Below are 113,793 nucleotides of genomic sequence, written 5' to 3' on the forward strand. Positions count from 1 at the left end.
CCTTCGACGCTGACGTCGACGGGCTTGGCAGGCAGTGACCGGGTGATATCTGAGAGCAGCCGACCGGATACCAAAGCGCTTCCAGGAGAAGCGATCTCAGCCGCGACGCGAACCTCGGCGGAGGTTTCGTAGTCGTATCCGGAGATGGTCAGACCGTCATCGGAACCGGTCAGCAGCACGCCGGCGAGCACCGGAACGGTAGGCCGGGACGGCAGACTGCGGGCAACCCACGCCACCGCATCGGCAAAATCCTCACGTACCAGACGGAACTTCAAATCGGTGAGACCAACATTCGTCGTCACCACGTCCATAACGTCCCTTCGATCTACCGCATCAACCAGCACCAACCAGCGGATTCCCCGTGTCACTCCGAGCGTAGTCGCGAACTGGTCGACGATCGCACCGGCGTATCGAATCACCACCGTAGAGCGTTCGGCGCGAACTTGAAAGCGATTCGCTCGCGAAGCGCGCAGCCCCGGAGGGGCCTCGATCAGTGTGGTTCGAGCTCTGTCCCCAACAGCCTGCTTTTAGAAGATGAACCTTCTAGAGATAAAAGCAACAGTAATAGGTCCTGTGGAAGCTGTGGATGAAGGCTGCTCGGTGCAGGTCGCGGGCGCGCCGGGGGTGTGCGCAGGTTGTGGAGCAATATCGGGCGGATTGGTGGTCCCTGTGGATAACACGGTGATTGTGGAGTGCACACCGGGTTGACGACAGGTTTCACGCAAGTTGTGCACAGCAGTTTCCACACCGATTTTTTGTGACGAGTGGTGCGAACGGGTCACAAGTTTTTCGAAATTTTTGTCGCCGGAACGACTCGAGAGTGGGCTCAGCGCTTGGAGCGCTGGCGGATCCGGGTGGTGAGTTCCTTGACGTGATCGAAGATCTCACGCCGCTCGGCCATGCCGTCGCGGATCTTGCGCTCGGCGTACATGACGGTGGTGTGGTCGCGCCCGAAGGCTTCACCGATACGTGGCAGTGACAGATCGGTGAGCTCACGGCACAGGTACATGGCGATCTGACGGGACTGCGCCAGCGCACGGGTCTTACCGGGCCCACGGAGCTCTTCGATGGAGGTTTCGAAGTACTCGGCGGTGGCGGCCATGATGGTCGCGGTACTGATCTGCATGGTGCTGGAGTCCGAGATGAGATCGCGCAGCACGATCTCGGCCAACGATTTGTCGATCGTGGTCTTGCTCAGCGACGCGAAAGCGGTGACGCGGATCAGGGCGCCTTCGAGCTCACGAATATTGCGTTCGATGCGGCTGGCGATCAGCTCGAGCACGTCATCGGGCACGTCGAGACGATCCATCTGCGCCTTCTTACGCAGAATCGCGATGCGGGTCTCCAGCTCCGGGGGCTGCACATCGGTGATCAGGCCCCATTCGAAACGGGTGCGGAGCCGGTCCTCGAGGGTGGCCAGCTGCTTGGGGGAGCGGTCCGAGGAGATGACGATCTGCTTGTTCGCGTTGTGCAGCGTGTTGAAGGTGTGGAAGAACTCCTCCTGGATGCCGTCCTTGCCCTCGATGAACTGAATGTCATCGACGAGCAGGATGTCGACATCGCGGTAGCTGCGCTTGAACGACGCCTTGCGGTCGTCGCGCAGGGAGTTGATGAAGTCGTTGGTGAATTCCTCTGTGGAGACGTATTTCACGCGCATCCCGGGAAAGAGCCGTTGCGCGTAGTTGCCGGCCGCGTGCAGCAGATGTGTCTTGCCCAGGCCGGACTCACCCCAGATGAACAACGGGTTGTAGGCCCGCGCGGGTGCTTCGGAGATGGCGAGGGTGGCGGCGTGGGCGAAGCGGTTGGAGGCGCCGATGACGAACGTCTCGAAGGTGTAGCGCCGGTTGAGGCTGACGGCGTTGGCTTCCGGGGCGGCCGGCTGGGACCGGTTGAAGTACGTCGGCCAGCTGGCTTCCGCACTGGCGAGGGCCTCGCCGTCCTCGTCGACCTCTTCGTTGTCGGTCGCGTGCGGTTCGTCGTGCCCGGATGCGGCCTCGGGCTCCGGAACGTCCTCGGGACCGGGGGTGGCGATGCGGACGCCGAGTTCCACCCGTTGGCCGAGTTGGCGGCTGAGTGCGGTGACGATCGGTTCGCGCAGTCGTTCGATCTCGTTCTGGACGAACGCGGAGGGCACCGACAGCAGAGCAAATCCCTCGGTGATGACCAGGGGCTTGACGAGTTTCAGCCAGGCACGTTGCTGTGCGGTGAGAAGTTGCTCACGTGGGCCGCCGTTGACGGTCTCGCCGAACGGTGTCTCCCCATTGAGTTCGGAGATGACGTTGTTCCAGACGGTGACGAACGAGGAATCGGGGTCCGCGGTCAACGACGCCTACCCCCTAACGGCTTCCTCGGGATGTCCCGGGGGGCGACGATAACAAACTGTCCACATAGTTATCCACAGACTGTGGACAGTAATCAGTAGTAATCATCGCGCTATCTGTGGGCGTGGATCCCGTGTCGGAGCTCATCACATACCGATTGTGGTCTGCGGGCTCCCGGCCGGTGTCGTCCTCGCTCTGGTTCCGGCGCCGTTCCACTTCGAAACGGCATTGCGAAAAGCTAACAGTTTTCTCTCGGAGTGCCAACCGTTCTGCAACATTGCCGACAGGTTCCTCACAGGCAAGGCAAAGTTGGTGACTGGTGTGGCTTTTGTTACCGGGTGAGGCTGAGTTCGGGCCGACTGCGAGCGGGTCTGGCCAGGTTTGACCCAGGCAAATCTCGTCAGTACCCTCGAACAGTCGCCCGCACGTGGCGATACGGCTGCGACTCGGTGGTTCTCTTGAGAACCGCAGAGGTGCCGCGCCGGCAAGATGGATGAGCTTACCAACGGTGGCTGCGTCCTCGGCTGCCATGACTGTCATGGTGACCGAGGTTGTCGACACCAGACCGAACGAGGAGAAACAGCCGTGGCCAAGGGCAAGCGGACTTTCCAGCCGAACAACCGCCGCCGGGCCCGTGTGCACGGTTTCCGGTTGCGTATGCGTACGCGTGCAGGCCGCGCCATCGTGTCCGGCCGCCGTAGCAAGGGCCGCCGTTCCCTGACTGCGTGATTCGACGCAGGGTTCAGGGCAGTGCTTCCGGCCCGGTACCGGATGACACGGTCTACTGATTTCGGTGTCACGGTTCGCCAAGGAGTACGGGCGGTTCAGCCCGATCTCGTCGTGCATGCGTTGCACGACGGGCTTCCTGACGGCTCTGATGACGGACCCAAGATAGGCCTCGTGGTGTCCAAATCGGTCGGCTCCGCGGTGCAACGTCACCGTGTCTCACGCCGGCTGCGTCATGCGGCCTTTCACCTCATCAACGATGACGCGACCGATCTCGGTCCACGCGCTCGTGTGGTGATCCGTGCGTTGCCGGGCAGCCGGGACGCCATCTCGGCCCGCCTCGAATCCGAACTTCGGGCGGCGCTGAAGAAGACCCGCACCCCCAAGCCGAGCCGACCGTGACCCGGTGGGCCGCCGGCGGCGTGATCTTCGTGATCCAGCTGTATCGGACGGTGATTTCTCCGCTGCGGTTGCCGTCGTGCCGGTTCACCCCCACCTGTAGTGAGTACGCCGTGGATGCGTTGTCCGAATACGGGTTGATCCGCGGCGGCTGGCTGGCCGCGGTGAGGTTGGCCAAATGCGGTCCATGGCACCGTGGCGGATGGGACCCGATACCCGAGCGCGGCGACAAGACCGGCGATAAGACTTCTGTGGAAGTCGTCAGGAGCGATTCCGTTGTTTAACTGGTTCAGCCTCGACATCATCTATTACCCGGTGTCGGCGATCATGTGGGTTTGGTACAAGGCGTTCGCCTTCATCCTCGGGCCCACGAACTTCTTCGCCTGGGCGCTGTCGGTGGTGTTCCTGGTGTTCACGCTGCGCGCGATTCTGTACAAGCCGTTCGTGAAGCAGATCCGCACGACCCGGCAGATGCAGGAACTGCAGCCGCAGATCAAGGCGCTGCAGAAGAAGTACGGGAAAGACCGCCAGCGGATGGCGCTGGAGATGCAGAAGCTGCAGAAGGAACACGGATTCAATCCGATTCTCGGGTGCCTGCCGATGCTGGCACAGGTGCCGGTGTTCCTGGGTTTGTTCCACGTGCTGCGCTCGTTCAACCGGACCGGCCACAACTTCGGCGAACTCGGCCTCGATCTGGAACTGAACAAAGAGCTGCCCAACTATGTGTTCAGCGCGGTGGACGTTCAGCACTTCCTGCAGGCGAACCTGTTCGGTGCTCCGCTGGGTGCCACGATGATCCAGTCGGAGAGCAGCTGGCAGGCGTTCATCGGTTTCGATGTGAGCCGCATCGCGATCATCGGCGTGGGTGTGCCGCTGATGATCCTCGCCGGCATCGCGACCTACTTCAACAGTCGCGCGTCGGTGGCCCGCCAGAGTCCCGAAGCCGCCGCCAATCCGCAGACCGCGATGATGAACAAACTGGCGCTGTACGTGTTCCCGCTCGGTGTTGTCGTCGGTGGCCCGTTCCTGCCGCTGGCGATCATCTTGTACTGGGTCTCGAACAACGTGTGGACCTTCGGTCAGCAGCATTACGTGTTCGGCAAGATCGAGCAGGAAGAAGAAGCCAAGAAGGCCGAGGCCCTCGAACGGCGAAACGCGAATGCTCCCGCACCCGGCAAAAAGCCGAACAAGGCGCGCAAGGTGGCGAAGGATCCGGCGACAGACGATGTGGACGGCACGTCACCCGCGAAGTCGGCGAAAGAACTCACCGAGCCGGAGACGGCCGTGGAGGCCGTCGGCAACTCAGAGACATCTGCCCCCAAGGGCAGAAACAACGATGCGTCCAACGGAACGCCGGGGGGCACTCCGCGGCCGGGCGCACGGCCCAAGAAGCGCAAGCGCTAGAAGCCAAGCCGAGAGCCGATCGACCCGGGAACCCACCGGGGGCGGACGTGGCGAAGTAAGGAGAACACGGATATGACTGACGCCGAAACCACCGAGCGCACGGACGCCGCGCCCGAGGACAGCGAGCTGGTGACCGAAGAAGCGGCGGACGACGCTCCCGCCGAGGATCTGGAAGATCGTCTCGTCGCGGAGGGAGAGATCGCCGGTGATTATCTGGAGGAGTTGCTAGACCTCCTGGACTTCGACGGTGACATCGATCTGGACGTCGAGGGTGACCGCGCGATCGTGAGTATCGACGGAGGCAGCGACCTGAACAAGTTGGTCGGTCGCAAGGGTGAGGTGCTCGACGCCCTCCAGGAGCTGACCCGGCTGGCGGTGCACCAGAAGACCGGCGAACGCAGTCGACTGATGCTGGACATCGCCCGGTGGCGTCGCCGCCGCCGCGACGAGCTGGCGGCGCTTGGCGACAAGATCGCCCAGCGGGTCCTGGAGTCCGGAGAGCGCGAGGAGCTGTCGCCGATGACTCCGTTCGAACGCAAGATCGTGCACGACGCTGTGGCCGCCGTTGACGGTGTCCGCAGCGAGAGCGAAGGTGCGGAGCCGTCGCGCCGCGTCGTCGTGCTGCCCGCGTGATGCGCTTAGTTACACGCATGTAGTTCTAGCGACAAGTTCAGGGCCGTCGGCCTGGAGCGCAACCGGAGGATGTTTCACGTGAAACATGGCGAACTGAGTCCGGCGCCCCAGTCGGCGGCTCTTTGCTTTGGCGAGGGTTTGGCGGTGGCGCGGCAGTACGGAGAGATCCTCGCCGGTGCCGGGATCGAACGTGGTCTGCTGGGCCCGTCCGAAGTCGAGCGGCTGTGGGAGCGCCATCTGCTCAACAGCGCGGCGATGGCCGAACTGTTCGAGCCGGGGGAGCGGGTCGCCGACATAGGAAGTGGCGCCGGTCTACCCGGTATACCGTTGGCGATAGCGCGGCCCGATCTGAAGGTGACGCTGATCGAACCTCTGCTGCGCCGCAGCGAGTTCTTACGAGAAGCGATCGATGAACTCGGTCTGGATGTCGCGGTGATCCGGGGCCGGGCCGAAGATCGATCGGTGCGCGATGAGGCCGGGGAGATGGACGCGGTGGTGTCGCGCGCGGTCGCCTCCCTCGACAAACTCTCGCGTTGGAGCCTGCCGCTGCTGCGTACCGGCGGACGGATGTTGGCACTGAAGGGGGAACGTGCCGTGGATGAGATCGAGGAGCACCAGCGAGCGTTGAGTTCGCTTGGAGCCACAGAGGTGAAGGTGGTGAGATGTGGCGTGGACTTTCTACAGCCACCCGCCACCGTGGTGGTCGCACGACGCGGAGCGGTTGCCTCGCGACCCGGCAGGAGGAAACGATGAAGTTCGGCAGGGGTAATCGCGGGAACGCGAGCAATCAGCCGTCCGCCGGCGACGTTGTCCCCAGCGACGATGTTTCACGTGAAACATGGACTCCGGCGGCGGGCACCTGGAAGGGTGACCAGGTGGCCGACACCCCCATAGCCGCCGAGGCCGAGCGCGCCACCCGGCTACTGCATAAGCGCTACGGAGAACTGCCGCGACCGGATCGCCAGCGAGTGTTCACCATCGCGAACCAGAAGGGCGGCGTCGGGAAGACGACCACGGCGGTCAACGTTGCGGCCGCACTGGCACTCCAGGGACTGCAGACTTTGGTGATCGATCTCGACCCGCAGGGCAATGCCAGCACGGCCTTGGGTATCGAACACCGGCAGGGCACCCCGTCTTCCTATGAAGTCCTGATCGGCGACATCCCGCTCGAGACGGCCCTGCAACGCAGTCCACACAACGAGCGCCTCTACTGCGTGCCGGCGACCATCGATCTGGCGGGCGCCGAGATCGAACTCGTCAGCATGGTCGCCCGCGAGGGGCGGCTGCGGTCCGCACTGGCCGGACTGAAGGAACACAGCTTCGACTACGTCTTCATCGACTGCCCGCCATCGCTGGGGCTGTTGACCATCAATGCGCTCGTCGCGGCACCCGAGGTGCTCATACCGATCCAATGCGAGTACTACGCACTGGAGGGGGTGGGCCAGTTGCTGCGCAACATCGAGATGGTCAAGGCGCATCTCAATCCCGACCTGGAAGTCACCACTGTCGTACTCACGATGTACGACGGACGGACCCGACTGGCCGATCAGGTGGCCGAGGACGTCCGCGCGCACTTCGGCGACAAGGTGCTCCGGTCCGTGATTCCGCGCAGCGTGAAGGTCTCGGAGGCGCCTGGATACGGGATGACGATTCTGGATTACGACCCGGGTTCACGTGGAGCAATGAGCTACCTCGACGCCAGCCGGGAGATCGCCGAACGCGGGAGAACCAAGGGCGGCCCACGGGAATGAGCAGTAGCGTTTTCGGCGGGCACGGGCCGGCCGTCCCGGAAGCCCGGTTGTACGCGCAGTACTTTGGTAGCGAGAGAATCCACGTAGGGGGACAGGCAGCATGAACCAGGCGAAGAAACGCAGTGGCTTGGGTCGCGGCCTGGCGTCCCTGATCCCCACCGGCCCGGCAGAGGGTGAAGCGCTGGGAGGTCCGCGGATCGGCGACGCCACTGCCGACATCCTGATGGGTGGCGCACCGGCACCGGCACCCGTTTCCGACAACGGCGCCGAGGTGCCCGCGACATCGGAGTTCGGTGCGGTGTACCGGGAGATCGACCCCGGGCAGATCGACCCCAATCCGCGCCAGCCGCGGCAGGTCTTCGATGAGGAGGCACTGTCCGAACTGGTGCACTCGATCCGCGAATTCGGCGTCATGCAGCCGATCGTGGTGCGGGCGGTGCCGGCCGCCGACGGGTCGACGCGCTATCAGCTCGTGATGGGGGAGCGCCGGTGGCGCGCGACCCAGCAGGCAGGTCTGGCCACGATCCCGGCGATCGTCCGGGAGACCGCGGACGACAGCATGTTGCGCGACGCATTGCTGGAGAACATCCACCGCGCGCAGCTGAATCCGTTGGAAGAGGCGGCCGCTTATCAGCAGCTGCTCGACGAGTTCGGCGTCACCCACGATGAACTGGCCTCGCGCATCGGACGCTCGCGACCACTGATCTCCAACATGATTCGCCTGCTGCGCCTGCCGATCCCGGTGCAGCGCCGCGTCGCCGCCGGCGTGCTGTCGGCGGGGCATGCACGGGCGCTGCTATCCCTGGACGGTGGTCCGGAGAAGCAGGAGGAGCTGGCCGCGCGGATCGTGGCGGAAGGTCTGTCGGTGCGCGCCACCGAGGAAGCCGTCACGCTGGCCAATCGCAACGGACCGAGCGATCCGCCGGCGCCCCGACGCAAACCGATCCAGATGCCGGGTCTGCAGGACGTTGCTGAACAGCTCTCCACGGCCTTCGATACCCGCGTCACTGTGAGCTTGGGCAAACGCAAGGGCAAGATTGTGGTGGAATTCGGCTCGGTCGACGATCTGCAGCGCATCGTCGAACTGATGAACTCCGCGAAGCAGTAACGGTCGCAAAAATGACCGATTCCGCGTTGCACGCCCAGGACCAGAGACACAGGCGAATTACGTCACTGTGACGCTGGATCCGCGAAAGGTCGCTGAAACATCGCTTCGGAAAGGAGATGTCATGCCTAACAACATGTTTGACGTCACAGACCGATTCGGTGAACTTAGCCAGGCTCGGTGGGCCGAGCGGAGTGCCTTCTCCTATCCTGGAGTGGCATCCGTGCGCGCCGGAACCATGTGAAGGTTGGGGAGTCGAAGTGTCAGCACGAATCAGCCCGCTGCGGCTCGAGGCATTCGAGCAGTTACCGAAGCATGCGCGGCGATGCGTGTTCTGGGAAGTCGATCCGTCCACCCTCGGCGGTGACGACCACCTCGCCGATCCCGAATTCGAGAAGGAAGCCTGGCTGTCGATGGTCATGCTCGAGTGGGGATCGTGCGCGCAGTTGGCGATCCGCAGCGCGGTCGAACCGGGGGAGCAGGATCCTGGTCGGCCCGAGTTCTTCAACGACGAGTCCTGTCTCGGCTACGTCTTCTACGCACCCCCCGGCGCGGTACCGCGCGCCCGGAAGTTTCCGACCGGACCGGTCAGCGCCGATGCCGTGCTGCTGACGTCGATCGGGCTGGAGTCCGCCGACGACGGCGACAATCTCTCGCGCGGGCTGATCACCGCAGTGGTCGCAGATCTGGTGCGCCGTGGTGTCCGCGCGCTGGAGGCATTCGCGCGGACCCCGTTGGCGGACGATCTGTGTCCGGAGTCGGGCGTCCCCACCGATCTGGAACAGGTGATCGAAGTACTCGGCGACTGCTCGGCGGGCCAGTGCATCATCGACGCCAATCTGCTCATCGAGATGGGTTTCGAGGTCGTGGCACCGCACCCGTACTTTCCGCGCCTGCGCCTCGAGCTCGAACAGGGCCTGGGATGGAAGGCGGATGTCGAGGCCGCCCTCGAGCGTCTGCTGGAGAGTGCGCGACTGCAGGCTCCGGTCGGCGCGGCCGCGTTTGGGTGAGAACCGCCGGTCGGCATACCTGCTCGTCGCGGCCCTGATCCTGGCGGCATGCTTCTTCCTGGCACCGGCGACCTTGGCCGGTGGCGATTTCGGGGCGTTGACCGATGGGGACCTGGTCGAGTGCGCTTTTCGCGTGGAGCTGGTCGCGTCGTGGCGGTCGGGCGATCAGGCCATGACCCCGGGCCTGATCCACCTCATCGACTACTGGCGGCGATACCACGCCATCAAGATCGTGATCGCCACCGCTCTGCTGGCTGTGCTTGTCGCACTCGGTGTTTCACGCCGACCGGGGGCGCTCCGTTATGTGCTCGGCGCTCTGGTGCTCTTTGCTCTCATGCTGGTGATGGTGAACGTCCAGGCGACGGCGGCTCCGTTGACCGCGCTGCTCCAGGCGCTGCCGATGCCCGACGGCGCGCAGACGGCCCGTACCTATGACGAGATCGGGCAGGCCCTCGCCGGGCGGCGGTCCGCACCGGTGCTCGACGCCCTGGTTGTCAGTTTCGGCCGATATCACGCCGTGATGGCCATCGAAACAGCTGTCGTGGCACTGGGATTCGTGATCTGCAGTGGGTGGGCCTGGCGGCAGTCCGCACGGTTACCGGGGACCATCTCGGCGCTACTCGCGGTCGGTCTGCTGGTCGTCACCGCCGCGAGCACGCGCGTGAGCCTGGACGCGGTGTCGGCATTGCCGCCGTATTTCGCCGGTTAGCGCCCGGCCTGCTCGACGGACAGTTCGTGGGCCAGCAGTTCGGCGAACGTGAAGGTGCCCGTCGGCCGATCGTTCTTGCCGAGCAGATAGAGGCGCTTCACCGCGGCCAGCATGCCCTCGGCGATGGCGTCGCGAGACTGGCTGGTGGCCAGCAGCGCGCGGTCCTGCGAGTTCGTGACATAGCCCAAATCCACCTGGACGGTAGGCATCCGGGTCAACCGCAACAGATCCCAGGTGCGGCCGTGAACCCGGCAATCACTGGATCCGGTGCGCGCCACGAGTTCTCGCTGGATGAAATCGGCGAGGTTGCGTCCGATGGTGGACACCGAACCGTGCGAATTGCCGAAATGGAACGAGGCCACACCATTTGCCAACGGGCTGCGGTGGCTGGTGCAGCGCAGGCTGATCATCAAATCTGCGCCAACGGTATTGGCGGTGGCGGCGCGCTCGGCATCGGTGGGGCTCTGACCGGCCGGCCGGGACAGGAACGTGTCCATCCCGATGGCCGTCATCCGGCCTTCGAGCCGGCTGGCCAAGTCCCACAGGATATCTGCCTCGCTGAGCGGGCCTTCGGGTCCCTGGATGATGGCACCGAGGTCGTCTCCGCCGCGGCCCGGATCGATGATGACCCGCTTTCCGGACAGCCGCGGGCCGGAGCGACGAACCAACTCCTCTTCGCGGATGGCGTGCGGCGAACCGCCGGTCACCCGGGAACCCAGGAAGTACAAGGAACGCAACGTTTCCGGACCGCAGATACCGTCCGGGAACAACCCGTACTCCCGCTGGAAGAACATCAGCGAGTTGTGGGTCTGCAGGCCGAAATGTCCGTCGACCAGTCCGGTGTAGAAGCCGAGATCCTGCAGGCGGGCCTGCAAGGTGGCGACGTCATCGCCGTACATCGGCGCCCCGAACTGATGCGACAGCGTGCGGGCACCGAGTTGGTAGGAGGCCTCGCGCAGCGCACGCGAGGTCGCCTCACCCACCATTCCATCGACCAGCAGACCACGCTGCTGCTGGAATGCGCGCACCGCATGGTCGAGATCGGCGTCGAAGACGTCCACCGCGACGTGCCTGCCGGTGTTCAGGTCGGCCTCGGGGCTGTTGACCAGCCCCAGAGCCGCCAGAGCCGACCTGATCTCGATGACCGCGCTTCCCCGGTCGCCGCGACGCAGAATCGACATACCTGGCCTTTCAGACACGCTGCACCGCCCGCAGGACGCCGACGGTTGCAGTTCGGACTGTCAGTATTGTCTCAGATGCCCGCGAAAATCCGGAAAACCCGAGGGTGTGATTCGGGAGAGCGGTGCGCCGTCAGGCGTGCTCGGCGATCTCCTTCAGCAGGGCGGCCTTGCCCTTGGCGCCGACGATCCGTTTGACCGGTTCACCATCCTTGAACAGGATCAATGTCGGGATCGACACCACCTGGAAGTCCCGCGCGGTAGCCGGATTGGCGTCCACGTCGAGCTTGACCACCTTCAGTTCGCCGGCCTTCTCGGAGGCGATCTCCTCGAGCACCGGGGCGATCATCTTGCACGGGCCGCACCAGGTGGCCCAGAAATCGACCAGTACCGGAGTGGAACTGGTCAGCACATCCTGGGAGAAGGAGTCGTCGGTTACGACGGCAGTAGCGGAGTTCTCGGTCATCGGATCTTCCTAACTGGTGTGGGGTCTATTCTTCTGTCGGAGCGGGGAATTCGGTGAGCCAGCGCTCGGCGTCGATGGCCGCCGCGCAGCCCGAGCCGGCGGCGGTGATGGCCTGCCGGTAGGTGTGGTCCACGAGATCACCGGCGGCGAACACGCCTTCCAGCGATGTCGCGGTGGTGCGGCCCTGGACCTGCACGTAGCCGTCCTCGTCGACGCCGACCTGCCCGCGGACCAGATCCGAACGCGGGATGTGGCCGATCGCCACGAACACGCCGGTCACCGCGAGCTTCGATTCCTCGCCGGTTACGGTGTCCTGCAAGCGAATTCCGGTGACCTTGGGATCGCCCTCGATCTCGGTGATCGCGGTGTTGGTCAAAAAGGTGATCTTCTCGTTGGCCAGGGCACGGTCCAGCATGATCTTCGAGGCGCGGAACTCCTCGCGACGGTGGATGAGGGTGACGCTGCGGGCGAACTTGGTGAGGAAGATCGCTTCCTCCATCGCCGAGTCACCGCCGCCGACCACCGCAATGTCCTGGTCGCGGAAGAAGAATCCGTCGCAGGTGGCACAGGTGCTGACACCCATCCCGATGCGCTCCATCTCGCCAGGGGCACCGAGTTGGCGCGCGGCCGCACCCATCGCCAGGATCACCGAGCGGGCGCGGTGAGTTTCGTCACCGACGGTGACGGTCTTGATCGGACCGGTGAGGTCGACCTCGTCGACGTCTTCCATCCGCAGATCGGCACCGAAACGCAGCGCCTGCTCGCGCATCTCTTCCATCAGATTGGGACCGGTGATGCCTTCGCGGAACCCCGGGTAGTTCTCCACCTCGGTGGTCGTCATCAACGCACCACCGAACTGGATACCTTCGAACACCAACGGATGCAGTTGGGCCCGCGCGGTGTAGACCGCCGCGGTGTACCCGGCCGGGCCTGAGCCGATGATGATCACGTCGTGAATGGGGGACGTGACCTCAGAAGTGGTGGACATCCTGGATATCCCAGCCTTTCTGCCGTTTACACGGCCGTTTGTTCAAACATCAGGGTAGGCCCGGGTGTTCCCGGGCGCGGTCGTCGGGGCACGGACTAGGGGCGCGGTAACTCCGTCCGGGCCAGCACCCCGGTGCCGGCGGCCGGACAATCCGGTGCCACCACCACGGCCACGACGGCGGACGGGTCTGCGGCGGGCAATACCAGCAGCACGGCCGGTCGTGTGCCCAGCGTCACCGGTGCGGCGCCCAGGACCCGGGTCTCGGCGGGGTGGTCCAGGCTGTTCAGGCAGGGTTGCGGGTCGCGCAGCGGTCCCAGGTCGGGCGGTCGCTGCAGCAACTGGATGATCTGCGCGTCGGTCAGGGGCATCGCGGAGGCACGTGCGGTGAGGTGCCGGGCGCTGGTCCCCGGGGCGCGGGAGAAACCCGGGTCGGCCCCCTCGTCGCCGGACACGGCGAACACCCCGATACCGAGGGCCAGTACGCCGGCCAGCGCGCCGGTGCCGGCGGCCACCCGGCGCCAGCGCAGCGCAGGCCGGTGCTGCCGGTGGTGCCCGGTGCCCGGGGGAACCACCCGGTGGGGAGCGTTGCGCTGCACCCACCCATCATCGCGCGGCCACGCCCGCTTCGGCCGTAACCGCCGCCGTGCACAGATGCCCCAACGTGCCGGCCAGCTTGCTCCGGGCCCGCGCCCGGCGGCTCTTCACGGTGCCCTCGGGCACCCCCAGCATCCGGGCGGCCTCGGCCACCGAGAACCCCTGCATGTCGACGGCGACGATGGCCGCCCGCTGCTCGACCGGCAGGCGCATGAGCGCCCGTTCGATGACGATGGCGGTGTCCACCCCGGGCGCCGGATCACCGATCGCGCCGGCGGACGCGAGCGCCTCCAGGGGTGTCGTGGGCCGCGCCTTGTGCCGGCGCAGCCGGTCCAGACAGGCATTCACCACGATGCGGTAGAGCCAGCTGCTCACCGAGCAGTCATGCCGGAACTTGGGTGCGCCGCAGTGCGCGGACAGCATCGCGTCCTGCAGGGCGTCGCGGGCGTCGTCGGGACAGCGGGTGGTGATCAGCGCCAGCCGGTACAGCTGCGGCTGATAACGGTGGAACAGTTCCTCGAACGCGTAGCGATCACCCGCGACGTGCGCCGCCAGCAACTGCTCATCGGTGCGTTCCCGCCCCGAGCATCCCCCGAAACTCCCCACCTGCCGAACACTAGGGCCGTCGGCGTGACTGTCTCCGCACCTCTTCGCCGCAGCGCCCTGAGCTGCTGGTTCTGCAGTCCAGGGCTGGGGATAACTGTGTCAGGACCCCGATTTGAGGGTGATCTCGGAGATATCGGAACGGCTCTTGCCGTCCACCGTGCCCAACGTGGAGATCCACACCAGCACATACGGAGTGGCCTCCGCATTCTCGATCTCGATGGTGTTGGAGCCCTTCTTCAACGTCGTCGGATCGGTCAGCGCGGTGGTGTCCTCGAGGGCGGCCGGGTTGGCGGTGTCCGAACCCCGGATCTGGACGGCGGTGCCCGTGCTGGAGACGTCGAGGGTGACCGAGGCGAGCGCCGTGGGCTTGGGCAGCTGCAGCATCAGGCCCACGCCGTTCTTGAAGCCGGGGAACGGGGCGGGATCGGAGTAGGTGTCCGTCGGCCACACGGTGGACGGATTCCCGTCGATCGCCAGGCCCGCATCGGCGGGTGCGTCGGCCTCGCCCTCGGGGGAGTACACCGTGGCGCGCACCGGTTTCACGGTGTTGCCCGACTCGGCGTCGGCCGAGGTGCTGGGGTTGTTCAACCCGAGCTCGTCGCGGTCGAGTCCGCCACCCACATCACCGAAGATGCGGCTGAGCACGGTCGCCAGGATCACCAGAGCCACCACCACGACGACACCGCCGGCGGCCAGGCCGATGATCATGCCCTTGCGGCGGCGCGCGGCAGCGTCCGGATCGGTCCCGCCGGTAGCCAGGCGGGCGGCGGAACCGGCCGGGGGTTCGTCGACCGGTGCGATGAATTCGGTGCGGTCGGCGACCGCGGTGGCCTGCTGCAACAAGTTGAGCAGGGTGGGGGCGCTGCGGATACCGCCCTCCTCCTGGACGGCGCGCGCGGCCGCGGCCGAGATCTGGAACGGGATGTCCCCGTCGACGGACTGCGGCTCGACGGGCTGGCCCGCGGCGTTGAGGTCGGCGGCGGCCAAGCCGCTGTGCACACCGGACTCGGGCAGCGGCCACCGGTTGATCAGCAGCGCGTACAGCGCGGCGCCGATGCCGCGGATGTCGTCCTCGGGGGTGGCTTCGGGCAGGGTCGCGGGGAAGGCGAGGACGACATCGCCCTCGATGCTGACGCGGACCCGGCTCGGGTCGTCGATGGACAGTGCAACCCCGGCGCGGTGGGCGGCCTCGGCGGCAGCGGCCAGCGACTGGATGGCGCGGGCGCCACCCATCGGCGACGGCGAGGTCTCGGCGACCTCGGCCAGCGATCCGCCGCGAATCCATTCCGCGACGACCAGCCCGCCCGAGCCGGTGCGGGCGACGTCGAGCACGCGGGCGATCCCGGTGGTCTCCACCTTGGACAGCCGCATCGTGCGGGTCAGGATCTCCTGCAACTCGGCGTCGGGCAGCACGGCGTCGGGGTCGACGAAGGTCAGCGCGACCTGGCGGTCCAGTGCGGTGTCCAGGGCGTGCCAGAACTGCAGATGCGGCGGACCGCCGTGGAACACCAGCAGGCGGTAGCGACCCGCGGCAATGGTGGCGCCCGGGATGAGATGGATGTCCTCGTCGGCGGTCGCTGCCTCCAGCGCGGGCTCGCGCGGGGCATCGAAGGCCAACGGTTCACGGGTCGGGTCCCCGCCGTAGTCGGCGGGCGGCCGGGTGCTGAAGCCACCGGTGTCGGGCTGGAAGTCGCCGGCCGAGGGCCGCGAATCAGGGGTCACGGGAATGCGGGTCGTCGCCCCCGGTTCGGGGTCGGATTCGGGTCGAGCACCTGCCCCGGGCGCCGAACCGCTCACGGGTTTATCGCTCACCGCTGGTCCTTTCGGCATCTGCTGCTGCGCAATCCCCGCGTGCGGTCCGTACCGGCGGGCAGCCGGGGGGCGTGGAGGCCGCATCGGATACGAATTGCTGTGATCAGAGTACGTGACAGCCCGGCCATCAGACCTGGAAGTGCGGGGCGTGGCCACCTTTGCGCGGCCGGGCAGCCGACGGCGGACCGCGGCCCCCACGGCGAGTGCGTCGGGCACCTTCGCCGCCCACAGCACGCCGCCCAGGATCGGCAGCATGATGATGCCGAGCACGAGTAGCCGTAGCAGTGAACCGAGGCCCCCGCCGTGTTCGGTCAGCGCCTCCAGTCCGAGCAGCTGATCCACGATGTGGGCGGCCAGTCCGGCGATCATCGACGCGACGATCGTCACCAGGATGGTGCGCATGACGTCGAGGCTGATCATCTTGCCGCCGGGCGGGTTCAGGTTGGCCCGCAGCACCAGGTAGCCGATGGTGGCACCGGCCAGGAAGCCCAGCCCGTTGGCCAGACCCAGGTATCCGGCGACCATCCCGGGCTCCGACACCAGACGCGGGACGGCCACCGATGCGGCGATCTTCACCGCGGTGATCACCAGGATGAGCACGATCGGCGTCCACGGCTGCTGCCGTGCGTAGAACACCCGCAGCTGCAGCAGCACCAGGGCGTAGGGGATGAGGGTGAAGGCGGACAGCGTGATCGCCATGCCGAGGTATCCCGCGTCGGTCTGGCCGAAGTTGCCGTAGGAGAACAGCGCGCTGCCGATGGCCGGGCCGCCGACGGTCATCATCGCCACGATCGGGATGAGCGTCAGCATGGTCAGCCGGGTCGCGAGATTCAGATCGGCCAGCACCGCGGGGCCGTCGTCGGCGGCGGCGTTGCGTGACAGCCGCGGCATCACCACCGTCAGCACGGTCACCCCGATGATGCCGAACGGCAGCTGCAGGATCAGCCAGGTGTAGTTGTAGATCGCGGGCCCGGAAGCGGAGGCGGCGCTGGCGATCTGGTTGCCGACGATCAGGCCGATCTGGCTGATGAGCACGTACAGCACCATCGCCAGCGCCATCATGCCGAACTGTTTGAGGCGGTCGTCGATACCCCACAGCGGTCGCAGACTGATGCGTTCCCGGCGGATCGCCAGGATCAACACCAGCGCCTGCGCCACCACGCCGAGGGTGGTGCCGATGCCGAGCACCAGCAGTTTGGCATTGCCCATCTCGACGGGGTCGATGGACAGCTCGCCGGGCACCAGCAGGTACACCGCCAGCGTCAGGATCGCGACGACGTTGTTGAGCACCGGCGCCCAGGCGGGCGGACCGAACACATTGCGGGTGTTCAGGATTGCCATGTACACCGAGGTCAGTCCGTAGAAGACGACCTGGGGGAGCAGCAGGTAGGCGAACGCGGTGGTCAGCGGCCGGTTCACCAGCGGATCGCTGCCGAGCATCAGGTCCACCAGCAGCGGTGCCGCCGCCACCGACAGGATCGTCGCGACGATCAGCAGCGCGGTGGCCAGGGTGACCAGCCGCCGCACGAACGCGGTACCGCCGTCGGGATCGTCGCGTTCGGCGCGGGCCAGGACCGGCACGAAGATGGCCGTGAACGTCGCCTCCAGCACCAGGGCGGCGATCAGGTTCGGCAGTTGGTTGGCCACCGTGAACGAACTGAGCAGCGGCCCGCCCAGGATGAGCGCCAGCAGCACCATCCGACCGAACCCGGTGAGCCTGCTGACCAGGGTGGCCAGCGCCATCCCCCAGGACCGGGACACCACCGCGGAGTCCGAGAGTTCCTGACGCGGCGGGCGGGTGTTCGGGGGTTGGTCGTGCGGACCGCCGGCCCGGCGCCGGGTGTCGTGCCCGCGCGGAACCCGTTGCGGTGCGTTCATCGCGGCTCGTCGGCGGGTCGGGCGCGGTCGGAGCCGTGGGCCAGCGCCGTGTCCAGCGGATCGGGTCGCCGCGTAGGCGGAACCAGGTCGGCGCGGTCGGGTTCGCCGCGGAACCGGTGCCAGAGCCGCCGGCCGACCAACAGCGCCAGGATCGCGCCACCGGTCAGCGTGATGAAGAAAAGCACCTTGCCGTAGGCGTTGGAATGCACCGACAGCCGCACCGGATCGCCGAGCGGCAAGCCGTCGGCGGTGCTCAGGTTCACGTCGACGGCGAACCGCTGGGTGAAGTGCACCTCGATCGGCACCCGTAGCGGCAGGAATCCGGGTGGCAGTTCGATCTCCCCGGGGTCGGTCACCGTCATGCCGGGCGGCGCGGAGATGTGCAGCCGCACCCGGATCGGCACCGGAAGATCGTTGCGCAGTGCCAGCGGCAGCGGGCTGCGTTCGGTGGCCAAGGTGTAGGAGCCGCCGGGATTCACCACGGTGACCGCCCCGAAAAGATCGGCGACGGTCCGGCTGACGGTCGAAAGGCGTTGTTGGGCGGCGTCGTTGCGTTCGTCATCGGGGACGGACTGACTGAGCGCGCGCAACATGTCCTCACGCAGCGGGGCGGTGTACTGGGTGCCGGTCAGACCGGTGCGCTGATCGACGGTCAGCGCCGAGGTCAGGCCCCAGAGCCTGTCGGTGATGGCGGCGATGCCGGATGTCACGCCGTTGTCGAACCGGTCTGCGGACTCGGCCGACGGCTCGGGTGCCGCGACGGGCTCGGGCGGCGCGGTGCGCGGTGCCTCGGCGATCACCGCGCGCAGCGGTCGTGGATAGGCCAGTCCGGCACCGATGGCCGTCGCCACCGACGTCAGCACGCGCTGCGCCTCGTCGGGATTCAGATCCCAGGTCAGCGGCGGCATCACGATCTGGGTACGGGGTTCGGTATCGGGGGCCAGGCCGCGCCACAGCAGCGAGCCGATCGCGTCCTGCAGCCGGGCCAACCGGGAGTCGTGGCGCAGCGGGATGCGCAGTTCGTCGCCGAGGTGGCTCGGGGTGGCCGGGGCGCCGCCGGCACCGGCCAGCGCGGCCGCCAGGCCGGGGTCGAAGGGGGCGGTGACGACGTCGAGGGAGTTGCGCTGCGGGGCCAGATCGGCGGCACCGGTGTCCCCGGCCGGCAGCGGGGCGGGAGCCACCGCGACCGTGGGCCCCTGCGCGCCGAGCATGGAGACTGCGGCCGGCGTCAGCGACCCGTCACCGAGGAGGGTGGCGCCGCGTACCGAACGCACTCCGAGAATCTGGTCGACGATATCGGCGGCCCCGCCGGTGGCGACGGCGCTCAGGCCGGTGTCGCCGACCCGTTTGAGCGCGTCGAGGTCGGCCTGGGCGTAGACGGTCGGGGCGACGCACATGCGCTGAGCGAGCGCCCGGAGCCGGCCCAGCCAGTTGACCGCGGCATCCTGGCCGACGCCCGGATGGGTGGGCGCGTTGAGACCGCCGTTCGGGTCGTCGCTGACGACGTAGCCGGCGGTCATCGCGTTGACGGTGATCAGCAGGTCGGGGTCGACGGCCAGGCACAACGCCGAGCCCATGGCGCCGTCGTCGTCGACCTGGCCGCTGGTGGCGAAGTCGGCCGCCGACAACAGGGTGTCCAGCCGGCCACCGGGGGCCAGCGAGGCGGCCAGGTCGTCGTCGAGCAGGCGGACCGGGGTGGTCCCGCCGGGGATACCGGCGGCCAGTCGGGGCCGGTCGGCCAGCGGCCACAGCACCGTCATCGCGACCGGACGGGACGTGTCCGGCGGCACCACCGCGGTCACGCCCTCGGCATCGCCGGTCGCGGGATCGGGCGGCACACCGAGCACGGGCAGCAGGAAGCGGGCGTCGTCGAGCCGGGCGGGAGCCCCGTAGTCGGGGGTGCCGTTGACGTTCACCAGCACCGGGTAGATGCCGGGCTCATCGATCTGCAGCGAGGGCTCCTGGGTACCGCGCACCGGGTAGGACAGCGTGAACGGCACCTCCTGGCCGCGTTGCAGCTCGGTCGAGAGCGTGACGAACGGAGCGACCGCCACGTACTGGTCGAGGTTGCCGGACAGATTGGTGCGCAGACCGGCCGACCCGGTGACCGCCGGGGCGTGCTCGAGGCGCACCACCACGTCCCGCACCGGACGGTCACCGATATTGCGCACGGTGCCGGCGACGGTGACGATCGAGCCGGTGGTGGTCGTGACGGTGTCGGGAGTGACACGGTCGATGCGCAAGGTCAGGAACGTGGTGTCACCCGGTTCGCCGGCGGCGGCGCGCGGCAGCAGGGCGGGAGTCGCGAAGAGCAACAGCAGCACCGCGGCGGTGAGGACGCGGAGCACCCTCGCGCAGCTCACTGGGCTGGACCGCAACCGTTCGCACGCCGGGGCGGTGAATCCTCGGGGCGACGGTTGCGGGTGTGCGAATGGGTCTGCGGGCGCCGGCGCGGCGAACTGTGCGGCAGCGGCGGTAACGCGCCCTCGCCATCGGTGTGCAGCTTGTCGATGAGCTCGCCGGCCACCACCGCAAGGCGGCGTTCGTCGGCGTAGGCCAGGCGGGCGGGCAGATCACGCAGCGGGACCCAGGCCACCTCGGTGACCTCCATGTCCTCGTCGGAGAGATCACCGCCCAGGAATCGCATCAGGTAATGGTGCACGGTCTTGTGGACGCGCCGACCCTCGGTCACGAACCAGTAGTCGATGCTGCCGAGCGCGGCCAGCACGCTGCCCTGCACGCCGGTCTCCTCGGCGACTTCGCGGACGGCGGTCTGCTCGGCGGTCTCACCGACCTCGATATGCCCCTTGGGCAGCGACCACAGCATCCGGCCGCGTCGGTCGATCCGGCCGATGAGCGCGGCGACCTGGGTGTCCTTGGGTCCGTCGAGCCCGTCGATGACCAGGCCGCCCGCCGAGGTCTCGTGCACGGTGCGCAGCCGGTCGGGAGCGCGTCGGGACGGGCGGGGTTTACGGTTCTGGCCGGGTTTGGCCGGCTGACCGGCGTTCTCGGACGGCACCTTTTCGGGTGCCGAGGAGGCCGGTTCACCCGACGAGGTGGCGCGTTCGGCATCGGCCTCGGGCGGACCGGCAGCGCGGCGGCCGCGGCGACGCCCTCGGCGCCGTCGCGGCTTGGCGTTATCACCGTCCGACACCCAAGCGATAGTAGTTGCCGCAGGTTTACCTGCTCGCCACACGCGCCGGTCGTGGCCGGGCTGTCGCCGGGTCGTTACCAGCCTGGGAGACCGATTAGGCTCACCGAACGTGCCGACCGACCCGACCCACGACGCTGCCGACGCCGAACTGCTGGCGGGGGCCTGGGTCGCGCTGAACAGCTACGGCGACGTGCTCCGCGATATCGGCGCGGTGTTCGCCGCCGCCGGTCATGAGCTGTACCTGGTGGGCGGCAGCGTCCGTGACGCGCTGCTGGGTCGGCTGTACTCCGACCTCGACTTCACCACCGACGCCCGCCCCGAACAGATGCAGAAGCTGCTGCGCGGCTGGGCGGATGCCTTGTGGGACACCGGGATCGAGTTCGGCACCATCGGTGTGGGCAAGGCCGGGCACCGGTTCGAGATCACCACGTTCCGGGCCGACAGCTATGACCAGGTGTCGCGCAATCCCGAGGTCCGCTTCGGTGACCGCCTCGAGGACGATCTGGTGCGTCGCGACTTCACCGTGAATGCGATGGCGGTGCGGATCACCGCGGCGGGCCCGGCCGAGTTCCTCGATCCGCTGGGCGGGCTGACGGCGCTGCGAGACCGCGTGCTCGACACCCCGTCGGCACCGCAGGTGTCCTTCGGCGATGATCCGCTGCGGATGTTGCGCGCGGCGCGATTCGTGTCACAGCTGGGGTTCTCGGTGGCGCCGCGGGTGCTGGAGGCGCTGCTGGAGATGGCGCCGCAGCTGGGCCGGATCACCGCGGAGCGGGTGGCCGCCGAACTGGACAAGCTGCTGCTGGGTGCCGATCCGGTGGCCGGTGTGGACCTGATGGTGCAGACCGGCCTGGGCGCGGTGGTGTTGCCGGAGGTCGGCGAGATGCGGATGGCCATCGATGAGCACCATCAGCACAAGGATGTGTACTGGCATTCGCTGACGGTGCTCAAGCAGGCTGTGGACCTGGAGACATCCGGCCCCGATCTGGTGCTGCGGTGGGCGGCGCTGCTGCACGACATCGGCAAGCCCGGGACGCGGCGCCACGAACCCGATGGGGGAGTCAGCTTCCATCATCACGAGGTGGTCGGCGCCAAGATGGTCCGCAAGCGGATGCGAGCGCTGAAGTACTCCAAGCAGATGGTCGACGATGTGTCGCAGCTGGTGTACCTGCATCTGCGTTTCCACGGATACGGCGACGGCCGGTGGACCGACTCGGCGGTGCGCCGCTATGTCACCGACGCCGGCCCGCTGGTGGACCGGCTGCACAAGCTGGTCCGTGCCGACTGCACCACCCGCAACAAGCGCCGGGCGGCGCGGCTGCAGGCCAACTACGACGAGCTCGAGACCCGCATCGCCGAACTGGCCGCCAAGGAAGACCTGCAGCGGGTGCGCCCGGACCTGGACGGCAACGCCATCATGGAGATCCTCGGCATCCCACCGGGCCCTCTGGTCGGCAAGGCGTGGAACCACCTCAAGGAACTCCGGCTGGACCGCGGACCCCTCGACCATGACGAGGCGATCGCCGAACTTCACACCTGGTGGAACGCGCAGCAGTCCTGATGCGTCTGAACAGGCATGGACTACTGCCTGGGTGACGGGGCCGGCGGCGCGGAGATCTGGTCCGCCGATCCGACGGTCGATGTGGACGGCGACGGCGTGTTCGACGCCTTTGCGCTGGACCTCGACGGTGACGGCCTGCCCGATGACGCGCTGGCCGATCTGGATGCGAGCGGGCTGGCCGATCACGCGGTGCACAACCGGGACGGCCCGGCACCCGGCTATTTCACCGACGACGGCTCGGGCACCTGGGCGGTGGCCGTCGACCGGGCCGGACAGCTGCGCTGGTTCGGGCTGGACGGGGTGGAAGCCACCGGCGGGCCGATGGTGGATTTCGACGGCGACGGGCTGACCGACGACCGGCTGCTCGACGTCGACGCCGACGGGCTGGCCGACCGGGTGCTGGGCCACCACGACGGCCGGGGCACCGCCTACGCCGATCGCGACGGTGACGGCAGCTGGGATGTGCAGCTCACCGACGCGGACTCCGACGGTGCCGCGGACTCGGTCACCGATCTGAGCTGAGCCGCAGCAGTGCGGCGGCCTCGTCCTGATAGGCGTGCTCGGCCCAGCCCAGCGGCGTCGCGTCGAACCGGGTGTCGCGCAGCGACGGGTCCGCGCCGGCGTCGAGCAGTTGCCGGATCAGCGCGAGGTCACCGGACCACGCGGCATGGTGCAGGGCGGTGGCGCCCTCGGCGTCGCGGGCGTCAGGGTCATCCGGTAGTCGGGGAACGACCGGATGGACACCCGAGACATCGATGCCGTGCCGGGCCAGCAGGGCCAGCCGATCGGTGAAACCGTTTTCGGCGGCCCAGGAAACCTGCCGCTGCCACATCTGCGCGCGGGTCTCGATCGCCTCGCCGAGCCGCCGCTCCCACGGGCTCGGACCGGCGTCGGCCAGCCCGTGGGCGAACAGCAGCTCCAGGTGCGCGTCGTCGGGACGGAACATCCGGTTGTAGAGGGTCTGCTGATCGGCCGGATGAGCACCGCGGCGTAGCAACAGGCCGGCCAGGTCGGCGGCGAGCGGATGCCGGGGCTGCCGGCGCGGTCCCTGTTCGCCCTCGCCGAACACCCCGGTCAGCACGGTGAACGGCGTCGACATACCGCGCCACAGATAGCCCGCGTTCGGGTCGGCGCCGGCGTCGAGCAGCATCTCGGCCGCGGCCAGGCTGTCCTGCTGCGGCGCCCGTCCATACGCCAGGTACATCAGCGGCACCCAGCCGTGGGGACCTCCGGTGGCCGAGGCCAGGGTGGGATCCTTGCGCAATACGGCGGACAGTGCGTGCGGATCGGCCGCCGCGGCCGCGGCCCACACATGGTGTCCGGTCAGGCGCGGCGCGGCGCGGCGCAGGTCGTCGGCGGCCTGCCATCGGGGCGGGGCGTCCGCCTCGTCGTAGCGCAGGGTGGCCAGCGCACAGAACCGGTCGGCGGGGTCGGCGGCGGTCTCGTCGAACCGGGACGGGTCGACGCTCAGTTCCGCGGCGGCCGCGAGATAGTGCACGAGCGCTGGCCAACCGCTGAACCCGTACTTGCGGGCCACGGATTCCTCCTGCCCGCCCCGCGCCTCTGCGGCGAGCGCCTCAAGCGACGGGTTGTCGGGTAGCGAACTGGCCATGTCCCACTCCATCTCTCGCCGGAATACGCGAAATGGTCGTTGCGCATGTCCTCGGAGCGACCATTTCGCGCATTTGGGCGGGTCACTCCCGGCCGGGTCCGGGGGGTCCGGCGAACGCCTGGGCGATGGTGAGCCACTTCTGCGCGTCCGGCCCGACGGCCACCACATCGAGCTCGCGCGGCGCCCGGCGCTGGGTCACCAGCATGCAGAAATCCTCGGCCGATCCGGTCACGGTCTGGGCGGCGTCGTCGGGTCCCCATGTCCACAATTCGCCGTCTGGACCGTTCAGTTCCACGTGAAACACCTCCGCGGGCGGCGTGAGCCCGTGCACGGTGAAGGCGAAATCCCTTGTGCGCACGCCGATATGGGCTACCGAGCGCAACCGGGCGGTGGCCGGCCGCCGGACACCGAGTGCGTCGGCGACATCCAGCCCGTGCGCCCAGGTCTCCATCAGCCGGGCGGTGGCCATCGACGGCGCGCTCATCGGCGGGCCGAACCAGGGCAGCTTGCGGCCGTCGGCCACGCCGAGCAGCCCATCGTGCAGCGCGGCCCGGTCGCGGCGCCACGAGGTGAGCAGTTCGGCCGGCGGGGTGAGTGCCAGTGCCTCGGCCCCGGCGTCGACGAACCAGAGTGGATCCTTGGCGGCCTCACCGAGGACCGCGGCGAACGCGTCCTCGTCGGTGATGGATTTCAGCGAGACCCGGTCGGTCCACCACAGGTGGGCGATCTGGTGCGCGACGGTCCACCCCGGGGACGGCGTGGGGGTCCGCCAGCCCGCCTCGGGCAGGTCGGCCACCAACGTATCCAGGGCATCGCTCTCGGCGCGCAGATCGGCCACCATCGGCTCGGCTCCAGCCATGGCTGAACTCTAAACCGGGGGTGTGCGCCGCCCGAGCGCGGCGTGGGCAGCGAGGCCCAGCACGTAGAGCACCGACCCGACAAGCACCAGCGCCACCGACCGCCCGTCGGCCGGTATCACCGCCGCCGCGGCGGCGATCGCGCCGACGAACGTGACCCAGAACAGCGCGTCCTGGACGGTGAACAGGTGGCCGCGCAGCGCGTCGTCCACATCGGTCTGCATGGCGCTGTCCGCGCACAGCTTCACCACCTGCCCGGCAGCCCCCAGCACGAAACCGCAGCCGATCATCACCGGCACATGCAACCCGGCAGCGAACAGCTGCACCACCGCGGCGAGTGCCAGGGCCCCGTTGGCGGTGCGGTGCCGCCCCCAGCGGCCGACCACCGCCGGTGTCAGCACGGTGGACAGAAATGATCCCGTGCCGGCGGCGGCGACGAACAGAAACGCCGAGCCAAGGCCGGCGACTTGGTGACCGCCGGTGTGTCGCACGATCACCAGCAGCAGCAGGGTGTTGATGCCGAATGCCATGCGATGCGCGGCCAGCCCACCCAGGGTGGCCGCGACGGTCGGCACCGCCGCGACGGTGCGGATGCCATGAACCCATCCGGTGGACACCGCATAGGCCACCGAGCCGTGCACCGCGCGGGCGCTGTCATCGGGGCCGAGGACGTGCGGTGAGAACCGCACCGACAGCCACAGCGCGATTGCCACCGGCAGGGCGGCCAACAGGATCACCGCCGCGCCGCCGGCATCGTCGGCGCCCAGCAGCCATCGCGGCAGGAACATGAAGCCGGCACCCGCGGAGGTGGCCAGACCCGACGTCGCGGTGGCCACCGAGTTCATCGTCAGCACCTTGTCGCGGGGCACCACATGCGGCAGCGCCGCGGACAGCCCGGAGGACACGAAGCGGGTGAACCCATTGACGATCAGCGCACCGAAGAGCAGCACCCGCTGATCCGCGCTGACCGACAGCGCGACTCCGACCGCGAGCACCAGCAGCAGACGGCCCGTGTTGGCACCGATCAACACCAGGCGCCGGTCCCAGCGGTCCAGCAACGCCCCGGCGAACGGGCCGAGCAGCGAGTAGGGCAGGAACAGCACGGCAAAAGCCAGGGCGATGGCCCCCGGTGTCGTCTCACGATCGGGGTTGAACAGCAGCGCTCCGGCCAACCCGGCCTGGAACAGTCCGTCGCCGAACTGGCTGACCGCACGCAACTCCAGCAGCCGCCGGAACTCGGGCAGACCGCGGACGGCCTGCCAGGTTCCCGGCGGATTGCGGGTGTCAGTCATGAGATCAGATCCTGTCCGGGCCGGGACTGCGATACGCACCCGCATCAACAGTACAAATATCGCGGCGGGCCGCTCGTTGTTCGCCGCCGCACGGGGTTGCTGGTGACATGATGGACCTGTGGGACAGCCCGAGGAACCGGAGGATCATGTCACTCCGACGGCACCGCGTGTGCGCGCCGGAACGCTGTTGCTCGCCGATACCGACCTGCTCGAACCGACGTTCCGGCGCAGCGTCATCTACATCGTCGAGCACAACGAGGGCGGCACCCTCGGGGTCGTGCTCAACCGGCCCAGCGAGACCGCCGTCTACAACGTGCTGCCGCAGTGGGCGAAGCTGGCGATCAAGCCGAAGAGCATGTTCATCGGCGGTCCGGTGAAACGCGATTCGGCGCTGTGCCTGGCGACGGTGCGGGTCGGGGTGGACATCACCGGGGTGCCGGGGATTCGGCACGTGCAGGGCCGCGTCGTGATGGTCGATCTGGACACCGATCCCGACGAGATCGCACCCGCGCTCGAAGGGGTGCGGATCTTCGCCGGCTACTCGGGGTGGACCACCGGTCAGCTGGAAGGCGAGATCGAACGCGACGACTGGATCGTGCTGTCGGCACTGCCCTCGGATGTGCTCGTCGAACCGCGGGTGGATCTGTGGGCCCGGGTGCTGCGCCGTCAGCCGTTACCGCTGTCGATGCTGGCAACGCACCCGATCGACCTCAGCCGCAACTAGAGCGTCGGCCGGCCGAATCGGCAGGCGACAGGGTGCATGACACGCAGGACCCGGCGCAGCCGCCGCCTTCCTCACGACGCGCCTCCTGCTCGGCCTCCTTGGCGGCCACCAGCTTCGCGCTCTGCCAACACCCGGCCGCGACGGTGCCGACCGCCCCGATGACGCAGACCACCAGCACCAGGGACCCCATCTGGGCGGGTGCCGACAACGCGACGACACCACCGGCGGCCAGCATGGCGGCCGCGGCGAACTGGGTGGGCGCGACGGCGCGGAGCACCTGGCGTACCGGGTCGTCGGCATACGGACGGTTCAGTGACCAGGCGGCAACACCAGCGGTCGCCACTGCCACGCACAGGCAGAGCACCGCGGCGATGAGCATCTGCCAAGGATACGAGGCAGCGCGGGCAGGTATCAGCCGGGGAGGCCGATTGCCGGTGTGACACCCGCCATGCTGACCGGAACGGTAGCTCCGGCCGCGGGAGCGGCCGCGGGGACCGGCGGTGTCAGTGCGGCCGGGGCCGGTGCGGGCGCGGCCACGGGTGCGGCGACGCGGAACCCGTTGACGATGGCGTCGGTGGCAGCGGCAGCGGCCACGGACTGCGATTCGGCGGTCGTCACCGCCAGCGACACCAGGTAGCGATCGGTCCCCGAAGTCGCGATGATGTGGCGCCGCGAGGTGTTCAGGGTCATGTTGTTCTCGCGGAAGGTGCCTTCGATGATCGAGGTGGGCACCCCGCCGATCTCGGCGATGGATCCGCCCGTGGCCCGCCAGGCGGTGAGCTGCTGGCTGTCGGCGAAACCGTGCCGGATCGCCTCGCGGGGATCGAAGTCGCCGACCAGTTTGTACACCACCACCTGCGCGTTCGACGTGTACAGCCCGTCACCGCCGACCCGGTCGGCGATGACCGCGAAGGCGTCGGTGACGTTCGGGTCCGGGACCTGGGTCCAGCCGGTGGGACGCGGCAGCACGATGTTCAGCGCGGTGAAACCGGCGGGCGTCTGCGGTTCCATCGCCACGTTCCTGCTGGACAGGTAGTCGCGGATGGTGCCGGCGGGATTGGGCGACAGCGGCACCGACACCGGACGCGGCGCGGCGGCCGGGGCGGGCAGTGCTGCGGTGGTCGTGCCGGGCGGGACGGCTGCCGGCAGCACCCCGGCACCCGAGGCGGGTACGGCTGCAGGGCCGACCGGCTGCGAGGGTCCGGCCACGGCGGGCGCGGCCTGCGGGGTGACGGTCACGGTCTGGGTGACGGTGGCGGGTCCCGGCGGCGACGGCTGCGGAGCGAGCGGCTCGGCAGAGGCGGTCGCCGCGGTCAGGCCCACCACACCGGCGAAACCGGCGGCGGTCCCTGCGATGAGAATCCGCCAACGGTACGAGGTCTCGTTCATCTGACGCCGGTCCTTCCGAGTTGCACGAGCGTGGGTCAGGGGCCGACTGTAACCAGCTGCGGTGCAAGGTCACCAGGGCCGGAACACAGCTGCAACCGTGTGGTGAGCGGGCTGCAACGGAACCGATACCAACCCGTGGCCGAAGCGCTCGCGAACGGCGCTTATACCCTGATTGGCGTGACAGACCCCTCCGCCGACGCAGCCGCCATCGACGCCGACGCCCCCAGCCACCGCTACAACGCGCAGCTGGCCGGTGAGATCGAGCAGACCTGGCAGCAGCGCTGGCATGTGCAGGGGACGTTCCATGTGCCCAACCCGGTCGGCTCGCTGGCGCCCACCGACGGCTCCGCGGTGCCCGCGGACAAGATGTTCGTGCAGGACATGTTCCCGTATCCGTCGGGGGAGGGCCTGCACGTCGGGCACCCGCTCGGCTACATCGCCACCGATGTGTACGCCCGCTACTTCCGGATGACCGGCCGCAACGTGCTGCACGCGCTGGGCTTCGACGCCTTCGGGCTGCCCGCCGAGCAGTACGCCGTGCAGACCGGCACCCACCCGCGCACCCGCACCGAGGCCAATATCGTCAACTTCCGGCGGCAGCTGGGCAGGCTGGGGCTGGGCCACGACTCGCGGCGCAGCTTCTCCACCACCGACGTGGACTTCTACAAGTGGACGCAGTGGATCTTCCTGCAGATCTACAACGCCTGGTTCGACACCGAACTGCAGCGCGCCCGCCGGATCGACGAGCTGATCGCCGAGTTCGAATCCGGGTCGCGGCCGCTTCCCGACGGCCGGTCGTGGCAGGACCTGACCACCGGCGAGCGCGCCGATGTGGTGGACTCCCATCGGTTGGTCTACCGCGCCGACTCGGTGGTGAACTGGTGCCCGGGCCTGGGCACCGTGCTGGCCAACGAAGAGGTGACCTCCGACGGCCGCAGCGACCGCGGCAACTACCCGGTCTTCCGGAAGCGGTTGCGGCAGTGGATGATGCGCATCACCGCGTACTCGGACCGGCTGCTCGACGACCTGGACGTGCTGGACTGGCCGGACAAGGTCAAGGCCATGCAGCGCAACTGGATCGGGCGCTCCACCGGCGCCGAGGTCCGTTTCGCCACCGAGGCCGGCCCCATCGAGGTGTTCACCACCCGGCCCGACACCCTGTTCGGCGCCACCTACATGGTGCTGGCCCCCGAACACGATCTGGTCGACGCGCTCGTGGCGCAGCAGTGGCCCGCGGGCACCGACGACCGATGGACCTACGGCGCGGCCACCCCGGCGCAGGCCGTGGCCACCTACCGCACCGATATCGCGGCGAAGTCCGACCTGGAGCGCCAGGAGAACAAATCCAAGACGGGTGTCTTCACCGGCGCCTACGCCACGAATCCGGTCAACGGACAACAGGTTCCGGTGTTCATCGCCGACTACGTGCTGGCCGGCTACGGCACCGGCGCCATCATGGCGGTGCCCAGCGGCGACCAGCGGGACTGGGAGTTCGCCACCGCCTTCGGGCTGCCCATCATCGAGGTGGTCTCCGGCGGTGACGTCACCGAGGCCGCCTACGGCGGCGACGGTGAGCTGGTCAACAGCGACTACCTCAACGGCCTGACCGTGGCGGCGGCCAAGGAGACCATCATCGCGCGCCTGGAGGCTGGCGGCGCCGGCCGGGCCCGCGTCGAGTTCAAGTTGCGGGACTGGCTGTTCGCCCGCCAGCGGTACTGGGGCGAGCCGTTCCCCATCGTCTACGACGCCGACGGCCGCGCCCACCCGCTGCCCGAATCGGCTCTGCCGGTGGAACTCCCGGACATCGCGGACTACGCGCCGGTGATGTTCGATCCCGACGATGCGGACAGCGAGCCATCCCCGCCGCTGGGCAAGGCCACCGAATGGGTGCACGTCGAGCTGGACCTGGGCGACGGTCTGCAGACCTACACCCGGGACACCAACGTGATGCCGCAGTGGGCCGGCAGCTCCTGGTACGAACTGCGCTACGCGGATCCGCACAACCCGGATGAGTTCTGCGCCAAGGAGAACGAGGCCTATTGGATGGGCCCGCGCCCGGAGATCCACGGGCCCGACGACCCCGGCGGCGTCGATGTGTACGTCGGCGGCGTCGAACACGCGGTGCTGCACCTGCTGTACTGCCGGTTCTGGCACAAGGTGCTTTTCGACCTGGGCCACGTCAGCTCCCGCGAGCCCTACCGGCGGCTGGTCAACCAGGGTTACATCCAGGCCTTTGCCTACACCGACGCGCGGGGTACCTACGTGCCCGCCGCCGAGGTCGTCGAGCGGGACGGCTCGTTCTTCTACGACGGGCCCGACGGTGAGATCCAGGTCAATCAGGAGTTCGGCAAGATCGGCAAGAGCCTGAAGAACTCGGTGTCCCCGGACGAGATCTGCGACGAGTACGGCGCGGACACGTTGCGGGTGTACGAGATGTCGATGGGCCCGCTGGAGGCCTCGCGGCCGTGGGCCACCAAGGATGTCGTCGGCGCGCACCGTTTCCTGCAGCGGGTGTGGCGCGCGGTGATCGACGAGACCACCGGCACCGAGCGGGTCAGCGATGACGAGCAGGTCTCCGAGGACACCCTGCGCGCGCTGAACAAGACCATCGCCGGTGTCGCCGAAGATTATGCGGCGCTGCGCAACAACACCGCGGCAGCCAAGCTGATCGAGTACACCAACCACCTGACCAAGGCGGGCGTGACCGCACGGGCGGCGATCGAACCGCTGGTGCTGATGGTCGCGCCACTGGCGCCACACCTGGCCGAGGAGCTGTGGCGGCGGCTGGGCCACGAGGGTTCGCTGGCCCACGGTCCGTTCCCGGCGGTCGACGAGCGCTACCTCGTCGATGACACCGTCGAGTTGCCGGTCCAGGTCAACGGCAAGGTGCGCGGCAAGATCACCGTCGCCGCCGACGCCGACAAGGCCGCGCTGGAAGCGGCGGCGCTGGCCGATGAGAAGGTGCAGGCGTTTCTGGCCGGTGCCACCCCGAAGAAGGTCATCGTGGTCCCGGGACGACTGGTCAACTTCGTCGTCTGAGTTGCGATTTGTGGAGTCGCCGTCGGAATGAGTCCGACAAACACTCCTCAAATCGCGGCTGGCCCGAAGGTGTGGGGCGGACCTCGCCTTTGGGCTAGTTTCTCGCTCCGGTGCCGACGTATTCGACTTTCCGCATATCGACGCGCGGATACTGGAGGGCAGGGCCGCGGCGTAGCGGCGGAAATCCTGTCTGCGAGAACGATATACGGTGACAGCGGCCCAGTCTGGAGCGCGCAATGTCCGATAACCGGATCGTCGTCTACAAGGGGCCCGGCCAGGTCGCCGTCGAGACGCTGCCCTATCCGAAGCTCGAGGTGCCCGGCGAGGTCGCCGACGCGATGGGTATGACCCGCAAGGCGGACCACGGCGTCATCCTCAAGTGTGTGTCGACCAACATCTGCGGTTCGGACCAGCACATGGTCCGCGGTCGCACCACCGCACCGGTCGGTCAGACCCTCGGCCATGAGATCACTGGTGAGATCGTCGAAAAAGGCTCGGACGTACAGTTTCTCGAAGTCGGCGATATCTGCTCGGTGCCGTTCAACATCGCCTGCGGGCGCTGCCGCAACTGTCGCGAGGGGCAGACCGGCATCTGCCTGAACGTCAACCCGGCCCGCGCCGGCTCGGCTTACGGGTACGTCGACATGGGTGGCTGGCTCGGCGGTCAGGCCGACTACGTGATGGTGCCCTTCGCCGACTTCAACCTGCTGAAGTTTCCCGATCGCGACGCCGCCCTGGCCAAGATCCGCGACCTCACCATGCTGTCGGACATCTTCCCGACCGGCTACCACGGCGCCAAGACCGCGGGCGTCACCACCGGTTCGACGGTGTACGTCGCCGGGGCGGGCCCGGTCGGTCTCGCCGCGGCCTACTCGGCGCACCTGCTCGGTGCCGCCGTGGTGATCGTCGGCGACCTGAACGCCGACCGGCTCGCCCAGGCGCGGTCGTTCGGGTGCGAGACCGTCGACATCGGCTCCGACGCCACCCTGGAGGACCAGATCGCCGAGATCCTCAACACCAACGAGGTCGACTGCGCCGTCGACGCCGTCGGATTCGAGGCCAGTGGGCACGGTCACGGTGCCGGTGAGCAACCGGCCGCGGTGCTGAACTCGATCATGAACGCCACCCGGGCCGGCGGTTCGCTGGGCATCCCGGGCCTCTACGTCACCGGCGATCCCGGCGGCACCGACGACGACGCCAAGCACGGCACGCTCAAGGTGCGGCTGGGCCTGGGCTGGGCCAAGAGCCACAGCTTCTACACCGGCCAGTGCCCGGTGCTGAAGTACAACCGCGGCTTGATGATGAGCATCCTGCATGACAAGGCGCACATCGCCGACGCGGTGAACGCGACCGTCATCGGCCTGGAGGACGCACCGGAGGGGTACGCCGCCTTCGATTCCGGGGTGGCCCAGAAGTTCGTGCTGGACCCGCACGGGATGGTGCCGGCCTAGTTACCGGGCCGGACCACGATCTCGTGGACGTGGCCGTCGCGTGGGGTGTTCACCGCCTGCGCGACGAGCCCGCCCACGGTCTCGGGGCGCAGGAACTTCGCCGGGTCATAGGTTCCGCCCTCGTAGGCGACCAGGTCGCGCTGCATCTCCGAGTCGGTGCGGCCCGGGAAGATCGTGGTCACCCGCAGCGACGGCTCATCGGTGCGCAGTGAATCGGCGAACGCGCGCAATGCGAACTTGCTCGCCGAATAGGATGCCATGCCGGCCGAAACCTTCTGCCCTGCACCGGAATTGATGAACACCACCTGACCTCGGGCGGCGCGCAGCGCTGGCAGCAACGCCAGTGTCAGCGCGACGGCGCCGGTGACATTCACCTCGAAGCTGGCCCGCCACTCGTCGGCGGAGGACTCGGCGACACTGCCCGGGTAGAGCACCCCGGCGTTGTGCACCAGGACGTCGAGTTCGGCCAGCGGTTCGGCGGCGGACTCGATGGAGTCCTGGTCGGTGAGGTCCAGCGGCCAGGTCGGGGAGCCGAGGCGCTCGGCCAGCGCGTCCAGGTGGGCGGACGGGCGGCCCGCCAGCAGCAGGGTGTGTGTGGGGGCGAGCGCGGCGGCGACGGCCGAGCCGATCCCGCCGCCGGCACCGGTTATCAGAGCTGTGGGCACAAGAGAAAACACTACCGACACTGCACGCCGGGCCGCGGCGTCGCATTATTGATGCGATGCCACCGGACCCAAGCTTCGCCCCCACCCAACTCGCCGCGCGCGCGGCCTACCTGTTGCGCGGTAACGACCTGGGTGTGATGACCACTGCGGCCCCGCTGCTGTACCCGCACATGTGGAGCTGGGACGCCGCCTTCGTCGCGATCGGGCTGGCCCCGCTGAGCGTGGAGCGCGCCGTCGTCGAACTGGACACGCTGCTCTCGGCGCAGTGGACCAACGGGATGATCCCGCACATCGTGTTCGCCAACGGGGTGGACGGCTATTTTCCCGGCCCGGCGCGCTGGGCGACCTCCGCGCTGGCCGAGCACGCACCGCGCACCCGGCACACCTCGGGTATCACCCAGCCGCCGGTGCACGCCATCGCCGTGCAACGCATCCTGGACCGGGCCAAGACCCGCGGCCGCTCCACCCGCGCGGTCGCCGAGGCCTTCCTGGACCGTCGCTGGGACGATCTGGTGCGTTGGCACCGGTGGCTGGCCGAATGTCGCGATCTTCGTGGCCAGGGCCGCATCACGCTGTACCACGGCTGGGAATCCGGGATGGACAACTCGCCGCGCTGGGACAGCGCCTACGCCAACGTGGTTCCCGGCATCGTCCCGGAGTACCAGCGCGAGGACAACAAGATCAACACCGACACCACCCAGCGGCCGTCGGACACCGAGTACGACCGGTATCTGTGGCTGCTGGAGGAGATGAAGGCCGCCCGCTACGACGACGAACTGCTGGCCAAGTCGATGAGCTTCGCCGTCGAGGACGTGTTCGTCTCGGCGATCTTCTCGGTGGCGTGCACGGTGCTCGCCGAGATCGGTGAGGACTACAAACGTTCACCGGCCGATGTGCGTGACCTGTACGCCTGGGCGGATCGGTTCCGGGCCGGCGTCGTCGATGCCACCGACCAACGGACAGGCGCGGCAAGGGATTTCGATGTCCGCGCGGACAGGTGGGTGGCCACCGAGACCGTCGCCCAGTTCGCCCCGCTGCTGTGCGGGGGACTGCCGCACGACAAGGAACGCGCCCTGCTGAAGCTGCTCGACGGTCCACGTTTCAGCAGCCATCCGGATCTGCGCTACTCACTGATCCCGACGACCTCGCCGGTCTCCCGGGATTTCCGGCCCCGCGAGTACTGGCGCGGTCCGGTGTGGCCGGTGACGACATGGCTGTTCTCGTGGTGTTTCGCGCGACGCGGCTGGGCCGAACGCGCCACGACACTGCGACAGGAGGGACTGCGGCAAGCCAGCGACGGCACCTTCGCCGAGTACTACGAACCGTTCACCGGTGAGCCGCTGGGCAGCATGCAGCAGTCCTGGACGGCCGCGGCGGTACTGGACTGGCTGGGATAGCTAGCTGGTCGGCTGATCGCCGAGGCGATCCAGTGAACCCAGCGCGGCGGTGAGGGTGGCCTGATCCTCGGAGCTCAGGTTGGCCAGCATGCTGGCCAGGAACGCCCGCCGCGCGTCGAGCGCCTCACGGTGCTGCACGAGCCCGCGCGGCGTCACCTCGACGAGCACCGCACGCAGATCGGACGGATCCCGGGAACGCTTGACCAGTCCGAGTTTCTCCAGCCGGCGGATCGCCACCGTGGTGGTGGGCGTCCGCACCCGCTCGTGGGCGGCGAGTTCGGTCATCCGGATCGGTCCGGACTCCAGCAGGGTCAGCAGAATCGAGAGCTGAGCCAGTGTGAGATCGCCGGCGCCGGTGTTACCCGCGCCTCGGGTGTCCCCACGGCGCAGTACCGAAAACAGTTTGGAGAGCACACGTTGCAGCTCTCCAGCCAGCTCAGCGGTCTGCGGTTCGGTCTCGACCATAATTCGCTAGTCTAACCTGTCTGTCTCTGCCAGGCTGGAACGCGCTCAAGATCAAAGAATCTGGGACAGGAAGCGCTGCAGCCGCTCCGTCTCGGCATTCTCGAAGATCAACTCGGGCGGTCCGGACTCCACGACCTTGCCGTTGTCCATGAAGATCACCGCGTCGGCAGCCGAACGGGCGAAGCCCATCTCGTGCGTCACCACCACCATCGTCATGCCCGTGGAACCGAGATCGGCGATCAGCTCGAGCACACCTTTGACCAGTTCCGGGTCCAGCGCCGAGGTGGCCTCGTCGAAGAACATCACCTGCGGCGCCATCGCCAGTGCCCGCGCGATCGCCACCCGCTGCTGCTGCCCGCCCGACAGGGTCGCCGGACGAACATCGGCCTTGTGGCGCAGTCCAACCCGATCCAGCTGGGCCAGCCCGAGCTCGCGCGCCGCATCGGGGGACATGCCCTTGAGCTTGCGCAGGGCCAGTGTCACGTTGTCCAGCACGGTGCGGTGCGGGAACAGGTTGAACTGCTGGAACACCATGCCGATGCGCTGGCGCAGTTGGTCGGGGTTGTCCCCGAGCACCGAGCGGCCGTCGAGCAGGATGTCGCCCTTGTCGGGTTCGTACAGCCTGTTCAACGTCCGCAGCAGCGTCGACTTACCCGACCCGGACGGGCCGATGACGGCGGCGGTGGTACCGGCGGGCACCTCCAGATCAACCCCGCGCAGCACCGGGTTGGCGCCGAACGACAGATGAATATCCTTGGCGGCCAAGGAGACCGGCTCGGCCATCAGATCATCTCCTCTTGGATGGGGGCGGGCTGTTTCCCGGTGCGCAACCGCGCGTCGATCACATTGACCAGGTGGGTCAGCGGGATGGTCAGGATCAGGTAGAACAGGCCCGCGGCCACCAGCGGGGACAGGTTGCCGGTCTGCGCGTTCAGGTCGCGTCCGACCTGGAAGAGCTCGCGCTGGTTGGCGATCAGTCCCAGGAAGTACACCAGCGAGGACGCCTTGAGCAGCGAGATGAACTGATTGACCAGCGCGGGCAGCACCCGCCGGATGCCCTGCGGGATGATCACCAGCTTCATCGACGACGAGTAGCTGAATCCCAGCGCGCGGGAGGCCTCCATCTGCCCGGTCTCCACGCTCTGGATGCCGGACCGGAAAATCTCGCCGACATAGGCCGCCGACATCAGGCCCAGCGCGGCGATCCCGAGCGGATACGGGTTGTTGCCGGTCAGTCCGCCGACGATCGGCCCGATGCCCAGACCGATGACCAGGATGATCACCACCTCGGGCAGGCCGCGGAAGATGTCGGTGTAGATGCGGGCCGGCCAGCGCAGCAGCCGGGACCGGGAGATGCCGGCGACGGCCAGCAGCAGACCGAGCACCACGCCGATCACGGCGGCTCCGGCGGTGAGGATGAGTGTGTTCGGCAGCCCGGTCTTGAACAGGTCGGGGATGGCCTGGCGGTACAGATCCCAGTTCAGGAACGAGTCGGAGAGCTGGCCCAGGACCGATCGGGGAGCCGGTGGCGCACCCTGGTCGGTGGCCACGGGGCGCTCAGCGGCGATCGTCGCGAAGTCCGGAAGCTGGGGTGCCGGTGCCGCTTTGGATCCCGGTTTCCAGCCGGGTGGCAGTGCCCGGGGTACCCAGTCGGTGTAGAGCTTCGACCAGGTGCCGTCGGCGATCACCGCGTCCAGCCCGGCGTTGAGTGCGTCGATCAGCGGCTGGTTCTCCTTGGCGACGGCATACGCCACGAAATTGTCCAAGCTGAAGGTGTTTTCGATGATCTCGGCCTGGTCCCCGGGCTGCACGGTGCCGACGGCCTGCTGGGAGGGTGCCACCCAGGCGTCGATCTGGCGGGTCTTGAGGCTGCCGTAGACGGTGTTGTAGTCGGGGAACTTCACCGGATCGAGGCCCAGGGTGTCGACGACGTAGGCCTCCTGCACGGTGCCCTGCACGACGCCGATGCGCTGCCCGGCGGCCAGCTGCGAGAAGCTGGTGATCGACGAGCCCGACGGCACCACCAACGAGAAGTAGCCGAAGTCATAGCCATTGGTGAAACCGACGGTCTGGCGGCGGGCGTCGGTGGTGGTGATCGACGACGAGCCGACGTCGAAACGCCCGGAGGCGACCTGGGCCAGCAGCCCGGAGAAGTCGGTGCCGACGAAGTTGACCCGCAGACCCAGCTTGTCGGCGACGGCGCGCAGCACCTCGTTGTCGAAACCGGTGAACTGGCTTGCCGAGTTGATGCAGATGCTGGGCGGCGCGTCGGACAGCGTGCCGACGGTCAGCACCCCGGGGGTGCCCAGGCCCAGCGCGGCGGTGTCGATGCCGTCCAACGGTTCGACGCCGGGGGTGGTGTATTTGTCGGCGCCCGGACCCTGGGCGGCGGCCGCCAGATTGGTCGGCAGCGCACTGGCGCTGTCGATACCGGGTGGGGCGCACTGATCGGCGGCGGCCGGCGCGGCCAGCCCGATAGCGCAGGCCAGCAGGGCGATCAGCACCGCCAGCACCGGGCGAAGCAACTTGGTCATTCCTGAAAAGCTAGTCGCTGGGCTCCGCCCCCCGAGGGATTCAACTCATTTCGAATGCAACCGGTCCGTCCAGAACTCCGCGTCGCACCAGCTCGGTCAGCATGATCTGTGCCATCAGTTCCGCCGCCGCCGTGCACGCCGCGCGCGCCGCTGCCGGGTCCCGGTCGGTGATGGCGAGGGTTTCGGCTTCGTAGTGGCCGAGCAGTTCGGCGGGTGCGTCGAGATAGGCCGACCAGTAGGCCCGCGGCATGAAGGTCTGCGCCGCCCGGATCGCGGCTTGCAGCCGCGGGCCGGTGTGGGCATCGGCCACCGCCTGCCGGTACTGCCAGGCCGTCTCGTGGAAGCTGCGGGAGTCGCGGCTGTTGCGCAGCCCGGCGGTCAGTGCCCGCAGCGTGGTGTGCAATTCGGCGTCGGCCTCGGTGGCGGCCCGGGCCGAGGCGATGCCGTTGAGCACGCCGTAGAGCTCATAATGTTCGCGCAGCACGGCATCGTCGAAGCGGTGGATGAAGGCACCGCGGTGGTACTGCGTCGACACGATCCCGTCGTGCTCGAGCTGCACGACCGCTTCCTGGATGGGCACCCGGCTGATGCCGAGGTCCTCGGCGATCTCGTTGCGGTCCAGCCGATCCCCCGACCGGAGCTTTCCGGTGAGGATCAGGTTCACCACATAGGTGACTACCAGGTCTTTCTCTTTGACCCCGTACTTCTTGGGCATAGCGGGTGAAGTCTCTCACGCAGACTCCCGCCGCGGGCCGCTCTCTTTTTCAGCCGGCGGCCCGTTCGTCACGCCACTTGACCAGCGCCTCGGCGATGGTGAGGTCGTAGTCGGGACCGTTCACGCCGATGGTCAGCAGGGTCACCCCGAGTCCGACGAGGGATTCGGCGCCGGCGAGCGCGGCCTCCACGCTCTTCTCCGGCACACCCGAGGACCGCTCGATGGCGGCGGGGTCGCGACCGACATCGGCGCAGTGCCCGTCGAGCACCTCGGCCAGACCGGGGTAGGTGCCCGCGTCGGTGAAACCGTGCCAGATGTGGGCGTGCTCGGCGACCAGGCGCAGGGTCTTGCGCTTGCCCTGTCCGCCGATCAGGACCGGAATCTCGCGCAGCGGAGCAGGACTCAGCTTCGACAGCCGGGACTCGATGCGCGGCAGGGCCGCCGCGAGGTCATCGAGACGACCACCCGCGGTACCGAACTCGTAGCCGTACTCGTCGTAGTCCTTCTCCTTCCAGCCCGATCCGATGCCCAGGATCAGCCGGCCGCCGGAGATGTTGTCGACGGTGCGGGCCATGTCGGCGAGCAACTCCGGGTTGCGGTAGGAGTTGCAGGTGACCAGCGCGCCGATCTCGATGCGCGAGGTCTGCTCGGCCCACGCCGCGAGCATCGTCCAGCACTCGTAGTGCGGGCCGTCGGGATCGCCGTACAGCGGGAAGAAGTGGTCCCAGTTGAAGGCGATGTCGACGCCGATGTCCTCGCAGCGGCGCACCGCGTCGCGCACCTGACCGTATTCGGTCATGTGCTGGGGCTGGAGCTGGACACCGATGCGGATGGGAAGGCTCATGTCGTCCACGTTATGCCTCAGACCGTGTTGATGGTCTTCGCGCGAGCGCTCAGACCCCGATATTGCCGCCGTCACGCCACACCGCCACCACCGCCGGCCGGGCCGGGGCGTCACCGCCGTCGGGCCAGTGCGACAGCGGTTTGTCCAGGGTGTAGTCATCACCCTCACCGGGGTGCTGGACGCTGACGGTGATCAGATCGTCGGTGACGACCGGACCGCAGGTCTCGGCGCCGACGGGGACGGTGAGGAACTGCTTGGTCTCACCGCGGCTGGGTCCGTCCAGCGCAACGGCGAACAGCCCGTCGTTACCCTCCAGTGCATTGCCGTCGGTCGAGATCCACAGGTTGCCGTGGCTGTCGAACGCCAGGTTGTCCGGGCAGCTGATCGGGCTGACCTTGGTCTTGTCGAAACCGCCGTAGTAGGTGTCGGCGGCGGCGGGGTCACCGCACACCAGCAGCAGACCCCAGGTGAAGTCGGTGCCCGCGTGATTGTCGGTGAGCTCCAGCACCTGACCGTTCTTGTTCTCGTTGCGCGGGTTGGCCGCGTCCACCGGCGCCGTGCCGTCGGTGCCCCGCTTGTCGTTGTTGGTCAGCGCGACGTACACCTTGCCCGTCTTCGGGTTGACGTCGAAGTCCTCGGGCCGGTCCATCTTGGTGGCGCCGGCCTTGTCGGCGGCCAGCCGGGTGAACACCGCGATCTCCTGCGGCGTGAAACCGTCGACCAGTGCTTCGGCCTTTCCGGCGGGGCCGGAGTGCAGCAGCGGAATCCAGGTGCCGGTGCCGGTGAACGACCCCGCAGACGGAAGCTTGCCGGAACCGTCGATCTCGCCGGCCGGGATCTCGCTGGACAACTTCGCGACGTACAGCGTGCCCTCGGACAGCAGCGTCATATTGTGTGCGACGGCGGCGGCGTCTGTTCCGGGCTGGATCTTCTTGTCCGACACGAACTTGTACATGTAGTCGAAGCGCTCGTCGTCGCCGGTGTAGACCACGACGGCACCGTCGTCGGTGACGTGCACGTTTGCGCCCTCGTGCTTGAGCCGGCCCAGTGCGGAATGCTTGACCGGTACCGAGGCCGGGTCCCACGGGTTGAGCTCGATGACGTAACCAAACCGGTTGACCTCATTGGGTGCGGCCGCCAGGTCGAAGCGGGGGTCGAACTTCTCCCAGCCGAGTTCGGACGGTTCGGCGGCCACCCCGTAGCGGTCGGCCTGATCGGCGTTCGGCAGCGGTGCGCCTTCGACCGCCCCGAAGTAGGAGTTGAAATTCTCCTCACCGGAAAGGATGGTGCCCCAGGGGGTTACGCCGCCGGCGCAGTTCGCGAAGGTGCCGAGCACGGCCCTGCCGGTGGGGTCGGCGGCGGTCTTGACGGTGTCCGAGCCTGCGGCGGGACCGGTCAGGGTGAACGGGGTGTCGGCGGTGATGCGGCGGTTGTAGCGGCCGAGTACCGGGCGGAGTCCACCCTGGGGGCTGCGTTCCACCTCGACGACCGAGAGTCCGACGGCCGCGATCTCGACATCGAACTGCTCCCGGGTCGGTGCCTCGGCGTCGTAGCCGGGAAACATGAACTGGGGGCTGTTGTACTCGTGGTTGACCACCAGGAGCGAACGCCCGCTCTGACCGGGGATCGGCAGCAGTGCGGCGAAATCGTTGTTGAAGCCGAACTGCTGGCGCTGGGAGGCGCCGGTCTGCTTGGCGATGTCGAACACCGGGGCACCGGGCAGGACCGGGTCACCCCAGCCGATCACCACACGCTGCTGGTAACCCTCGGGCACCACCACCGCATCCTCGGTGTTGACCGCCACGCTGTCGAAGCGCATACCCGAGGGCGTCTCGGGGACCTCCGCGGGAGCGGCGGAAGTTGCGGTGGCAGAGGGCTTTTCGCTGGTGCTGCAGGCGGCCAGCGCCGATCCGGCACCGACGGCCAACACGGCCACCCCGCCGACGCGGAGCACGTTGCGCCGCGACATCGCCTGCACGATATCGCCGAAGTACTCGTTGTCGCTGGTGTTGGGGACAGGTTTGGAACAGGCGTCACCACATCGGTTGCGGCAGGTGACATGCTGGCGCGACGACCGACCTTGATGCGCGACAAAGAGATTCAACGGAATAAGCGCCATGGCTGCGGGGATCCTTCCACCTCGAACACCGGCGTGGGCTGGACGTCGGTTCGGGGGAAAGTTACGGGAGCCGGACTAGCAGACGGCAACCAGAAGGTGAACGGAGGTTGACGGACCGGACTGTCCACCAGGCGCAATGTTTGACACATCACAGAATTTGCTGCCGTGGGCGCCGGGTCGGGCGTACAGTCCCGGTAAATCTATTGACGAGAGGGTCAAATATGGCGGTCCGCCGTGCTGAAGGATTCGCCGTCCGCCGTTGGCTGCAGCTGGGTGCGGCCTCCGCCGGGATGGGCGCCGCGCTGTGGGGGATGTCGATAGCGGGTCCCCAGGCCGGTGTCGCCGCGGCGGACACCGGCGGCAAGTCCTCGGCATCCTCGACTGCGTCGGGATCCGACGGCAACCGCTCGGTGCGCTCGGTGCGGACGGTTCGGTCCGCGGACGATCCGCGGCGCGCGCAACGCTCCACCGACACGGACGACGATGACGCCAAGGACGCCGATCTCGACGACGACGCGGATCTCCAAGCCGAACAAGCCGAACGCGACGTCGCCGAGACCCCGGCGGCTACCGTCGCGACCACGGTGAACACCCCAGCGGCACAGCCCATCTCGACCCCCGATCCGGCGCCGTCGGCAACCCGGTCATGGCAGAGCCCGTATCAGCGCTGGGTGGCCCGTTCGCTGGATGCCTGGACCGACGACAGCCTGGGCTGGATCGAATCGCTGAACACGTCCGATCGCACCAAGGCTCAGCTGGAGGCGTCGTTCTTCACGATCCGGCGCACGTTCTTCAACCAGGCGCCCACCATCGACCCGGTCCAGATCAGCGGAGTGCTCAACGGCCCCGTCACCGGCACCCTCGGTGCACACGACCCGGACGGCGACCGGCTGATCTACGTCCTGACCCGCGGACCCAAATCGGGGACCGTGCACATCACCGGAGACGGCACCTTCACCTACACCCCCGGCGCCGACTTCGACGGCGTGGACGCCTTCCGGGTCACCGCCATCGACGTCGGCTTCCACACCAATCTGCTGGAACCGCTGCGGCCGGTGGGTAGCAATCCGTTGCGGTCGTTGATCAACCAGGGTGCGGTCACGTTCGCCTTCAACTACACCGACGGTGCCGAGCACTGGACCGCCGAACGTCGGGCGGAGCTGCAGCGTTCGGCCGATGCGTTGATCCTCTACTTCCGGGTCCTCAATCCGGTCGTGCTGACCTATTCGGTCACGGGCGAGAACAATCCGGGCTCACGCACGCTGGCCGCGGCGGGCAGCGGTCTTCTCAGCGAGCAGCCCGGCTACTGGAATACCGTGGCGCAGCACAAGTTGCTCACCGGTAAGGATGCCAACGGCGCCGCGGTCGACGGTGAGATCGATTGGAACTTCGGCGCTGCGTGGGGGCTCGGGGAAACCGTGGGCGCCGGTGAGTACGACTTCCAGTCCACGGCCATGCACGAGCTGCTGCATTCGTTCGGATTCATGTCGATGATCGGGGCGCCCGGCGACAACGACAACCGATACTGGCTGACCACGGACCGATTCCTGATGAACGCCAACGGAAGGACTCTGATCGGTCGGGACTACCGATGGGACGACGACAACAACGGGTACCTCGTCGGGCAGGACGGCGGTCTGTACTTCGGCGGGAAGAACGCCGTCGCGGCCTACGGCGGTTTGGTGCCGTTGTTCACCCCGAACCCCTGGGCGGACGGCAGCTCCGGAAGCCATACCGACGACGTGACCTTTGCCGGGGAGAATCAGCTTCTGATGAACGCCAGGACGGACAGCGGCATCGGCAGCCGGGTGCTCAGCCCGCTGGAGATCGGGGTGCTGCGCGACCTCGGCTACACAGTCGTGCCGGTCAGCCGGTGATGCCCCGCAGGATCTCGATCAGCTTCCGCGGCTGATCGCCCTGCACCGAATGACCCGCGCCCTCGACGACATGGGTCTGCCGGAAGCCCGGGGCGCCGTCGGCGAACGCGGCCGCGTCCTCGTCGTTGACGAAATAGGAGTCGGCGCCGCGCACCAGGGTGGTCGGCATGGTGATGGATCCGACGTCGTCCCACAAGCCCAGGAAGGAGTCCGGCATGCCGTCGCTCTTGTCGGTGACGCCCTTGCGAAACGAGTCGTAGCGCCAGGTCCAGGCGCCGTCGTCGAGGCGTTTGGCATTGTGGAACACGCCGCGCCGCAACGAGTTCCGGTCGCGGTGCGGTGCCGCGGCGACGGTCACGTCGAGCATCGCCTGGAAGGACGGGAAGGTCCGCTCGCCCTGCACCAGGGCCACCGCGCCGAGCTGGGCCTTGGACATCTGCTCGTGCCGCTCGGGTGCCGACGGGGTGACGTCGACGAGCACCAGTTCGGGTACCAGCGCCGGTTCGGTGGCCGCCACGCGCAGCGCGGTCAGCCCGCCCAGCGACATGCCGACCACGAGCCGAGCCTCGGGAGCGTGGTCCCGCAGCACCGGTTTGACGGTCTCGGCGTTGAGTTTGGGGCCGTAGTCCCCGTCCTCGCGCCAGGCCGAGCGACCGTGCCCGGGCAGGTCGATGGCCAGCGCGGGCAGCCCCAGTCCGAGGATGACGGTGTCCCAGGTGTGCGCGTTCTGGCCGCCACCGTGCAGAAACACCACCGCCGGTGACTCCGAACCCCATTTCACGGCGCTGATCTCGCCGAGATCCAGCCGTTGGGCCGGGGGAATCTCGCTCACCCCGGCCTGCTCGGCGTTCTCGTGCAGCAGCGCGAACTCGTCGAGGCCCAGCAGTTCGTCGTCGGAGATTTCGGGGAAACTCACGAACTCTTTATACGTCCCCCGAAACGACGAAAGTGCGGTGAGATCGCGAATCCGGGTGGAAACGCGATCTCACCGCACTCTCGGCGGAAAGAATCAGCCTTCGATGAAAGCTTCCAGCTGGGTGCGGGCGACGTCGTCGGCCAGCTGCTCCGGCGGGCTCTTCATCAGGTAGGCCGAGGCCGGCAGGATCGGGCCGCCCAGGCCGCGGTCCAGGGCGATCTTCGCGGCGCGCACGGCGTCGATGATGATGCCTGCCGAGTTCGGCGAGTCCCAGACCTCGAGCTTGTATTCCAGGTTCAGCGGCACGTCACCGAAGGCGCGGCCCTCCAGGCGGACGTAGGCCCACTTGCGGTCATCGAGCCAGGCGACGTAGTCCGACGGGCCGATGTGCACGTTCTTGTCGTACACCTTGTCGGCGAGCGAGCCGGTCAGGTTGCTGGTCACGGCCTGGGTCTTGGAGACCTTCTTGGACTCCAGGCGCTCACGCTCGAGCATGTTCTTGAAGTCCATGTTGCCGCCGACGTTGAGCTGGTAGGTGCGGTCCAGGGTGACGCCGCGATCCTCGAACAGCTTGGCCATCACGCGGTGGGTGATGGTGGCGCCGACCTGGCTCTTGATGTCGTCGCCGACGATCGGCACACCGGCGTCGCTGAACTTCTTGGCCCACACCGGGTCCGAGGCGATGAACACCGGAAGGGCGTTGACGAACGCGACCTTGGCGTCGATGGCGCACTGGGCGTAGAACTTGTCGGCCTCTTCGGAACCGACGGGCAGGTAGGACACCAGCACGTCGACCTTGGCGTCCTTGAGCACCTTGACGACGTCGACCGGGTCGGCGTCGGAGACCTCGATGGTCTCGGAGTAGTACTTGCCGATGCCGTCGAGCGTCGGGCCGCGCTGCACGATGATGTCGGTGGGCGGTACGTCGGCGATCTTGATGGTGTTGTTCTCCGAGGCGCCGATGGCCTCGGACAGGTCGAAGCCGACCTTCTTGGCGTCCACGTCGAACGCGGCGACGAACTTCACGTCGCGGACGTGGTACGGCCCGAACTTCACGTGCATCAGGCCGGGGACGCTGACGTTCTCGTCGGCGTCGCGGTAGTACTGCACACCCTGGACCAAGGAGGATGCGCAGTTGCCGACTCCGACAATCGCGACCCTGACTTCGGTGGACTCAGGCTTCGACATGGTCATTCTCCTTTGGATCTCGATGCTCGGTGATGCTCACGGCTGTGTTTCCGGGTTGCCCTGTGCGACGCGTTCGGCCGCGATCAGTTCGTTGAGCCATTTGACTTCGCGCTCACTGGACTCCAGGCCCAGCTGGTGCAACTGGCGGGTGTAGCGGTCGAGCGACGTGCTCGCCCGCGCGATCGCTTCCCGCAGACCTTCGCGGCGTTCCTCCACCTGACGACGACGGCCTTCCAGGATGCGCATCCTGGCCTCGGCGGGCGTGCGGTTGAAGAACGCCAGGTGCACGCCGAAACCGTCGTCGGTGTAGTTCTGCGGTCCGGTGTCGGCCACCAGCTCGGCGAAGCGTGCCTTGCCGGTATCGCTGAGCTGGTAGACGCGCCGGGCGCGGCGCATCTTGGGGGTTCCGTCCGGGGCGGCGTCCTCGACGATGAGGCCGTCGGCCTGCATGCGCCGCAGCGCCGGGTACAGCGAGCCGTAGGAAAACGCGCGGAACGCGCCCAACAACCCGGTCAGGCGCTTACGAAGCTCGTAGCCGTGCATCGGCGACTCCAGCAGGAGTCCCAGAATGGCCAGCTCCAGCATCGAATCACCTCCCCCTGTGCGGCCCGGGGCCGCACCCCATCGCCATCGTTTGGTCGGTCGCTACGACGGACCAACACCTCGGCAAAGTGTATCGCGCCGATATATACGGCGCTACATGAGGATGACATTTCGGCGATCACCCCGGTGATTTGTGGAGTTCTCGTCGGACTCATTCCGACAAGAACTCCACAAATCGCATCAGGGGCTGGGGTAGTTGATCCGCTTCACCGAGGCATCGCCGTTGAACTCGATGTATCCGCTGTTCCCGAACTGCGGCGAGACGTAGACGCTGATCTCGATGCTCTCCGGCGGCGCGGTGGTATCGGAGTTGGGGCCGACACTGATGTGGATCTGCTTGACCTCGGCCGGGTCGATGCCGAGGGTCTCCGGGGCGCCGCGGATCAGGCCGACGAACGTGGGCACATCGAAGGCAGCCAGATCCACGAGGCGGGCGTCGCTGCTGACACTGGTCTCCGACGGGTCATCCCAGCCGCCGCGGTAGCTGTAGCGCAGTACCCGGCGGGGTTCGTTCGGGTCCGGACGTTCCAGCGACGCGTAGTCGTCGAAGATCGTCAGGTCGAAACCCTTGGTGTCACCGAATTTCGTCTTCATCTGCTGGAACAACCCGTTGAGTCCGCCCAGTGACTGCAGTTGCCGCGGGGCGGTCAGCACGGTCGCCGGAATGCCGTCGTCCTTGGCGCCGGGATCGGTCTCGAAGCTCAGCGGTGAGGACGTGTTGCCGTACAGCCCCCAGCCGATGGCGATCCCGAGGATGACCAGGACCACGGCCGTCGCGATGCGGATACCCCAGCCGGCCCCGGCGCCGATGGCGACCGCGGAGCGCTCGGGCTTGAGGTCGGGCAGCTTGATCGGTGAACTCGTGGTCTGCAGATCGGCGACCAGTGACTGTAGGTCGCCGAGCGTCGCCGCGGTGGTCGCCGAGGCCACCCGCTGCCGGTGCTCCTCCATGGACAGCTGACCTTCGCTCAGCGCGCTGTCCAGAACCTTGCACGTGTCGTCGCGGTCGGAGTCTTTCGCCCGGGTGCCCGCCGTCTGCCGTGTCGCCACGCCGATGATCGTAGGGCGCAGGGCCCGCCGCGGCGCGCTCAGCTCGGGTTTTCGACCCTTTTGATCGCGCCGGCCGGGTCCAGATAGATGAAACCGTTCATCCCCGACTTCGTGGTGACCCGGATCAGCGTCTCCAGTGCACCCGGCCCGCCGGGCTCGGCGATGTGGTCGACATCCAGATAGGAGTCCTGCACATCGTCGGGCGCGATCTGCAGCGTGGCGGGTGCCGACTGCCAGGCGGCGACCGTGGCGCCGATGTCGAACAGGCTGAGGTCCACCAGGATGTCCGAGTCGGATCGCGCGGAGCCGGCGGGACTTCCCCAACCGCCGCGATAGGTGTAGATCACCTTGCGCTCATCGTTGGCGGGATCGGGCAGCGACAGAAATGCCTGGTCTGGCCGGAAAGCCAGCTCGTAGCCCATGGTGCTGCCGAAGCGCTTGCGGATCTCGTCGAGGACGCCGGTCATGCCCTCGACGGTGTCCATGTACCGCGGCAGGTTCAGCACCACCGGCGGCACGTCGTCGACCGGGGGCGGCGGGGCCGGGGTGACGGCCGGCGGTGGCGCCGGGGTTTCCGGAACGGCGGCGTCCGGCGGGTCCACGGGCGCATCGGGCTGCGACGCGACACCCCAGCCGACGGCCACGATCAGCGCGACCAGGCCTCCGGCCACCGCGAGACCGATGTCGCGGCGACGCTGTTTCGTCGGTCGGGGCTGTGGCAGCGGATCGTCGAGCTGCAGATCGTCGAGCAGTTCGTGCAGCTCGGCCAGGGTGGCCGCCTTGATGGCGGCATCGATGCGACGCCGATGTTCGTCCATCGCGAGCTGGCCTTCGCTGAACGCGTTGTCCAAGGCCTTGCACGCGGCATCGCGGTCGGTGTCGCGTGCCCGTGTTCGTGCTGTCTGCCGTCCCGCCACGACGAATGATGCTAGAAGTTCTGCGGCCATCCCGCTGCCGTCGCGCCTCGGTAGCTGGGGCACCGACGTACTCTGGTGGTCGTGCGATTGCAGCGACAGGTGGTGGATTACGCCCTGCGGCGTCGGTCCCTGCTGGCCGAGGTGTATTCCGGGCGGACCGGTGTCACCGAAGTCTGCGATGCGAACCCCTACCTGCTGCGCGCCGCCAAGTACCACGGGAAGACCAGTTCGGTGATGTGCCCGATCTGCCGGAAGGAACAGCTGACCCTGGTGTCCTGGGTGTTCGGCGAGCACCTCGGCGCGGTGTCGGGTTCGGCGCGCACCGCTGAGGAGCTGGTGCTGCTCGCGACCCGTTTCGACGAATTCGCCGTCCATGTGGTGGAGGTATGCCGCACTTGCAGTTGGAATCATCTGGTCAAGTCGTATGTGCTCGGCACGCCGCGCCCGAAGAACGGGACACGCGGCAAGAGCACTCGAACGGCGCGTTCCGACGCGCGTACGGCCAGTGAATAGCGAAGGGCGCCAGAGCAGGTCAGCGGATGATGCCGGAAACGAGCGGTCCGCTGGCGCGAGCCCTGCCCGCCCGAACCCGCCCGCGCACCGCGCACCGCCCGCAGGTGGCGTTCCCGATGACCGCAGGACCGCGCTGATCCCTCCGGTCCGCCACGACGTGGCACCGCACCTGCGCGACCCGATCGATGTCGTCAAGGCCGCTCTCGATGGTGGGCCCCCGCGCCGGCCACCGCCACCTCCGCCCCCGGGCGGTCCGGGTCGTCCAGGTGGCCCCGGCGGGCCGCCCCCGGGCGCTCCCGGGCCGAAGGCCGGACGCCGCTTCCAGTGGAAGTGGGTGCGCCGCTCGCTGTACGCCGCGCTGGTGCTGTTCGTGGCGCTGCCGATGATCACGTTCGGCATGGCGTACCTGATCGTCGATGTCCCCAAACCGGGCGACATCCGCACCGCTCAGGTCTCCACCATCCTGGCCAGCGACGGCAGCGAGCTCGCGAAAATCATTCCGCCCGAGGGCAACCGCGTCGATGTGAAGATCGACCAAATTCCGGTGCACGTCCGCAATTCGGTGATGGCCGCCGAGGACCGGGACTTCTATTCCAACCCGGGATTCTCGTTCACCGGCTTCGCCCGCGCGTTCCTGAACAACCTGTTCGGCGGCGGCAACGGCCTGCAGGGCGGATCCACCATCACCCAGCAGTACGTGAAGAACGCGCTCGTCGGTGACGAACGCTCCGGCGTCGGCGGGCTGGTGCGAAAAGCCAAGGAACTCGTCATCTCCACCAAGATGTCGGGGGAGTGGTCCAAGGACCAGGTGCTCGAGTCCTACCTCAACATCATCTACTTCGGCCGCGGCTCGTACGGCATCTCCGCGGCGGCCCAGGCGTACTTCGGTAAACCGGTCGAACAGCTGAACGTGGCCGAGGGCGCGCTGCTGGCGGCGCTCATCCAGCGGCCCTCCACACTGGACCCGGCGGTGGACCCCGAGGGTGCGGCCGACCGCTGGAACTGGGTGCTCGACGGCATGGTCGAGATCGGTGCGCTCTCCCCGGCCGACCGCGCCGCCCAGGTGTTCCCGCCGACGGTGGCACCCGATTTCGCGAGCACGGCCAACCAGACCACCGGCCCCAACGGGCTCATCGAACGTCAGGTCACCAAGGAGCTCCTCGAGCTCTTCGACATCACCGAGCAGACGCTGAACACCGAGGGTCTGAAGATCACCACCACGATCGACCCGAACGCGCAGCGCTCCGCCGAGGAGGCCGTCGCCGAGACCCTGGAGGACCAGGACCCCGACATGCGGTCGGCGGTGGTTTCCATCGATCCGCGCACCGGTGGGGTGAAGGCCTACTACGGCGGATCGGACGCCAACGGCTTCGACTTCGCGCAGGCCGGTCTGCCGACGGGGTCCTCGTTCAAGGTGTTCGCCTTGGTGGCGGCCCTGCAGCAGGGCATCGGGCTGGGCTACAACATCGACAGCTCACCGTTGGACCTCAACGGCATCAAGATCACCAACGTCGAGGGCGGCGGCTGCGGCACCTGCAATATCGCCGAGGCGCTCAAGCGGTCGCTCAACACCAGCTACTACCGGTTGATGCTCAAGTTGCAGAACGGCCCGCAGGACGTGGCCGACGCCGCGCACAAGGCCGGGATCGCCGAGAGCTTCCCCGGCGTGGAACACACCCTGAGCGAGGACGGTCAGGGCGGCGCCCCGAATAACGGCATCGTGCTCGGCCAGTACCAGAGCCGGGTCATCGACATGGCCTCCGCCTACGCCACGCTGGCCAACTCCGGCGTGTGGCACCGCCCGCATTTCGTGCAGAAGGTGGAGGACTCGCAGGGCAACGTGCTGTTCGACTCCTCCGGGGGCGACGAGGGCGAGCAGCGCATCGACTCCGCTGTCGCCGACAACGTGACCGCCGCGATGCAGCCGATCGCCGGTTACTCCAACGGGCACAACCTGGCCGGCGGGCGTCCGTCGGCGGCCAAGACCGGCACCAACCAGCTCGGTGACACCGGGGCCAACCGGGACGCGTGGATGGTCGGTTTCACGCCGTCGCTGTCCACCGCCGTCTGGGTGGGCACCACCGGAGGGGACAAGCCGCTGGTCAACCAGTGGGGCGGCCCGGTCTACGGCTCGGGGCTGCCGTCGGACATCTGGAAAGCCACCATGGACGGCGCCCTCGACGGCACCGACAACGAGACATTCCCGAAGCCGCCCGAGATCGGGGGGTACGCCGGTCCGCCGGCCGCACCGCCGCCGCCACCGTCGTCGGATCCGGCCATCCCGCCGCCGCCGTCGGAGACGGTGATCCAGCCGACGCTGGAGATCGCGCCGGGCATCACCATCCCGTGGGGCCCGCCGACGACGGTGCCGGTCGGTCCGCCGGTGCCGCCGGTGCCCGGTGATCCCAACGTGCCGCCGCCCCCGCCGGGTGCACCGGTCGCGCCCGGCGCCCCGATCCCGCCGCCGCCGTGACCGAGCGCGACGCGGGTACGGTTTCACCCGCGCCGCTCGCGGGAGATCGGCGCAGTGACGACGGCCGGGACATGCCCAGCCGCAACGACGCAATCGGTTCGGCGCTCGCCCAGACCATCGGTGGCCCGGTCGGTCGCCACGCGATGATCGGCCGCTCCCGGTTCTGGACACCGCTACGGGTGATGCTGTTGATCGGCGTCATCTTCCTGGCGCTGGGCTACTCCACCAAGGCGGCCTGCCTGCAGTCCACCGATACCGGCACCGCCGCGCAGCGCGTCGCCAACTGGGAGAACCAGCGCGCCTACTACTCGCTGTGCTACTCGGACACGGTTCCGCTGTACACCGCAGAACTGTTGAACCAGGGCAAGTTTCCGTACAAGTCGAGCTGGATCGAGAAGGACGGCGACGGCAACCCCCATGTCGTTTTCGACGGCAGCCCGCCGATCCGCTACATGGAATATCCGGTCCTGACCGGCATCTACCAGTACCTGTCGATGTCGCTGGCGAAAACGTACTCGGCGCTGACGAAGCTGGTGTCGGTGCCGTTGGTGGCCGAAGTGGTGATGTTCTTCAACATCTCCGCATTCGGCCTGGCGCTGGCCTGGCTGCTGACGGTCTGGGCGACCGCGCTGCTGGCCGGCCGGCGGATCTGGGATGCCGCGCTGGTGGCCGCGTCCCCACTGCTGATCTTCCAGATTTTCACCAACTTCGACGCCCTGGCAGTGGCCTGCGCGACGGGCGCGCTGCTGGCCTGGTCGCGACGAAAGCCGGTGCTCGCCGGGACGCTGATCGGCATCGGGGTGGCGCTCAAGCTCTATCCGCTGCTGCTACTCGGGCCGCTGCTGGTGCTGTGCCTGCGCACCGGCCGGATGCGGGAGTTCACCAAGACGGCGGTGTCGGCGCTGCTGGTCTGGCTGGTGGTCAATCTGCCTGTGCTGGTGCTGTTCCCGCGGGGCTGGTCGGAGTTCTTCCGGCTCAACACCCGCCGCGGTGACGATATGGACTCCATCTACAACGTGGTGAAGTCGTTCACCGGCTGGCAGGGGTTCGACCCGGGCCTGGGGTTCTGGGAGCCGCCGACGGTCACCAATGCGGTGACGGCGGTGCTGTTCCTGCTGTGCTGCGCGGGTATCGGCTATCTGGCGCTGACGGCCGCCCGGCGCCCGCGGCTGGCGCAGCTGGCGTTCCTGGTGGTGGCCGTCTTCCTGCTGACCAACAAGGTGTGGAGCCCGCAGTTCTCGCTGTGGTTGGTGCCGCTGGCCGTGCTGGCGCTTCCGCACCGCCGAATCCTGTTGGCGTGGATGACGATCGACGCGCTGGTCTGGGTGCCGCGGATGCTCTATCTGTACGGCGAGCAGAACCGCGGGCTGCCCGAGCAGTGGTTCACCATCACGGTGCTGCTGCGCGATATCGCGGTGGTGGTGCTGATCGTGCTGGTGGTCCGCCAGATCCGCAGACCGGAGCTGGACCTGGTCCGTCATCGCGGCGCCGTCGACGATCCGTCCGGTGGCGTGTTCGATGGCGCGCCGGACAACCCGCCGCGCTGGCTGCCGACGTGGCTGCGGCCCAGTGTTGCCGTACGTGCGAATTCGGCCGAGGATCTCGAACACGTGCCCACACTCGTATCCGATCGCCGGGACGATTTCGCAGATCAGCACCCGTTCCAGTAGTCTGGGCCGGTTGCCGACGCAGGCGACCCTCCTGCCACGGACACGCCGTGGCCGCAACGACCATAGGAGGTGATGGGTTCCTTATGCGTCCATACGAAGTCATGGTCATCCTTGACCCCACTCTTGACGAGCGCACCGTAGCTCCCTCGCTGGAGACGTTCCTGAACGTCATCCGCAAGGACGGTGGCAGTGTCGACAAGGTTGATATCTGGGGCCGCCGCCGGCTGGCCTACGAAATCGCCAAGCACGCCGAGGGCATCTACGCCGTCGTCGATCTGAAGGCTGAGCCCGCGACCGTCTCCGAGCTGGACCGCCAGCTCAACCTGAACGAGTCGGTGCTGCGCACCAAGGTGATGCGGACCGACAAGCACTGAGTCGACGCGACACCACTGTGTACGTCGGTGCAAGTCCGTAGGCTCGCCTGCGACTGCACTTGTACGCATACGCCGCTTTGACTACACGCCCAGGAGGATCTCGTGGCTGGTGACACCGTCATCACTGTTATCGGAAACCTGACCGCTGACCCGGAACTGCGTTTCACGCCGTCCGGTGCCGCGGTCGCGAACTTCACCGTGGCTTCCACGCCGCGGACGTTCGACCGTCAGACCAATGAGTGGAAGGACGGCGAAGCGCTGTTCCTCCGCTGCAACATCTGGCGTGAGGCGGCCGAGAACGTGGCCGAGAGCCTCACCCGCGGTTCGCGGGTGATCGTGTCCGGTCGGCTCAAGCAGCGGTCCTTCGAAACCCGTGAGGGTGAGAAGCGCACTGTTGTCGAACTCGAGGTCGACGAGATCGGCCCCTCGCTGCGTTACGCCACGGCCAAGGTCAACAAGGCCAGCCGCGGTGGTGGCGGCGGCGGTGGGTTCGGCGGCGGTGGCGGTGGAAACAGCGGCGGTGGTGCGCCACGCGGCGGCGGTTCCGAACAGCAGCCCAAGGACGATCCGTGGGGCAGTGCCCCGGCGGCCGGTTCTTACAGCGGCAGCGACGACGAACCGCCCTTCTGACAAGTATTTTCAGCAGTTTTCAAGAAAGAGATTGACCCATGGCCAAGACCAACAAGCGGCGGCCGGCACCGGAAAAGCCGGTCAAGACCCGCAAGTGCGTGTTCTGCTCGAAGAAGGGCAAGAACCAGATCATCGATTACAAGGACACCGGGTTGCTTCGCACCTACATCAGCGAGCGCGGCAAGATTCGCGCCCGCCGGGTGACCGGCAACTGCGTCCAGCATCAGCGCGACGTTGCCGTCGCAGTGAAGAATGCCCGCGAGGTGGCTCTGCTGCCGTTCGGTTCGTCGACGCGGTAGGGGAGAGACACACCATGAAGCTGATTCTCACCGCTGAGGTGGAACACCTGGGTATCGCCGGCGATTCTGTCGAGGTGAAGGACGGTTACGGCCGTAACTACCTGCTGCCCCGCGGTCTGGCCATCGCTGCCAGCCGTGGCGCCGAGCGCCAGGCCGAAGAGATCCGTCGTGCCCGCGAGATCAAGGAAGTTCGTGGCGTCGAGCACGCCAACGAACTGAAGAACGCCCTGGAGTCGCTGGGCGCCGTCACGCTGCCGGTGCGCGCCGCATCCGGTGGCAGCAAGCTGTTCGGTTCGGTCACCCCGGCCTCGGTCGTCGGTGCCATCAAGAAGGCGGGCGGTCCGAACCTGGACAAGCGCACCGTCGAACTGCCCAAGGCCCACATCAAGGCCACCGGCACCTACCAGATCGGTGTCAAGCTGCACCCCGGCGTCACCGCCGCGGTCTCGCTGGACGTCACTGCGGAGTAAAAGCAGTCCTCAAACGCCCGGGTGGGAAGCTCATCGCTTCCCACCCGGGCGTTGCTGTGTTTGTGGGCGGCGCTCCAGCGAACTAGTTGCCGCAATTCACACCCAGCAACATAAACCGGCTGTTAACCTGTTCGGCTTCTGGGCGCAATCCAACACGCCCGAAAGTGCAACCGGACCCGACACGCCGTGGCAGTTAGTGTCCACAGCGTCACATAACGCAAAATCGCGCTCCACCTGCACTGGATCGCTGAAATCGGAAATTTGTGCACAGGTTGTCCACAACCCGTCAACACCGCTGACCGAAGCTGTGCACACGCCATCCACAGGTTCACTAACAGGGTCCGGTTGCACGCACCTCAGCAAAGCCTTACGTTTGCCGTCGCGACTACCTCCGCGCGACTTGTCGGGGGTATTCGATACTGTCGCGCGCAGCTACAATCGAATGTATGTGCGATGAGCGTTAGAGGGGTAGGTGGGACGCTTCGTGGCCGTCGTAGACGACTTCAGTCGTGGTGGTGACCCGGGGATCGACGAGCCGCCTCGCGAGGACATCGGGCGGCAGCCTCCCCAGGACATGGCGGCCGAGCAGGCCGTGCTTGGCGGCATGCTGCTGTCCAAGGACGCCATCGCCGACGTGCTGGAGAAGATGCGGCCCGGCGATTTCTACCGCCCCGCGCATCAGGACGTCGCCGAGACAATTCTGGACCTCTACGACCGCGGTGAGCCGGCCGACGCCGTCACCGTGGCCTCCGATCTCGACCGGCGCGGACTGCTGCGCCGGGTCGGCGGTGCCCCCTATCTGCACACCCTGATCTCCACCGTGCCGACCGCGGCCAACGCCGGCTATTACGCCACCATCGTGGCCGAGAAGGCGCTGCTGCGTCGTCTGGTGGAGGCCGGTACGCGCGTCGTGCAGTACGGCTACGCCGGCGCCGACGGGGCCGACGTGCACGACATCGTGGACCGCGCCCAGTCCGAGATCTACGACGTCGCCGACCGGCGGCAGTCCGAAGACTTCGTCGCCCTCGAAGACCTGCTGCAGCCCACGATGGACGAGATCGACGCCATCGCGTCCTCGGGGGGTATTTCGCGCGGTATCCCGACCGGATTCGTCGATCTCGATGAGATCACCAACGGTCTGCACGGCGGGCAGATGATCATCATCGCGGCCCGACCTGGCGTGGGTAAGGCGCTGGCGCTGGACACCCCGCTGCCGACGCCGACCGGCTGGACCACCATGGGTGATGTCTCGGTGGGAGATGAGCTCGTCGGTGATGACGGCCTGCCCACCCGCGTGGTCGCCGCGACCGACGTCATGGTGGAACGTCCGTGCTACGAGGTCGAGTTCTCGGACGGCACGGTGATCGTTGCGGACGAACAGCATCAGTGGCTCACCGAAACCCGCGCGTCGCGCAAGTCTGCGCAGGCCGCCGCGATCGGCTACAACGGTTACAAGAATCAGCGGACGTTCGCCTCGATCCGAACGACGCAGGAACTCGCGCAGACGCTGCGCTGCTCGACGTCCGATCGGCGCCTGAATCATTCGGTGGTCAACGCCAAACCGCTGGCGACACCGGAAGCGGATCTGCTGGTGCCGCCCTACACGCTGGGCGCATGGCTGGGGGACGGCACCAGTGCGGCGGCGCAGATCACCTCCGCTGATCCAGAGATCATCATGCGGATCGAAGCGGAGGGCATTATCGCTCGTCCGTCGGCATCGGCAGACCGGCGCTATCAACTGATACTGCCTGCGTCACCCGGGACTTCAGCTAAGGCCTGCGTGGTGTGCGGCGAGATGTTCGTGCCGAGAACCAGCGAGGTCCGGACCTGCGGCCGGTCGTGCGGTGGACGGGCACGGTCCACGGCACCGGTACCCGCCCCGAGTTGCTCGCGGTGCGGTGGGCCGTCCTGCGGTCTCGTGCTGTGCCAGAACTGCCGGAACACTGTCGGGACGCTGCAGGCTCGGCTGCGCACGATCGGGGTATTGCGTAACAAGCACATCCCGATGCGGTATCTGCGTGCCTCGGAGGCGCAGCGACGTGCTTTGCTCGCCGGCCTACTCGACACCGATGGCACTGTGACGCACGGCGGTTCGGTGCAGTTCAGTGTCACCGACCGCAGGTTGGTGACGGATGTCGAAGAGCTGATCGTGAGCCTCGGCTACCGCTGCCAGATGTCGACCAAGCGGGTGCGCGGTCACACCGAAGCATCCTCGACGGCCTACACGCTGACGTTCTCGACCGACGACATCGTGTTCGGTTTGGAGCGGAAGTCGCTGCTGCACAAGGAACGCCGCGCCAACAGCGGCTCCGCCCGGCGCGGATCGCGGTTCATCGTCGACGTGCGCCCGGTGGCATCGGTTCCTGTCCGGTGTGTCGAGGTGGACAACGACAGCCACATGTATCTGGCGAGCCGCTCGATGGTGCCGACCCACAACTCCACACTGGGCTTGGACTTCATGCGGTCCTGCTCCATCAAACACCGGCAGGCCAGCGTCATCTTCTCGCTGGAAATGAGCAAATCCGAGATCGTGATGCGCCTGCTATCGGCGGAGGCCAACATCAAGCTCGGCGATATGCGGTCCGGCCGCATGAACGATGACGACTGGACACGGCTCGCGCGGCGGATGAGTGAGATCAGCGAGGCGCCGCTCTATATCGATGACTCACCGAACCTGACCATGATGGAAATCCGTGCCAAGGCGAGACGCCTGAAGAAGAAGGCCGATCTACAGCTGATCGTCGTCGACTACCTGCAGCTGATGAGCTCCGGAAAGAAATACGATTCGCGCCAGCAGGAAGTCTCGGACTTCTCCCGAAGCCTCAAGCTGATGGCCAAGGAGCTACATGTTCCGGTGGTCGCGATCAGCCAGCTGAACCGTGGTCCCGAGCAGCGAACGGACAAGCGCCCGCAGGTTTCTGACCTTCGCGAGTCGGGCTCGCTCGAGCAGGATGCGGACATGGTCATGCTGCTGCACCGCCCCGATGCCTTCGACCGTGAGGACCCGCGCGGTGGCGAGGCAGACATCATCCTAGGCAAGCACCGTAACGGCCCCACCGCGAATATCACTGTGGCGCACCAGCTGCACCTGTCGCGGTTTACCAACATGGCGCGATAGTCGATCCCGGTAGCTGTGGCTTCTCAACCTTGATGTCCAAGTCTCATTCCACATGTCCACCTGATGTCCAGTGGGACATTCACGTGAGAGTGGCCGCCCGGTATCCCGGCCTGGCCGACGAAAAGCTCAGCGGCCGAAGCTGATCGACTCAGCCACCGCGCGCTGATTCGCCAAGGCGGCCAAACGGCCAGTCAGTGCCGCGTGTATGGCGTCGTAAGAATCATCGCCAAGGGTCAGACGCAGCGGCGGGTGGGTCTGACGGGTGGTCTGAAAGACCACGGCGGCAATCTTGACCGGGTCGCCGGTCATGGCGTTCGCGTCGGCGTCCTGAAGCTGGCGTCTGACCTGATCCACCGGAGTGCCGTGATAAACACCCAACTCCGAAGCGAATGTCAGATTGTCTTTGAAACCCGTTCGTGTACCGCCAGGTTCGACCAACGTCAAGTGAACGTCGAATCCGGACACCTCCTGATTGACGCTCTCGGTGAACCCCTCCAGACCCCACTTCGCGGCGTGGTAGGAGCTGTGCGTGGGGATGGCGACCTGACCCCCCATGCTGGAGATCTGAATGATTCGGCCGCCACCTTGCTCGCGCATCGGCGCCAGAAGGGCGCGCGTGATGAGCAGCGGCGCCATCAGCATGACGTCCAGCTGCCCACGGATCTGCTCCACGCTCATCTCCTCCGCAGCGCCGACCACGGCAAAACCAGCGTTGTTGACGGCCACGTCCACCGGATCCGTGGCAATCAGCCGGTGGATCACATCGTCGACGTCGTCGAGCCGGGTGAGATCGAGAACCCGCTCGTTGAGGCGACCGCCGTACTCCTCGGCCAGGTCGCTCAGCGCGCCGGCGCGACGCACGGTCGCGGTGACCCGATCTCCCTGCCGTAACGCGTGTTCGACGAGACGGCGGCCCAGACCACCTGACCCGCCAGTGACAAGCCAGTGGCGGACGGCCTTATCGGCGATTCCCGGCATCCATACTCCTAAGATCTCGCCCAACCAGGGGCGTGGCGCGTCACCTTTACACCTCGAAGGTATCGGCGCCTGGCACGGCGTCGATGGTCCAGGTGCCGGAACTGCGGAACGTGAGTGCCGTCGCGAATGTGTCCTCCATGTACTGGAAGTACCGGATCTTGCCGTCGCTGACCTTTGCCAGCACAGCGCAGGGTGAGGTCACCGCCTTGTCGAGTGTCACCGATCGCAGAGTGAAGCGTCCGAAGAGCGCCACCTTGTCACCGTCGACCAGGGTGTCCAGCGGCGTGAAGTCTTCGAGCCGCCACTGCGTGCTGACACCGCGAAAGTTGTCGACGAAGGCCGACTTCCCGTGGTTGGTGCCGGCCCACGGCATGATCTCGTGCAGGCCCGGGTCGGGATCGAAGGTCAGTGAGACATATGTGGCGTCGTCGGCCACCAAGCGCTCGGTGACCTCCGTGATCTTGTCGGGATCGAAGGCGTCGGCGAGGAACTCGGTCAACACCGTCAAGGGGTCGGCAGTCATCGGAGTGGAAACTCCTTTCTCAACAGAGCGGTGCGAGGGCGTGGCCGGAGTTGTGTCATTGCGGCCCGGACGCCGTGGTCGCGACGATGACGCTGTTGATGACGATCGCGGTCATCGTGCGTGTCACTGCCTCATTGGCCCCCGCTGCGCCGAAGTTGCCGCGTCCGAGTTCCTCCGCGCGGGCGATGACAGCGGAGTTCCAGGGAATCTCCGGATGAAATTGCGGCAGTGCGCCACTTCCCCAGAGCAGGGCGACAAGCGCGGCGACACGCGGTGTGGGCGTGGCGCCTTCGACGAGTACCGCACGGACATTCTTCATGAGGTCGGCGCGTCGCTTGGTTCCGCCGTCGATCAGCGTGGTGATCGTGAACAGGCCCAGTTTCTTGCGCTTCTCCTCGCGGACATCGCCGCGAGCGATCAGACGCTCCAGCACGGGTCGCCGCAGCGTCGGGCCGACCGCGGCGAGGATCGACTGAACTGCGCGCGGTCGTTCGGATACGTACTCCCAGGCCGAGTGGAACAGTTCGTCTGACGGTCGGTCCCGTTCTACCGCAGCCACGGTCACGGTGCCAATGCGTTCCGTCGTGGCCGCGATGTCATCGCGGAGTGCCATCTCGGCGAGCACCGCTGCGCCGAGTACGTAATACAGGGTGGTCTCCCCGGCGATGGTTCCTGACTCCGGCTGGAACAGTAGGAGAAGTAGGTCCTCGGCCAGAGTGGGCGGGTTTGAACCTGCGGACGGATGCGCGGTGTCGGTCACCTGTCTGGGACTCCTTTCGGCACTCAACGTGTCAGAACTGACTGACGCCACCGTCGGCGTAGACCTCGGAGCCCGTCATGAAGGAACTTCCGTCGGAGGCCAGGAAGGTGATTACATTGCCGATCTCCTCGGCGCGCGCCCGGCGTTTCATGGGCACGGTGGCGGTCAAATCGGCCAGTGCGGCGTCGGCCCCGGTGAAGAGGTCGGCCAGGCCCGGTGTCTCAGTGAGACCCGGAGCGACGACGTTGACGCGGATCTTGCGGTCGACGAGTTCGGCGGCCCAGCTGCGCGCCAGGGACCGGATCGCGGCCTTGGACGCGGCGTACACGCTCGCGCCGGGAGCCGCCTTGACGTCGCCGTTGGAGCCGCACAGGATGATCGATGCGCCCTCGCGCAGCAGCGGAAGGGCGGCCTGCACCGCGAAAATCACCCCGCCGACGTTGGTGTCGAAGATCTTTCTGTGGTGCTCCCATGTGAGACCGCCCAACGTTGCGAACTCGTTGATTCCCGCGTTGGCGAAGACGATGTCAAGCCGGCGTCCGGTGGCTTCGATGGCGGCCGCGACACGGTCGAGATCGGCCTGCTCGGTCACGTCGGCCCGAATGGCCTGGGCCTGAGCTGCGCCGATGCTGGAAACGGCGTCGTCGAGGGCGTCCTGGCGACGTCCGACCAGGAACACGTAGGCGCCTTGCTTCGCCAGCGCGTGTGCTGCGGCGAGGCCAATCCCGGATGTGGCTCCGGTGACGAGTGCGTTCTTTCCGGTCAGGTCCGACATGAAGTCCTCCAGTTTTGTACCAATCGGTTGCAGTGCGACCATACCAGTTTTGTACCGTTCGGTAGAAGGGGCCGACGTGCGGGGATAGACTGATCCGCATGAGCGCAGAGCAACGGCACGCGGGAGGCCGACCACGCTCGTTCGACGAGGGCCGGGCGCTCGATGGGGCCATCGACGTCTTCTGGCGTCTCGGTTACGAAGGCGCGTCTCTGGCCGAACTCACCGAGGCGATGGGCATCAACAAGCCGAGCATGTATGCCGTGTTCGGCAGTAAACAGGAGCTCTTCGTCCATGCCCTGGAGCGTTACGGCCAGCGCTACCACGAACATCTGCGTCAGGTGCTGTCGAAACCCCGCGCCTACGACATCCTCGAGTCGTATTTGCGTGACACCGCCACGGCTGTGCGTGCCGGGAATTCGCTGGGGTGTCTGTCGATTCAGGGCGGCATTTCCTGCGGGCCGAGCAACGCGCGCATACCGCAGCTGCTCGCCGAGTATCGCCACGGGATCCAAGAAGCCATCGCCAAAGCCCTTGCGGCGGCTGACGATGCGCCGTACAGCGACACTGAGGCGCTGGCGGGATTCGCGGTGACCATCGGACAGGGCCTTGCGGTCCAGGCCGCCGCAGGAGTCCCGCAGGCCAGGCTCGACGCCGCCGTCGACGTGGCTCTCGCCGGCCTGGCGATGTTACTGGTCCCAAATCTGCGAATCGACGACGCGGACGGCCGCGCACGCCGACGACCTGTGACCACATGATGAACACGCCCTCAGCGGTGGCATGGACCCGACACAGAACTTCCGCGGTAACCCGCGCCGGTGACTCGGTTCCCGTTGTGCCACAGCGGCTCACTCGTCCCATCGCAGGCTTGGGTGGTCAGCGAAGGGAAAGGTCAGCTTGGGCCTCCCAGGTCGGTACGCCGTCGCCACGGAGCTAAAGGGCGCGGTGGCCGTCAGTTCGGCTGCCGCGGTGGCGTATCACGACGAACCCATACCGATGGAGAGATGTTGGAAGCCCCGCACTGCGTTCGCAACCCCACGCGGTTCCGCACGGCAAGTCGCGTTGCGCCACCCCGAAGGGGTCAGCACCGGCGAACTCTCTTAGCCATCGTGATGGCACTGGCGATGACGATGGTGGCGGCGACCGCCGTATTTCAGTTCGGCGTGCCATGGTCGATGCGTGCCGGCGACCGTAATCACGTGTTCCACGACGACGGCAATCACCAGCGTTACCAGGTTCATCTCCCGCCTCATCACAACGGGACGACCAAGCTTCCGATGATCATGGCAATACATGGCTGCGGCATGACCGGATTCGGTTGGAACTCGATGAAGGCCACGACGCAATTGAACCGCTTGGCTGACCGCGAGGGCTTCATCGTTGTCTATCCGACACAGCGACTGTTCCGCAGCGCAATCAACTGTTGGGACTCGACAGACCCACGGGAACAACACCGTGGCAGCGGAGAGCCCGCCCTGCTCGCCGGTGTTGTCCGACAGGTCATCGATGGGTACGGAGCCGACCCTCGCCGCGTCCACGTCGTCGGTGCATCGTCGGGGGCGGGCACAGCCGTCATACTCGCGGTAACTTACCCCGACGTGTTCGCGTCCGTTACATCGGTCGCCGGCGGCGAATACGGTCTGAATCAGGTGCTGCCCGACGATCCGGGATCCACACCGCCGGAGTACACCGCGCGTCAGGCGTGGGCTCAAATGGGCGACCGTGCCCGGCATCTGCCGTTGCTCGTCATTCAGGGTGACGATGATGAGGTGGTACCGCCGATGGTCGGGAGCCGTCTCGTCGCGCACTGGACTGCTGTCAACGACTTGATTGACGACGGCCTACTCAACCACAGCCTGCGCATGATCGAGACAACACACGTGGTGCCATCGACATCGGGCACGCTCGCATACACGCGAACCATTCGCACTACTGCAGAGGGGTTTTCGTTCATCGAGTCGTATCTCGTCGAGGGCTTGGGTCATGCTTGGCCCGGTCCGGCCGGCGAGGGTCGATTCACCGACCATGCCGGACCTGACGCCAGCACCATCGCGTGGGACTTCGCCAAACGTCATTCGATCTAGTCGACCAGATCGCCGGGGAGAGCAACCTGTGGCTCCTGAGACTCGTCCCACCGGACACGGTTACCAGCCTGGCAGCCGCTCGGGTGTGGACACGAAACGTGAGGCACATTCATCGGGTGCCCTGTGGCTGTGCCATCCGGCGTCGCGCCGACACGAACAGCCAGGTTGCCGACACCAGAAAGTAGAACGCGCCGAATGCGGCGTACGGTGCGATCGCGGTAGCGCTCGCGCTCGCCGGGGCACCAGCTTCGCGGAGGAACAACACACCGGCGGCCGCGGACTGAACGCCGCTGACGACCAGCACCCATTGCGCGCCAACACCTTTCCAGCGGCGTAGGGCGGTCGCCAGTTGTAGAAGTCCCGACAGCGCCGCCCAGACCCCGAAGACGCCCAGTACCACGTTCATGCTGTGAGCAAGTCCGATGGCCACCGCGACGGTGGTGAGGCTGCTGACGGCGACGTTGACCGTCTGTGTGGGGTTGGCGCGCGGGCCGCCGTGATGCCATGCGTCGACGGCGTTGGCTGCCGCATCCCATGCCGGGTAGATCAGCAGCAGCGCACCAGCCAGAACCGTCGACGTCGGCGCGATGACCAGTATTGCGGTAACCCATATCACCGAAAAGACGCCGCGTGCAACGTAATATGACGTCAGCCAGCGGCCGAGGTCCGTCGGCTGGCCGTTGAGCACATGATTCGACATGATCTGTCCTTCAGGAATTGCGGTATGGACGTGCGTTGGTCGCGGTGGACCGGTTTCACTGTGAGCTGCGGCGCAAGCAGCACGCCAGCCAAGTTCCACCGTGCGCAACCAACCATCAGTCGGCGGCAGACTCCATGAAGTCCTGGATTGTGATGTCGAGGGCATCGAGACGGGCTGAGGAGTTGGGTCCGAGCAGCGTCGCCAAATGTGGTGCGAGGCCGTTACATGCGGACATCAGTGGCGCGGCGAGGCGACGCAGCGCATTGTCGGTGAATCTGTCGTCGGGACCTGCGACAGCGATCGACCCCAGCGGGTAGCCGTCGTCGGGATCGAGCAGGGCGGCACCAATCCCGTTGAGCCGGGATTGATTTTCACTGAACGAGAGCGCGTAGCCGTCGACACGAATCGCCTCGAGTTCGCGCGTCAGCGCTGCGCGTGTCCCGCAGCGGGCGTGGCCGGTGACCACCTTGGCGGCATCTCGAGCCGGGAGGTGGGCCAAGATGGCGCGGCCGCTACAACCGAACGTGAGCGGTGCCCGTTGACCGACGTGGACGCGGTGCCGTAGCGGCTCGGAGTTCTGCTCGACGCCGAGCACGAGTACGCGATGCTCGCCGCTGCGAAGGTGCAAGGTCGCGGTCGCCTGAGCGGCGACGGCCAGTTTGGTCAGCACCGGTCGTGCGCGCTGCAGCAGTGCCGGGCGTGGGCCGACCAGCGAGGCGAGCGCGATGGATCGGCTGCCGATGCGGTAGCCGCGACGACCAGCATGGTCGACGTAGCCCTCGTCCTGCAGACTTCGCAGCACTCGGTACGCACTCGCCTTCGACAGGCCGACCGCCGAGGCAACCGCGAGAAGGCTTGCCGGCTGCTGCATTCCGGCCAGCGCTTCGAGTACCCGAAGCGGCCGCTGCAGGAGGTCTGGCTGGGCGCGCTCTTCTGCCTGTCGAGAGCCAGTCATCTCACCCCGGTCGTCGCGTAAGAGAAGTTTCACCGTGCGCAACCAACCTTGCGCCATCCGACGGCCCCTGTCCACTGTGAAAGCCGAACCCAGCGTCCGACGAGCGGAACCATGAGCAGACAGGACATCCCCGGCGATGCCCAGCAGATCTATCGAACCGTCGCGGCCCGCGGCGCGGTCATCATGCCGGCCGACATCGGCTACGGAGCCATCGCCAGTTCCTCCGCCGCGCTGACGCGGGTCCGCGATGCGCAGGAACCGACATGACCGCAGCGCGCGATCTCGATGTCCACCACGGTCGAGCCTGGGTAGACCCGGATGAGAAGGTTCGCATCGGCTACACGGTCGTCACGCCCCCAGAACCCACCAAGACTGTCGTGCTTCTGCACGGCGCCCCCCAAACGCGTTACGAGTGGCGCAAGGTCATGATGCCGCTGGCCGCCGCCGGCTATCGGGTGATCATGCCCGACTATCGCGGCGCCGGCGCGTCCGACAAACCTCGTGACGGGTACGACAAGTGGACGATGGCCGGCGACATTCACAGCCTGGTGCGCGAGACCCTGAGCGTGGCGGAGCCCATCTCGCTCGTCGGCCATGACCTCGGGTCGACACTGGCTCTGAGTTTCGCGCTGCGGTACCGCGAAGAGGTCGTCAGCGCGACCTTCATGGAAGCTCCGCTGCCGGGCACTGCCTACTACGAATGGCGCGTGGCTCAGAAGTCTGGGTGGCAGTTCAGCTTTCATGCCAACCCCGACATCGCGGTGTACCTCACGCATGGACGTGAACGGTGGTACATCAACCGGTTCTTCGACGAACTGACCTACCAACCGGACGCGATCTCCAATGACGACCTCGACGTTTACGCCCGCGCATTCGAAGCCCCGGGAGCCATCCGCGCGATGTGCGAGGTGTACCGCGAGCTCGACCGCGACGCCGACGACAATCGCGCCGTGCTGCAACAGCACGGCAAGCTCAGTATTCCGGTGCTGGCGTCGGGAGGTGGTTCCGGGCCGCTCGCCGGCCACTTCCGGGCGATGTGCGAAGAGGTCGCCGAATCGGTGACGGAACACCTCGTCCCGGACTGCGGCCACTGGGTGGCCGAGGAGCAGCCGGCGTACTTCACCAGGATGCTCTGTGAATTCGACACGGCCGCTCGCACCTGACGTGGTCGCGGAGGTGCTGGGCCGGCCCGGCCGCAGAAGGGCCCACGAGAATCAAGGGAAACGCAGAGAAGTGGAGGTAATCGCAATGGCGAAGGTGAACCCGCAGACGATCAGTATCGGCGGTAAGACTGTGTCACGCTTGGGTTTCGGTTCGATGAGATTCACCGGCCGCGGGATCTGGGGGGAGCCCGAGGACCGGGATGAGTGCATTGCCGTGGCCCGGCGGGGGGTCGACCTCGGCGTGCAGTTCATCGACACCGCAGACTCCTACGGCCCGCATGTCGCCGAACAGATCCTGTACGAGGCGCTGCATCCGTATCCCGACGACGTCGTCATCGCCACGAAGGCGGGCTTGACCCGGAACGGACCCGATGTAATCGACACCGACTCCGGACCACAACGCCTCGGCCCGGCGGCATGGCCACCGGTCGGACGCCCCGAGTATCTGCGGCAGCAAGTGCTGATGAGCATGCGCCGATTGGGGGTCGATCAGATCGATCTCTTGCAGTTGCACCGGGTGGATCCCAAAGTGCCCCTGGCAGATCAGATCGGTGAGCTCAAGGCGCTTCAGGATGAAGGCAAGATCCGCGAGATCGGCATGTCGCAATGCACCGTGGAACAGCTCGACGAGGCGCGGCAGATCGCCGATATCGTCAGCGTGCAAAGTCGGTTCAACGTCATCGACCGGAGCTCCAACGACATGCTGGCGGTCTGCGAACGCGACGGGCTCGCGTTCATTCCATGGGCGCCGGTGGCACAGGGCGGGCTCGCCGCGGCCCACCAAGCGCTCGCAGACGTCGCGCGCGCGCACCAGTGCACGGTGGGCCAGGTGGCGATCGCCTGGTTGTTGCATCTCTCGCCGGTGATGCTCCCCATCCCCGGCACGTCACGCCGCACGCATCTGGAAGAGAATGTGGCTGCCGCCGACGTGCAGTTGACACCGGAACAGATCGACGAGCTCAGCGCCGCTGCCAGTTGATCGCCCATGGCGGCACACGATGGCGGTGAACTGCTTTTCATGCCATCAGCGGCCACACGCTGGACTCGCCGGGCGCGGGCGGGTCAGTCGTCCACGTCTTGATAGGTCGCGCGGGCCATGGCGACTTCATCGTTGTGGGCGAACGCCCACTCGGTGAGTTGCGCGAGCACGCCCTGCAGGCTGCGTCCGAGATCGGTGAGTTCGTAGTCGACTCGCGGCGGTACGACGGGGTGCACCGTGCGGGTGATCAAGCCATCGCGTTCCAGAGCTCGCAGCGTCCTGGTGAGCATCCTCTGCGAGACCAGGCCGATCGAGCGCTTCAACTCCATGAATCGCATCGGCCCGGCACCCAGCAGAGTGATCACCAGCACCGACCACTTGTCGCCTATCCGGTCGAGCACGTCACGCACCGGACACGCGCCCAGCACTGTGTCCGTCGACACCGACAACCACTCGGCCAGCGGCGGTACCGGCGCGGTTACCGCCGTGTGCCTATCGGACACCACAGTGCCTTCTTGCATCGCTTCTCCCAGTTCCCGACGATGTCCTCAGTAACCAACAGTAACTGGACGGCACGTCGGGTAGAGGAGATTCAATGACCACCATCGGAATTACAGGTGCGGCGGGCTCGCTCGGCGGTCGCACGGCGCAGTACCTACTGGCCGCACACCCCGCCGACGACGTGGTGCTCTACAGTCGCTCGCCGGAGTCGCTGACCGAATTCACCGATGCCGGGGTCAGCACCCGGCACGCCGACTTCGATCAGCCCGAATCGCTCACCGCCGGCTTCGACGGTGTCGACGTATTGTTGCTGATCTCGACCGACGCGGTCGGCCGCAGGCGCGCGCAGCACGAGGCGGCGATCACCGCCGCCGCCGCGGCCGGCGTCGGCCGGATCGTGTACACCTCGATGCCCAACGCCGACGGCATCTTTCCCGAACAGCTGCGGCCACTGTCAGACGATCACATTGCCACGGAGAAGGCGCTCCGGCAGGCGGGGCCGGCTTGGACGATCCTGCGCAACGCGCTCTACCTCGATGCGATCGGGGCGGGGTGGACGCAGGCCGCCGCGACCGGCAGCCTGATCACCAACAACGGCGACGGACGGCACGCGCCGATCACACGTGACGATTGTGCAGCCGCCGCGGCCGCGGTCCTCACCGGCGACGGACACGACAACGTCGTCTACGACATCGCGGGGGCGCAGCTTGTCGACGATGCCGCCGTCGCCGCCGCGCTCACGGCTCGTTATGGCCGACCGGTAGACGTCGTTGCGGTGAACGACGATCAGTACGCCGAAGGACTGCTGGCCGCGGGCCTACCCCGCGAGGTCATCGGAGTGCTGGTGGGATTCGGCGCAAGCATCCGGGCCGGCCTGCTGGAAACGCCCCTGGGTGACACCGACACGCTGATCGGTCGCAGTCCGATTGCGTTGGCGAACTTCCTCGCCGGCTAGTTGGTATCAACGACGCGGCCTGGCGCACGCCGTCACTCTGGAACAAACCCTTGGCCGCTTCGTTCGAATTGCATTGCCCACCAGTTCACTTGAGTTGACACGCGATGCCAGGTGAGCTCACGACCTTCCTAGGGAAACACCTAGTTACCCGCCCGCCGACATCGCTCGTGTGCGCGATCAACAGTGGACACCGATCGCCTCTGTGCCCAAGCTTGGTTGCGCCAACTAAAACCAACGAGGCGTGACGACCAAGGCGGCGTCTGTCGTTGCGCCACGCGCGGGTCCTGTCGAAGTAGACAGGCGTGTCTAGTGAACCCTCGCTGCACCTCGACAACTGCGCCCTGGAGACATCCAATTAGGCGGGGAAATCCGCGCTGCGAGTGAGCGTCTCGTTCGTCCGGATGTCGGCAAGGTTCTGCTCCAGCGCCTCGATCACGGCGTCGTAACCGCCGTTGCCGAGGATCAACCGTCGGGGCGGGGGGTCCTGGGCCATCGCCTCGATCACCGCCCGGGCTCCGCGGTGCGGATCGCCGGGTTGCGTCCCGTCCATCTCGACGAAGGCGGCGCGGACCTGCTCCAGCATGTCGTGGTATTGCGGAATCGACTCAGCAACAGGCTCGTTCGCGAATCCGGCGTAGGCGTTGGTGCGGAACGCTCCCGGTTCGACCGCCAGCACGGAGATCCCTTGTGCGGCGACCTCGTCGCGTAGCGCATCGGTGACGGCTTCGATGGCGTACTTCGTCGCGCTGTAGTAGCCGAATCCGGGCGCTGAGACCAGCCCGGCCACCGACGACACGTTGATGATCCACCCGTTCCCGCGGGCACGCATCCCCGGCAGCACCGCACGGGTCACCGACAGCACCGCGAAGAAGTTCAGCTCGAACATCGCTCGCATCGAGGACTCGTCCATCCCCTCGATCGATCCGTACCAACCGCGGCCGGCGTTGTTGACCAGCACGTCGATACCACCGAAGTGCTCCTCGGCGGCTCCCACCGCACGTTGCACCTGGGCTGCGTCGGTGAGTTCGAGCGGCACGACGAGAACGCGGTCGCCGTACTGCCCCGCCCATGTCGCCAGCGCCTCGGGACGCCGCGACGTGAGCGCCACGCGGTCCCCTGTCTCCAGCGCGGCCTCGGCGAACGCCATCCCGAAGTTGCCGGGGGTGCCTCCGGTGATGAACCATCTCCTGCTCATGGCTCGATCACCACCCGGCTGATCAGCGCGCCGTCGAGGGTGAAGCGGTAGTGCAGGTCGGCGACCCCGCCTGGGAAGTTGCCCTCCAGGTGCTGCCCGACGTCGACAGTCGTACCGGTCTGCCGTTCGAGCACTGTCGCGCCGGTGAATGCGGTGGTGTAGGTGTACTCGGCGGCCGCGGTGGCCACCCACGCCCCGATCTCGTCAGGTCCCTTGTAGTCGTGGCCTTCGTCGGTCACCACGGCATCGGTGGTGAGTGTGGCTAGCGCGTGGTCCGCCTCACGGGCATCGACCGCGGTCATGAACGTTTTTATGGTGTCCGGGAGTGCATCCCATTCTGTGGTCATGACTCCACGTTGGAGCTTCCCTTAAGGGGAAGGTCAACCCCCGGCCGGAAGAATTGTCGGACTCACGCCGCAATGTTGACCTTCCCCCAGGGGGAAACTCCATGATGGCCTCACCCGATAACGCGGGCGCGGATCGCATAGGAGGACGCCATGGGCACACAGGTCTCGATCGGTGACTTCGCCGTGATGACCAGCTTGAGCAGGAAGGCGCTACGGCACTACCACGACATCGGTATTCTCGAACCAGCCCACATCGACTCCCATACCGGCTACCGCTTCTACGACACCGGCCAGGTCGATTCTGCACACATCATCCGCCGGTTCCGATCTCTGGGCATGTCCATTCCCGACATCAAGGCGCTCCTGAGCACAGAAGACGCCGCGGCCCGCACCGAAATCATCACCACCCATCTCGAACAGATGGAGGAACAACTTCAGCAGACTCGTGACGCCGTTGGCGCGCTGCGCGAGTTGCTTTCCCCCGTGCATACCCCCGCCCACGTGGAGCTGCATCTCAAGCCGGCGTTCGCGGTGTGGTCCGTAGGCGCCACCATCGACGTCTCCGAGATCGACAGCTGGTTCGGGATGGCGCTGGGGACGCTGCGGGAGGCAGTCGCGGCGGCAGGAAGCGCACCTCTCGGGTATGTGCCGGGTGGCCTGTACGACCGAGCGCTGTTTCTCGAATCTCGGGGAGAGGCGACACTCTTCGTACCCGCTCCACATTCCGTGCACCCCCCAGAGGGCGTCCGTGCCGAGGTCCTACCTCAGGCCGAGTTCGCGGTGCTCTCCCATTCCGGCGGCCACGACGGCATCGACCGCAGTTACGGGGCTTTGGGACGGTATGTGAACGAGAACCTGATCAGCCACCAGGGGCCGATACGCGAGCACTACCTCGGCGCCACGCCGTCGGACCCATACAACTTCACCGCCACAGAGATCTGCTGGCCGATCTTCACCACCACTCCGCCGCCAGAATGAAAGCGGTCCTCGGCCAGTTCATTCCGCGGTTTCTTCAGCGCCCGTTGCGGCGCCGATCCGAAGGAGGCAACTGACGTGTACGAGCAGTTCGGCACTTACGGAGCGTGGCTCAATCCCGCACTGGGCGACGCACCCCGTATCGAATACGCACCTCAACTCGAAGAGTTGGGTTATCAGACAATCTGGGTGGGAATCGGTGCAGACCCCGTGGGTGACATGCACCTACTGGAGCAGATGATTGCCGTGACGAGACATGCCATTATCGCGAGCGCAATCATCAATATGTGGCAAGACGACGCACGCAGCATCGCTCACCACTACCACCGGATCGTCGACCGCTACGGACCTCGCCTGCTGCTGGGCATCGGTCTCGGTCATCCTGAAAAACGAGTCGCCTACGAAAAGCCTTACGAGCGGATGGTCCACTACGTCGACGGGCTCCTCGAGGGCAAGGTGCCGCCCGAAGCGATCGTGATCGGCGCCCTGGGAACGAACACGCTCAAACTGGCCGGCGAGAAGACATTGGGGGCGCACCCCTATCTCACCGTGCCCGCGCACACGAGACATGCCCGAGAAACTCTGGGCAGCAATGCCTTTCTGGCTCCGGAGCACAAGGTGGTACTGACCCAGGACGATGACCAAGCCCGAACGATCGGCCGTCCCGCCGTCCAGAATCCCTACCTCGGCTTGCGCAACTACACCAACAACCTGATGCGGCACGGATTCACCGAGGCGGACGTCGATGGATCAGGCAGCGACGCACTCATCGACGCCCTGGTCGCTCACGGTTCCCCGGACACGATCTACACCCAGATCAACGGTCATCTCAGGGCCGGCGCCAACCACATCGGCATCCAAATTGTCGCCGAGGACCCCACCGCCTCGCCGGTGCAGGCCTTCCGCGAGTTGGCCGAGCATCGCCCCGCGTAGGACGTTGCCTTCGTCTGTTGATCAAATCGTCGGAAGAACGACACGGTGATGGCTTGGCCGAACTGCCACGCCCAGCGTCGATTTCGCGCTTGATACCCTCTGTCATGCCACGAAAAATGAGTGACGAACAAATTGAGGCGTATCTCGACAGACGCCCGTCCTGGGCAATACTGAGCACCATCGACGAGGACGGATTCCCGCACTCGGTACCCCTGGGATACTTTCGCCTTGGTCGCGACATCATCATGGGTGTGCGAGACGGGACACGCAAAGTTGCCAACGTCGAGAGCAACCAGAACGTGAGTGTCATGCTCGAAGACGGCTCGAGCATGACAGATATCCGAGGAGTGCTACTCCAAGGTCACGCCCGCATCGTTCGCGAACAAAGCGAAGCATTAGAGCTCGCGAGAGCAGGCGCCCGCGGGCGCGGCGTGCCAGAGTCCGAATGGCCTACCCAACCGAGAGCGGGCACCGCCTACATCCGCATGACACCCCTGAGAACGTTGTCTTGGGACTACTCGAGTCCGACGCCGGACCAGGCTTAGCTTTGCGCCGGCACGTCTTGTTGGCGTCAACGTAGCGCGCCTCGCGCCTCCTCCTCGTGCCGGAGCGTGATACCCGGACAGGGCGGGTACCGTTCGCGCAGACGGTGGCTTCGACTAGTTGGCGTGGAGGGCGGCGTGGCTGATCCGAGCGGACTGAGGATGGGGACGGCCGCCGGCCGGTGGGTACTGCTCGCGACGGTGCTCGGGTCCGGCATCGTGATGATCGACAGCACCGTGGTGAACGTGGCGTTGCCGCATATCGGCTCCGACCTGGGCGCTGGCTTCGGTGGTCTGCAATGGGTCATCAACGCCTACACGCTGACCCTGGCGGCACTGATCCTGCTGGGCGGTGCACTCGGCGACCACTTCGGCCGCCGGCGAGTGTTCCTGATCGGCGTGGTGTGGTTCGCGGTCGCCTCGGCCGCGTGCGGCTTGGCGCCGAATATCGAGACATTGATCGCTGCAAGGGCATTGCAAGGGGTGGGCGGCGCGCTGCTCACCCCGGGCAGCTTGGCCTTGATCTCGGCGTCGTTTCGGGGCGTCGACCGTGCCGCCGCGATCGGCGCGTGGTCAGGGCTGGGTGGGCTGGCCGGCGCGGTGGGTCCGTTCGTGGGCGGCTTCCTTGTCGAGTGGAGTTGGCGGGCGGTGTTTCTCATCAATCTGCCGTTGGCCGCGGTGGTCGTCGTGGTCACCGTCTTGCGGGTGCCCGAGAGTCGCGACACACAGTCACCGCCAGGCCTCGACATCAGCGGCACGGTCCTCGCCGCGCTGGGCCTGGGCGCGCTGACGTACGGTCTGACCAGCCTGGGCAGTTCGGGTGTCACGGCGAGCGGCCTGGTGGCCGTCGGCGCCGGTGTGCTGGCGCTGACTGCGTTCGTCGTGGTGGAGCGACGCTCCCCGCATCCGTTGGTACCGCCATCGCTGTTCAGCGACAAGACTTTCCGCGTGACGAATGCCATGACACTGCTGATCTACGGGGCATTGGGGGTGGTCTTCCTGTTCCTGGTCTTGCAGCTGCAGACCGTAGCCGGATTCAGTCCCGTGGCGGCCGGTGCGGCCCTGCTCCCGGTCACGGCGATCATGCTGGTGTTCTCCTCCCGTGCCGGCGCACTTGCCAACCGGATCGGACCGCGGCTGCCCATGACCGTGGGTCCGCTGCTGTCGGCGGCGGGATTGTTGCTGATGCTGCGCATCGGCCCGCAGGCGTCATGGACTGCCGATGTCCTGCCCGCCGCACTGGTCTTCGGTGCCGGACTCGCGCTGGTTGTGGCACCACTGACGGCCGCCGTCCTCGACTCCGCGCCGGACCGCCTCGCGGGAGCGGCATCGGGAGTCAACAATGCGGTGGCCCGCGCCGGGGGACTGCTGGCCGTGGCTGTCATACCAGGCCTGGCCGGCATCAGCGGCGCCGACTACGCCGATCCCACGGCCTTCAACGCCGGGTTCCGCATCACCATCGTGATCGCCGCGGCCCTACTACTCGGCGCGGCCATCCTTGCCGGCATCGGGATCAGGTCCCGCCACGCCGTGGCGGGCTCGGGGGAGCGCATGCGCGTCGAAGAGCGCATCCATTGCCCGATCAACGGCCCTGCGCCATGCCCTGACGAGTCCAGCGTTCCCACGTGATCGGACGCGCTGTTATCGCACGACTGCGGGTCACTCGGCGAGCAACTCACGCACGCGGGGGATGACCTGGGTTCCATAGAGCTCGACGGCGCGCAGCCGCGCCGAGGAGGTGACCGTGCCGGCTGCGGAGTAGATCATGTCGAACCGGCCGACGTCGAGGGTGCGGATGGTCCGCGCGATCCTGGTCGCCACGGTCTCGGGCGAGCCGACGTACAGGGAGCCGCGAGCGACCTCGGCGTCGAAATCCTTGCGCTGCAGCGGCGGCCATCCGCGCTGTGCGCCGATGCGGTCGCGGATCACGCGATAGCCGGGGTAGAACAGCTCTTTTGCCTCTTCGTCGGTCGCCGCGACGAAGCCGGGCGAGTGCATCCCGACGGGCAGGGCCGTCGTGCCGAGCTGCTCGATCGCCCTCCGGTACAGGTCGATGTATGGAACGAACCGATCCGGTGGCCCCCCGATGATGGCGAGCATGAGTCCGAAGCCGTACTGGGCGGTTCTGAGCACCGACTGCTGTGAGCCGCCAACTCCTACCCACGTATTGAGGCGTCCGGACTCCGTCTTGGGGTACACGTCGGCATCGTGCAAGGCCGCGCGAGTGGTGCCCTCCCAGGTGACCGGCTTTTCGTCGAGGAGGCGATGGAACAGATGGATCTTCTCCTCGAACAGCAGCTCGTAGTCCTTGAGGTCGTACCCGAACAGTGGGAACGACTCGGTGAAGGAGCCCCGCCCGAGGATCACTTCGGCCCGACCGTTCGAGAGTGCGTCGACTGTCGCGAAGCGCTGGAACACCCGCACGGGGTCGTCGGACGACAGCACGGTGACACCAGATCCGAGTTGGATGCGTTTGGTCACCGTGGCGATGCCTGCCAGCACGGTATCGGGACTCGATATCGCGTAATCCGGCCGGTGATGCTCGCCGACGGTGATGGCGTCGATGCCGATCTCGTCGGCCAGCACCGCCTCCTCGACGACGGCCCGGATCGCCTGCGCGTGCGACACGATCTCGCCCCGATCGTCGCGGGGGAGATCGCCAAAGCTGTCGATGCCGAATGTGATCTTCTCGACGTCCGTCATTGTGCTCCTCTTGGTAGCCGCATCCGGGGTCTCCGCGAGTCGTTCGTCCACTGCTCAGCAGACGACGGGAGTGGTGTAATTGACATGTAAATCATTCCAGAAATGATTCACATGTCAATCAAAGGGGAACGATGGGTGCATCCAGGCGCAAGGGGCTCCCCACCAGCGAAGAGTTCGCGGTGTGGCGGGCCTACATCCAAACGGTCGAAATCCTGCGCGCACGAGTCCAAGCCAGGTTGCAGGCGGACTCCGGACTCTCCGAAGGGGACTACAAGGTGCTGCTCGCGCTCAGCGAGTCTGAGGAGAAGTCGTTCCGTTCCTCAGAACTCGCCGCACATATCGAGTGGGAGCGCAGCCGGTTGTCAGGCCATCTTGGGCGGATGGAGAAGCGCGGGCTCATTCGGCGAGAGCCGTGCACCGACGATGCCCGGGGTTGGCAAGTCGTCCTCACCGACGACGGGGCCCGCACCTTCCGCGCGAGCCTGAGCCCGCACGCGAAGGCAGTCAAGGACTATTTCATCGATGCGTTCACGGACGCGCAACTCACCGAGATCGATGACACCACGAGGGCGCTCCGCGCACACTTGGGCCTCACCCCGATGCCCGGCATGTCCTCCAAGTGACCTATCAGCGCTCGCTCCTGACAGGAAAGCTGTTGCGGCAGAGCATGTCGATTTCGCGCTAGCCGGGTTGGGCGTCTGGGCGTTGGCTGGTCGGGTGATGTGTCGTGATCGTGTGGGTACCCGCCGACAGCTCTCGGCGGACGTCGCCCAGTTCCACATCGGCCCGTGCTCCGGCCGGCACGGTCACCGTGAGGGTGACGGTGCTCGAAGGCCCCAGTTCCCATGCCGCGCCGGCTGTTCCGTACGGCGTCTCAAGTGTGATGGACGCGCTCGTCAGCCCCCCGCCGATGACGGGAGCCACCCGGAACCGTGCGTACCCGGGTGCCGTCGGCGCGAGCCCTGCCACGCGCTCCTGCAGGAACGCGGCGACCGTGCCGAAGGCGTAGTGGTTGTGCGACGCGTGCGGCTCGCCGGTGACGGTATAGCCCTCCCAGGTCTCCCACGTCGTGGTGGCGCCACGTTCCACCTGGTCGAGCCACGACGGCGCCGTCGTCTGTAGGAGTACGCGGTACGCGATGTCCTGATGTCCTGCGTCGACGAGCGTGTCCAACAGCATTGGGGTGCTGAGGAATCCGGTGCCGAGGTGGAAATCTGCCTGCTCGACCAATTCGACGAGCCGGCCAGCAGCCCGGGGGCGTTGGTCCGGGGTGAGAAGGTCGAATGCCAGGGCTCTGACGTAGTCATCCTGCTTGTCGTCGCCGATCCGAGCGCCGCCTTCGGTGACGAACGCGGCTTGCCAGGCCCGCGTTGCGTTCGCCGACAGCCGGCGGTAACGGTCGGCGTCGTCCCCGTGCTGGAGAACCTCGGCGATGCGCGAGAGCAGTTCTGCGGATCGCGCGAGGTAGGCCGTGGCGACCGCGGCGCGTTTCCCGGTGAAGCCACCGCGGATCTCCGACCTGAATGTCTCACCGGGTCGGAGCCACTCGCCCCATTGAAAACCCGTGTCCACGATGAATTGTTCGAGATCGCCGACCCCACGACGCAGACGGCGGCGGATGCTGCGCTTGGTCGATGCCCGGTGGGTCAGGTGGTCCACCCATTTACGAGCACTGTCGTAGTGATCGGCGAGAACCGTGGTGTCGCCGTAGTACTGGTAGAGGGTCCACGGCAACATGACCGCGACATCTCCCCACCCCGTGGATGAGGAGCTGAAGGAGAGCTTGTTCTTGGACACCCCGGGGGAGGCCTCCGACGGGATGAACGGTGGCACCCGCCCGTCCGGATGCTGCTCGACGGCGGTGTTCTGGAGGTATCGCCGGAGGAAGGCTCGGGCGTCGACCATCTGCGCCGCGGTCGGGCCGAACACCTGGATGTCTCCGGTCCAGCCGGACCGCTCGCGGGTGGGGCAGTCGGTAGGAGTGTCGGTGAAGTTGGAGCGCAGCGACCACAGGACATTGCTCCAGAGGCGTTCGAGGCGCGGGTCGGACGCGCGGAACTCCGCGATCTGCGGGATTCTCGAGGAGAGCACGATGCCCAGGACATCATCTGGCGAGACCGGGTCGGCCGGCCCGTCGATCGCGACATACCGAAATCCGTGAATCGTGAACGCGGGCGTGTAGTCGACCGGCTTGTCGCCGAGGATGACCTCGTCGCGTTGGAACCATTCCTTGCCGGGCTTTTCGTCCAGGTAATTCGTGTCGAGTTCGCCGTGGGCGTCGAGCACCTCGCTGTAGAGCAGTTTGACCGTCGCCCCTGCGGGGCCGGCGAGACGCAGCCGCGCAACGCCGGCGAAATTCTGGCCGAAATCGACCAGTTGTCGTCCTGATGGGGTGCGACTGGGCACGCCGGTCCGATGACCGATCACGGTCACCGGGTCGACGGACTCCGCGATCAGAGACATGCGAGCGTTCAACAGCGATACCGCGGTTCCGAAGGCACCCTCGGGCGGCAGATCGGGCAGGCGCAGGTCCACGCGCTCACCATCTTTCGGGTCCGCACTCATCACACGTCCGTAGCCCACTCGCCAACCTGTGTCGCTGCACACCTGCGTGGTCGTACCGTCGGCCAGTTCGATTTCGAGCTGTGCCAGGGCGGCGAGTCGGTCGCCGTAGCGTGCCGCAGCGGAGAAGATGCCGAGCTTCCCGCGGTAACGGCCCTCCGACACCACCATGTAGATATGGTTCGTGCCGGCCTGCAACGCCTCGGTGATGTCGTAGGTCTGGTACTCGGTGTACTCATGAAATGGCGTCCACCGGGGGACGAGCGAATGGCCGGTGACGTCGGTGGTGTTCACGACAAGCCGGTACCACCCCAGTGCGGAGGTGTAGGCGCGCGCACGCACGATCGGGGTTGTGAGGTTGATTGTCTTGTGGAAGTACAGCGTTCGCGGATCCTTGGCCGTGGAGTCAGGGTGGGTGACCCACCGGGCCACCCACTCCGACCGGTCGAGGATTCCCGTTTCGAAGAAGTCGGCTGCCCAGTCCGTGACGGTCTCGTCGTCGAGATGCGCCCGCACTCGCCAGTGATACCGGGTTCGCGAGGCGGGCCGTGGTCCCGTGTAGGCAATGCCGAACGGTCGCTCGGATTCCACCCGCCCAGATGCCCACGATGAATGCGCGGGGTGGAAGCCCGGTTCTGTGCCGACCTCAATTTCGTACGCGCGTTGCGCGATCCTGCCCGGCACCAGCCATCCGAATTCTGGCGCAGCGGTATCGATCCCGACGGGCCTGCGACGGGTGTTCACCGTGAGCGCGAACGGCTCGCACATCAGCTGATCACCGCGTTGCACCGTTGAGGAAGCCCGACACAGGGGCGTCGGGCTTCATGCCCAGCACGCGCCCGGCGTCCTGAAAAAGTGCTTGCCGGGTGCGTTCGGTCATGTCTACGCGGGCCATAGCCTCCCACGCTACGTCTCACAGCGCGACGGCTGGGGATCCCGCCGTAGCTGGCTGCCCAGGGTGGCAAGAGCGCGGCTACCTGATGGCTCGCCGGACGCGAAGGGCTGCGCTGACGACCAGCGCGATGATGGCGCCGACGGCCGCGGCGCCGAGCAACCAGACACCCTGCGCCAGCTCGAAATCCCATCCGATGAAGCTGACGGTGGTGTGCACAGTGTTCTGCAACGCGAAGATGGCCAGAGCCACAACGAGAACGAGCGCGAGGATCAATGCGAGCTTGGCGGCGAGGTCGCCGGAACGACGTTTGGTAATACGATCTGCGGTGGGGGTGGTCATGATGCTTCTCCTGAGAGTGATGGAATCGGTGGCGCGCCTTCTTGGTTCGCTCACCTGAATAGACGTACGCGCCAGCGCAATCCGCACGCCCGGAGATGCGTGACATCGCCCACACCTCATGGAGGTTTATTCGCGCGGCAGCGGACCCGCGCTCAGACCTTCTCTGCCTCGATCAGGTCGTGCGGCACCACCGAGAACCTGCGGCCGGTGGGTCGCAGGCCTGCGCCGCTGAGCAGAGCGGACAGTTCGTCCAACGAGCGCAGACGTCCGCCGTCCCGTTGAGTCAACGTATGGAGGTCGAGAAGCGGTGAGAACGGGTTCGGCCGATTTCGTGGTTGCAGATACTCGATGATCACCAGCTTGCTGCCGCGAGGCATGCTCGTCGCCACCGCGGTGAGGATCTTCGCGCAGCGCTCGTCATCCCAGTCGTGCAGCACGTCCTTGAGCAGGTAAACGTCGGCGGTGGCGTGCACGGTGCGGAAGATGTCGCCCTCGACACGGTCGATGCGGTCGGCAACACCTCGCTCGGCGAGAAAGAGTTCCGCCTCGGCGATCATTCCCGCACTGTCGACCAGGATCCCGCGCAGATCGGCGCGCGACCCGGCCACGATGACCGACAGCAGCGTGCCGATGCCACCGGCCACGTCGCACACCACCGCACCGTCCGGCCACGGATACACCCGGGCGATGGCGCGGGCACTGATCTCGGTGGCCTGGCGCATCGTCGCGGCGAACACCTGTTGCTCGTCGGGGTGCGTGGCGAACCACTCCCACACCGACACACCGTGCACGATCTCGAACGCGCTCTGGCCACTGCGTACGCTGGTGACCAGGCCACCCCAGGCGTCGACGGTCGACCGCATCCCCTTGTAGCGCATCCAGGCTCGCAGCGACGCAGGATGGTCGCTGCGCAACACCGCTCCCATGCGGGTCAGTTTCACCGCACCGGTGCGACGGTCCATCGTGCACAGATCGCACGCGACGGCCCCGCGCAGAAGCCGGTGCGTGGCCTCTTCATCGCAGTCGATCCGGGCGGCGATCTGTGGTGCGGTCATCGGGCCGCCGGCGAGCACATCGGCGATCCCGAGTTCGGCTATGGCGGCGGCGATCTGCACACCGCCGACACCCTCGCCGAGGTCCAGCATCGCGATCTGAGGCGGCACCAGCGTGTCTGCGAATTGCTTGAGCCTGCGTCGCAGGGCGAGGGTGGCCAATACCACGGGGAGAGGCGTCGACGCCATCCGTGCAGGCTACTCCCAGGCGCGTTGTGGCTACGTGTTTCAGCGAGAAATTCGTTGCGGCAGTCGGTTTCAGGGTGTGGCGTCGATGGCGCTGACAGTGATCTCGAAGGGGCCCCGCTGTTTGTCGAGAATGTAGACCGCCACCTCGTCGATGTGTGACGGTTCCAGAGTCTGTGGGGCATCGAGGGCGGGATCGAGGCGCATCCCCACCGGTTGGAAGTCCTCAACGGGCAGGTTGTAGACCTCCGGTAGGGCGGCCTGAGTAGGGAAACGCTGGATGTAGGACCAGGGCTGCCCGGCAATACCGACCTTCAGGAGGTAGGTCTTTCCGTCGCCCTTCGCGTGCACGCGGAGCGACTTCGCACCGGTGGCTCGTCGTCCGATGTCGGGGTCCTGCGGACTGCGGGCCGAGGCGAATCCGCCGTTGTTCTCCAACGAGACGTTGCCGGAGAACACGAGGCCACCACCGCCGAACGTGATCATCGAGGTGGACATACCGCCCATGACGGGGTCGTTGACGGTTGTCCAGGCGGCCACCGCGCCGGCATTGCCGAGATCGGCGAGTACCGGCGCATTCGTCGTCTCATCCGCGTTGGCGGATCGGCCGGCGCTTGCGCACGACGCAAGCAAAAGCGCCGAGCACACCAACACGATGCCGACCAGCCCACGCTCTGACCGCGGACCGCTGAACGTGTGAGGTCGACAACTGTCCATGAGGCCAATGTATGTGCGCCGGACACCTTGTCAACTACAGCTGCGGCGGTATGCGTGACAGTCACACGCGGAGAACACTTGTCGGAATCTCAGAGCATTTCTCCGAGGTCAACACCGGCTCGGATTCGCACCCATCTCGCGGCTTCGCATCGGCATGCCATCGATCACTGCATAAACTGCTTGAAGATCCGGGACCTGGTTGACGCGAAGCTTCTCGCCACCGTCTTTTCCGATCAACACGACGCTGAAAGCACCGTCACCAATCCCATACTGGTTCGCCAGCCGCTGTGACTCATCGGCGCTGATGACGTGACCGTCAAGCGTGCTGACTCCCTCGGCCACCACCGAGCCGATCACCATGTCTCGACCGTCAAAATCGCATCGACTGGCCTCGATTCGGCCGAGCGTTTCCACGAGCCGGGGAGCGCGGTCCGTAGGCGCGAACAGCAGTAGGGGACGACGCTCCCAGCGGTAGTCACTGAGTTCGGTAGCCATTGCCGTACCGGTGCCGAGGGCTGTACTCACCACCAACGCAATCGATACGAGCGCTACTCGCCGAACACTGCGTCTGTCGGTCATGATGAGTACCAACTCTACGGACGGGTGCTCGGTTGTCGAGATATCGGTCAGATCGCAGCGTGCATGGCCGCCACGACGTCGTTGGTCCACACCACCCCGTGTGCGAGAAATGCGTAGTTGACCAGAGCGGCCTGGTAGCCATCTCCCCACTCCGGATGACGGGGGCCGGCGACGGCATCGCGGACGACGTAGACCTCGAAACCCTGCTCGAGAAGATCGCGCAGGTGGGATTCGACGCACATGTTCGCCAGCATCCCGCCCAGCAGGACCTTGTTGATCCGTCGCTTGCGCAACTGCAGCACCAGATCGTTGGTCTGCGAACCGAAGACCTTGTGCGGGCTGACGACGATCGTGTCGGGATCCTCGATGTAGGGCTTGAATTCGTCGAGCCAGTCGGCGCCCGAGCCGGTCAGCCCGTCCAGATTCAACGGACCCGGTCGATCGAAGGTGCCGGTGCGAAGTTCGTCGGCCTCCAGCGCACCGTTGAACAACCAGCCGTGGTCGGTGGGATAGAAGTAATGCGGTGAGATGAACATGCCGAACGATGCGGCTTTCGCGGCCTGAAAGATGGCGAGCATGTGCGCAACGGTGTCGTTCTCGGTGACGCTGGCGCCGGTCGCCGCCCAGTTGATGCCGGTGGGGCTGAGCACATCGTTCTGCGGATCGATGAAGACGACGGCGGTGTCGTTTCGGTTCCAGTCCATCGGAGTGTCTCTTTTCCTGTGTCGGCGGGCGAGCATCAGATGATCTCGTGTCGATGATTGACCTCTTGGCCGGCGATGTCGTCAGTGTCCGCCACCATCGGGGCCTCCCGGTGACCGCAGTACGCGCTACCTGCTGGCGGGTAGGGGCGGTTCGCCGCGAGGCAGTGAAAGCGTTGCGGCCTGCGAACGTGTCTGGCCGTCGCCGGGATTTCATGAGGCGAACACTCGACAAGCGCACGTAACCGTGGTTGCGTGCGCTGCGTGTCTTCTCCGTCGCTCGATGAGCAGGCCCTGGTCGTGGGCGATGCCGCGTCGACCGGACTCTACGAGTACTTTCGGCGCAGTCTGACCATCGGGCGGCACCCGTCATGAGCGCCGGTGCCAACGACGTGCCAGGCAACCCGCGACCCGCTGCGGCGAACGACCTACCGGCGTCGAGGGACGTGGTGCCGTTCCGGGAGGCGCTGCGTGCCTGGTTCCTGATCTCATTGCAGACCTTCGGCGGACCCGCCGGCCAGATCGCGGTCATGCAGCATTTCCTCGTCGATCAGAAACGCTGGATCGGCCAGAAACGGTTCCTGCATGCACTCAACTACTGCATGCTGCTGCCGGGCCCCGAGGCTCAGCAGCTCGCCATCTACACCGGGTGGCTGTTGAACGGCACCCGCGGCGGGATTGCAGCAGGGACCTTGTTCGTCCTTCCCGGTGCGGTGGCCATACTGGCGCTGTCGGCTATCTACGTCGCATTCGGTGAAACCCTGGCTGTCGCAGCCCTCTTCGCGGGCCTGGCGCCTGCGGTCCTGGCCATCGTGGTGAGCGCTTTGTGGCGGGTGGGAAAGAAGGCTCTCACCGGCCCGGGCCTCATCGTCATCGCTGTCGCCTCGTTCATCGCGCTGAGCGTGTTCGGGATCGCCTTTCCGATCGTCATTGCGGTCGCGGCGGTCATCGGGTGGGGGCTGGGACGCTACGCCCCGGCGATGCTGAGCGGGCACGCCACATCCGCGAGCGGCAGTGACACCGACCAGGATTCGCTCATCAGCGATGACGTGCTTCACGACGTCGGTCCGTCGCGCGCTCACACGGCCAAAGTGCTCGGGGTCAGCCTGCTTGCGTGGGGATTGCCCATGCTTGCGGTCGTTTTGCTCACCGGACCGCACAGCGTGCTCACCACCCAAGGGATGTTCTTCACCGGAACAGCTTTGGTGACGTTCGGCGGTGCATACGCGGTACTGGCGTACGTCGCACAACGCGCTGTGGAGGTGTACCACTGGCTGGCCCCAGGCGAGATGGTGCGCGGGCTGGCGCTGGCGGAGACCACACCCGGACCGCTCATCATGGTGGTGCAGTTCGTCGCCTTCGTCGGGGCGTACCGCAACCCGGGCACCCTGGATCCGTGGCTGACAGCGACACTGGCCGCGCTGCTCACCACGTGGGTCACCTTCGTGCCGTGCTTCATGTTCGTATTCCTCGGCGCCCCTTATGTCGAACGCCTACGCAACAACGCGCACCTCAGCGCAGCTCTGACCGGGATCACCGCTGCCGTCGTCGGCGTCATCGCCAACCTGGCCGTCTACTTCGCCTTCCACACTTTGTTCGCCGAAACGATCACCGTGCATTGGGGTTTCGTGAGCATGCAACTACCCGATGCCGCCACGTGGAAGCCGCTCGCGCTCGCCATCGCCGTCATCGCCGCGGTCATCATCTTCGGCTTCAAGTGGTCGGTGTTGCGCACCCTCGGCATCTGCGCACTGCTCGGTGGTGCAGCCGCACTCGCCGGACTGCCGCTCACGTGACATGCAGAACACGCTTGAACGCCGACTCTGGGCGCTATCTGAGCCGCGGCATGGCGAGCGCCGTGCCGAGGATCCAGGCGAACAGGAACGCCGGCATCGCGGTGATCGAGATGCCCTCCAGGGAGAGTGGGCCATCCTTGACGATGAAAGTCGCCAGCAAGAGTGGATGAACGACGGCGCCAGCCGTCGCCAGATGCGCGGTGTAGCGGGGTAACACCCGGTAGGTGTACACCGCGACGGCGAATGCTCCGAGCGCGACGACCGTCGGCAGGCCGGACATGGCAAGCAGTCCGAACGTGAAGTCATAGAGCAGGATTGACATCTCCGCACCGTGATCGCGGTAGAGCAGCAGGTCGAATGCGGTGAACCCGCTGAGCAGAAGGATGACACAGCCGAGAAAGCTTGCCCCGAAGCACATCGGCAGCATCGAGGCGGCGGGGAGGCGGTCACGAAGAACGGCGTGTACGGCGGCGCCGAAAACGAGCCACAGCGTGACGCCCGTCGTGTTGAGCAGCATCGTCACGATCAGGCGGTCGTGATTGTCCGCCGCCCATCGCGCCACCTCCGTGCCCGCGGTCTGTGTCGCCGGAAAGGACCAGATCGGGTAGGCGATCAGGGTGAGTGCGGGCAGGGCGAACCCGACCGCGCCGGCCCATCGCGCCACCCGCGCGGCCGGCCAGGATTTCGCCTCCCGTCTCGCCGCCACCTCGGAAGTACTCAAATCGGTCCTCCGGTCTGCATATCTTTCCACCGGTAAGTTCACGCGCCGAGTTCGATGATGCCGGAAGCGGTGAAACTTATCAATGGTCAGATCGACGGTAGGGTGGCTGGTCATGGCAACGAGTCCACGCCCGTACCATCACGGCCAACTCGAACGTGCGGCGATCGACGGAGCTGTCGAGGAAGTCAGAACGGTCGGAGTTGCGTCGGTGAGCATGCGCCGCATTGCCCGGCGCGCGGGCGTTTCGCACGCCGCGCTCGCCTATCAATTCGGAGACAAGAGCGGGATCTTCACCGCGGTGGCGGCCGAGGGCTTCCGACTACAGGCCGAAGCGCTGGGCTCGGTGGCGAGCGGACCGGATGGATTCCTTCAGGGCGGCCAGGCGTACATCGCTTTCGCGCTCGCGTACCCCGGCCACTTCGAGGTGATGTTCCGTCCCTATCTGTACCGCATCGACGATCCAAAGCTGTTGGCCGCGAAAAAATCTGCGTTTGATGTGCTGCATGATGCCGCTCGCGCAAGTCTGGGCAGTGGTCGCTCAGAGCCGGTCGGTGACGACGAGGTGACGTCACTGGCCTTGGCCGGTTGGTCGTTGTCACACGGCTTCGCCACTCTGGCCTTGACATCCAACATCGCGGAGCTTCGTGACGCAGACCCGGTTGCGGTCGCGGAGTCGATCAAGCACGGTGTCATTGCGATGGGGAAGCTGGCAGCGCGCCAACGTAGTTGACTGACGGAAGCCGCGTGGACGGCGGCACGTTCCGTCGATATCCACAATGGGCCGGCCTCACCGTTTGGCGGTCCACGCGACCGGGCACCCATTCGGAAACCACGATATGAGGAGTCTTCATGGCGATCTGCGATACCTGCGGCAATGACTACGACAAGGCATTCTCGGTGACGTTCGCGGACGGGCATTCGGCGACGTTTGACAGCGTGGAATGCGCCGCCGTGCAACTGGCACCGGAATGCGGCCACTGTGGTTGCCGCATCCTCGGTCACGGCGTCGAGGCGGACGAGGGCATTTTCTGTTGCGCCCACTGCGCGCGCAAAGCGTCCAACGCCGACATCAACGACCGCTATCCGGTGCCGTCCGGGGCTTGATCGACACGTAAGCCCGAGGGGGTCACTGCCTCGCCTGGAGCCAGTTCGGCACCAAATCGCCGTCGTGCGCTGCGACGGACTTGAGCTCCGTCAGCGTCGGGTGGCCGGCCGCCAGGAGTGCGCTGTCGGTGCCGGACTCAGGTTCCTCGTCCATCTCGAACTCGGCGAGCCGGACGTCACCTTCGCGAACCTCGTCGACCCGCGCCTGCACCGCCCCACCGCGCGCCAACCGGGCGTGCACGATCGGTCCTACCTCGGCGGCCGGGCGGTCAGGGACGTTGAGGGACAAGACAGTTGCTTCAGGTGCATCCAGAAGCAGTTCCAGCACGGATGCCACCAGCCCGGAGGCCGTTGCCCAGTGCCGGTCCCCGCGGGGATGCAGCGCCACATCCAGTGACACCGCCAACGCGCGGATATCGTTCACCCCGGCGGTCAAGGCCGCGCCGACGGTACCCGAATGCAGTACGGCCCGGCCGACATTGGCGCCGTGATTGATCCCGGACAGCACGAGATCCGGGCGCGGGTCGAACCACCCGTTCAAGGCGGCGGCGACGATGTGCGCGGGTTGGGCGTGGACGGCCCACGCCTCGATACCGTCCAGGCCGGGCACTTCCCGGCGCTCGACCACCGTGCGGCCTTCCCGGCGCACCGCTGTGAGCGCCGCGCTCGCGCCGCTGGCCTGCTCCGCGGGTGCGGCCACGATCACTTCGAGCCCCGCCCGCTGTGCGGCGATCGCCAGTGCGTGTAGGCCGGCCGAGTCGATCCCGTCGTCGTTGGTTACCAAGGCGCGTGGCACCCTTCGTCCTCTCTTCGCTATGTCCATGGCCGCAGTTCGACGCGTTCGGCGAGCGTCTCGACGGCCTGCGCGCCGCCGGTGCCCAGCCCGTGGCGCACGACGTTGAGCGCCCCACACGCCGCGCCCACCTGCAAGGCCTCGCGCAGCGAACGTCCGCTTGCCAGCGCAGCGACCATGCCCGCCGTCATCGAGTCCCCGGCTCCGGCCGGGTCGGCAGGCTCCAACTTGGGCATCTCGACCTCCACCACAGCGCCGCCTCGCGTCCCGTCGCTCTCAGCGTCCTGCTCGTCGAGCATCGCCAGGGCCGGCGCGGCACCGGACCGCGACACGACGATCGTGCCTGCGCCCTCGTCGCGCATGGCACGCATGGCCGCCACCAGATCTTCGGCGTCCTCTGATTTCGCACGGCCGTCTGCGAGCAGTTCTTCGTGGCTCACCTTGATCAGGTACGGCTTACCGGCAAGCACGGCCTCCAGTCGTTCGCCGGCGAGGTCGGCGGCGACCTTGCACCCGTTGGCGCCGAGGTCGGTGGAGAGGCGCCGGTACAGATCCGCGGGCACCACCCGATCGTCCTGCGGCCCGGACAGCAGCACCCGACCGTGAGTGAGACCCAGGGTGAGGGTGAGTTCGTAGAGCGAGTCGAGTTCGTGGCGATCGAGCGGACTGCCGGCGCTCTCGGCGACGACTTCCCGGCTGCCCGTGCGGCGGTCGTGGACGTACGCCCCGTTACGCGAGCTGACGGGGACCGTTCGCACGGTGACGTTCTCCGCGGGCAACAGGTGGCCCAGCACGGAGCCGGTCTCGCCGCCGAGGGCGGCACACAGCACGGTCGGCACACCCAGCGAGGACACCATGCGGGACTGCCACACGCCCTGGCCTCCCGCATGCACGTGGATGTCGGCCTCCCCGGAACGGTCCTCCACGGTCACGGTCAGCACCGGTGACGGGGCGAAGATGACAACGGAGTCCGCATGGTCGGACGGTGGCGGCTCGGGCTCGGTGTTCGTCATGGGTGGCGGGGTACCCACTCGGTGCCGTCGACCTTCGGCACCGGAAAGATCGGCGTCAGTCAGGCGGCGAAGACGGCGCGGACGACGGACTCGTCCCCGTCGACCTCGACCAGACCGAGGGCGCGGGCGTCCTCGAGGGTGAGGGCTCCCGCAGCCAGCCCGAGGACGTAGCTGGGTTCGGCACGGATGATCGCATCGAGATCGCCGCCCTCGTACAGGCCGACCTCGAAGCCCGTTCGCGATGCGCGAAGTGCCAGGAGCTCGCCGACATCGAGGCCGACCGTCGCCGAGGACCGGACCTTGACCCGGGTTCCGAGCAGGGCAGGGATGGCGAGAGCGAGCCACTCGGGGCGGAAGGCTTCGCCTTCGGGGCCGCGCACCATCAGCGGGGTCGACCAGGCGATCAAACTCTCGATCGGCGTGCGTAGTTCGGCGCCCCACGGGGTGAGGTGGTACTCGACCACGCTGCCTTCGCCGGCCAATCGCCGTTCGATCACCCCGAAAGCCTCGAGCTCGCGGAGTCGGTCGGCGAGCAAATTTGTCGCGATACCGGGGAGACCGTTGATCAGGTCGCGGTAGCGCGCGGGAGAGATCAGCAGCTGGCGGACGATCAGCAGGTTCCACCGGTCGCCGACGACTCCGAGGGAGCGGGCGAGCCCGCAGTACTGCCCGTAGCTGCGCATCGAATCCTCCAGCACTTGATTTACTCAAGTGTATATGAGAAGTTCAAGCGATCGAGAAGGCTGGCACACCAGGGGGCGTCATGACCGAATCCATCAAGAGCACCCGACCCGCCTGGGTGGACGACGGACTGTTCCCGTTCGAGAGTCGCTTCATCGACATCGACGGGCACAGCGTGCATTACGTCGACGAGGGCTCGGGCCCGACACTGCTTCTCCTGCACGGCAACCCGACCTGGTCGTTTCTCTGGCGCGAGGTGATTTCCGCGCTGCGAACAGACTTCCGCTGTGTCGCGCTGGACTATCCGGGATTCGGACTCTCCACGGCAGCGCCTGGGTACCGCTACCTACCCGAGGAGCACGCCGACGTGGTCACCGGGTTCGTCGATGCTCTCGGCTTGGACGGTGTGACACTGGTCGGCCAGGACTGGGGCGGCCCGATCGGCCTGGCCGCCGCGCAGCGACGGCCCGGCGCCTTCGATCGGCTGGTCCTCGTCAACACCTGGGCCTGGCCCGTCAACGGCGTGCTGCACTTCGAGGCCTTCTCCCGCATTGTCGGTGGTCTCCCGATGCGATTCCTGGTCCGGCAATTCAATGTGCTCGTCAACGCCTTCATCCCCACCGGCCACCGCAGACGCACACCGACGGCCGACGAAATGAACCATTACCGAGAGGCGCTCGCCACCGCTGAGCGGCGGCAGGCCAGCGCTGTGCTGCCTGGGCGGGTGCTCGGCAGCCGCGCTTTCTTCGCCGACGTCGAGGCCGGTCTTGCCGACCTCGCCCACCTACCTACCCTCATCGTGTGGGGCGACGCCGACATCGCCTTCCGCCCGCAGGAGCGGGAGCGCCTCGAAGCCACCTTCCCCCAGCACGAGACCGTCATCGTCGAAGGCGCCGGCACCTATGTGGAGTCCGACGCGCCCGAGGAGTTCGTTGCCGCGATCCGCGACTGGGCAGCGAGGTAGGAGGTCGCCCAGCCGCTCGCTCCGAGGGACGAGTGGACATCGCCGATGCCAGTTCGTAGCCTGTCCGAGACAGTCGACAGCCGGGCCACGATCGGTCCTATAGCGAAGGACCGTGACAATCCGAATGACCGAAGTGCGCCGTTCACTTCGACGAGCGGTGTGCGGTTTCGCGGTGACAGTCCTGGTCCTGGCCGTATCGATGGGCGGCGCGTATGCCGATCCCGCGGCAGATGCACTGGCCAAACTCAACGAGTTGTCCCAGCAGGCGGTGCAGAGTCGCCAGGCTGTCACCGCTGCCCAGCGTGACGTGGATGCGACCGCCGCTGTTCAGGCAGCAGCCGACGAGCGCCATCGCGGCGACCTGCAGGCCCTGGAGGCCGCCAACGCCCAGCTCCAGCCGTACCAGGCCGCGATCAACCGGGTGGCCGCGATGGAGTACATGAGTGGACGCAGCGGTCAGATGGCGGCGGTGCTGACGGCCGGCTCCCCGCAGCAGCTCATCGATCGGCTGTCGCTGCAGCGGACGGTCGCCGCGCAGGCAGCCGACCAGATGAAGGTCTTCCTGGCAACGCGTGAGCGCGCCGCCACCGCCGCCCAGGCTTCGGAGAAATCAGCCGCCGGCGCCCGCGCCGCGGCCGAGAAGGCAGCATCGGTGCGTGCCGACCTTCAGTCCAAGTTGAGCGACATGCTGAAGCAGATCGCCGCCGCGGAGGCGCAGTACGCCGCACTCACACCGCAACAGCAGGCGGCCGTCGACAACGCGGTCCCGCCGCCACCGCCGAGTGCGCCCGCTCCGACAGACCCGGCGATCATCGCGATGCCGGCCCCGCCATCTCTGGCTGCCGCCGTCATCGACATCCCCGAGGCGGCCCTGCCCGTCGGTGTCGCCAACGAGGCCGGTCTGCAGCCCAACGCGATCCTGGCGGCCCGGGCGGTCAGTGCGCAGTTCCCGCAGATCGGCGAGATCGGTGGGGTACGGCCGGACTCGAAGCCGTGGCATCCGAGCGGCCTGGCGATCGACATCATGATCCCGAACTCCGGCAGTCCCGAGGGCATCGCGCTGGGAGATCAGATCATGGCGTTCGCGATGGCCAACGCAGGCCGGTTCGGGCTGCAGGATGTGATCTGGCGTGGCACGTACTACACGCCGGCCGGTCCGCAGGCATCTGGTTACGGCCACTTCGACCACGTGCACATCACCGTGACGCCGCGCCGCTGACTTCCGAGCAGCACCCGCGTTTGGGGATTCAGGCGTCGAGCGCCACCACATCAGCGGCCCGCAGCGCGTTCACCGCGAGGCGGGCCGCGCTTCCGATCGCCTGGTCGACGACGGGCAAGTAGACATCTGAGCGCGCGGCGCGGGTGAACACGGAAACCGCGATCGGAATCTCATCGGGGAACGAGACGACGGCGACCTCGTTGCGGATGGGTCCGATGGTGCCTGTCTTGCCGGCCACCACCACATCCGGAAAAGGGAACGCCGACCGGATCCGGTGCGGCCAGATCTGTTGAGAAAGAATCGTTTTCATGGCATGAGTCGACTCGGGGGAGGCGGCGGTGCCCGTCCAGATGGCAGTCAGCATGGTGTTCGTGTCGGCCGGACTGGTCGCGGTGGTGTACGCAGGGTCGAATGCCGCACTGTCGTGGATGACGTTGTTGCTGGCGAGCAGGCCGACCGCTTCGCCGAGGGTCAGAGCTCCGGAGTCATGAATCACCTGGCGTTGCAGCGCCGCGGTGCCGCCCACGACACGGGTACTGGCCAGACCGAGGTCGTCGATCACGTCGTGCAGGGCGTCCATGCCCACTGCCGCCAGCAGGACGTCGGCAGCGGCGTTGTCGGACAGCGTGATCATCATTCGGGCGAGGTCGAGCCACGAGAGCGTGACCGGGTCGGCGAACAGGCTGATACCGGTGGGTCCGGGTGTGCAGTCACCGGGCACGACGCGCACCGTTGCGTGCGGGTCGAGGCGGCCCGTGTCGAATGCGCGCGCAGCGGCGATCAGCACGACGACCTTATACACCGAAGCCGCGACCACCGGTGCATCCCCGTCGATATCGATGACACGTCCGGTGCCGCCGATGTGTTGAGCCCGCAGCCATCCGAGACAGCCGGCGTCGGTGAACGCGTCGGTGATCTGCTGTTCGATGGTCCTCACCGGTCGGCTCGCAGGAGCTGACGGTCGACCGCGTACACCGCGTCGCCGACGTCGGCACCGGTGGCGGTGACGATTCGCAGGCGCAACGCGGTTTCGTCGACGAGCATGCGGCGGTGTGCGGTGCCGGTGTGCACCGGCGCGGCGCTGGTGGCCAGACCGAAACATCGTCCCGATGCGACCGCGGCAGCCACCTCGCGATGGGTGGCGGCGGGGACCGTGGACGGATCCAGGCCGCGACGACGCAGCTGGTCGATCAGCAGATCGTGAGCAGCCGGATTGTCTTCTCGCGGAACGGTTGCCAGTGCGAGGTCCTGCAGCATCTGCGCGCGTGGTGCATCCGCGACGGCGGCGCGATGCCCCGCCGGCAACACCACGCTGCGTGCGACGGTGACGACCGGTCCGGCGTCGATTCCCTCGACCAGCACGGGATGTTGCACCACAGCGAGTTGCAGCGTCCCGCGACGAACTTCGCCCAGCAGCTGCGCTGTGCTGCCGGTGGCAGTCGAGACGACGGCGTCGGCGCTGTCGAGAGTGCTGCGGATACCATCCACACAGCGTGCGACGAGCTCGTCGTCGAACTGCGGAATGACGCCCCACCGCACTCCCTGCCGTGCCCCGACCATCTGCTGCGCATCGTCGAGGAACCGGGCAGCGTCATCGACGATGAGCCGCGCCCGAGGGAGCAGCGCAGCGCCATCATGGGTGAGCCTGGCGCCGTCGGGCGCGCGTTCGATCAATTGCAGCCCCAGGCGCTTCTCGAGTCGGCGCAGGCCCTGGGAGACCGGCGGCTGAGTGACCCCGAGGCTGGCTGCGGCGTGCCCGAAATGCCGGTGCTCGGCGACAGCGACGAAGTAACGAAGATGAGCGACCAAGTCCACGTCCACCAGTCAACACGGTCTTCGGTGGCGAGGCGATCAGGCCGCGCACCGACTTGGGGCCCACAGCGGGTGGCGCTGGCCTGCGGCGATTGCGAGCGGATATAGCGCTGCGGCAGCGCGGGAATTGGGCCACGCCTCGGCGAGAGTGGTCTGGTGTCGTTGTGAATCAACACATGACTCGACGTCAAGCGCTCATCGGTGCGCTGGTGACAGGTGGTGTCGTGGCGGGCTGCCGAATCGCCGGTGCGACACCGCCGCCGGCCACCGCAGACAGTGACTTCGCCGCTCTCGAACACCGACACGGCGCACGCATCGGCATGTGGGCTCTCGATCTGGGCACGGGACAGACCCTGGGATACCGCCCTGACGACCGGCAGGCGATGTGCTCGACGTTCAAGACCTACGCCGTGGGGCGGGTGCTGCACATGGTGGCCGGAGGTGTGCTCGATCTGAACTCGGCCATACCGATCACCGCCGGCGACATCGTGGTCGATTCACCCGTCACCAGCAAGCGGGTCGGCACGTCGATGTCCCTCGCAGAACTCTGCGAGGCGGCGTTGGTCTTCAGCGACAACTCGGCAGGTAATGCGTTGCTGCGGAGCATCGGCGGGCCTCCGGCGATCACATCGTTCGCACGTGGCCTCGGCGATGACCAGACGCGTCTGGACCGCTGGGAGCCCGACCTCAATTCGGCATTGCCGGGCGATCCGCGTGACTGCACGACACCTCGCGCATTGGTTACCGGCTATCGGGCGTTGATGGTCGGCGATGCGCTGGACCCGCCGTCTCGGGACCGCCTACTGAGCTGGATGCAGGCCAATGTGACCTCGGACAAACGTTTCAGGGCGGGTCTGCCGCCCGGCTGGACAAGCGCAGACAAGACCGGTGCCGGTGACTTCGGTGTCACCAACGACGCAGGCCTGCTCATCGGCCCGACCGGGCAGCGCATCCTGGTCGCCGTGCTGACACGATCCGCCGAGGACCAGATGGACGCCCCGCGGCTCAACGACGCGGTCGCGGACACCGTACGACTCACGTTGGCGCGGTGGGGACACCATCAGGGTGGAACACCATGAGAGCTCAATGCCGCCCGCGCTTGGTCGCCGCGCTTACGGGTGTTTGTTCCACTGGCCGCAATCCTGGGCCAGCACGTCGTTGACATCGACACGGATGCCCCCGACGATCGGTCCCGGATTCGACGCAGTGTCGATGACGCGTTGGTAGAGCACCGCGGCCGGATGGATCTGGCCCTTCGACCATGACCGCGTCTGCCAGATCCACGCCTTGCCGGGCGTGCCCGACCTGCCGATCACACCGTCTTCGATGGCCCATTGGGACGGGTTGATGCCCGCGTAGATTCCGGTCCGCATCTCGCCGATCACCGAGTTGATTCCGCGAAACCACGGCAGTGCCTGGCTGTTCCAGGTGTTGCGGTCGATGTCGTCGTCGACGCTGAAGAAGATCGGTGCGCTCTTACCGCCGCCCGCCGCGGTGTGCAACGCCCACGCGGTCCTGGCGTCGGCCACCCCACCGGCATACCCGCGGGTGAAGTCCGAAGGCGCTGTCCCGCCGGGCTTCCCGTACTGATAGTTGCTGACGATGATCAAGCCGGCGGCGGTCAGTGACTGGGCGTAGGGCAGGGTGATCGGCTTGGCGCCGAACGACGACCCGGGTCGCGACGTCGACACGTAGTTGATCACCCCGGAGTGCCCGGCGGCCCGGATGTCCTGGGCCGGGATCTGGCGCATCGCGTAATCGATCAGCGTGGGCGCGGCGGCTGCGGCGGTGGGCGCCGCAGCACCGGCCGCGACGGCACCCATGCCGGCCAGCGCCGACGCCGCTGCGGCGTAGCGCAGGGCGTCACGGCGGGAGACCGCGCGGGGATCCGACATGGCGGGGATGTTAACAGAGTGGCTCTAGTGAAATATGTGACCGCGCCGTGCGCCAGCGGGAAATTTACGGGGCGGACAGTGAAATCCGCCGACGCCACCGGCGACGACGCGGAATACAGTCCACCGCAACGCTTCGCCTCACGTCGAGACCTCGGCGGCGGGCACCGGCCTGCGCACGGCCGAGCCGATGAGGTGGCGGCGCAACCGTCCGTCCGCCAGCCGGAACAGGTGGCCCATGGCGACGGCCGTACCGGGCACATCGTCGCGAGCGGTCAGGTAGGTCCAACGGTGCGCCTCCGGCAGCGAGAAGAAGGTCTCGAAGAAGCGCGGGACGTCGTCGGCGGGCATCCGCAGGAGTGCTTCCAGGCCGATCAGCCGGAAGCGGTGGATCGCTCGGGCGGAGCGCGGCCAGATGGTGCGCCGCGCCGCGGCCAGCGCCGCGTCCGGACCGGCCGGCAGGTGAGCGGCCAGCGCAGCGGCCACCGTCGGCGCGAGGCGCAACGACGCGGCCACACTGAAACCGGTTGCCGGATGGATCAATGGCGCCGCCGCACCGAATCCGAACACATCCGTCCCGCGGTGTCGTGGCTGATCCAACGGAAACGAAACCTTCTCGCTGCGTGCGTTTTCCGGGATCTTTACACCGTGGTGGGCCAGCCTGGCATGCAGCCGTCGGCGTAGCACCGACAGCGGAAGTCCCGGCCGGCGGGCCAGGGAGGTCTCCTCCACCAGCACCTGTCCACCGCCCAAGGGCACCGCGTACAGGAACGTCGGCCAACCCGCCTCGCCGTGGTCGGCACGCCAGTCCATGAACAGTGCGTCTCCGGACTCCGTGAGCGGTGCCGCTGCGTCCGCGTCGATCACCAACCCGTAGGCCGTCTGATCCGCAGGTGTGCGGCGCGCCGCGGCGGCATCCAGGGGGCGCGCCCGGCCTCCGGCGTCGACGACGACCGCGGCGCGCAATGCAGATCCGTCGGCCAGCGTGACCACGCCGCGTTCCGGTGACCCGACTGCGCGCCCGGCGTGAATGTGCACTCCGGCAAGTTGGTCGGCGAGGTGCCGCTGCAGTGCGGGCACATCGAGAACGGCGTACTCCCAGCCCAACTGGTGCTCGGTCAGCGCGATCGCCCGGCCGGCGGCGCGCGCCGCGACCACGGACACCGGCAGATCCGGCGGCAGTTCTGGGCTCCACATGCCGTAGGTGGCCGTCCACGGCCGGTCAGGGGACGGGTCGACCAACCCGGTGACCAGCCCCTGCCTCGCGCATGCCGCCGCCAACGCCATCCCCGCGGGCCCGGCGCCCACCACCAGAACGTCCATGGGGTCAGGCCCGGGTGAACGGATCGCCGAGGCTGATGGTGCCCTCGGTGACCACTTCGAAGTAGGCCCCCGCGCAGGGTAGGCGCCCCAAGCCGAAGGAGTCGACGAGGTTCTCGGTGGCCGGGGTGCGCAGTGCGTGGACGGCGCGACCGAGGTCACCGTGTTCGAGGGTCGGGATCACGCATCGTGGCGTGGCGCCCATCCCTTTCAGTTGGACAGCGCCGATATCGAAAGTCCCTTCAGCCCAGTCATTCTCGGCGTACGCGGGGTAGCCCGGGGGAGTGACGATGACGATGTTGGGCCGGTAGCGCTGCGCCTCGGTCCCGATCCGCTCCAGCGTCGCGGTGGTGATGACGTGCAGCGGTGCGAGATCCACGAAGGAATCGCCCGGGGTCGCCTCGCCCAGCTCGAGCAGCGGAGCGTCCACCACGGCGTCCAGTCCTCGATCGAGAACCTGCTCGGGGTCGGCGCGTTCCAGGCTGGCCCCCGCGGGGCGGCGGGTGGCCAGCCGGACCGGTCGCGACACCAACTCGGAGAGGGCCTCGTCGAATTCGTCCTGCCCGGGCCGCACCTCGGTCCCGTCGGGCAGGCGGACGCGCACCTGGTCACCGTCGATGCGCGCGGTGCACGTCAGGAGCCGGCGCCACAGGCGCGCCTGTTTGGCGCTGGCCACCCGTCCGGTCTCGCCGTCGATCAGGGCCAGCCGGCGGTCCCCCTCGGCACCGTCGTGACCGACGGTCAAGGTGGTGACGGCCTCCCCGAGCATCGATTTGACGGGATAGCGGTGCAGACTTCCCACGTGCAGTTGGTCACCGGTGGACATAGTCGAACGATACGTACCTAGGACACCGTCGCGCGGGGCGTGATCCTGGCAGGGTCCGCGGTCGGCACGCTGAGGTGCATGTCCGTCACCCGCATTGAGCCGAACGAGGTGATGGTTGCGTAGAGGGTCGACGAGGCCACGAGTTGCACGGTGACGGTCTGCCCGGGCTTGAGGGTGTGGGCCACCGGCTCCAGCGCAATGCTGATCGAGCGTGGCTGACCGTCGAGGGTGACGGGGATGGGCGTGACCTGGCCGCCCAGCACCAATCCGGTGGAGTCGTCGACGAGCTGGGCGTACACGTGCCGGGCGATGCCGGTGCCGCTGTAGCTGAGTGTCAGTCGAGGTGCGCCCGCCACGACCGTCGTCGTGGTGAGTGCGGGTGTCGTGAGGTTCAGGGCGTTGAAGGCTTTCGACCCGCCGATCGGCAGCACCCCGAACATCGGTCCGGAGCCGCCGATGAACGGCACCAGTGGCAGCAGGCCGCCGGAGCTGCCGGCGGTGACGGGGCTGCCGTTGACGATCCGATAGGTATCCGACGCATAGAACTGCCCGCGCTGATCGACGAATTCGAATCGCGGACCGGTCACCGCCTCGGTGTTGCCGTTGACGTACCGGTCGAGCCACGCGAGGGTCGCCTGCTGGATCACGACGCCGTCGGTGGGGTCGAACACATTGTTGGCGCACAGTCCGTGGCCGCCGCAGAACCAGATGACCTTGGTCGGGACGCGGTTGGCGATGAGGGTCTGGGCGGTGGTGTCGGCCTCCTGCAACGAGAACAGGGTGTCGACGGTGCCCTGGATCAGCAGGGTCGGCGCGGTGATCTTGCCGACCAGGTCGCGCGGGGCACCGGGCCCGAGTTGGGCCAGGCGGTCTTGTTGAGCCTGGGTCTGCCTGCCGGTCAGCACACCGAAGATGGTGGCCGGCAGGATGGCCGGATTCGCGCGGGTGAACAGCGTGGTGCCCGCGGTCAGGATGGCCGTCCAGCTGCTCTTGTACGACTGGTTCTTGTAGTAGGCGGTGCTGAAGGAGTTCCAGGCGATGGCCGGCACGATCGCGTCGATACGCGGATCGGTGCCGGCGGCAACCAGTTGGATGCCGCCGCCGTAGGACGCGCCGGTCATGCCGATACGGGGATCCAGCACGCCGGGATCGAGCCGCGCCTCGGGCTGGGTGGCCACCCAGCTGATGATCGCGGACACGTCCTTGGCCTCGAAGTCGGGGGAACCTTGTTCGAGCCTGCCCCCGGAACTGTGTTCCCCGCGGGGATCCCAGGTGACGACGTTGTAGCCGGCGGCGCGCAGCGTCCCGATGTACACCAGGCCCGAGGTGTCGGCGATGATGCCGTCCAGCGGCGTGGGTTTGAGATTGGTGGCGCCCGGTAGGAGAAGACCCGGGCCCTGCAGGATGGTGGCAGCCTGCTCGCCGGGCCGCAGACCGACCGCGGGCATGAAGTGCGCGTAGATCCGGGTGCCGTCAAAAGACGTCAACATCACGTCGCGCGGACGCGGTGTGCCCGCCGGCCGGCCCGCCTCCAGGGGATAGCCGACGATCGGGTGCAGCAGGTCGCTGACCACGGGTATCTGGTTGATCACCGCGACGATCGGCGTCACGAACAGCGGCCCGAAGACCGGTACCTGCTGCAATGGCTCCAGCAACGGCGTCTTCGGTGTCGCGATGACGGGCGCGTTCGTGACGGGGTCGACCACCCGTGTCGTGGCGGCGGTGGGGGCAAGGGTGTTCCTGCTCGCGGCGGCCAGCATCGTCCACGACAGCGGCGGATCCACCGGCACCGCCGGGCCGTCTGTGGCAGTGCGTACGGTGCGCGCCGGACGGGGAGCCGTCACAGGGTCGGCGACCTCCGTCAGGGCGGCCGGGGTGATGACGATCGGGTCCGTGGGTGCTGGTCCCGGGTCGGTGGCATCGGAAGGGCTGTCGGCGACGGCCGCCGCGCGCGCCGATTTCACGGATCTCTTCCGGGCCGACGGCGCATCGGTGTCGTCGTCGACGGCCGCTCGAAGCACGCCCGCTCGCGGTGTCGCGGAATCTTCGCCCGAAGCGGTGTCTTTCGCGGAGTCCGGCTTCTCGTCGGGTTTTGCGGTGTGCGGAGACGACTGCCCGGAGGCCGGGGAACTCGCGCCGTCGCTTGCACTTTCAGCGGGCGCCGCAGACGCCGTTCCGCAGAACACCGCCGCCCCGATGCCGAGAGTCGCGGCCAAACCGCCGATCCTGCCGATGTACACCGCCGCCGCGCTCACACCGGTCATTACCAGGCTCTCCCGTCAGTTGTGGCGCACTGTTCAAGATCACTGTGTGTTTGCTGGGGACGTGCTGTCCATCACAACACAAACGTCAGATCGGGACAAGGAGCAATCGGGCAGTCCGCGTCGGACACGGGATCTTCCTGCTAGCGGTACCACTGAGATGGGCGCTAGCCGCGGCGATTTCGGGCCTCTGCGCGAGCAGTCTCAAGGGGTCGGACAATCGACACGGACCCAGAGGGGAACCTGACATGAACAAGATCACCGTCATCTCGACAACCGTTGCCGCCGTAGTGCTGAGCGGACTGATCGGCTTCGCGCCGATCGCCGCGGCCGACACCGACCCTCAGGTCGGTGACCCGACGTCGACGGCCTCCCTGCACCAAGAAGCCCCCATCTCGGCGGAGACCGGTGCCCCGCTGGGCGACGAGGGCCTGGGCACCGATCCGCTGATCCCGCTGGGGACCGATCCACAGTCGCCGGTCCGGCTGGGGTACATCGACCGCAATCACGACGAGGGCAACACCAGCAACGGAATGGTCGACACCGCGTTCTGACCGGCAGCTTGTCCGTGCCGGGGGGATGTGTGCACACCGGCGCGGGGAAGGGTCCGTCGCCGACCGGCCGACACGTTGGCGCGCAGTCGGCACGACGTAACGGCAGCACCGGGGCGCCGCCAGGGCTCGCAGTACCGGACTACGCCGTGCGCGCGCTCCACTCAGCCGTGCGCTCGGGCGTCGCCTCGGCCAAGGCCTTCACCGTCTTCTCCACATCGAAGTCCTTGCCGTACACCGGCGTTCCGGGCTGCTGGCGCCACGACTCCGAGATCGGACCAGCATCCACCGGATCGAATCCGAGCTGCTCGACGATTCCGTGCACCAGCTCGCGGCCCGGTCCGTCCGCACCGGCGATCGGGAGCGCGATGCGATTGGGCGTACCGCTGGGCGTTCCCTTCTTCAGCAGGTGCTTCCAGAAGATCCCGTTGAACACCTTGTAGACCGGTGCGCCGATCTGGTCGGCGACCCAGCCGCTTTCGGTCTGACCGTCCTCGATGGCCGCGATCTCCCCGTCGCGTTGCTGCGGGTAGTAGTTGTTGGTCTCGATCACCGGGGCGCCAGGCTTGCGGGCGTCCACGATCCCGTCGGCCAGATCGGGCACATTTTTCTGCGGGATGCTCACGATGACGAGGTCGGCATCGGCGGCGGCGTCCCTGGCCCACACCGCGGTCGCACCGGTTTCGTTCGCCAGTTCGGTGAGCGTTTCGGGGGCCCGCGAGTTCGCGACGGTGACGTCGTGGCCGAGTTCGCGCAGCCGGCGCGTCAGGGTGCCGCCGATCAGACCTGCTCCGATGATTCCGATCTTCATATGTCGGCCAACGTGCGGCCTGGTCCGCCTATTCCGTCGCGGAAGGAGATGGCGCATCTTTCACCAGATAGATGAGCGGCCGCCCGCGTGTGTCGACGGTCTCGTGATCGCTTCGGAAATCGAGTTTGTCGAGAACCCGCAGCGAAGGGGTGTTCCATGCGCCGACGGTGGACCAGATCCGGCGGCGCCCGGTCGCGAATGCCGCCTCCATCACGGCGTGAGCGGCTTCGCTTGCATAGCCGTGACCGTGAAAGCGTTGCAACAGCTCGCACGCGATCTCCGGTTCATCGACGGTGCACCGACCGATGATCAGACCGCAATAACCCAGCGGTTCACGGTCGGCGTTGCGGCGAATCGTCAGCAGCCCGAATCCGTTCCGAACAGCTTCGATCCGCTGCTGAGCCAACCGAGCGCGGATGTCCTTCACCGACTCCGACGTGCCACCCTCGTGCTCCCCGAGTAGCTCGTGATTCCACTCGGCATCGCACTCGTCGCGCAGATCAAGGCTGAGCCGTTCGGTGCGGATCGAGGTGGCCATCGGTATGTACCGCATCACCGCCCCCTCCGCACAGCGCGGCTGGCTCTCCCCTCACGGGTGCCCCCACCGTCTACTCATGACACTTCACCACAGCGCACGCGCACCGACCACGACGGCTCGGCCGGCGAGTTCACCTGCACCACCGAATTCACCGGTGCCACAACGCTGGACATCGATCACGTAGACGTACTGCAACGGTTGCAGGGAGTCTTCCCCGGCGGTGTTGCCGACCTGCACTGCAGGTTCACCATGGACGATGCGCTGATCAGCCGGCTGGTGAGCGAGCCGTGAACTTTATGTGCGTAATCTGGCCACCGCGTCGATCGGCTCGGACGATGGAGGGGACATCGTCGAGCGAAAGGTCCACGCGTGACAGTCTCACCGCAGGCAACGGAGCGAGGCCGGAAACCGCACTGGTCACTGGCCCGCACCTGGCTGCTGCAGCCGGGAACGCCGGGCGGCGGCGAGGCGTTTGACGCCGCCATCGCTGGTAACGCCGATGCCATCGTGCTGGACATCGAGGACGGGCTGCCCGACGCGCAGAAACCCGCCGGCCGCGTGTCGGTGGCCGACTGGCTGAGTACCGGGGCGCAGGCGTGGGTGCGGATCAACAGTGTGGCGACCGAGGCGTGGTCGGCCGATCTGGACGCCGTGGCGCACGCTCCGGGGCTTCTCGGCGTGATGCTGGCCAAGACCGAATCCCGCGACGACATCGCTGCCACCGCTGCGCGGTTGCCGTCCGGAGCGCCGGTGGTGGCCCTGGTCGAGTCGGCGCTGGGCATCGAGTCGGTCACCGAGATCGCACGGACCCCCGGCTGTGCGCGAATTGCGTTCGGGATCGGCGATTTTCGGCGGGACACCGGCATGAGCGAGGATCCGACGGTGCTGGCCTATCCGCGTGCCCGCCTGGTGATCGCCAGCCGCGCAGCCGGCCTCCCGGCGCCGATCGACGGACCGACCCTGCGTGATCAGTCGCGCCACCTCACCCGGGAGACCGCGGTCGCCAAGGCCGCAGGCATGACCGGCCGGCTCTGCCTGGATCCCGAGCATGCCGAGACGATCAACAGTCTGCTCAGCCCCTCCCCGCTGGACGTCGACGAGGCCCGCAGGACGCTGGCTCGCCTCGACGCGCCCGCCGGGCCCTATGACGGCAGTGTCGGACCCACCCGGGCCCGCGCGCAGGCCATCCTTGACCTCGCCGAGAAGCTCGGCCTCGACTGAACCGATTCACATTTTGCGAAAGCGCGTGCGCAAGCGCTTGCCTAGGGCTTAGGCTCCCGAAGATCACGTGATGCGATCCGCGTCACATCGGGGACAAGGGAGTCCACATGTTCGGAAAGCGCAGCACGCACGCGGTCGGAATGGTCCTCATGGCCGGCTCACTGGTTCTGGGACTGACCGCCTGTAGCGGATCGGATTCGGACAGCATCAAGGTCGGTCTGATCACCAAGACCGACTCGAACCCGTTCTTCGTGAAACTGCGCGAGGCCGCCAAGGCGCAGGCCGACAAGGACGGCGCCGAATTGGTGGCGCTTGCAGGCGCTTTTGATGGCGACAACGAGGGCCAGGTCGCGGCCATCGAGAACATGGTCGGTCAGGGCGTCAAAGGCATCCTGATCACCCCGAACTCCTCCACCGGAGTGCTCGACGCGATCAAGAAGGCCCGCGACGCGGGCGTTGTCGTCATCGCTCTCGACACCGCGACCGACCCGGAGGACGCCGTCGACGCCACGTTCGCCACCGACAACCTGGCCGCGGGCGTCGCGCAGGGCAAATGGGTGAAGGCCGCCCTCGGCGCCGCACCGCCCCAGATCGTGATGCTGGACGGCACCCCCGGTGGCACCGTGGACACCTTCCGGCACGACGGCTTCCTGGAGGGCTTCGGTATCGCCGAGGGCTCCCCGGAGATCGTCGGCCAGGAGAACACCAACGGCGACCAGACCAAGGCCCAGACCGCCATGGAGAACATCCTCCAGCGCGCCCCAGGTATCAATGCGCTCTACACCATCAACGAGCCGGCGGCGGCCGGTGCGTACCAGGCCATCCAGTCCGCCGGCCGCGCGGACCAGATCACCATCGGGTCGATCGACGGCAGTTGCACCGGTGTGGCAGACGTGAAATCCGGCAAGATCGGCGCCACGGTGATGCAGTTCCCGGCCAAGATGGCCGAACAGGGTGTGCAGGCCGTGGTCAAGTTCGCCAAGGACGGCACCAAGCCGAGCGGATTCAACGACACCGGCTCGGAGCTCATCACCGACAAGCCCGTAGCCGGCCTCGAATCGAAGGACACCGCCTGGGCCGAACAGAACTGCTGGGGCTGAACTCGGTCATGAGCACCGGCGCTCCCTCAACCGCGACGCCGTCGGTATCGAGCCGGTTCAACGCAGGCAGCATCCTGCGTGAACCGCTGCTCGGTCCGATGGTGGCCCTGCTGCTGGCCATCGTCATCTTCAGCTCGGTCTCGGATTCGTTCCTCAATCCGCAGAACGTCTCACTGATCCTGCAACAGTCGGTGGTCGTCGGCATCCTTGCCGTCGGCCAGACCCTGATCATCCTCACCTCCGGCATCGATCTCTCCATCGGCGCGGTCGCCGTCTTCGGCAGCATCGTGATGGCCCAGAGTGCCGGTGCCAACGGTCCTTTCGTGGCCCTGGGATCGACGCTGCTGGTGTGCGTGGCGTTCGGCGCGATCAACGGCGGGCTCGTCACCATGCTGCGGCTGCCACCGTTCATCGTCACCCTGGGCACGTTCACCGCGATCCAGGCGGCCACCCGCCTGCTCGCGGGATCCGAGACCTACCGCGTGGAGCAGGGACCGCTCACCTTCCTGGGCACGTCCTTTCGCATCGGCTCGTTCTCGACCACCTACGGCGTGGTCGCGATGCTGCTGGTCTACCTCGTCATGTGGTACGCCCTGTCCCAAACCGCCTGGGGTAAACACATTTACGCCGTAGGCGGTAATCCGCAGGCGTCGATTCTGTCCGGCATCAAGTCCGGGCGGGTGCTGCTGTCGGTGTACATCACGACGGGTGTGATCGCGGCGATCGCCGCGTGGGCCGCTCTCGGGCGCATCCCGAATGCCGACCCGAACGCGTATCAGAACGCCAATCTGGAATCGATCACCGCGGTGGTCATCGGCGGAACCAGCCTGTTCGGTGGGCGCGGCGGCGTCGGCGGCACGTTGGTCGGCACACTCATCGTCGGGGTGCTCCGCAACGGGCTCACCCAGGCCGGCGTCGACAATCTCTACCAGAACATCGCCACCGGAATCCTCGTGATCGTGGCGGTGGCGGTGGATCAGTTCGCGCGCAGGAGGTCTCAGTGACGAGCACGAAGAGCGACACACCGGTTCTGGAAGCGCGGGGCCTGGTCAAGAAGTACGGCAACGTGACGGCGATCAACGGTGCGGACTTCGCGCTGCGCGAGGGGGAGGTGCTCGCCGTCATCGGTGACAACGGTGCCGGAAAGTCCAGCCTGATCAAGGCGCTGGCGGGGGCGGTGGTTCCCGACGCCGGAGAGATCCTGATGAACGGCACCCCGGTATCCTTCAAGAACACCCGAGATGCCAGGGCCGCCGGAATCGAAACGGTCTACCAGGATCTCGCCGTGGTCCCGGCCCTCGACATCGCGTCGAATCTGTATCTCGGGCGCGAGGTGCGACGTAAAGGGCTCGCGGGCAGCCTCTTCCGTCGACTGGACATGCCGAGGATGCGCCAAGAGGCATCCCAGCATCTTGCGGACCTGAAAATCGGCATCAAGTCCGTGAACCAGGCCGTGGAGACCTTGTCGGGCGGGCAGCGCCAAGGTGTCGCGGTGGCGCGGGCCGCCGCGTTCGGCCGTGGCGTGATCATCATGGACGAGCCGACGGCCGCCCTCGGCGTCCGGGAGTCCGGACAGGTGATCGACCTGATCCGGTCGATCCGCGACCGCGGAATTCCGGTGGTGCTCATCAGTCACGACATGCCGCACGTGTTCGAAGTGGCCGACCGGATCCACATCCACCGGCTCGGCAAGCGGGCGGGTGTCGTCGACCCGAAGCAACGCTCGATGTCCGAGGTCGTTGCCCTCATGACGGGTGCGGAGGAGCCGACCGATGAGGAACGCGCCGGCATCTGAGAAGGCCCCGGTCGGGGTCTTCGCCGGGTTGGCAACGCTGGACGTGATCCATCGCGTCGCGAAAGCACCTGCGGTGAACGAGAAGATCACGTCCACCGCACAGTTTGTCGCCGCGGGCGGACCGGCTGCCAACGCGGCTGTCACCTTCGCGGGACTGGGCGGCGAGGCCATCCTGGTGACCGCGCTCGGCGACGATCCGGTCGCCGACCTGGTCCGGGCCGATCTCGCCGCATATGGCGTGCGTGTCGTCGATGCCGCGGCGGGCACCCATCGCGCGGTACCCGTGTCCGCGGTGTCGGTGGTGGAGTCCACCGGGGACCGATCGGTGGTATCGCTGGACGCGGTGAACTCCGACGCTTTGCCACCGCCAGGTCTGGGCGACCTGATCCGCGAGGCCGACGTGGTCCTCGTCGACGGGCACCATCCCCTCATCGCCCGCGACGCCGCCCGGCACGCCGCGGCCCGGGCCCTCGCCCTCGTCGTCGACGCCGGGCGATGGAAGCCGGTGATGGCCGACATCATTCCGCACGCGACCGACATGGTGTGCTCCAACGACTTTCGGGTACCCGGCGCCGACACCTCGGAGTCCACGGCCGCGGCGCTGGTCGCAAGCGACGTGCGTACCGTCGTCACCACGCACGGCGGCGACCCCGTCGCATGGTGCTCAGACGGCAGGTCCGGGTCCGTGCCGGTGCCGCCGGTGGCGGTGGTCGACACGCTGGGTGCCGGTGACGCCTTCCACGGTGCCTACGCGTACTACTCGACCCAGAGCGCGAGCAGCATCACCGAGCGCATCGATCGCTCCGCCCGGGTGGCGGCACTACGGTGTTCGATAGTCGGGCCGCGGGCATGGCTGGACGCACTCTCCACGGATCGGAAGCGAGAACGGTGACCTTCGAGCAGGACGTGCAGGACGCCACACTGGACCAGCTGGTCGAGTCGGCCCGGGCGCTCGTCGTTCGCGGCCAACGCCGCATCCTAGGCCTCACCGGCGCGCCGGGTGCCGGGAAGTCCACCGTGGCCGAACAACTCGTCTCCGCCCTCGGCCCCGAGATGGCCGTGCTGGTGCCCATGGACGGCTTCCATCTGGCCAACGAGGTCCTGATCGATCTGGGTCGCCTGGACCGCAAAGGTGCACACGACACCTTCGACGACGGCGGGTATGCACGGCTGGTCGCGAGCCTGCGCACACAGCGTGCCGACGACCCGGTCGTGTACGCACCGCGATTCCGGCGTGAGATCGAGGAATCGATCGGCTCGTCCATACCCGTCCCGCCGACGGTGCCGCTGGTCGTCACCGAGGGCAACTACCTGCTGCTGGAATCCGATGCGTGGCCCGCGGCACGGTCCCACATCGACGAGGTGTGGTTCCTGGCTCCCGACACCGAGGTTCGCCATCGCCGCCTCGTGCGCCGGCACGAGGCGTACGGAAAGTCCCCGCAGGAAGCGGAGTTCTGGGCCCTCGGGTCCGACGAGCGCAACGCGCAGTTGATCGAGTCGACCGCGGGCCGCGCGGACCGCATCGTGCGCCTCCGATGAAGACCATGGGCGATGTCGCCCGTATCGCCGGGGTGTCCGCATCCACGGTCTCGCATGTGCTCAACGGCACCCGTAAGGTCAACACGGCCACCCGATTACGCGTCGAGGCGGCCATCGAGCAGACCGGCTACCGCCGCAACGGCGTTGCCCGATCACTGGCGGCCGGCCGCACGCACACGGTCGGACTCTCCATCTCGGCGCTGACGAATCCCTACTTCGGCAGCCTGGTGCACGCCGTGGAGCGGGCACTGTCGGACGCCGGGTACGTCCTGATCGTCGGAGACTCCCATGACGATGTCACCTCGGAGCAGCGCGTCACCGGTTCACTGCTGGACCGGCAGGTCGACGGGATGATCGTGGCGCCGGCAGCCGGCTCCGAGCGGGTCACCCTGCCCGAGATCACCGGCACCGGAACTCCTCTCGTCCTGATTGACCGTGGTGTCGACGCCGGCTGCGATCAGGTCGGCCCGGAGAACTTCTCGTCGACGCGGTCGTTGACGGCGCACCTGCTCGAACTCGGTCATCGGCGGATCGCCGTCGTGCGCGGCCTTGCCGGAATCTCCTCCACCATCGAGCGATTCGATGGTTACTGCGCGGCGCTCACCGACCATGGCGTGCCCGTCGATCCCGCGCTGGTCGTCGACGGCGAATCCAACACCGACGTGGCCGAACGCGAGGTGCACACCCTGATGTCGCGCGCCGACCGCCCGAGCGCACTGGTGTCCCTGAACAACGCCATGACCATCGGAACGCTCAAAGCCCTGCGCAGTCTGGGCCTGTCGATACCGGGTGACGTGGCCTTCTCCTGCTACGACGACTTCGAATGGTCGGACCTCTTCGAGCCCCGGCTCACCGCGGCGGCCCAGGACGTCGAGACGATCGGCGTCACGGCGGTCGAACTGCTGCTGCGCAGAATGCGCGGAAACGATGATCCGCCGCAACAGATTCGGGTACCCACCTCCTTCCATCACCGCAACTCATGCGGATGCACGTGACGCCCAACCCAGCCCCTCTTGTTAGGACCCGCCACCATGCCGATAGCAACCCCTGACCACTACGTCGCGATGTTGGATCGTGCCAAGGCGGGCGGGTTCGCGTATCCGGCCATCAACGTGACCAGCTCCCAGACCCTCAACGCCGCGCTGCAGGGGTTCGCCGAAGCCGACAGCGACGGCATCATCCAGGTGTCACTGGGCACCGCGCTCTACCTGTCCGGAAACACGGTGCAGAACCGTTTCGCGGGGTCCAAGGCGCTCGCGCTCTACGCCCACGAGGTCGCACAGCACTACTCGGTGACCGTGGCCCTGCACACCGATCACTGCCCCGCCGAGAATCTCGACGACTGGGTCCGGCCGTTGATCGCCGATTCGGTCGAACGACGCGCCCGCGGGATGGACCCGCTGTATCAATCGCACATGTGGGACGGCTCCGCGGTACCGCTGGACGAAAACCTGCGCATCGCCGAAGGATTGCTGGAGGCATCGGTGGAAGCCAACACCATCCTGGAGATCGAGGTCGGAGTGATCGGCGGCGAGGAGGACGGGGTGTCCCACGAGATCAACGACAAGCTGTACTCGACCGTCGACGACGCGCGGGCCACCGTGCAGGCATTGGGGACGGGGGAGCGCGGCCGGTACCTGACCGCCCTGACCTTCGGCAACGTCCACGGCGTCTATCACCCGGAGTCGGTCCATCTGCGCCCGGAGATCCTCGCGGAGATCCAGGCCGTCATCGGTGGCGAAACCGGCCGAGCCAAACCGTTCGATCTCGTCTTCCACGGCGGATCGGGTTCCAGCGCCGAGGACATCGCGTCCGCGGTCGCCAGCGGGGTCGTCAAGATGAACGTCGACACCGACACCCAGTACGCGTTCACCCGATCCATCGCCGGCCACATGATCAGCAAGTACGACCAGGTGCTCAAGGTCGACGGCGGCTACGGCAACAAGAAGGCCTACGACCCGAGGTCGTGGGGTAAACCGGCCGAGAACGCCATGGCGGCAAGGGTTGTCGAGGCCGCGCAGATGCTGGGTTCGGCCGGACGGGCGATGCGGTAGGCAGAACCCGCCCTATCCGACCTTCGTCAGGGTGAAGCTGCCCCGGTAGGTCGCCCCGGCCGGATCGCCGCAGCCCGCAGCGGACTGAACGTTGACGGCTGTACCGCTCAGCGACCCTGCATCGAGCGAAAAGGTGACGGTGCCGGGCACCGTCACGCCATCGTTGGGTGGCTTGCACCGGACGGCCTGTGCGGACTGGACGATCAGCACCCACTGCCCGTCGGCCAGCCGGGCCTGCCCGCCGTAGGGGTTCACCCTCGGGTCGGTGACGGGGGTGACGGCCACGTCGGCGCATCCGGGTCCGCACGGCGTCACCGCCCACGTACCGAATCGACCGGTGTCGGATTGATAGCTGTAGGTGCCGCTCAACTCGCCCGGTGTGCCGGCGGGAGGCCCACCGGCCCAGGCGTGGCCCGCTGATCCGACCGCCACGCCCGCCGCGATGATGAACACCGCGGACCGCCCGCCGATGATGGCCATGCCGTTCCTCTCGTGGACGCCCGCAGGTGGTGCTGCCGACGGGGTCAGATCTGTCCGGGCATCCCGCCGATGCCGGCGATGCCGGGCATCCCGCCGTCCATGGCGGGCGACGGTAGGGAAATCGTCGGAGGCGATGGCAGCGCATACGGGCCGCCCCCGCACACCGGATCTGCGGGCTGGCTGATGCAGGAGTCGTCGTCGGGGCCGGTGGGAGGTCCGAATGGCCCGGGAGGTTCGAGCGGCACGGGCGCGTCGAAGGCACCGGTGGTGGTGGGCATCGCGAACGCCTGCGCGGGGGCGCCGGAGGCAGCCAGAAGGATGAGCGCGCCACCCACAACGCTCTTCGTCACGGTGCCGCGTAATCCCTTGGTGGTCCGTGTCATCGTGCACTCCTCCGCAGGGTCTCACCGCAATCCGATACCCAAACATATTGACGGCGAGGGATATTCGTTACAACCCGACCGTCGGTGGGATCGCCTGATCGCAGGCTAACCGATGGAACGGGCGCCGACAGCGCTTTGGGGGAAGCGCCTCAGGCTGCGCTCGGTTGTCGCGGACGCGTCGAACCGGGCGCGATGCACGACTACCTACGCCGTCCCGTGCCAACGCTTGGGATCGTCTTCGAGCGATTCGCGGTCCCATCCCGCCAGATCCGCAGCCGCAAGGTAGGTGAACTCGAGAAAGTCCAGCACCAATTGGTGCGGATCGTTCGCGGTGCGCGCCGCCTCATACGGCAGCAGGTACTGCCGGAGTTTGTTGTCGTAGAAGGCCCCTTCGGGGCAACCCGGGAACTCGGCGTAGCCGTCCGGCTCGGGGTACGCGTAGGCGTAGAACGCGCCCTCGTCGCCACCACCGGGCCAGAAGCCGCAACTGGACAGTTCGTGGGAGTAGCCCTCAACCATGACCCAGTCGCCACAGTTCGGTGCTCCTCCGGGGTGAGCGGGAGCGGGACGTCCGGAGAAGCGGCTGCACGCCAGGTCAAATGAGCCCCAGAAGAAGTGCACCGGACTGACCTTCCCGATGAACCGGGCCCGGAACTGCCCGATGACCCGGTCGGCCTGGATCAGTTGTTGCCAGAACGTATGGACCGCGTCGGCGTCGTATGCGGCGTGGAGATTCTCGGCGAAGGGGATGGCCGGGTCCACCTCGTTGGGGCCGGCGGAGATCTGAACCTCGATGCCCAAGCGGGCGAGTAGGCCCAGCACGTCGTCGTGAAACTGGGCAACGGAGCGGTCGCGCAACGCGATCTCACCGGAGCCACCGTCGCTCACCCGGACCTTCAGCGCATGGTCGACAAAGTCGAATTCCAGGTCGAACAGCCGCGTGTCCACCGGAATGGCCGATGTCGTCAGTCCGCGCGGTGACACATAGAGCGGCACCTGCCACCAATGGTTGAGCAGCGGTGCATGCGCCAGTCGTATCTTCCCGACGATCTGGGTCCACATGTGCAACGTGTGGCGCGTGGGCTCCCAGTCAGCCACCCGCAGCGCCGGCCACCCCGTCGTTTGCCCGCTCACATCGTTCTCCCTTGTCTCAGATGACGGCTGATTGCGAGCAGGCGCTCACACCGCCGGCGTCACATCCGACCCGGATCCCTTGATCGAAGCCTTGGCCCGCTTCTCGGCACGCACCGTCCGCGTACCGCGCACGAATCCGGTCGCCGAGATCGTCGCCGATACCAGCGCCGTCTCACCGTTGGCAAGCGGGTGGAAACCGACACCGGCGCCACCGCGGCCCTTCACCGGGATGTCGGCGACTTCGGTGACCTTCCAGCCCTTTTCGGATACTGACAGGATGGCTTCACCATTGCCGCAGGACACCGGTAACGCTGCGATGACCTCATCGCCGTCGGCGGCGAGCTTGACCCCCGCCACGCCGTTACCTGCCGCGCCCTGCGGATTCACCGCTGCCGGGTCGATCCGCAGCACCTTTCCGCGGCGCGTCACCAGCGCCAGGTGATAACCATCGGCCAGCACCCCGGAGGCCACCAGACCGGTGATATCCGGCGCCACCGGGATATCGCGGATCTTGTAGGGCAACCCGTTGCCGTTGGTGAACTTGATCCGGCCGTCGGTCCACACCGCCCAGCCCAGGCCGGAGCTGAGCAGATCTCCGTGGCTGTCGGAGAACACGCCGCGGTCATCGAGACGCCAGGCGGCGTTGACCTTCCGCTCGCGGGGTCCGTCGTCGTCGGTGCCGGCGGTGACGGGTGCGGCTTCCAAGTCCAGCACGGTGCGCCGGTCGAACTCGGGGCCCTTGAACAGTTTCGCGGTCTCGACCAGTTCCTTGTCGATCACCTTCCGGCGCGCATCGGGATTGGTCACCAGCTCGGTGAGCTCGATGAATTCGGCGTCCAGTTTGTCGGCTTCGGCCTGCAGCTCGATGACGTCGAGTTTCGTCAGCCGGCGAAGCTGTAGCGCCAGCACGTAATTGGCCTGCTCCTCGTCGATCGCGAACCGGTCCTGCAGGCCCCGGCGGGCGTCGTCGACGGTGTCGGAGTTGCGGATCACGGCCACCGCGGCATCGATGTCCAGATGGATGGTCATCAGACCGGCGACCAGGTGACGCCGCGCGGTGACCTTCTCCAGTCGGTATTCGCTGCGGCGCAACACCACCGAGTCACGCAGGTGCAGGAACGCGCCGATCAGTTCGCGGACCGTCCACCAGCGCGGCACCCGGTCCTCGTCGAGCGCCACCAGGCTGGCCGCGAAGGTCGACTCCAGCGGTGTCAGTGCGAGCAACTGGTCGCGGATCGTCTCTGCGCTGTGCCCGCGCTTCGCGGTGACCACGATGCGCAGTCCGTTGCGACGATCGGTCAGGTCGGACATATCGGCGACACCCGACATCTCCCCTGATTCGACAAGTGCCCGGATCCTTTCCTGCACAGTGTTACTCGCGACGCCGGGCGGTAGCTCGGTGACGATGACGTTCTTGCCGTCCACCGACACCGTGCCGCGGACCGTGAGCTGTCCGCGCCCGGTGGTGATGTACTCCCGCAGCCCGGCGGAGCCGACCACGGTGGCCCCGCATCCCCAGTCCGGGCCGGGGATGAGCTTCATCAACGTGTCGTCGGTCGTGTTCGGCCGGGCCAGCAGCGCGCGGCAGGCGGCCATGATCTCGCGCGGATTGTGCGCGGGCACCTTGGTGGCCCAGCCTTCCGCGATGCCGACCGCACCGTTGCACAGCAGCACCGGCCACTGGGCGGGCAGCATGGTCGGTTCGGTCCACTCACCGTCGAACGTCGACACCATCGGCACGGCGTGATCGTCGAGCTCGGCGGTCAGCGCGGCCCCGGGGGCGGACAGCCGCATCTCGGTGTAACGGTCGGCGGCGGGAATGTCACCCTGGATGCGCGGGAAGGCGCCCTGCCCGTCAATGACTTTCACGCGCTGGAACTCGGCGGCCATGAGTGCCGCGGCCCCGTACATGGACGCGCCGCCGTGCGGATGCAGGTTACCGGTGACGGCGGAACACACCTTCGAGGATTTCTGCGGCTTGTTTCCGGGCAGCAGCCTCGAATCGTGCATCTGGTAGAGCAGGCGACGCTGGCCGGGTTTGAGCCCGTCGAACGCCGACGGTATGGCGCGGTCGCTCACGCTGTAGAGCGCGAACGTCAGCTGGTAGTGATTCCAGTAGTCATCGGCGCTCTGGTCGAGCACCAGGTCGGGATTCTGCTCGGGAAGGTCCAGGGTGGCGGTCACAGTGTTTCCTACGTCCTCTTACGTCAGGTCCAGCGCGGCGGTGTCGACACGGGCGGCGACATCGGCCATCCACGTACGCCGGCCCTCCGGTGGCCCGCCGAACAGGGTGTGGTGCAGCTTGGCGTCGCCGTCATCGAGATGTACGCGAATCACTGTGCGCCGCTGCGGATCCAACACGGTGTTCCAGAAGTCGTCGGCATCCATCTCGCCGAGGCCCTTGTTCCGCTGCACTTCCACCTTGCGTTTGGAGGTGGCCTTCAGCTGGGCCACCGCGGTATCCCGCTCGGATTCGTCCTGGCAGTAGATCCGCTCGTTGCCGTCCTTGACCACGAACAGCGGGGGCAGGGTCACGTAGACCATTCCGGCTTCCACCAGCGGCCGGTAGAAGTCCAGGAACATCGAGATGAGGCTGGAGTTGATGTTGCCGCCGTCGGGGTCGGCATCGGAGGCGAACAGGATGCGGTCATAACGGCATTGCTCGGGGTCGCAGCTGTCACGCACCCCGCAGCCCAGGATCCGTTCGATCGAATCGAACTCGTCCTTGACCCGGGCCTTGTTGACGGTGAACCCATAAACGTTGGGCGGCTTGCCTTTCAGCGGAAACGCGGCCTGGAAGGTCGCGTCGCGAGCCGCCTTGATGGTGCCCAGCGCCGAGTCGCCCTCGCACAGGAACAATTCGGCTCCGGATCCACGTCCGGTCTCCCGGCTGGGCAGCAGCTTCGGCGGCAGCGACAGGTTCGTGCCCAGCCCCTTGGCCTTCGAGGCCGCCCGGGACCGGGCCTTGGCGCCCTCGGCGCTGCGCCGTGCCCGCGCCGACTCCAGGGCCAGCTTCGTCCACAGCGACACGGCGTCACCGTTGGCCGGGTTGGCCGCCCAGATGGTGACGCTGCGTGCCACGTCCGGGGCCATCGCCAGATTCAGCGAACGTGAGGACACCGCGGTCTTGGCCTGCGAGTCCCACGCCACATCCGGGGCGCGGGTGTCGACGGCCAGTGCGGTCACCGCGACGAAATCCTGTGGTTCCGGGCCGTCCTCGCCCTTGGCCAGGCCCAGGTCGCGAATCCGGGAAGCACGGTCGGCCAGCGCTTCGGACAGACCCTTCATCGCGGCTGTCAGGTGGGACCCGCCGCCCGGGGTGCGCACAGTGTTGCAGAACGCCGCGATGGTGGCCGGCTCGGCCGGTCCGGCGGTCAACGACCAACGGAACGGGGTCGGTCCGCGACCGGTGGTGTACTCACCGCGGCCCTCCACGACGGCACGGACGCCGGGCGGGGGAGTGCCCGCGGCGGTGCACATGAGGTCGAGCAGGGTGTCGCTGCCCCAGGGTCCGCTGAACGGTTCGAGCAGCGCCGGCGGCACCTCGGCACCGGGCCAGCCCTCGTCGATCACCGTCAGGTGTACGCCGGGCGACATCCGCGCCGCGGCGTGCGCGCGCAACAGCACCTCGCCGACGTCCACGGTCGAATCCGGCACCACGACCGGGTCGAACAGGATGCGCACCGTGGTGCCGTGCGCATCGGGCTTGCGGTTGCCGGTGCCGCGTAGCTTCTGGGCGTCCGCCCTGGTGAATGGCGCGTTCGGGTCGAAATCCTTGCCTTCGAACGATCCGGGGTAGCCGGCGCCGAAGCTCTGCAGGTAGGTCTTGCCGGCCCGGCGCACGGTCACATCGGTCCGCGCCGAGATGAAGACCGCCGCGGCGGCGCCGATGCCGTTGAGGCCGGCACCGGTGCTGGTGGCATCGGAGTGCGCGGAGAACTTGCCACCGGCCCGCGCGGTGCCGAGGGTCTTGACGATGCCGTTCTTGCCGGTGATGGGGTCGGAGTCGACGGGCAGGCCGCGGCCGTCGTCGGCGACGCTGACCGATCCGTCGGCGTGCAGGGTGATGGTCACGGTGGAGCCGCCGTGGCTGGGATCGGCGACCTCTTCGATGGCGTTGTCGACCAACTCGCGCAGGGCGGTGTTGAGCACGTCGAGGCCCAGGTTCACCGCCGGCCGCAGGCGCGTGTGCT

112 protein-coding genes (2 of these 112 cut by a window edge) are annotated in these 113,793 nt (G+C 67.1%); 51 read left to right on the forward strand and 61 right to left on the reverse strand.

Annotated features, from left to right (window positions below):
* On the reverse strand, positions 1–311 hold the 5' end (the start) of the coding sequence (dnaN, locus tag ASE48_RS21470) for a DNA polymerase III subunit beta (protein WP_057169170.1). Its footprint begins 889 nt before the window's first position; 311 of the gene's 1,200 nt are visible here — the first part of the coding sequence; it begins with the start codon at positions 309–311; the stop codon falls past the left edge of the window.
* A 515-nt stretch (positions 312–826) separates the two neighbouring features.
* Complete coding sequence (dnaA, locus tag ASE48_RS21475; RefSeq protein ID WP_057169171.1) at positions 827–2,323, reverse strand: chromosomal replication initiator protein DnaA; 1,497 nt, start codon at positions 2,321–2,323, stop codon at positions 827–829.
* A gap of 583 nt (positions 2,324–2,906) precedes the next feature.
* On the opposite strand from dnaA, the gene rpmH reads away from it, so the two are divergent.
* The 10 genes from rpmH (at position 2,907) to ASE48_RS21520 (ending at position 10,058) form a co-directional block, all read left to right on the forward strand.
* A complete protein-coding gene (gene rpmH / locus ASE48_RS32290) occupies positions 2,907–3,050 on the forward strand; it encodes a 50S ribosomal protein L34 (protein WP_068001749.1) in 144 nt (47 codons plus the stop codon).
* A gap of 21 nt (positions 3,051–3,071) precedes the next feature.
* On the forward strand, positions 3,072–3,449 hold the full coding sequence (gene rnpA, locus ASE48_RS21480; RefSeq protein ID WP_057169172.1) for a ribonuclease P protein component: 378 nt from the start codon (positions 3,072–3,074) through the stop codon (positions 3,447–3,449).
* Complete coding sequence (yidD, locus tag ASE48_RS21485; protein WP_057169173.1) at positions 3,446–3,730, forward strand: membrane protein insertion efficiency factor YidD; 285 nt, start codon at positions 3,446–3,448, stop codon at positions 3,728–3,730. The genes rnpA and yidD overlap by 4 nt, the downstream gene beginning before the upstream one ends.
* 43 nt (positions 3,731–3,773) lie before the next feature.
* Positions 3,774–4,850: a membrane protein insertase YidC gene (gene yidC / locus ASE48_RS21490; RefSeq protein ID WP_442928753.1), complete on the forward strand. Its 1,077-nt coding sequence runs from the start codon at positions 3,774–3,776 to the stop codon at positions 4,848–4,850.
* A gap of 72 nt (positions 4,851–4,922) precedes the next feature.
* Positions 4,923–5,483, forward strand: coding sequence for a Jag family protein (locus ASE48_RS21495; RefSeq protein ID WP_057169175.1), 561 nt, complete (start codon positions 4,923–4,925; stop codon positions 5,481–5,483).
* Between the two features lie 69 nt (positions 5,484–5,552).
* On the forward strand, positions 5,553–6,236 hold the full coding sequence (gene rsmG / locus ASE48_RS21500; protein ID WP_082614334.1) for a 16S rRNA (guanine(527)-N(7))-methyltransferase RsmG: 684 nt from the start codon (positions 5,553–5,555) through the stop codon (positions 6,234–6,236).
* The gene (locus ASE48_RS21505; protein WP_442928746.1) at positions 6,146–7,234 is read left to right on the forward strand and encodes a ParA family protein; all 1,089 of its coding nucleotides are present in this window, start codon (positions 6,146–6,148) and stop codon (positions 7,232–7,234) included. Before rsmG ends, ASE48_RS21505 begins: the two co-directional genes overlap by 91 nt.
* Before the next feature lie 100 nt (positions 7,235–7,334).
* A complete protein-coding gene (locus tag ASE48_RS21510; protein WP_057169177.1) occupies positions 7,335–8,342 on the forward strand; it encodes a ParB/RepB/Spo0J family partition protein in 1,008 nt (335 codons plus the stop codon).
* 257 nt (positions 8,343–8,599) lie between these two features.
* The gene (locus ASE48_RS21515) at positions 8,600–9,349 is read left to right on the forward strand and encodes a hypothetical protein (protein ID WP_057169178.1); all 750 of its coding nucleotides are present in this window, start codon (positions 8,600–8,602) and stop codon (positions 9,347–9,349) included.
* The gene (locus tag ASE48_RS21520; protein WP_156409316.1) at positions 9,342–10,058 is read left to right on the forward strand and encodes a hypothetical protein; all 717 of its coding nucleotides are present in this window, start codon (positions 9,342–9,344) and stop codon (positions 10,056–10,058) included. Before ASE48_RS21515 ends, ASE48_RS21520 begins: the two co-directional genes overlap by 8 nt.
* Here the strand turns inward: ASE48_RS21520 and ASE48_RS21525 are convergent.
* The 8 genes from ASE48_RS21525 to ASE48_RS21560 all read right to left on the reverse strand — a co-directional run bounded on the left by ASE48_RS21525 (position 10,055) and on the right by ASE48_RS21560 (position 20,734).
* Positions 10,055–11,239, reverse strand: coding sequence for an N-acetylmuramoyl-L-alanine amidase (locus ASE48_RS21525; protein WP_057169180.1), 1,185 nt, complete (start codon positions 11,237–11,239; stop codon positions 10,055–10,057). The two genes, ASE48_RS21520 and ASE48_RS21525, sit on opposite strands and share 4 nt — an antisense overlap.
* A 130-nt stretch (positions 11,240–11,369) precedes the next feature.
* Positions 11,370–11,702, reverse strand: coding sequence for a thioredoxin (gene trxA, locus ASE48_RS21530; protein WP_057169181.1), 333 nt, complete (start codon positions 11,700–11,702; stop codon positions 11,370–11,372).
* Between the two features lie 25 nt (positions 11,703–11,727).
* On the reverse strand, positions 11,728–12,690 hold the full coding sequence (trxB, locus tag ASE48_RS21535) for a thioredoxin-disulfide reductase (RefSeq protein ID WP_057169182.1): 963 nt from the start codon (positions 12,688–12,690) through the stop codon (positions 11,728–11,730).
* Between the two features lie 95 nt (positions 12,691–12,785).
* Entirely contained in the window at positions 12,786–13,286 is a 501-nt protein-coding gene (locus ASE48_RS21540; protein ID WP_156409317.1) for a hypothetical protein, read from the reverse strand.
* 7 nt (positions 13,287–13,293) lie between these two features.
* Entirely contained in the window at positions 13,294–13,890 is a 597-nt protein-coding gene (gene sigM / locus ASE48_RS21545; RefSeq protein ID WP_057169184.1) for an RNA polymerase sigma factor SigM, read from the reverse strand.
* Between the two features lie 99 nt (positions 13,891–13,989).
* The gene (gene murJ, locus ASE48_RS21550) at positions 13,990–17,580 is read right to left on the reverse strand and encodes a murein biosynthesis integral membrane protein MurJ (RefSeq protein WP_057169185.1); all 3,591 of its coding nucleotides are present in this window, start codon (positions 17,578–17,580) and stop codon (positions 13,990–13,992) included.
* Complete coding sequence (locus ASE48_RS21555) at positions 17,577–19,928, reverse strand: DUF6049 family protein (protein ID WP_162264257.1); 2,352 nt, start codon at positions 19,926–19,928, stop codon at positions 17,577–17,579. The genes murJ and ASE48_RS21555 overlap by 4 nt, the downstream gene beginning before the upstream one ends.
* 11 nt (positions 19,929–19,939) lie before the next feature.
* The gene (locus ASE48_RS21560; protein ID WP_057169187.1) at positions 19,940–20,734 is read right to left on the reverse strand and encodes an NUDIX hydrolase; all 795 of its coding nucleotides are present in this window, start codon (positions 20,732–20,734) and stop codon (positions 19,940–19,942) included.
* Between the two features lie 109 nt (positions 20,735–20,843).
* On the opposite strand from ASE48_RS21560, the gene ASE48_RS21565 reads away from it, so the two are divergent.
* Together ASE48_RS21565 and ASE48_RS21570 are read left to right on the forward strand one after the other, a co-directional pair.
* Positions 20,844–22,295: a CCA tRNA nucleotidyltransferase gene (locus ASE48_RS21565; RefSeq protein WP_057169188.1), complete on the forward strand. Its 1,452-nt coding sequence runs from the start codon at positions 20,844–20,846 to the stop codon at positions 22,293–22,295.
* A gap of 15 nt (positions 22,296–22,310) precedes the next feature.
* Complete coding sequence (locus ASE48_RS21570; protein ID WP_057169189.1) at positions 22,311–22,817, forward strand: hypothetical protein; 507 nt, start codon at positions 22,311–22,313, stop codon at positions 22,815–22,817.
* On the opposite strand, the gene ASE48_RS21575 is transcribed toward ASE48_RS21570, so the two are convergent.
* The 3 genes from ASE48_RS21575 to ASE48_RS21585 form a co-directional block, all read right to left on the reverse strand.
* Positions 22,801–23,907: an ankyrin repeat domain-containing protein gene (locus ASE48_RS21575; RefSeq protein ID WP_057169379.1), complete on the reverse strand. Its 1,107-nt coding sequence runs from the start codon at positions 23,905–23,907 to the stop codon at positions 22,801–22,803. The genes ASE48_RS21570 and ASE48_RS21575 overlap by 17 nt on opposite strands.
* Positions 23,908–23,989: 82 nt before the next feature.
* Positions 23,990–24,766, reverse strand: a complete 777-nt coding sequence (locus ASE48_RS21580; protein ID WP_057169190.1) for a TIGR03084 family metal-binding protein — start codon at positions 24,764–24,766, stop codon at positions 23,990–23,992.
* A gap of 9 nt (positions 24,767–24,775) precedes the next feature.
* Complete coding sequence (locus tag ASE48_RS21585; protein WP_057169191.1) at positions 24,776–26,056, reverse strand: MFS transporter; 1,281 nt, start codon at positions 26,054–26,056, stop codon at positions 24,776–24,778.
* 118 nt (positions 26,057–26,174) lie between these two features.
* On the opposite strand from ASE48_RS21585, the gene ASE48_RS21590 reads away from it, so the two are divergent.
* The gene (locus ASE48_RS21590) at positions 26,175–26,780 is read left to right on the forward strand and encodes a YqgE/AlgH family protein (RefSeq protein ID WP_057169192.1); all 606 of its coding nucleotides are present in this window, start codon (positions 26,175–26,177) and stop codon (positions 26,778–26,780) included.
* Here the strand turns inward: ASE48_RS21590 and ASE48_RS21595 are convergent.
* Together ASE48_RS21595 and ASE48_RS21600 are read right to left on the reverse strand one after the other, a co-directional pair.
* Complete coding sequence (locus ASE48_RS21595) at positions 26,767–27,159, reverse strand: hypothetical protein (protein ID WP_057169193.1); 393 nt, start codon at positions 27,157–27,159, stop codon at positions 26,767–26,769. The two genes, ASE48_RS21590 and ASE48_RS21595, sit on opposite strands and share 14 nt — an antisense overlap.
* 32 nt (positions 27,160–27,191) lie before the next feature.
* A complete protein-coding gene (locus ASE48_RS21600; RefSeq protein WP_057169194.1) occupies positions 27,192–28,169 on the reverse strand; it encodes an LpqN/LpqT family lipoprotein in 978 nt (325 codons plus the stop codon).
* Positions 28,170–28,346: 177 nt separating this feature from the next.
* On the opposite strand from ASE48_RS21600, the gene leuS reads away from it, so the two are divergent.
* Both leuS and fdhA read left to right on the forward strand, forming a co-directional pair.
* A complete protein-coding gene (gene leuS, locus ASE48_RS21605; RefSeq protein WP_057169380.1) occupies positions 28,347–31,208 on the forward strand; it encodes a leucine--tRNA ligase in 2,862 nt (953 codons plus the stop codon).
* Positions 31,209–31,444: 236 nt separating this feature from the next.
* Entirely contained in the window at positions 31,445–32,659 is a 1,215-nt protein-coding gene (gene fdhA, locus ASE48_RS21610) for a formaldehyde dehydrogenase, glutathione-independent (RefSeq protein ID WP_057169195.1), read from the forward strand.
* On the opposite strand, the gene ASE48_RS21615 is transcribed toward fdhA, so the two are convergent.
* Positions 32,656–33,324, reverse strand: coding sequence for an SDR family oxidoreductase (locus ASE48_RS21615; protein WP_057169196.1), 669 nt, complete (start codon positions 33,322–33,324; stop codon positions 32,656–32,658). The genes fdhA and ASE48_RS21615 overlap by 4 nt on opposite strands.
* Positions 33,325–33,380: 56 nt before the next feature.
* Between ASE48_RS21615 and ggh the strand changes: the two genes are divergently transcribed.
* The gene (gene ggh / locus ASE48_RS21620) at positions 33,381–34,721 is read left to right on the forward strand and encodes a glucosylglycerate hydrolase (protein ID WP_057169197.1); all 1,341 of its coding nucleotides are present in this window, start codon (positions 33,381–33,383) and stop codon (positions 34,719–34,721) included.
* On the opposite strand, the gene ASE48_RS21625 is transcribed toward ggh, so the two are convergent.
* The 6 genes from ASE48_RS21625 to ASE48_RS21650 are packed head-to-tail and all read right to left on the reverse strand — an operon-like array spanning position 34,722 to position 41,398.
* Positions 34,722–35,186, reverse strand: a complete 465-nt coding sequence (locus ASE48_RS21625) for a MarR family winged helix-turn-helix transcriptional regulator (RefSeq protein WP_057169198.1) — start codon at positions 35,184–35,186, stop codon at positions 34,722–34,724. It abuts the gene before it with no gap.
* A 51-nt stretch (positions 35,187–35,237) separates the two neighbouring features.
* Positions 35,238–35,969, reverse strand: a complete 732-nt coding sequence (locus ASE48_RS21630; protein WP_057169199.1) for an amino acid ABC transporter ATP-binding protein — start codon at positions 35,967–35,969, stop codon at positions 35,238–35,240.
* On the reverse strand, positions 35,969–37,720 hold the full coding sequence (locus ASE48_RS21635; RefSeq protein ID WP_057169200.1) for an ABC transporter substrate-binding protein/permease: 1,752 nt from the start codon (positions 37,718–37,720) through the stop codon (positions 35,969–35,971). Before ASE48_RS21635 ends, ASE48_RS21630 begins: the two co-directional genes overlap by 1 nt.
* Before the next feature lie 40 nt (positions 37,721–37,760).
* On the reverse strand, positions 37,761–38,435 hold the full coding sequence (locus ASE48_RS21640; protein ID WP_057169201.1) for a GntR family transcriptional regulator: 675 nt from the start codon (positions 38,433–38,435) through the stop codon (positions 37,761–37,763).
* A 49-nt stretch (positions 38,436–38,484) separates the two neighbouring features.
* On the reverse strand, positions 38,485–39,279 hold the full coding sequence (locus ASE48_RS21645) for an LLM class F420-dependent oxidoreductase (protein ID WP_057169381.1): 795 nt from the start codon (positions 39,277–39,279) through the stop codon (positions 38,485–38,487).
* Positions 39,280–39,328: 49 nt separating this feature from the next.
* The gene (locus tag ASE48_RS21650; RefSeq protein WP_057169202.1) at positions 39,329–41,398 is read right to left on the reverse strand and encodes a PhoX family protein; all 2,070 of its coding nucleotides are present in this window, start codon (positions 41,396–41,398) and stop codon (positions 39,329–39,331) included.
* Positions 41,399–41,619: 221 nt separating this feature from the next.
* Between ASE48_RS21650 and ASE48_RS21655 the strand changes: the two genes are divergently transcribed.
* On the forward strand, positions 41,620–43,275 hold the full coding sequence (locus tag ASE48_RS21655) for an Ig-like domain-containing protein (protein ID WP_057169203.1): 1,656 nt from the start codon (positions 41,620–41,622) through the stop codon (positions 43,273–43,275).
* Here ASE48_RS21655 and ASE48_RS21660 read toward each other — a convergent pair.
* The 5 genes from ASE48_RS21660 to ASE48_RS21680 all read right to left on the reverse strand — a co-directional run bounded on the left by ASE48_RS21660 (position 43,265) and on the right by ASE48_RS21680 (position 47,949).
* A complete protein-coding gene (locus ASE48_RS21660) occupies positions 43,265–44,191 on the reverse strand; it encodes an alpha/beta fold hydrolase (RefSeq protein ID WP_057169204.1) in 927 nt (308 codons plus the stop codon). The genes ASE48_RS21655 and ASE48_RS21660 overlap by 11 nt on opposite strands.
* A 93-nt stretch (positions 44,192–44,284) precedes the next feature.
* Complete coding sequence (locus ASE48_RS21665) at positions 44,285–45,379, reverse strand: inositol-3-phosphate synthase (RefSeq protein WP_057169382.1); 1,095 nt, start codon at positions 45,377–45,379, stop codon at positions 44,285–44,287.
* Between the two features lie 36 nt (positions 45,380–45,415).
* Positions 45,416–45,964, reverse strand: coding sequence for a PadR family transcriptional regulator (locus ASE48_RS21670; protein ID WP_057169205.1), 549 nt, complete (start codon positions 45,962–45,964; stop codon positions 45,416–45,418).
* 198 nt (positions 45,965–46,162) lie between these two features.
* Entirely contained in the window at positions 46,163–47,032 is an 870-nt protein-coding gene (locus ASE48_RS21675) for a DUF1707 SHOCT-like domain-containing protein (RefSeq protein ID WP_057169206.1), read from the reverse strand.
* Between the two features lie 38 nt (positions 47,033–47,070).
* On the reverse strand, positions 47,071–47,949 hold the full coding sequence (locus ASE48_RS21680) for a DUF1707 SHOCT-like domain-containing protein (protein WP_057169207.1): 879 nt from the start codon (positions 47,947–47,949) through the stop codon (positions 47,071–47,073).
* A gap of 81 nt (positions 47,950–48,030) precedes the next feature.
* On the opposite strand from ASE48_RS21680, the gene ASE48_RS21685 reads away from it, so the two are divergent.
* From ASE48_RS21685 to dnaB, 8 genes are all read left to right on the forward strand, one after another.
* A complete protein-coding gene (locus ASE48_RS21685) occupies positions 48,031–48,462 on the forward strand; it encodes a DUF5318 family protein (protein ID WP_057169383.1) in 432 nt (143 codons plus the stop codon).
* Entirely contained in the window at positions 48,455–50,935 is a 2,481-nt protein-coding gene (locus tag ASE48_RS21690) for a transglycosylase domain-containing protein (protein WP_156409320.1), read from the forward strand. The genes ASE48_RS21685 and ASE48_RS21690 overlap by 8 nt, the downstream gene beginning before the upstream one ends.
* A gap of 71 nt (positions 50,936–51,006) precedes the next feature.
* On the forward strand, positions 51,007–52,605 hold the full coding sequence (locus ASE48_RS21695; protein WP_082614361.1) for a glycosyltransferase family 87 protein: 1,599 nt from the start codon (positions 51,007–51,009) through the stop codon (positions 52,603–52,605).
* Positions 52,606–52,688: 83 nt separating this feature from the next.
* Entirely contained in the window at positions 52,689–52,979 is a 291-nt protein-coding gene (rpsF, locus tag ASE48_RS21700) for a 30S ribosomal protein S6 (protein WP_057169208.1), read from the forward strand.
* A 102-nt stretch (positions 52,980–53,081) separates the two neighbouring features.
* Positions 53,082–53,609, forward strand: a complete 528-nt coding sequence (locus ASE48_RS21705) for a single-stranded DNA-binding protein (RefSeq protein ID WP_057169209.1) — start codon at positions 53,082–53,084, stop codon at positions 53,607–53,609.
* A gap of 38 nt (positions 53,610–53,647) precedes the next feature.
* Positions 53,648–53,908, forward strand: coding sequence for a 30S ribosomal protein S18 (gene rpsR, locus ASE48_RS21710; RefSeq protein ID WP_057169210.1), 261 nt, complete (start codon positions 53,648–53,650; stop codon positions 53,906–53,908).
* A 14-nt stretch (positions 53,909–53,922) separates the two neighbouring features.
* Positions 53,923–54,378 (forward strand): 50S ribosomal protein L9, encoded by a 456-nt coding sequence (gene rplI, locus ASE48_RS21715; protein WP_057169211.1) that lies wholly within the window; start codon positions 53,923–53,925, stop codon positions 54,376–54,378.
* A 484-nt stretch (positions 54,379–54,862) separates the two neighbouring features.
* Complete coding sequence (dnaB, locus tag ASE48_RS21720; protein WP_082614363.1) at positions 54,863–57,496, forward strand: replicative DNA helicase; 2,634 nt, start codon at positions 54,863–54,865, stop codon at positions 57,494–57,496.
* A gap of 126 nt (positions 57,497–57,622) precedes the next feature.
* On the opposite strand, the gene ASE48_RS21725 is transcribed toward dnaB, so the two are convergent.
* The 4 genes from ASE48_RS21725 to ASE48_RS21740 are packed head-to-tail and all read right to left on the reverse strand — an operon-like array spanning position 57,623 to position 60,532.
* On the reverse strand, positions 57,623–58,474 hold the full coding sequence (locus ASE48_RS21725; RefSeq protein ID WP_057169212.1) for an SDR family oxidoreductase: 852 nt from the start codon (positions 58,472–58,474) through the stop codon (positions 57,623–57,625).
* 46 nt (positions 58,475–58,520) lie between these two features.
* A complete protein-coding gene (locus ASE48_RS21730) occupies positions 58,521–58,997 on the reverse strand; it encodes a nuclear transport factor 2 family protein (RefSeq protein ID WP_057169213.1) in 477 nt (158 codons plus the stop codon).
* Positions 58,998–59,052: 55 nt separating this feature from the next.
* Positions 59,053–59,757: a GOLPH3/VPS74 family protein gene (locus tag ASE48_RS21735; protein WP_200962223.1), complete on the reverse strand. Its 705-nt coding sequence runs from the start codon at positions 59,755–59,757 to the stop codon at positions 59,053–59,055.
* A 31-nt stretch (positions 59,758–59,788) separates the two neighbouring features.
* Complete coding sequence (locus tag ASE48_RS21740) at positions 59,789–60,532, reverse strand: SDR family NAD(P)-dependent oxidoreductase (protein ID WP_057169387.1); 744 nt, start codon at positions 60,530–60,532, stop codon at positions 59,789–59,791.
* A gap of 98 nt (positions 60,533–60,630) precedes the next feature.
* Here ASE48_RS21740 and ASE48_RS21745 point away from each other — a divergent pair, with 98 nt between their 5' ends.
* Together ASE48_RS21745 and ASE48_RS21750 are read left to right on the forward strand one after the other, a co-directional pair.
* Positions 60,631–61,287: a TetR/AcrR family transcriptional regulator gene (locus tag ASE48_RS21745; RefSeq protein ID WP_057169214.1), complete on the forward strand. Its 657-nt coding sequence runs from the start codon at positions 60,631–60,633 to the stop codon at positions 61,285–61,287.
* A gap of 354 nt (positions 61,288–61,641) precedes the next feature.
* Entirely contained in the window at positions 61,642–62,613 is a 972-nt protein-coding gene (locus ASE48_RS21750) for an extracellular catalytic domain type 1 short-chain-length polyhydroxyalkanoate depolymerase (RefSeq protein ID WP_057169215.1), read from the forward strand.
* 109 nt (positions 62,614–62,722) lie between these two features.
* Here ASE48_RS21750 and ASE48_RS21755 read toward each other — a convergent pair whose 3' ends face one another.
* Positions 62,723–63,313 (reverse strand): DUF308 domain-containing protein, encoded by a 591-nt coding sequence (locus ASE48_RS21755; RefSeq protein WP_057169216.1) that lies wholly within the window; start codon positions 63,311–63,313, stop codon positions 62,723–62,725.
* A 115-nt stretch (positions 63,314–63,428) separates the two neighbouring features.
* Positions 63,429–64,301, reverse strand: coding sequence for an IclR family transcriptional regulator (locus ASE48_RS21760; protein ID WP_235571433.1), 873 nt, complete (start codon positions 64,299–64,301; stop codon positions 63,429–63,431).
* A gap of 78 nt (positions 64,302–64,379) precedes the next feature.
* On the opposite strand from ASE48_RS21760, the gene ASE48_RS32825 reads away from it, so the two are divergent.
* The 3 genes from ASE48_RS32825 (at position 64,380) to ASE48_RS21770 (ending at position 66,410) form a co-directional block, all read left to right on the forward strand.
* On the forward strand, positions 64,380–64,535 hold the full coding sequence (locus ASE48_RS32825; RefSeq protein WP_156409321.1) for a hypothetical protein: 156 nt from the start codon (positions 64,380–64,382) through the stop codon (positions 64,533–64,535).
* Positions 64,532–65,431, forward strand: coding sequence for an alpha/beta hydrolase (locus ASE48_RS21765; protein ID WP_057169218.1), 900 nt, complete (start codon positions 64,532–64,534; stop codon positions 65,429–65,431). Before ASE48_RS32825 ends, ASE48_RS21765 begins: the two co-directional genes overlap by 4 nt.
* An 85-nt stretch (positions 65,432–65,516) precedes the next feature.
* The gene (locus ASE48_RS21770; RefSeq protein WP_057169219.1) at positions 65,517–66,410 is read left to right on the forward strand and encodes an aldo/keto reductase; all 894 of its coding nucleotides are present in this window, start codon (positions 65,517–65,519) and stop codon (positions 66,408–66,410) included.
* Between the two features lie 83 nt (positions 66,411–66,493).
* On the opposite strand, the gene ASE48_RS21775 is transcribed toward ASE48_RS21770, so the two are convergent.
* On the reverse strand, positions 66,494–66,931 hold the full coding sequence (locus ASE48_RS21775) for a winged helix-turn-helix transcriptional regulator (RefSeq protein WP_082614338.1): 438 nt from the start codon (positions 66,929–66,931) through the stop codon (positions 66,494–66,496).
* 74 nt (positions 66,932–67,005) lie between these two features.
* Between ASE48_RS21775 and ASE48_RS21780 the strand changes: the two genes are divergently transcribed.
* Positions 67,006–67,866, forward strand: coding sequence for an NAD(P)H-binding protein (locus ASE48_RS21780; protein ID WP_057169220.1), 861 nt, complete (start codon positions 67,006–67,008; stop codon positions 67,864–67,866).
* A gap of 355 nt (positions 67,867–68,221) precedes the next feature.
* Here ASE48_RS21780 and ASE48_RS21785 read toward each other — a convergent pair whose 3' ends face one another.
* Together ASE48_RS21785 and ASE48_RS21790 are read right to left on the reverse strand one after the other, a co-directional pair.
* Complete coding sequence (locus ASE48_RS21785) at positions 68,222–69,061, reverse strand: SDR family NAD(P)-dependent oxidoreductase (RefSeq protein ID WP_057169221.1); 840 nt, start codon at positions 69,059–69,061, stop codon at positions 68,222–68,224.
* Positions 69,058–69,408 (reverse strand): hypothetical protein, encoded by a 351-nt coding sequence (locus tag ASE48_RS21790; protein WP_057169222.1) that lies wholly within the window; start codon positions 69,406–69,408, stop codon positions 69,058–69,060. Before ASE48_RS21790 ends, ASE48_RS21785 begins: the two co-directional genes overlap by 4 nt.
* 150 nt (positions 69,409–69,558) lie before the next feature.
* Between ASE48_RS21790 and ASE48_RS21795 the strand changes: the two genes are divergently transcribed.
* From ASE48_RS21795 to ASE48_RS21810, 4 genes are all read left to right on the forward strand, one after another.
* Positions 69,559–70,386 (forward strand): MerR family transcriptional regulator, encoded by an 828-nt coding sequence (locus ASE48_RS21795; protein ID WP_057169223.1) that lies wholly within the window; start codon positions 69,559–69,561, stop codon positions 70,384–70,386.
* Positions 70,387–70,461: 75 nt separating this feature from the next.
* Positions 70,462–71,316, forward strand: a complete 855-nt coding sequence (locus ASE48_RS21800) for a TIGR03620 family F420-dependent LLM class oxidoreductase (protein ID WP_082614339.1) — start codon at positions 70,462–70,464, stop codon at positions 71,314–71,316.
* 116 nt (positions 71,317–71,432) lie between these two features.
* Positions 71,433–71,861, forward strand: coding sequence for a pyridoxamine 5'-phosphate oxidase family protein (locus ASE48_RS33870; protein ID WP_057169224.1), 429 nt, complete (start codon positions 71,433–71,435; stop codon positions 71,859–71,861).
* A gap of 159 nt (positions 71,862–72,020) precedes the next feature.
* Positions 72,021–73,487: an MFS transporter gene (locus ASE48_RS21810; RefSeq protein WP_057169390.1), complete on the forward strand. Its 1,467-nt coding sequence runs from the start codon at positions 72,021–72,023 to the stop codon at positions 73,485–73,487.
* A 30-nt stretch (positions 73,488–73,517) separates the two neighbouring features.
* Here ASE48_RS21810 and ASE48_RS21815 read toward each other — a convergent pair whose 3' ends face one another.
* Positions 73,518–74,561, reverse strand: coding sequence for an LLM class flavin-dependent oxidoreductase (locus ASE48_RS21815; RefSeq protein ID WP_057169225.1), 1,044 nt, complete (start codon positions 74,559–74,561; stop codon positions 73,518–73,520).
* A gap of 131 nt (positions 74,562–74,692) precedes the next feature.
* Here ASE48_RS21815 and ASE48_RS21820 point away from each other — a divergent pair, with 131 nt between their 5' ends.
* Positions 74,693–75,184, forward strand: coding sequence for a MarR family winged helix-turn-helix transcriptional regulator (locus ASE48_RS21820; protein WP_057169226.1), 492 nt, complete (start codon positions 74,693–74,695; stop codon positions 75,182–75,184).
* 58 nt (positions 75,185–75,242) lie between these two features.
* Here ASE48_RS21820 and ASE48_RS21825 read toward each other — a convergent pair whose 3' ends face one another.
* The 6 genes from ASE48_RS21825 to ASE48_RS21855 form a co-directional block, all read right to left on the reverse strand.
* Positions 75,243–77,891 carry an alpha-L-rhamnosidase gene (locus ASE48_RS21825; protein WP_156409322.1) on the reverse strand — a complete coding sequence of 883 codons (2,649 nt, stop codon included), beginning with the start codon at positions 77,889–77,891 and terminating at the stop codon, positions 75,243–75,245.
* Between the two features lie 205 nt (positions 77,892–78,096).
* On the reverse strand, positions 78,097–78,357 hold the full coding sequence (locus ASE48_RS21835) for a lipopolysaccharide assembly protein LapA domain-containing protein (RefSeq protein WP_057169229.1): 261 nt from the start codon (positions 78,355–78,357) through the stop codon (positions 78,097–78,099).
* 152 nt (positions 78,358–78,509) lie between these two features.
* On the reverse strand, positions 78,510–79,598 hold the full coding sequence (locus ASE48_RS21840; protein ID WP_082614342.1) for a methyltransferase: 1,089 nt from the start codon (positions 79,596–79,598) through the stop codon (positions 78,510–78,512).
* A gap of 69 nt (positions 79,599–79,667) precedes the next feature.
* Positions 79,668–80,312, reverse strand: coding sequence for a CIA30 family protein (locus ASE48_RS21845; protein ID WP_082614343.1), 645 nt, complete (start codon positions 80,310–80,312; stop codon positions 79,668–79,670).
* A 108-nt stretch (positions 80,313–80,420) separates the two neighbouring features.
* Positions 80,421–80,891 carry a DUF4174 domain-containing protein gene (locus ASE48_RS21850; protein WP_057169391.1) on the reverse strand — a complete coding sequence of 157 codons (471 nt, stop codon included), beginning with the start codon at positions 80,889–80,891 and terminating at the stop codon, positions 80,421–80,423.
* A gap of 47 nt (positions 80,892–80,938) precedes the next feature.
* Positions 80,939–81,595 carry an isochorismatase family protein gene (locus tag ASE48_RS21855; RefSeq protein ID WP_057169232.1) on the reverse strand — a complete coding sequence of 219 codons (657 nt, stop codon included), beginning with the start codon at positions 81,593–81,595 and terminating at the stop codon, positions 80,939–80,941.
* Positions 81,596–81,963: 368 nt separating this feature from the next.
* On the opposite strand from ASE48_RS21855, the gene chrA reads away from it, so the two are divergent.
* Positions 81,964–83,388 carry a chromate efflux transporter gene (chrA, locus tag ASE48_RS21860; protein ID WP_057169233.1) on the forward strand — a complete coding sequence of 475 codons (1,425 nt, stop codon included), beginning with the start codon at positions 81,964–81,966 and terminating at the stop codon, positions 83,386–83,388.
* A 34-nt stretch (positions 83,389–83,422) separates the two neighbouring features.
* Here the strand turns inward: chrA and ASE48_RS21865 are convergent, their stop codons facing one another.
* The gene (locus tag ASE48_RS21865) at positions 83,423–84,223 is read right to left on the reverse strand and encodes a hypothetical protein (protein WP_235571418.1); all 801 of its coding nucleotides are present in this window, start codon (positions 84,221–84,223) and stop codon (positions 83,423–83,425) included.
* Here ASE48_RS21865 and ASE48_RS21870 point away from each other — a divergent pair.
* A complete protein-coding gene (locus tag ASE48_RS21870) occupies positions 84,222–84,839 on the forward strand; it encodes a TetR/AcrR family transcriptional regulator (protein WP_082614344.1) in 618 nt (205 codons plus the stop codon). The two genes, ASE48_RS21865 and ASE48_RS21870, sit on opposite strands and share 2 nt — an antisense overlap.
* 119 nt (positions 84,840–84,958) lie before the next feature.
* Complete coding sequence (locus tag ASE48_RS21875) at positions 84,959–85,213, forward strand: hypothetical protein (protein WP_057169234.1); 255 nt, start codon at positions 84,959–84,961, stop codon at positions 85,211–85,213.
* A 22-nt stretch (positions 85,214–85,235) separates the two neighbouring features.
* Here the strand turns inward: ASE48_RS21875 and surE are convergent, their stop codons facing one another.
* Genes surE through ASE48_RS21890 form a run of 3 tightly spaced genes read right to left on the reverse strand, consistent with a single transcriptional unit; the run spans position 85,236 to position 87,702 of the window.
* On the reverse strand, positions 85,236–86,009 hold the full coding sequence (gene surE / locus ASE48_RS21880; protein ID WP_057169235.1) for a 5'/3'-nucleotidase SurE: 774 nt from the start codon (positions 86,007–86,009) through the stop codon (positions 85,236–85,238).
* Positions 86,010–86,026: 17 nt separating this feature from the next.
* Positions 86,027–87,019 (reverse strand): 1-phosphofructokinase family hexose kinase, encoded by a 993-nt coding sequence (locus ASE48_RS21885; protein ID WP_057169236.1) that lies wholly within the window; start codon positions 87,017–87,019, stop codon positions 86,027–86,029.
* 59 nt (positions 87,020–87,078) lie between these two features.
* Positions 87,079–87,702 carry a winged helix-turn-helix transcriptional regulator gene (locus ASE48_RS21890; RefSeq protein ID WP_057169393.1) on the reverse strand — a complete coding sequence of 208 codons (624 nt, stop codon included), beginning with the start codon at positions 87,700–87,702 and terminating at the stop codon, positions 87,079–87,081.
* 80 nt (positions 87,703–87,782) lie between these two features.
* On the opposite strand from ASE48_RS21890, the gene ASE48_RS21895 reads away from it, so the two are divergent.
* Positions 87,783–88,664 (forward strand): alpha/beta fold hydrolase, encoded by an 882-nt coding sequence (locus ASE48_RS21895; RefSeq protein ID WP_057169237.1) that lies wholly within the window; start codon positions 87,783–87,785, stop codon positions 88,662–88,664.
* A 124-nt stretch (positions 88,665–88,788) separates the two neighbouring features.
* The gene (locus tag ASE48_RS21900) at positions 88,789–89,883 is read left to right on the forward strand and encodes a coiled-coil domain-containing protein (RefSeq protein ID WP_057169238.1); all 1,095 of its coding nucleotides are present in this window, start codon (positions 88,789–88,791) and stop codon (positions 89,881–89,883) included.
* 28 nt (positions 89,884–89,911) lie between these two features.
* Here the strand turns inward: ASE48_RS21900 and ASE48_RS21905 are convergent, their stop codons facing one another.
* Together ASE48_RS21905 and ASE48_RS21910 are read right to left on the reverse strand one after the other, a co-directional pair.
* A complete protein-coding gene (locus ASE48_RS21905) occupies positions 89,912–90,820 on the reverse strand; it encodes a serine hydrolase (protein ID WP_057169239.1) in 909 nt (302 codons plus the stop codon).
* The gene (locus ASE48_RS21910) at positions 90,817–91,698 is read right to left on the reverse strand and encodes a LysR family transcriptional regulator (RefSeq protein WP_057169394.1); all 882 of its coding nucleotides are present in this window, start codon (positions 91,696–91,698) and stop codon (positions 90,817–90,819) included. Before ASE48_RS21910 ends, ASE48_RS21905 begins: the two co-directional genes overlap by 4 nt.
* A 173-nt stretch (positions 91,699–91,871) precedes the next feature.
* Here ASE48_RS21910 and bla point away from each other — a divergent pair, with 173 nt between their 5' ends.
* On the forward strand, positions 91,872–92,774 hold the full coding sequence (gene bla, locus ASE48_RS21915) for a class A beta-lactamase (protein ID WP_057169240.1): 903 nt from the start codon (positions 91,872–91,874) through the stop codon (positions 92,772–92,774).
* A 33-nt stretch (positions 92,775–92,807) separates the two neighbouring features.
* On the opposite strand, the gene ASE48_RS21920 is transcribed toward bla, so the two are convergent.
* The 4 genes from ASE48_RS21920 to ASE48_RS21935 all read right to left on the reverse strand — a co-directional run bounded on the left by ASE48_RS21920 (position 92,808) and on the right by ASE48_RS21935 (position 97,997).
* Positions 92,808–93,590: a DUF1906 domain-containing protein gene (locus tag ASE48_RS21920; RefSeq protein ID WP_057169241.1), complete on the reverse strand. Its 783-nt coding sequence runs from the start codon at positions 93,588–93,590 to the stop codon at positions 92,808–92,810.
* Positions 93,591–93,728: 138 nt separating this feature from the next.
* Entirely contained in the window at positions 93,729–94,910 is a 1,182-nt protein-coding gene (locus ASE48_RS21925) for a lycopene cyclase family protein (protein WP_057169242.1), read from the reverse strand.
* 4 nt (positions 94,911–94,914) lie between these two features.
* A complete protein-coding gene (locus ASE48_RS21930; protein ID WP_057169243.1) occupies positions 94,915–95,733 on the reverse strand; it encodes an MOSC domain-containing protein in 819 nt (272 codons plus the stop codon).
* 17 nt (positions 95,734–95,750) lie between these two features.
* Positions 95,751–97,997, reverse strand: coding sequence for a S15 peptidase family protein (locus ASE48_RS21935; protein ID WP_235571419.1), 2,247 nt, complete (start codon positions 97,995–97,997; stop codon positions 95,751–95,753).
* Between the two features lie 245 nt (positions 97,998–98,242).
* Here ASE48_RS21935 and ASE48_RS32830 point away from each other — a divergent pair, with 245 nt between their 5' ends.
* Positions 98,243–98,548 carry a hypothetical protein gene (locus tag ASE48_RS32830; protein ID WP_057169244.1) on the forward strand — a complete coding sequence of 102 codons (306 nt, stop codon included), beginning with the start codon at positions 98,243–98,245 and terminating at the stop codon, positions 98,546–98,548.
* 139 nt (positions 98,549–98,687) lie between these two features.
* Here ASE48_RS32830 and ASE48_RS21945 read toward each other — a convergent pair whose 3' ends face one another.
* The 3 genes from ASE48_RS21945 to ASE48_RS33875 all read right to left on the reverse strand — a co-directional run bounded on the left by ASE48_RS21945 (position 98,688) and on the right by ASE48_RS33875 (position 100,131).
* Positions 98,688–99,356, reverse strand: coding sequence for an NADPH-dependent F420 reductase (locus ASE48_RS21945; RefSeq protein WP_057169245.1), 669 nt, complete (start codon positions 99,354–99,356; stop codon positions 98,688–98,690).
* Positions 99,357–99,384: 28 nt separating this feature from the next.
* Entirely contained in the window at positions 99,385–99,894 is a 510-nt protein-coding gene (locus ASE48_RS21950; protein WP_235571420.1) for a GNAT family N-acetyltransferase, read from the reverse strand.
* An 84-nt stretch (positions 99,895–99,978) separates the two neighbouring features.
* Positions 99,979–100,131 (reverse strand): hypothetical protein, encoded by a 153-nt coding sequence (locus ASE48_RS33875; protein ID WP_162264259.1) that lies wholly within the window; start codon positions 100,129–100,131, stop codon positions 99,979–99,981.
* A gap of 132 nt (positions 100,132–100,263) precedes the next feature.
* Between ASE48_RS33875 and ASE48_RS21955 the strand changes: the two genes are divergently transcribed.
* From ASE48_RS21955 to fbaA, 8 genes are all read left to right on the forward strand, one after another.
* Positions 100,264–101,115, forward strand: a complete 852-nt coding sequence (locus tag ASE48_RS21955; RefSeq protein WP_057169247.1) for an HpcH/HpaI aldolase/citrate lyase family protein — start codon at positions 100,264–100,266, stop codon at positions 101,113–101,115.
* A 107-nt stretch (positions 101,116–101,222) separates the two neighbouring features.
* The gene (locus tag ASE48_RS21960) at positions 101,223–102,215 is read left to right on the forward strand and encodes a substrate-binding domain-containing protein (protein ID WP_057169248.1); all 993 of its coding nucleotides are present in this window, start codon (positions 101,223–101,225) and stop codon (positions 102,213–102,215) included.
* Between the two features lie 8 nt (positions 102,216–102,223).
* Positions 102,224–103,219: an ABC transporter permease gene (locus ASE48_RS21965; protein ID WP_057169249.1), complete on the forward strand. Its 996-nt coding sequence runs from the start codon at positions 102,224–102,226 to the stop codon at positions 103,217–103,219.
* Positions 103,216–104,010, forward strand: coding sequence for an ATP-binding cassette domain-containing protein (locus ASE48_RS21970; RefSeq protein WP_057169250.1), 795 nt, complete (start codon positions 103,216–103,218; stop codon positions 104,008–104,010). Before ASE48_RS21965 ends, ASE48_RS21970 begins: the two co-directional genes overlap by 4 nt.
* Positions 103,988–104,902, forward strand: coding sequence for a PfkB family carbohydrate kinase (locus tag ASE48_RS21975; protein WP_057169251.1), 915 nt, complete (start codon positions 103,988–103,990; stop codon positions 104,900–104,902). The genes ASE48_RS21970 and ASE48_RS21975 overlap by 23 nt, the downstream gene beginning before the upstream one ends.
* Positions 104,899–105,549, forward strand: coding sequence for a nucleoside/nucleotide kinase family protein (locus ASE48_RS21980; RefSeq protein ID WP_057169252.1), 651 nt, complete (start codon positions 104,899–104,901; stop codon positions 105,547–105,549). Before ASE48_RS21975 ends, ASE48_RS21980 begins: the two co-directional genes overlap by 4 nt.
* A complete protein-coding gene (locus ASE48_RS21985) occupies positions 105,546–106,544 on the forward strand; it encodes a LacI family DNA-binding transcriptional regulator (protein ID WP_057169253.1) in 999 nt (332 codons plus the stop codon). The genes ASE48_RS21980 and ASE48_RS21985 overlap by 4 nt, the downstream gene beginning before the upstream one ends.
* 36 nt (positions 106,545–106,580) lie before the next feature.
* The gene (gene fbaA, locus ASE48_RS21990; protein ID WP_057169254.1) at positions 106,581–107,603 is read left to right on the forward strand and encodes a class II fructose-bisphosphate aldolase; all 1,023 of its coding nucleotides are present in this window, start codon (positions 106,581–106,583) and stop codon (positions 107,601–107,603) included.
* Between the two features lie 12 nt (positions 107,604–107,615).
* Here fbaA and ASE48_RS21995 read toward each other — a convergent pair whose 3' ends face one another.
* The 5 genes from ASE48_RS21995 to ASE48_RS22015 all read right to left on the reverse strand — a co-directional run.
* On the reverse strand, positions 107,616–108,083 hold the full coding sequence (locus tag ASE48_RS21995; protein WP_057169255.1) for a hypothetical protein: 468 nt from the start codon (positions 108,081–108,083) through the stop codon (positions 107,616–107,618).
* Between the two features lie 44 nt (positions 108,084–108,127).
* Complete coding sequence (locus tag ASE48_RS22000; RefSeq protein ID WP_057169256.1) at positions 108,128–108,466, reverse strand: hypothetical protein; 339 nt, start codon at positions 108,464–108,466, stop codon at positions 108,128–108,130.
* A 204-nt stretch (positions 108,467–108,670) separates the two neighbouring features.
* Entirely contained in the window at positions 108,671–109,600 is a 930-nt protein-coding gene (locus ASE48_RS22005) for a DUF5996 family protein (RefSeq protein WP_082614345.1), read from the reverse strand.
* A gap of 45 nt (positions 109,601–109,645) precedes the next feature.
* Positions 109,646–111,784, reverse strand: coding sequence for a DNA gyrase subunit A (locus ASE48_RS22010; protein WP_057169257.1), 2,139 nt, complete (start codon positions 111,782–111,784; stop codon positions 109,646–109,648).
* An 18-nt stretch (positions 111,785–111,802) separates the two neighbouring features.
* A protein-coding gene (locus ASE48_RS22015; protein WP_057169258.1) for a toprim domain-containing protein crosses the window boundary here: on the reverse strand, positions 111,803–113,793 show its 3' portion. Its footprint extends 43 nt past the window's final position; the window shows 1,991 of its 2,034 coding nt (coding positions 44–2,034); its start codon lies beyond the right edge, outside the window; its stop codon occupies positions 111,803–111,805.

The sequence above is a fragment of the Mycobacterium sp. Root265 genome, assembly GCF_001428895.1.
GTDB lineage: Bacteria > Actinomycetota > Actinomycetes > Mycobacteriales > Mycobacteriaceae > Mycobacterium.

Coding starts and splice junctions, on each gene's coding strand:
- yidC (WP_442928753.1), top strand. CDS start 3,774: ATGTGGGTTTGGTACAAGGCGTTCGCCTTCATCCTCGGGCCCACGAAC.
- ASE48_RS21495 (WP_057169175.1), top strand. CDS start 4,923: ATGACTGACGCCGAAACCACCGAGCGCACGGACGCCGCGCCCGAGGAC.
- rsmG (WP_082614334.1), top strand. CDS start 5,553: ATGTTTCACGTGAAACATGGCGAACTGAGTCCGGCGCCCCAGTCGGCG.
- ASE48_RS21505 (WP_442928746.1), top strand. CDS start 6,146: ATGTGGCGTGGACTTTCTACAGCCACCCGCCACCGTGGTGGTCGCACG.
- ASE48_RS21510 (WP_057169177.1), top strand. CDS start 7,335: ATGAACCAGGCGAAGAAACGCAGTGGCTTGGGTCGCGGCCTGGCGTCC.
- ASE48_RS21525 (WP_057169180.1), bottom strand. CDS start 11,239: ATGTCGATTCTGCGTCGCGGCGACCGGGGAAGCGCGGTCATCGAGATC.
- trxA (WP_057169181.1), bottom strand. CDS start 11,702: ATGACCGAGAACTCCGCTACTGCCGTCGTAACCGACGACTCCTTCTCC.
- trxB (WP_057169182.1), bottom strand. CDS start 12,690: ATGTCCACCACTTCTGAGGTCACGTCCCCCATTCACGACGTGATCATC.
- murJ (WP_057169185.1), bottom strand. CDS start 17,580: ATGAACGCACCGCAACGGGTTCCGCGCGGGCACGACACCCGGCGCCGG.
- ASE48_RS21570 (WP_057169189.1), top strand. CDS start 22,311: ATGGACTACTGCCTGGGTGACGGGGCCGGCGGCGCGGAGATCTGGTCC.
- ASE48_RS21575 (WP_057169379.1), bottom strand. CDS start 23,907: ATGGCCAGTTCGCTACCCGACAACCCGTCGCTTGAGGCGCTCGCCGCA.
- ASE48_RS21580 (WP_057169190.1), bottom strand. CDS start 24,766: ATGGCTGGAGCCGAGCCGATGGTGGCCGATCTGCGCGCCGAGAGCGAT.
- ASE48_RS21585 (WP_057169191.1), bottom strand. CDS start 26,056: ATGACTGACACCCGCAATCCGCCGGGAACCTGGCAGGCCGTCCGCGGT.
- ASE48_RS21595 (WP_057169193.1), bottom strand. CDS start 27,159: ATGCTCATCGCCGCGGTGCTCTGCCTGTGCGTGGCAGTGGCGACCGCT.
- ASE48_RS21600 (WP_057169194.1), bottom strand. CDS start 28,169: ATGAACGAGACCTCGTACCGTTGGCGGATTCTCATCGCAGGGACCGCC.
- fdhA (WP_057169195.1), top strand. CDS start 31,445: ATGTCCGATAACCGGATCGTCGTCTACAAGGGGCCCGGCCAGGTCGCC.
- ggh (WP_057169197.1), top strand. CDS start 33,381: ATGCCACCGGACCCAAGCTTCGCCCCCACCCAACTCGCCGCGCGCGCG.
- ASE48_RS21625 (WP_057169198.1), bottom strand. CDS start 35,186: ATGGTCGAGACCGAACCGCAGACCGCTGAGCTGGCTGGAGAGCTGCAA.
- ASE48_RS21630 (WP_057169199.1), bottom strand. CDS start 35,969: ATGGCCGAGCCGGTCTCCTTGGCCGCCAAGGATATTCATCTGTCGTTC.
- ASE48_RS21635 (WP_057169200.1), bottom strand. CDS start 37,720: ATGACCAAGTTGCTTCGCCCGGTGCTGGCGGTGCTGATCGCCCTGCTG.
- ASE48_RS21640 (WP_057169201.1), bottom strand. CDS start 38,435: ATGCCCAAGAAGTACGGGGTCAAAGAGAAAGACCTGGTAGTCACCTAT.
- ASE48_RS21645 (WP_057169381.1), bottom strand. CDS start 39,279: ATGAGCCTTCCCATCCGCATCGGTGTCCAGCTCCAGCCCCAGCACATG.
- ASE48_RS21650 (WP_057169202.1), bottom strand. CDS start 41,398: ATGGCGCTTATTCCGTTGAATCTCTTTGTCGCGCATCAAGGTCGGTCG.
- ASE48_RS21655 (WP_057169203.1), top strand. CDS start 41,620: ATGGCGGTCCGCCGTGCTGAAGGATTCGCCGTCCGCCGTTGGCTGCAG.
- ASE48_RS21665 (WP_057169382.1), bottom strand. CDS start 45,379: ATGTCGAAGCCTGAGTCCACCGAAGTCAGGGTCGCGATTGTCGGAGTC.
- ASE48_RS21670 (WP_057169205.1), bottom strand. CDS start 45,964: ATGCTGGAGCTGGCCATTCTGGGACTCCTGCTGGAGTCGCCGATGCAC.
- ASE48_RS21695 (WP_082614361.1), top strand. CDS start 51,007: ATGCCCAGCCGCAACGACGCAATCGGTTCGGCGCTCGCCCAGACCATC.
- rpsF (WP_057169208.1), top strand. CDS start 52,689: ATGCGTCCATACGAAGTCATGGTCATCCTTGACCCCACTCTTGACGAG.
- rpsR (WP_057169210.1), top strand. CDS start 53,648: ATGGCCAAGACCAACAAGCGGCGGCCGGCACCGGAAAAGCCGGTCAAG.
- rplI (WP_057169211.1), top strand. CDS start 53,923: ATGAAGCTGATTCTCACCGCTGAGGTGGAACACCTGGGTATCGCCGGC.
- ASE48_RS21725 (WP_057169212.1), bottom strand. CDS start 58,474: ATGCCGGGAATCGCCGATAAGGCCGTCCGCCACTGGCTTGTCACTGGC.
- ASE48_RS21730 (WP_057169213.1), bottom strand. CDS start 58,997: ATGACTGCCGACCCCTTGACGGTGTTGACCGAGTTCCTCGCCGACGCC.
- ASE48_RS21740 (WP_057169387.1), bottom strand. CDS start 60,532: ATGTCGGACCTGACCGGAAAGAACGCACTCGTCACCGGAGCCACATCC.
- ASE48_RS21745 (WP_057169214.1), top strand. CDS start 60,631: ATGAGCGCAGAGCAACGGCACGCGGGAGGCCGACCACGCTCGTTCGAC.
- ASE48_RS21750 (WP_057169215.1), top strand. CDS start 61,642: ATGGCACTGGCGATGACGATGGTGGCGGCGACCGCCGTATTTCAGTTC.
- ASE48_RS21755 (WP_057169216.1), bottom strand. CDS start 63,313: ATGTCGAATCATGTGCTCAACGGCCAGCCGACGGACCTCGGCCGCTGG.
- ASE48_RS32825 (WP_156409321.1), top strand. CDS start 64,380: ATGAGCAGACAGGACATCCCCGGCGATGCCCAGCAGATCTATCGAACC.
- ASE48_RS21765 (WP_057169218.1), top strand. CDS start 64,532: ATGACCGCAGCGCGCGATCTCGATGTCCACCACGGTCGAGCCTGGGTA.
- ASE48_RS21770 (WP_057169219.1), top strand. CDS start 65,517: ATGGCGAAGGTGAACCCGCAGACGATCAGTATCGGCGGTAAGACTGTG.
- ASE48_RS21775 (WP_082614338.1), bottom strand. CDS start 66,931: ATGCAAGAAGGCACTGTGGTGTCCGATAGGCACACGGCGGTAACCGCG.
- ASE48_RS21780 (WP_057169220.1), top strand. CDS start 67,006: ATGACCACCATCGGAATTACAGGTGCGGCGGGCTCGCTCGGCGGTCGC.
- ASE48_RS21785 (WP_057169221.1), bottom strand. CDS start 69,061: ATGAGCAGGAGATGGTTCATCACCGGAGGCACCCCCGGCAACTTCGGG.
- ASE48_RS21790 (WP_057169222.1), bottom strand. CDS start 69,408: ATGACCACAGAATGGGATGCACTCCCGGACACCATAAAAACGTTCATG.
- ASE48_RS21795 (WP_057169223.1), top strand. CDS start 69,559: ATGGGCACACAGGTCTCGATCGGTGACTTCGCCGTGATGACCAGCTTG.
- ASE48_RS33870 (WP_057169224.1), top strand. CDS start 71,433: ATGAGTGACGAACAAATTGAGGCGTATCTCGACAGACGCCCGTCCTGG.
- ASE48_RS21810 (WP_057169390.1), top strand. CDS start 72,021: ATGGGGACGGCCGCCGGCCGGTGGGTACTGCTCGCGACGGTGCTCGGG.
- ASE48_RS21815 (WP_057169225.1), bottom strand. CDS start 74,561: ATGACGGACGTCGAGAAGATCACATTCGGCATCGACAGCTTTGGCGAT.
- ASE48_RS21820 (WP_057169226.1), top strand. CDS start 74,693: ATGGGTGCATCCAGGCGCAAGGGGCTCCCCACCAGCGAAGAGTTCGCG.
- ASE48_RS21825 (WP_156409322.1), bottom strand. CDS start 77,891: ATGTGCGAGCCGTTCGCGCTCACGGTGAACACCCGTCGCAGGCCCGTC.
- ASE48_RS21835 (WP_057169229.1), bottom strand. CDS start 78,357: ATGACCACCCCCACCGCAGATCGTATTACCAAACGTCGTTCCGGCGAC.
- ASE48_RS21840 (WP_082614342.1), bottom strand. CDS start 79,598: ATGGCGTCGACGCCTCTCCCCGTGGTATTGGCCACCCTCGCCCTGCGA.
- ASE48_RS21845 (WP_082614343.1), bottom strand. CDS start 80,312: ATGGACAGTTGTCGACCTCACACGTTCAGCGGTCCGCGGTCAGAGCGT.
- ASE48_RS21850 (WP_057169391.1), bottom strand. CDS start 80,891: ATGACCGACAGACGCAGTGTTCGGCGAGTAGCGCTCGTATCGATTGCG.
- ASE48_RS21855 (WP_057169232.1), bottom strand. CDS start 81,595: ATGGACTGGAACCGAAACGACACCGCCGTCGTCTTCATCGATCCGCAG.
- chrA (WP_057169233.1), top strand. CDS start 81,964: ATGAGCGCCGGTGCCAACGACGTGCCAGGCAACCCGCGACCCGCTGCG.
- ASE48_RS21870 (WP_082614344.1), top strand. CDS start 84,222: ATGGCAACGAGTCCACGCCCGTACCATCACGGCCAACTCGAACGTGCG.
- ASE48_RS21865 (WP_235571418.1), bottom strand. CDS start 84,223: ATGACCAGCCACCCTACCGTCGATCTGACCATTGATAAGTTTCACCGC.
- ASE48_RS21875 (WP_057169234.1), top strand. CDS start 84,959: ATGGCGATCTGCGATACCTGCGGCAATGACTACGACAAGGCATTCTCG.
- ASE48_RS21885 (WP_057169236.1), bottom strand. CDS start 87,019: ATGACGAACACCGAGCCCGAGCCGCCACCGTCCGACCATGCGGACTCC.
- ASE48_RS21890 (WP_057169393.1), bottom strand. CDS start 87,702: ATGCGCAGCTACGGGCAGTACTGCGGGCTCGCCCGCTCCCTCGGAGTC.
- ASE48_RS21895 (WP_057169237.1), top strand. CDS start 87,783: ATGACCGAATCCATCAAGAGCACCCGACCCGCCTGGGTGGACGACGGA.
- ASE48_RS21900 (WP_057169238.1), top strand. CDS start 88,789: ATGACCGAAGTGCGCCGTTCACTTCGACGAGCGGTGTGCGGTTTCGCG.
- bla (WP_057169240.1), top strand. CDS start 91,872: ATGACTCGACGTCAAGCGCTCATCGGTGCGCTGGTGACAGGTGGTGTC.
- ASE48_RS21920 (WP_057169241.1), bottom strand. CDS start 93,590: ATGTCGGATCCCCGCGCGGTCTCCCGCCGTGACGCCCTGCGCTACGCC.
- ASE48_RS21925 (WP_057169242.1), bottom strand. CDS start 94,910: ATGGACGTTCTGGTGGTGGGCGCCGGGCCCGCGGGGATGGCGTTGGCG.
- ASE48_RS21930 (WP_057169243.1), bottom strand. CDS start 95,733: ATGTCCACCGGTGACCAACTGCACGTGGGAAGTCTGCACCGCTATCCC.
- ASE48_RS21935 (WP_235571419.1), bottom strand. CDS start 97,997: ATGACCGGTGTGAGCGCGGCGGCGGTGTACATCGGCAGGATCGGCGGT.
- ASE48_RS32830 (WP_057169244.1), top strand. CDS start 98,243: ATGAACAAGATCACCGTCATCTCGACAACCGTTGCCGCCGTAGTGCTG.
- ASE48_RS21945 (WP_057169245.1), bottom strand. CDS start 99,356: ATGAAGATCGGAATCATCGGAGCAGGTCTGATCGGCGGCACCCTGACG.
- ASE48_RS21950 (WP_235571420.1), bottom strand. CDS start 99,894: ATGGCCACCTCGATCCGCACCGAACGGCTCAGCCTTGATCTGCGCGAC.
- ASE48_RS21960 (WP_057169248.1), top strand. CDS start 101,223: ATGTTCGGAAAGCGCAGCACGCACGCGGTCGGAATGGTCCTCATGGCC.
- ASE48_RS21965 (WP_057169249.1), top strand. CDS start 102,224: ATGAGCACCGGCGCTCCCTCAACCGCGACGCCGTCGGTATCGAGCCGG.
- ASE48_RS21975 (WP_057169251.1), top strand. CDS start 103,988: ATGAGGAACGCGCCGGCATCTGAGAAGGCCCCGGTCGGGGTCTTCGCC.
- ASE48_RS21985 (WP_057169253.1), top strand. CDS start 105,546: ATGAAGACCATGGGCGATGTCGCCCGTATCGCCGGGGTGTCCGCATCC.
- fbaA (WP_057169254.1), top strand. CDS start 106,581: ATGCCGATAGCAACCCCTGACCACTACGTCGCGATGTTGGATCGTGCC.
- ASE48_RS21995 (WP_057169255.1), bottom strand. CDS start 108,083: ATGGCCATCATCGGCGGGCGGTCCGCGGTGTTCATCATCGCGGCGGGC.
- ASE48_RS22000 (WP_057169256.1), bottom strand. CDS start 108,466: ATGACACGGACCACCAAGGGATTACGCGGCACCGTGACGAAGAGCGTT.